Genomic DNA, 115,343 nt, shown 5'->3' with positions numbered 1-115,343 from the left:
AAACCAACCTGTTTATGAAGCCTATTTTCTCTCAGGCAAAAAAAGAGAAAAAACGCGTAGTGCTGGCCGAAGGTGAAGAAGAGCGCGTGTTGCACGCGACCCAAGAGCTGGTCACGCTGGGCATTGCGTCACCGATTCTGGTTGGCCGTCCTGACGTAATCGAAATGCGTTTGAAAAAACTTGGTCTGCACATTGAAGCAGGTAAAGATTTTGAGATCGTGAATAACGAGTCCGATCCGCGCTTCAACGAATACTGGCGTGAATACTACGAGATCATGAAGCGCCGCGGCGTTTCCCAAGAACAGGCACGTCGTGCGGTGATTGGCAACCCAACCCTGATTGCGGCCATCATGCTGCAACGCGGTGAGGCCGACGCTATGATCTGCGGCACTATCGGTAATTATCACGAGCATTATGAAGTGGTACACAACGTATTTGGTTTCCGTGAGGGCGCACACGTGGCGGGTGCCATGAACGCGTTGCTGCTGCCAAGCGGTAATACCTTCATTGCTGATACCTACGTCAACGACGACCCAACCGCTGAACAGCTGGCTGAAATTACCCTCATGGCGGCGGAAACAGTGCGCCGCTTTGGTATTGAGCCGAAAGTTGCGTTGCTATCGCACTCCAGTTTTGGGGCATCAGACTGTCCTGCCGCACGTAAAATGCGTCGTACGCTAGAATTAGTGAATGCCGCAGCGCCTGAGCTTGAGATCGACGGCGAAATGCACGGCGACGCGGCGCTGGTCGAAAGCATCCGTAATGATGTCATGCCAGACAGCCCGCTCAAGGGCGCTGCCAACATTTTAATCATGCCAAATATGGAGGCTGCACGTATCAGCTATAACCTGTTGCGCGTTTCTTCTTCTGAGGGGGTTACCGTTGGGCCGGTATTGATGGGCGTCAGCAAGCCCGTGCATATTTTGACCTCGATAGCCTCTGTGCGCCGCATCGTTAATATGGTGGCGTTATCCGTGGTAGAAGCGCAAACGCAACCGCTGTAAAAGCGGTTATTGTTGGGTTTTCTAATGCCGCCTACGCGTGTGGGCGGCATTTCAATCGCTGAGGGCATTGCTATGTTGATTGCAAAAATTAACGATAACTCACCCTATATCCCACAAATAGCCGCATTGCTGCATTGGGAATGGTCAAGCCTACCGCGTTGGAGTACTCAGGAAGGTATTCAGCAGCGCTTTATCATGCGTAATCAGCCAGACAGTGAAGAGTTCACCTTGGTGGCCTACGTTGAAGACGGTCAGTTGCTGGGCACTGCTAGCGTGATTGTCCATGAATTGGACGATCGCCCCGAGCGTAAATTCTGGCTCGGCGAAGTGTTTACCCCTCCAGAGCACCGTGGCAAAGGCGTTGGCTCTGCACTCACCAGAGCCTGTGTGGCCCTCGCTCAAGAGAAAGGCATTAAGCAGCTATACCTCTATACACCCGATCAGCAGAGCCTGTACCAGAAATTGGGATGGCAAGAAATTGAGAAACGCGAAGTCTCAGGTGAATGGGTTTCTGTGATGAGTCTCAACATCGACTGATTAACCTACCGCTGCCGGTGAATGCTATATGACAATGATTATCATTAAGTTTAAACTAGATTGAAACTTAATGGACTCAAAGGTTATGGCATGAAAAAGATTGGACTACTGGCGGCGGCTTTCCTGCTAAGCGCTTGCGGAATTAGCCAGCACGCCCAGACGATCGGCGCGGTACCGCAAGACAATATCGTCGATCTACACACCGGACAAAAACTCACCCCGCAACAGCTGCTCGCCAAGCTGAGCGTTCAGCCTCGCGTCATCGTTGGCGAAAAGCACGACAATTTACAACATCACCAAATTGAGCAGTGGTTGGTTGAGCAACTTCCGCGTCAGCGCACGCAGGGCAGCGTATTAATGGAAATGATTACGCCGAACCAACAAGAAAAAGTGAACGCGGTGAAAGATCGGTTCAAACAAGGTAAATCGTTGACCGGTCAGCAGATTACAGAACAAACGGCATGGCAGAAAGGGTGGAAGTGGGATCTCTACTCTGGCGTTGCCACCGCTGCGCTACAAGGGCCATATCCGCTGCTGTCAGCGAATCTTGATCGCAGTGAAATCAAAAAATTCTACGAGCACCCACTTCCTGTTACCGGTGCGCTAAGCACTCAGCCTTCTGTGCGAGCAGCCATCACGAAAACGATCGAAGAGTCTCACGGTGGTCAATTGGAGCCTAAACAGGCCGAGGCCATGTTGGCTATTCAGCAGCAACGTGACCGCCGTATGGCAGAAAGCTTGCTTGCCGCGCCAACGCCAGCGCTGCTCATCGTGGGGGGCTATCATGCTAATCGAGCCCTAGGGGTTCCTCTGCACATCGAAGATATTGCGCCGATGACAGAGCTAACGGTGCTGATGCTGGCGGAGAAGGGCGTTAAGGTGGATAAGAGTAACGCAGATTTCGTGTGGTATACGGAGAAAGCTAAGCCATAGTTGTGGTCTGCTGTTTATGGGCTGTTGGTTTCATATTCAGCTCATCTATTGATACTGCGTTACATTGAGACCTTTCTTTGTGAAGGCGTACGGGTTAGAAGGCTGTGTATTCACAATCGTTGCCCCTAACACGCACGCCTGCACCGTATTGATGAAAACCTCGGTACTCTAGGCGTACGGAGCTTTACACCCATGCACGATAGGAAACAGGCGTATGGAATATGATCCTGAACCTAATTTATCTCTGAACCTCAAAAACTATCCCAATTCTCACCATTATCATCGGCAATTGCTTTCAGTTTTGGCGCTGCTACCGTTTGTGGCTGCGTACGGATTTTCTCTGGCGCAGGTGCAGACGTGGAAAGTTTGAAGACGGCGACTGTTTGATTCAAACGATCGGCCTGATCTTCGAGCGCGCTGGCAGCGGAAGCGGATTGTTCAACCAATGCCGCATTCTGCTGGGTGACCTTATCCATTTCATTTACGGCCTGTGCGATCTGGGTGATGCCGCGGCTTTGTTCTTCGGAGGCGCTGGAGATTTCTTGCATGGTTTCGGTGACTTGGCCAATGGCGGTCACTATTTCCGTCATGGCACCACTGACATTTTCAACCAAATCATTGCCCTGATCGACGCGCAAGACAGATGCATCAATTAGGGTCTTAATCTCTTTAGCTGCCTGAGCGCTTCGCTGCGCTAAACTACGCACCTCACCTGCCACCACGGCGAATCCACGGCCTTGTTCGCCAGCACGAGCTGCCTCAACGGCAGCATTCAGCGCCAGGATATTGGTTTGGAAGGCGATCCCATCAATGACGCTGGTGATATCACCAATTTTGCGAGAGCTATCGGCAATATCACTCATGGTGACCACCATTTTACGCGTGATCTCACCGCCGTTAACGGCGCTGTTTGAGGCACGCTTTACCAATGATGTTGCTGCATTTGCACTGTCTGCGTTGTTTTTGACCGTAGCAGAAAGCTGTTCCATGCTGGCTGCGGTTTCTTCAAGCGAACTGGCCTGTTCTTCGGTGCGACTGGAGAGATCGCTGTTACCTGCCGCAATTTCCTGCACGCCGGTGTAAATATTCTGAGTGCCTGCACGCACCGCGCTGACCGTATTCGCCAGCTCATCGCGCATGTGCTTCAATCCCTGCATCAGTTTGCCAATTTCGTTGTTGCCATTGGCATCAATTTCAATCGATAAATCGCCGTGCGCAATGGCGGCTTGATAGTTGATGACCTGATTGATTTTATTCAGCACATATTTTCTTATCCACACCAAAACCGCACCGGTTAGGACAATAAATACAAACATAAAGGAGAGCGAAAGCGGTAGCATTTGGCGGTAGCTGGCCTGAGCCGCGTTGGCCGCCGGGGTAATAATAGAATTGGCCACGTAGGCTGACGTGTCATCCAGTGCAGACATAAAATGCGTGGAGGAACTGTTGTGCATAATAGACTGGAATTTAACCAGATCGTTATTTTCTAAGCTGATAATCAATTGCAGCAGATCGCCGCGCGCTCTTTCATAGAGGGATTTTACATTTTTAGTGCGCTCAATTTCATTTTGATTTGCTTGAGAGAGTTGATAAAACTTCTCCATCTGCTGATCGACTTCGGTCAGGTTTTGGCGTAATTCACCGAGTGATTGACGCGCTTTGGCATCTTCCGGCTGTGTGGCGAGCATCAGCGCGTCTTTGAGCACCTCTTCACGGATCTCGGTAACTGAAGCATAGGCATTATCCATTGCCATGATTTGGTTAAAGCCGGAGGAGATTTGCGTGAGCCGGTCATTGGTGCCCGAGGCATCGAGAATGCTCCAAGAGCCGGAGAAAATTTGAATAATGCAGAATAGGGCTAAGACGCCCATTAATCCCTGAGAGATTTTTAATCGTTCGAACATAGATAGCACAACCTAAAATTTAATCAGATGCAATAGAACAAATAACGTTGTCATTGCCGTGGGAAGTGCTCTTTGTTTTCGGCTGAAATGCTAAAAACTTTAGCTAATAAATAAACCTGATACTTAAAATAGATGATATAAAGCTTTTGTTAACCTAATTGAATCAATTAAAACATAATAATAACATTATGACGTTTTTATATTTTCATCTTTGATGTGTGAATTTAGTAGAAAATGATAAATGAGTTTGTTAATTATTTTATTAGTAGGAATAACTTTATAAAATCAAATTAGCCCACATAAAATGTAGGCTTTGAAAACAAGAAAAAGCTGAAGTAGTCTTAATTCTAAAGGAACATTCCCCCCGAAGCCTCAATGCGCTGGCCATTAATCCAGCCCGCCTCATCAGACAACAGCATGGTTACCGCTTTGCCAATATCTTCAGGTAAGCCAACTCGCCCCAAGGCAGTTTGTGAGGCGATAAAGTCGTTAACTTGCTGGTTATCACGCACCACGCCACCGCCAAAATCTGTCTCGATAGCGCCCGGAGCGAGAATATTTACGCTAATGCCACGCGCCCCAAGCTCTTTCGCTTGATAGCGAGTAAGCACTTCCATTGCACCTTTCATCGCTGCATAGGCTGCAAAACCAGGCAGGACAAATCGGCTTAACCCAGTGGAAATATTAATAATTCGCCCCCCGTCTACCATGATTGGCAGCAGAGTCTGAGTGAGAAAGAATGGTCCTTTAAGCTGTATATTCATGAGTTGATCGAACTGTTCTTCGCTGGTTTCAGCGAAGGGCGCATTGATGCCAATACCTGCATTATTAACCAAGAAATCGAAATCGTTGCGCCCCCATTTTTGTCCTAATACCTGTTCCAACGCGGTGCGAAAGTGGGCAAAGGAACTGGCTTGGCTGACATCTAAAGGCAATGCGGCTGCTTTTGCACCAGCCTGTTCAATCTGCTTCACTACGTCATTAGCTTCATTTTGTTGGCTGCGGTAGGTTACGATCACATCGACCCCTTGCGCTGCAAGATGCAGCGCCATGCTTTTACCTAAGCCACGGCTTGCGCCGGTAATCAGTGCAATTTTACTACCCATGTTGGTAACCTCTAGTGTTGATAAGCACGCGTGTTGGGCACCGCCGATGCAGGCCATATCAGTAAGCATATTGTTTGTTTTAAATGAAATAAACGTGCTAAATATGACAACACTGTTCATAAAACAAGAATAATCAAAGATGGATAAAATCACGGCGATGCAGGTGTTTATCAGCGTAGCCGAACTTTCTAGCTTTAGTCGTACAGCCGATCGGATGGGATTGCCGAAGGGATCGGTGTCAGGGGCGATCCAGCAGCTTGAAAATCATTTTGGCACCCAGCTTCTACATCGTACAACGCGTAAGGTGACGCTGACGCAAGATGGGCAGCGGTGCTATGTAAGATGCCAAGACTTGCTGGCAGAAATCGAAGAGCTTGAGGGTATGTTTCGCACCTCGAACGCACCGCTCTCTGGTCGTCTACGCGTTGATATGCCCAGTGGATTAGCCAAAATTGTGGTACAGCAGGGGTTAGCGGTTTTTTTATCTACTCATCCCAGTCTTGAATTAGAGTTGAGCAGCAGCGACAGACGGGTGGATTTAATTCAAGAAGGTTTTGACTGCGTGGTGAGAGTGGGGACATTGCAAGACTCCGGCCTAATTGCGCGCCCTTTAGGTCAGCTACAGATGGTGAATTGTGCCAGCCCAAGCTACTTAGAAAAGTATGGCTGTCCGCAAACGCCAGCGGATTTGCAGCGCCATCACATGATCCATTACCAAAGCGCTCAAGGTGCTCCCCGCGATAAGTTTACCTACGCTATGCCGCAGGGTGATATTCAGACGGTTGATATGCAAGGTGCGCTAACGGTGAATAGCACTGAATCTTATTCGGCGGCCTGCATTGCGGGCTTAGGTATTATTCAGGTGCCGGTTATTGGTGTGCGAGAGGCTTTGCAAACGGGGGTATTAGTTTCAATCCTTGAACACCTACCGGCCCCCGCTATGCCCGTTTCTTTGCTTTACCCACATCGCCGTAACTTAGCTATGCGGGTACAGGTTTTTATGGATTGGATGTCGGATGTGATCCGTAAACAGTATGTCGAATAATATTAAAGGCTAAGATTTTTCATATTGATACATAAATTTAATCAGCTCGCTTTCGAGTATTTTTTCACGCCACCAACGAGAGGCTACGCCTTCTGAAGCGTTGTTCCATCCTAAATAAGCCAGATCTTTCTGCCTGCTTGAAGTGGTTTGTTTAGCGACTAACGTTCCCGTTTTCAAGTAAGGTTCGACAATATGCCGTGGCATAAATCCGCATCCTAAGCCTGAAACGAGCGCTAGCAATTTATTATGGAAATCATAAACCACCATACGTTCCTGCTCTTGCAAATAGTTAGTGGCTTGCCCGGTGCTGAATCGAGCGGTATCACCGATAACGATTGCGCGGTGGGTGCAGATTAGGCGTGGATCGAGCGGCTCATCCGCGGTGGCCAAGGGATGAGAAGGCGATACAACAAACACGTTCTCTAACATGCCTAACATTTGATATGAGAATTCCGTGGAGGTCGGGGGTTCGTTGATGGCGCCCAAAATAATATCAGCGTCGTTTTGAGTCAGCTGTTCCCATGAGCCGGAAAGAGTATGGTGGGTAAATCTAAGCTGGGTCAGGCAATTGAGCTGATAAAATTCCTCAATCATTGGCAGTAGTAGATGAAAAGGAAATGAGCCATCAAGCGCAATAGTGAGCTCTTTTTCCCAGCCAGATTCGATCTGGACGGCCTGCTTTTCTAACTCACGAGCGGCACTCAGTAAAATCCTGCCTTTTTCTAATACTATTTTGCCCGTATCGGTGAACTTTGCTCTATGGCCCGATCGATCTAATAGTTTGATACTTAGGTCATTCTCAAATTTCTGCACCATATAACTCAGTGCTGCGGGTGTTTTAAAAAGCGACTCGGCTGCTGCAGCAAAACTTCCATGTTTTTCCAGTGCATCAAGAATCAGTAGAACATCCAAATTTACGCGCATCGTAACCTTCTAATTTTAAGAAATAAAATTTACTCATAGTGTACGGTGTTGGTCGTTTTCTTTGTTTAGGAATATCTTTGCTTAAAGATAATATTAGGAAAATTCTTTAATCTGTCATGAATATATAAAATCATTAATATTGCGAACGTTACCAATATATTACTGACAGGTATAGGCGATTATTCTGTTTCCTCATCAAATTAAGATATATCGAAACTTGGCGTGAAGCAATAATCTCTACAATACTGTTAGCGCGGTAATAATAAATAAGAATTTACGCAACATAAAATAACTTAATAAGTCGTTAAAAATTTCCAGCTATCAACTAATTCAATGAATACCTAGCATGTAGCCCGTTCATCACAGGTACGAAAGTATTATTCAACTAAGTAAAAATTAAGGATATTACATGTCAATTCGTGAATTGCTCGATCCAAAGAACTCAACACTGATTTTTATCGACCATCAGCCGCAGATGTCTTTTGGGGTGGCGAATATTGACCGTCAAACCTTGAAGAATAACACCGTTGCATTAGCAAAAGCCGGTAAGATTTTTAATGTTCCGACTATTTACACCTCTGTTGAAACTAAAAGCTTCAGTGGTTATATCTGGCCAGAACTGTTGGCCGTTCATCCTGAGATTGCTCCTATCGAACGTACTTCCATGAATTCATGGGAAGACAAAGCTTTTGTTGCCGCAGTGAAAGCGACCGGTCGCAAAAAATTGGTTATCTCTGCGCTGTGGACCGAAGTGTGTTTGACTTTCCCTGCGCTGATGGCGTTGGAAGAAGGTTTTGAAGTTTACGTGGTGACTGATACCTCAGGCGGTACTTCCGTTGACGCGCATGAACGTTCTATTGACCGCATGGTTCAAGCCGGCGCGGTTCCTGTGACTTGGCAGCAAGTCCTGTTGGAGTACCAGCGTGACTGGGCGCGTAAAGAAACCTATGACGCAGTCATGGATTTAGTGCGTGAACATAGCGGCGCTTACGGTATGGGCGTTGATTACGCTTACACCTTGGTGCACGGTGCACCGCAGCGTAAAGCTTAAACTTTAGATTGCTCTGGGGCGGGGTTTTCCCGCCTCAATCACTTCCGTTTTTCCAATCAGGATGCCCCAGCATGGCAGCAACCAATACAGTAACCTTGGTTATTACACATAATCTGCAACCTAATCAGGCAATAGCTTATGAGGCATGGCTCGCCCGCATCATGCCTGCTGCCCAGCAATTTCCGGGGCATCTTGGTGTACATGTGATTCGGCCAACGGCGGGAAGCGAAGCCTATAACATCGTGATCCGCTTCGATACGCTGGATAATCTTTACGCGTGGACCAACTCCGAACTGCGTAAAAAGTTGGTGGCAGAAATCCAGCCGATCCTCGCGCAAGAAGAACACTATGAAGTTCGTACCGAGCCAGAATTTTGGTTCACGCCAAGCACTCCTACGGTTAAACGCCCGCAAAAATGGAAACAGTTTCTTATTACGCTACTGGTGATCTTTCCTAGTACTAATTTGGTGCCGTGGATAACCGGAATGTTATTGCCTGAGCTTAAAGGTACGTTACTGCTGCATTTTATCAATGACGCCTGCGTCGTTGGGCTGGTGGTGTTTATGTGGATGCCGTTGGTTACACGCATATTTGCTGGCTGGCTGAAGAAATAGTCAACCTAGGTGATAGGAGTACGACTTATGTCTCAAAATGCTTCACTGATACTCACTAACGGTCAGTTTCATACCCTCGATCGAGAAAATCCGCTGGCTGACGCGGTGGCGATCAAAGAGGGTAAAATTCTGGCCGTTGGCACAACCGCCTATGTGATGGGCTTTGCCGGTGAAGGTACACAGCTGGTTGATTTAAAAGGCCATACGGTGATCCCCGGCCTGAATGATTCCCACCTGCACCTGATTCGTGGCGGCCTTAACTACAATCTGGAACTGCGTTGGGAAGGCGTGCCGTCTTTAGCCGATGCATTGCGTATGCTGAAAGATCAGGCGGATAGAACGCCATCGCCACAGTGGGTTCGCGTCGTTGGCGGTTGGACTGAGTTTCAGTTCGCCGAACGCCGGATGCCAACGATTGAAGAATTGAACGAAGCTGCGCCGGATACGCCGGTATTTGTGCTGCATCTTTACGATCGCGCATTGTTAAATCGTGCAGCATTGAAAGCGGTAGGTTACACCAAAGACACGCCAAATCCGGCCGGTGGTGAAATCGTTCGCGATGCTAAAGGCAACCCTACGGGGATGCTGATCGCCAAACCCAATGCCATGATCCTGTATGCAACGCTGGCTAAGGGGCCAAAGCTTCCGCTAGAAATGCAGGTGAACTCGACCCGTCAGTTTATGCGTGAGCTAAACCGTCTGGGTGTAACCAGCGCCATTGATGCAGGCGGTGGTTTCCAAAACTATCCTGAAGATTACGAAATTATTCAGCAGCTGCACGATGAAAAGCAGATGACGGTGCGTATCGCCTATAACCTTTTCACGCAGCGCCCTAAGCAAGAGCTGGAAGATTTCCAGAAATGGACCGACATGCTAACGCCGGGGCAGGGCACCGATTTCTATCGTGCCAACGGTGCCGGTGAAATGTTGGTGTTTTCTGCTGCTGACTTCGAAGATTTTCTCCAGCCGCGCCCTGATTTACCTGAAGGTATGGAAGACGAATTGGAGCGAGTGGTGCGCCATTTGGTGGAAAACCGCTGGCCGTTCCGCCTACACGCCACCTATAACGAATCGATTTCGCGCATGCTTAACGTATTCGAGAAAGTGAATCGTGAAATTCCCTTCAATGGTTTGCATTGGATCTTCGACCACGCTGAAACCATCACCGAGCAAAATATTGAGCGTGTTAAAGCGTTGGGCGGTGGGATTGCGGTTCAACATCGTATGGCGTTCCAAGGCGAATACTATGTTGAGCGTTATGGCAAAGACGCGGTGAAACAGACTCCACCGATCCAAAAAATGTTGGAGATGGGGGTGCCGGTAGGTATGGGAACCGACGCCACGCGCGTTGCCAGCTATAACCCATGGACTGCGCTGTATTGGTTAGTTTCTGGCCGCACGGTTGGCGGTATGGCGATGTACGACGATAACAATCGTCTACCACGCGACGTGGCTTTGGATCTATGGACTGCGGGTAGCGCATGGTTCTCTAACGAACAGGGCAAAAAAGGCCATATCAAAGCAGGACAGTTGGCGGATATGGTTGTGCTGTCACAAGATTTCTTCAGCGTAGCGGAAGAGGCCATTAAAGGTATCGAATCTGTGATGACGATTGTGGATGGCAAAGTGGTGTATGCCGCGGGTGCGTTTACACCGTTGGCACCGCCATCCATTCCAGTAGTACCGGACTGGTCACCGGTGGTTAAGGTTCCGGGTCATTACCGTTCTGCTCCACCTGTTGAGAATAAAGCCGGCGTTTTGGCTCAAATGCATCAGTGCTGCGGTTCTTGCGGTGTGCATGGGCATTCACATGATAAAGCACGTAAATCTGCAATTCCTGTGTCGGATGAGCAGGCATTTTGGGGCGTTTTAGGTTGCTCTTGTTTCTCATTCTGATTTCAGTGAGTTGGCCTATGGCCGTTTGAAAACGATGAGTTGTTTGTTTATGGGCGCTGGATTATTCCAGCGCTTTTTTATTGCCTGTCAAAACAGAATTCCCTTTACTCATAGGGGCGATAAAAACGCCAACTTATGGCATAATGTGCCCAAAATCACATTTCTTAAGAGTACTAGTCTTGTTAATCAGCAATAACATCACGATGCAGTTCGGCAGTAAGCCGTTGTTTGAAAACATTTCTGTCAAATTTGGCGGCGGAAATCGCTATGGTCTTATCGGGGCAAACGGCTGTGGTAAATCCACGCTGATGAAAATCCTCGGCGGCGATTTAGTGCCAAGCGGCGGTAACGTGTTCCTCGATCCGAACGAACGTTTGGGTAAACTGCGTCAGGATCAGTTCGCATTCGAAAACTACACCGTTATCGATACCGTTATCATGGGCCACACCGAACTGTGGGACGTGAAGGCCGAACGCGATCGCATCTATTCACAGCCAGAAATGACGGAAGAAGAAGGCTATAAAGTGGCCGATCTGGAAGTCGTCTATGGCGAGATGGATGGATACAGCGCCGAGTCGCGTGCGGGCGAGTTATTGCTGGGCGTGGGTATCCCCGTTGAGCAACACTATGGCTTGATGAGTGAAATCGCGCCAGGTTGGAAACTGCGTGTTTTGCTAGCGCAGGCGCTGTTTTCAAACCCAGACATTCTGCTGCTCGACGAACCAACCAACAACTTGGACATCGATACTATTCGTTGGCTGGAAACCGTGCTGAACGAACGTAACAGCACCATGATTATCATCTCCCATGACCGTCACTTCCTGAATATGGTGTGCACGCACATGGCTGACTTGGATTACGGCGAGCTGCGCGTTTATCCGGGCAACTACGATGAATACATGACGGCGGCAACGCAGGCACGCGAGCGTTTAATGTCTGATAACGCGAAAAAGAAAGCACAGATTTCTGAGCTGCAGTCGTTTGTTAGCCGCTTTAGTGCGAACGCCTCAAAATCTAAGCAGGCAACTTCACGTGCTCGCCAGATTGATAAAATTAAGCTGGATGAAGTTAAAGCGTCTAGCCGTCAGAACCCGTTCATTCGCTTCGAACAGGATAAAAAACTGTTCCGTAACGCGTTGGAAATTGATGGTTTAAGCAAAGGCTTTGATAATGGCCCGCTGTTCAAAAACCTACGCATGTTGCTGGAAGTGGGCGACAAACTGGCCGTTCTGGGGACTAACGGCGTGGGTAAAACCACGCTGCTGAAAACCTTAGTGGGCGAGCTTGAACCAGATACCGGCTTTGCGAAATGGTCTGAAAACGCCAACATCGGTTACTACGCGCAGGATCATGAAAGCGAATTTGCTGAAGATTTAACCCTGTTTGATTGGATGAGCCAGTGGAAACAGCCAAGCGACGACGAGCAGGTTGTTCGCGGTTATCTTGGACGTTTACTGTTCAGCCAAGACGATATTAAAAAGTCAGTTAAAGTGCTGTCCGGTGGTGAAAAAGGCCGTATGTTGTTTGGTAAGCTGATGATGCAGCGTCCAAATATCTTGGTTATGGATGAACCAACGAACCACATGGATATGGAATCTATCGAAGCGCTAAACATGGCTCTGGAAATGTATGAAGGCACATTGGTCTTCGTTTCCCATGACCGCGAATTTGTTAGCTCTCTGGCGACGCGTATTTTAGAAATTACGCCAACCAAGACAATTGATTTCTCTGGTAACTATGAAGATTATCTGCGCAGCCAAGGCGCTGAATAATTAATCATAAATTACGTTCGCTGAATTAATTAGGCTGTGCCGTTTACGGTGCAGCCTTTTTTATGTCTAAGACATCGCACATTAGTTTATTTAGCGTTTTCTTTTTTAATATAAAAACATGACTATATTGGTAAGATGAATTAATCAGAATTGACCTATAATGTCTTTTGTCACGTTATGCTAACGTAGCGGCATTAATATCATTATCTGTAAGTAGGGACATATTATGAACAAGGTTTCAGCTGTATTGGCTAGCTTATTATTGGCTTCTTCTGCCGGTGCTATTGCGGCTACCGCAGGCGCAAATGACGATCTCAGCAAACAGCCACTGGAAAAGGTTGCGCCTTATCCGCAAGCGGAAAAGGGCATGACCCGTCAGGTCATTTATTTACCGAAGCAGGAAAATGAGAATGACTTCAAAGTTGAGCTGCTGATCGGTAAAACAATGGATGTAGACTGCAACCGCCATATGATGGGCGGCAAACTGGAAAGCAAAACGCTGTCTGGTTGGGGCTATGATTACTTAGTGATGGAAAAAATTTCGGAGCCAGCCTCAACGATGATGGCTTGCCCTGATAACACCAAACATAGCCAGTTTGTTACGGCAAACTTGGGTGATTCCGCCATGCAGCGTTACAACAGCCGTTTGCCAATCGTGGTATATGTACCGCAGGGTGTTGATGTGAAATACCGTGTGTGGCAGGCAGAGACTAAAATTCAAGATTCTGTTAAGAAATAACGCATTATTTAATGATCAATCAATAGTGCCGAGGAGAGAATATTTCTCCTTGGCACTGATATAAATAGGGCTGGTAGCGAATATTTGGCCTTATAGGAATCATCGTACATTTTAATTTTCATGCATTGTGGATGGTGCCTGCCTGAAGACTCCTGGCGAAGTTCCAAAACGTCGCTTGAAGGCGCGGGTAAAGGTTTGCTGGCTTTCAAAACCGTACTGAAGTGTTATATCCATAATTTTCTTATCCGTTCGTTTTAATTCCGCTGCGGCGCGCATCAATCGACGATGGCGAACATAAGACGCCAAGTTATCGCCTGTTACCTCTTTAAATAATCGCTGTAGATACCATTTTGAATATCCCGCCCGCTTGGCAATATCATCAATAACGATACGTTTATCTAAATTCTGCTCTATCCATTCAGACAGTGTTTCTACCAGTTGCTGATGTTGTCCTTTAGTACTCAATCTGGTCACCTTAGTCTGTGGCGTGGCACAAACAAAAAGATAATTTCACGAGTAATTAATACTACTGGACATAAAAATAAAAAGAATAGCTCACGGCTAAGAATAAATATTTTTTTGTAAAGTTATCTCAATAAAAAAATAGTAAATATACATTTGGTAAAAACTTGTGTGGATAATAAACAAGAAAGGAAGAATTATGAAATTTGTAAAGTGAGATATAAATTTTCTTGATTTCTAACAGTTATTAGTGAAAAGCAAACGATGACTTTATAAATTATTTGATATGAGACTCTAACATGCAAAAAAGGCTCCTGAAAAGGAGCCTTTTGCTTCAAGCAGTTTTCGCATTAAGCAGAAGTGGCCAGCTTAGTGGCAAATCCGAGGAACAAAAGACCCACCATAGAATTACCCAGTTTGGCGAGGCGTTTCTTTTCGCTCAGGAAATGGGCCAGCGCAGCGCCGGAAAAGATCAACAGCGTCATGTAGCAGAAGCTAATCATTTCTAAAATGACCGCTAAAATCGCAAAGGAAATGCCGCTATGTGCATAGTTCATATCAATGAACTGTACGAAGAATGACACATAAAACAGAATCGCCTTAGGGTTGGTTAAGCTCAGCGTTAACGCCTTACGAAAAACATGCTCGGGTTCTTCGTGTGTTGAACTCTGGCTTTGGCCTTTTTTAGACAGCGTGCTGTACAGGATTTTCAATCCAAGATAGAGCAGATAGAGCGCGCCGAGCATTTTCACCAGCGAAAATAAAAATGGAGAAGAGCGGATCAGCGACGCGATGCCGATATAGGCGCAAAAGATTAAAACCGCATCACCGATAAAGACCGCTAGCGCGGCTTTATAACCTTCTTTAACGCCGCGTGTAATACCGGTTTTGAGTACAAACAGCGTATTCGGCCCCGGTACCATAATGATGAAAATCGCACCGAGAACGTACGTCCAGATATTGAGTACACCATAGCTCTCAAACACAACAACCTCACCTTTAATTCACGCTATTAATAAGTTGCGAATACAGGGCACATTGGCCCAAAAATCGATGGCGTATTGTACTCTTTTAAAAGGGTTTTGGCAGTATAGTGTGATCTGTATAACATTTAGTCACTGGAAGATAAAATGCGCAGTCTGTAATTTATGGTGAAACATCAGCGAAGTTTTCCATGTAGCGGTTCGACAATCTCAATGCTGCGCTCAAGTGTTTCTTTATTGCGGTGGTAATCCTGTAACAAGATGGCGATAAACAGCGTATCAAGTAGGTTCAGCTGAATAATGCGGGCTACGGCATTTTGCCCCAGTATTGGGCCGCTCATTGCAGGGCTAAAGATCGATAAATCAGATAGTTGCGAAAGAGGTGAAACATTGTCATTGGTGATGCAGATAATGTTCGCTCGACGTTGCTTAGCAATCTCTACGGCATTTAATAGCTCACGCGTATCGCCTGATTGTGAAATCACAATCACAACGTCCTCTTCGGTTAATTGGCATGCCACCATCAGCATCAAGTGAAAATCACTATAGGTATGGCTATGTACCCCTATGCGTAGCAGTTTGTGTTCAAAATCCTCACAGACTGATGAAGAACCGCCTACGCCAAGCAGCACAACGTGTTTGGCCTTATAAATAAGCGCTGCTGCTGCGTTGATCACTTGGGTATCAGCGACTGCCTGAGCTTCTTTTAAGGCTTGAATGCTATTGCTGAACACCTTATCTAACACGGTATTTAGATTATCTTGTTCTGTGATCTCTTCTTCTTTTTCGTAAGGCAAAGAATCAAAGTAGGCGACTAGTGCACGTCTTAACTCTCTAAATCCAGAATAGCCTATCTTTTTAGCCACCTTAACAACTAACGGTTCAGAGACTTCCAAAGCAAGCGATACTTCACGTAAGCTTGTGTTTTTTGTGATGTTACCTTTGGTTATCAGCCATTCTGCAATCCCCCGTTCGGTGGGGTTCAGCAGGGAGAGTGACATTTTTATCTTTGCCCCAATGGCGAGCGAATTCTCGCTATCTTGCATAACATCCATCCTATATCTCCCACTAGATTAAGCGCTTACAAAATCTTATCACAGCCTTTTAGGTATCTATACCTGGAATTTTTACCGGCAAAAAAAACTGGGTAGATAAAACCATACAAAGAAACACAGTACGCAAAATCACAAAAACTCTAAATTTTGTGAAGTTTGTCGAGTACATCACTTGATTTCGTTATTACTTTACAATAATAATATTTTTTGTGAAGTATGCTTAATTAATCCTCACCAGGGGAACGCCTTAGGGCACATGCTTTCATACTAAAAAAAGAAAAATGCAGGGTTGATTTTGGCTTAACGACGATCTAACTCAAGGGAATAATATGAAATCATCATTTTTCGGCGTCATCCAGCGCGTAGGGCGTTCCTTCATGTTGCCTATTGCGCTATTGCCCGTTGCAGGGCTGCTACTCGGTATCGGAGCCTCTTTTACTAATGTGACTACGATAGAATCCTACGGGCTGCAATCCTTACTTGGTGAAGGCACGGTACTTCACGCATTGCTTACAGTAATGAAAAGTGCGGGGAGTGTTGTATTTTCTAATTTGCCAATTTTATTTGCTGCCGGTGTGGCGATGGGAATGGCAAAGAAAGAGAAAGATGTCGCGGCAATATCGGGGGTTATCGGCTTTCTTACCATGCATGCCACGATCAACGCCATGCTTGAGTTGAATGGTTTGCTGAAGCCCGGTGCGATGGTCGACGGGGCGCTTGGCATGAGTGTTGGGATCAACTCGCTACAAATGGGCGTATTCGGCGGTGTCTTGGTTGGGCTTGGCGTTGCGGCGCTACATAATCGTTTTTATAAAATTGAGTTGCCGCCCGTGTTTTCATTCTTCGGCGGTACGCGCTTTATTCCCATCATTACCGCGTTGACCTATGTGATCGTGGGCATGGTGATGTTTTACATCTGGCCGACTATTCAACATGGCATTATGGATTTAGGGGGGTTAGTCAATCGCGCTGGTTATGCCGGAACGTTTATATATGGCTTTATCGAGCGTGCATTAATTCCTTTTGGCTTACATCACGTGTTTTATATGCCGTTTTGGCAAACTGGTTTGGGTGGTACTGCCGTGATCGATGGTGTCACTGTCACGGGGGCGCAGAATATTTTCTTCGCTGAATTGGCAAGCCCAAACACCCAGCACTTCTCTGTTGAAGCGACTCGGTTTATGGCGGGCAAATTCCCGTTCTATCTCTTTGGTATCCCTGGCGCCGCTTTAGCGATTTATCACACGGCAAAACCCGAGAACCGTAAGCTAGTATTAGGACTATTGCTTTCAGCAACGTTGACCGCCGTGCTAACAGGGATCACTGAGCCGATTGAATTCTCGTTCTTGTTTGCTGCGCCGCTGCTGTACGTGTTGCACTGCTTGCTGGCCGGCTTATCATTTATGTTGTGCCACATGTTTAATGTGGGTGTTGGACAGACGTTTTCAGGTAGCCTTATTGATTTCTTCTTATTTGGCGTTATGCAAGGTAATGCCAAAACAAGTTGGATGAATGCAATTCTGATTGGTATCCCTTTATTTCCGGCATATTACTTTAGCTTCCGTTTTCTTATTACTCGCTTTAACTTCAAAACGCCAGGGCGAGAGGAAAGTGGAGAAGAAACTAAGCTTTACACACGAAAAGATGTAGCGGCTGCTAAAGAAAAATCAGCTAAACAGCCGTTGGGAAATACCCATGGCGTATCTGAGTTAATTATTCAAGGTCTAGGCGGAGTGGGCAATATCTCGGATGTAGACTGCTGTGCAACTCGTTTGAGAATTACAGTAAACGATGATTCTTTAGTTTCTGATGTGCTGCTTAAACAATCGGGCGCTCGAGGTGTTATCCGGAAAGGGAAAGGTGTTCAAATTATATATGGTCCACATGTCACATTGATTAAATCAAACTTAGATGAATGCCTACAAGCAGTAATTTAACACATTAATTAATTATAATTTTTTAAAGAATAAAGGGAAATAATGAAAATCGCCATTGGTTGTGATCACGTTGGATTTATTTTAAAACCATCCATAATTTCACATTTGGAAAAGCGTGGAGTCGATATTCTCGATAAAGGTACTCATTCAGAGAGCCGAACTGATTACCCCATTTATGCTGAAGCAGTGGCGAGAACGGTGGCTTCTGGTGAAGCGGATCTCGGTATTCTTATCTGTGGTTCAGGCATTGGTATTTCGATTGCAGCAAATAAAGTTCATGGGATCAGAGCGGTGGTCTGCAGTGAACCATATTCAGCTAAACTTTCACGTCAGCATAATAATACGAATATTTTGGCTTTTGGCTCGCGGGTGATTGGTGCAGAACTTGCCAAAATGATTGTAGATGAATGGTTGAACGCTGAGTTTGAAGGAGAGCGCCATCAAACTCGTGTGAATATGATTACTCAGCTTGAAGGGGAATAATTAGCATGACGAATTTTTGTCCCTCATTAATGTGTGTAGATTTTTCTCAGTTGAGCCATGAAATTCAGCGTCTAGAAAGCGCAGGCGCAGCCATGTTTCATATTGATATTATGGATGGACACTTTGTACCTAACTTTGCATTAGGCATTGAGGATGTAAAAGCGGTGGCTAAGTTAGCTACGATCCCCTATGACGTTCACTTAATGGTGTCTAATCCTGATTGTTATATTGATAAATTTGCAGATCTCGGTTGTAGTATTATTTATGTTCATGCGGAAGCGCCGATTCATTTGCACCGTACGCTAACTCATATTCGCCAACGTGGTGTTAAGGCCGGCGTGGCGATTAATCCTGGTACTTCACTGAGTATTTTGGAGGAAGTGTTAGATGTCGTGGATGTTGTGTTAGTGATGTCGGTCAATCCAGGTTTTGCAGGCCAGCCATTTATTCATAGCGCTATTGATAAAATTAGTCGTTTGAGAAAAATGTTACATCAACACGGTAGCAGTGCTCAGATTGCCGTAGATGGTGCAATATCGCCGCAGGTTGTTAGTACATTGGCCCGTGACGTAGATTATTTTATCTTAGGTACTGCTGGTTTGTTTAAACCTGACCGCGATTATAGCAGTGCGATGAAAACGCTGGAGCAATGTGTAACGCAGGCCTTGGAAATCGTAACCTAAGCATAATTATAGTTGCCCCTATCTTTAATTGTCGCCAGTATCTAATGTTTGATGCATGGCGGCGATTAAAGCGGGTTAGGGGTAATCATGAACAAAACACAATATCGAGCTACGCGTTTAGCCCGACTTATCCAACCGCTATGCGATTGCCATCCTGAGTTAAGCGGCGTCTATCCTTTGGAAGAGGGTAACGACGCTTTCGCGGCGCGATATTTGCTGACCAACATGGCTGAGAAAACGCTGGATGTGCAGTATTACATCTGGCACAACGATCTCTCGGGGCGATTGCTGTTCAGTGCATTATTCCGCGCCGCTGAGCGCGGGGTAAAAGTACGTTTACTGCTGGATGACAACAACACCGGTGGTTTGGATGAATCGCTGCGCCGTCTCAACGCGCACCCCAATATTAGCGTAAAACTTTTCAACCCTTTCCCGCTTCGGCGCATGCGCTGTCTGTGCTATTTAACCGATTTTAAAAGACTTAATCGGCGCATGCACAATAAAAGTATGACGTTCGATAGGCAGGCGACTATCGTCGGCGGGCGCAATGTGGGGGATGAATATTTTGGTATTGGTGAACAGCCGCTTTTTTCTGATTTAGACGTGTTGGCCGTGGGCAACGTTGTTGCGGATGTCTGTCAGGATTTCGAACGTTATTGGACTTCAGCGTGTGTATCACCAGCGGAAGATATTTTGGGCAAAGCCTCGGAAAAACTATTTCTGCATGGCCTAACGATTGAAGAAGTTGGCGGTAGAGCGCGCGCCAAAGAGTATTTAAAGCGTCTGCGTGATAAGTACTTAGCCCGTAAAATGGAGAATAATGAGCTGCCGCTGACGTGGGCAAAAGTGCAGCTGTTCAGCGATGATCCCCTTAAAGGACGTGGAGAATTGGCCACCAAAGCACTAATGGCTTCTCGTCTATTTAAGATGATTGGTGAGCCAAAAGTGAGTATGGATATTATCTCAGCCTATTTTGTCCCTACGCGCACCGGTGTATCACAGCTGGTTTATTTAGCGCGGCAGGGGGTGAAAATGACGGTGCTCACCAATTCTCTTGCGGCAAACGATGTGGCCATTGTGCATGCGGGCTACGCCAAATGGCGAAAAACTCTGCTGCGTTGCGGTATTGAATTGTTTGAAATGAAAGCCAATGAAACCGAGCGGCCTTTACGTAAAGAGCGCTTACGCGATCGGGGGTTAACTGGGCATTCTGGCTCCAGCTTGCATGCTAAAACTTTTGCGGTGGACGGTAAGTTGGTCTTTATTGGCTCATTTAATTTTGATCCGCGTTCGGCTCGGCTAAATACCGAGATGGGATTCGTGATTGAAAGTGAGTCGCTAACCTCATCCACCCATCAGCGTTTTATTGCTAGTCTGCACGATAAAGCCTTTCAGTTAGTGCTTGCCCCGCGCCGTAAAATTAACTGGATCGAATATGAAAATGATGAACAAAAAATTCATCATAAAGAGCCTGATAGTCCGCTATACAAACGTATTTTAGCCAGAATCGCTTATTACTTACCCATTGAGTGGTTGCTATAGCCGTCGTTAGCGCCATGTGTTTACTGAACACATGGCGCTAAATATCATTACGTCAAATCAACGTTTTTACAGCCAAATAACAGCGTCAGAATAAAGCCTGCTGCATATGAAATAGCCACGCCGACCACATACACCAGCATGCCGGCATAGATGCCCTGTGATGAGGTGATGAGCGGAATGGAAACCAAGCCTGACGGGCCAAATACGGTGTTTAAACCAATGGGCAATCCCATATAAGCGACCAGACCGATAAAGAATCCGCCCACGGCACCACCGACACAGGCCGTAATAAACGGTTTTAGGCGAGGCAGCGTCACACCATAAATTAACGGTTCGCCAATACCCAATAAGCCGGGAAATATAGCACCCTTAATTTGCATGCGTAGCGTAGAGCCCGGTTTAGCTTTTAAATATAACGCTAACGCTGCGCCGACCTGTCCGCCACCGGCCATCGCGAGGATCGGGAACAATGAGTTAAAACCTTGTGCATCCATCAACGCAAAATAAACCGGTACAAATCCCTGATGAATACCAAATACTACCGCAATCAGGAACACCCCCGCCAATAATGCGGTTCCGAATGGATTGCCGTTTAAATGCAGAAACAGCCAAGACATGCCTTTAAACAGTTCGACACCGATTGGCATGATAACCACGTAGGTTATGGCACCGGTGATAAGCAGCGTAATGGAGGACGTGAGGATCATATCCAAGTTATCAGGAATAACTTTACGCACTTTGCGCTCAATCCACGCACCGAGCATACAGGCTAACAGCACGCCGATGATATTGCCTCTCGGGTCTATTACCAAACCAAAGAAGTTATCGATCCCGGCGTAGTAGCCCACGGTGCCTTCTGCGCTGTAACGCAGAATAAATAACGACGCGATGATGGCGCCATTAACGCCGGTTCCGCCAAAGGCTTTTTGGGTATTAAAACCAATGAGGATACTCAGGAAGGTAAATAAGCCTACGCTGAAGGTTTTCATATAGCCAATCAGGCCGATGAGCCAAATTGGCGCGACTTCACCTTCGAGTATCAAGGTTTGCTGGAGCAGCGTTGCGATGCCGAGCAACAGACCCGCGGCGATAAATCCGGGAATGAGCGGGGTGAAAATAGTCGCAAACTTCGTCAAAAAACTGTGAAAGGCGTTATTTTGCTTACTCTTGAGCTGCTTTTTATTTTCCGCCGCAAGGGCATTCAAATCAGATTCCGACGTGTTGCTATCGGCCTGTGACTGCGGTTGGCTAAGACTCACGTTCATCATTTCACTGGCGGTTTGTGCCTTGCCTGGGCCAAGCACAATTTGCAGCTGATCGTTGCCTTCAATCACGCCCATGACGCCGGCGATTTTTTTCAATTCTGCGTGATTAACACGAGCGCGATCGGCCAAGGTGAGGCGGAGTCGCGTCATGCAATGTCCGCAGAGGGTGATGTTACTGTGGCCCCCTACGTTCGCCAAAATTTGCGCGATGGTGGCATCCGTTATTTTGGCCATCGCTAAGCTCCCTGATGACGTGAGGCTAAGGCTTGGCGGATAAAACCATTATTTTGTGCAAGAACCGCGCTGGCTTCAGCCGCAGAGAGCTGGGCGAGAATCATCAAAATAGCGGTTTTACAGTGTCGTTCACATTCGCTGAGCGCTTTAATCGCTTCATCGCGGGCGCACTCGGTGGCCTGCATCACGATGTCAATTTGTCGCTGAACCAGCTTGGCGTTGGTGGCTTCAACATCCACCATCAGGTTGCCATAAACTTTTCCGGTGCGGATCATCGCTCCCGTGGTGAGCATATTCAGCACCATTTTTTGCGCAGTGCCAGCTTTCATTCTTGATGAGCCGGTCACTACCTCTGGCCCCACAACGGCCTCTAGCGCGATATCAGCGAGTTGGCTCATTGCGCTGCTGGCGTTGCAGGTCAGCGAAACGGTGGTTGCGCCAACCGAACGTGCATATTTCATGGCACCGATGACATAAGGCGTTCTTCCGCTGGCGGCGATGCCAACCAATACGTCACGTTCACAGAAATGGTGATCTTTCAGATCTTGTTCGCCCAGTTCTACGTTATCTTCGGCATTTTCAACTGCGCGTAGGATAGCGGTGTGGCCTCCGGCAATTAATCCAACCACCTGCTCACGCGGCGTACCATAGGTTGGCGGGCATTCACTTGCGTCTAGAATACCGAGTCGCCCTGAGGTGCCTGCACCACAATAAATCAGACGGCCGCCTTGGCTAAATGCCTGAGCGATAGTATCCACGGCCAGCGCGATTTGCGGCAGGATACGTTCAACGGCTACGGCCACCTTTTGGTCTTCTTGGTTGATAATCGTCAGCATATCTAAGGTGGATAAGGTGTCGATGTTTTCGCTGGCGATGTTACGGCCTTCGGTTTGCAGGCGGGAGAGGTCAATGTTCATTTCAGTATTCTCAGAAGCACAAAGTTAAGGAATAAATTATTCCAAAAATCATGTGATTTAAAGAATTAATAATTTTATGCGCATTTTTTGTGATTGATGTCGACTATTTCATCTCTTCGAAATGCCAACCATTTTGTCTGCATTGTGGATGAAGTGAATGCTTACCTAAGAATCCAGCCTCCATTTTTTGCGCTATGCAGGGTAAGATAGCGCCCACTTTCCATCTGTTTACCGAGTTCAAATGCGCTGCCTACAACGAATCACTCTCAATAAAGACGCCTTTACGCCCGGTGAACGCATCATTGCCGATTATATTTTGGCTCATCCCGATAAGCTGAAGCAGTGTTCTTCGCAAGAGCTCGCCAGTATTTTGAATATCAGCCAGTCGAGCATTGTGAAATTTGCTCAAAGATTGGGCTTCAAAGGTTTTACTAACCTCAAAATGGCCTTGATTGAGGAGTGGGGACAGCAAAGCAAGCAACATGCTGAGTCAGAACAGCATTTGCATAACGATATTAATGTTCATGACACCCCATCAATGATTGCGGAAAAATTATTTCGAGCAAAGCAGCAGGCTCTGAGGATGACAACCGACAGCGTAAACTTGGCACAGTTGGAGAGTGTCGTTACAGAAATCAAGGCAGCTCGCCGAGTACAGATCATGGGAATGGGGGGCTCATCGCTGGTGGCGAAAGACTTAGCTTATAAGCTAATGAAAATAGGCTACCCGGTGATGAATGAAATGGACAGCCATGTGCAGATGACGGTGGCTCAATCGCTAGGAGAAGGAGATGTACAAATTGTTATCTCTTACTCGGGGGCGCTGAAAGAGATATTTATTGCGGCACAGGCAGCGCAGGAGAAGGGGGCCAAAATCATAGCGGTAACGTCGCTACAGGATAGCCCGCTAAGAAAACTCGCCGACTTTGTTCTCGATACCATTGCTGATGAGGCGCGCTGGCGTAGTTCTTCTATTTCTGCGCGTACGGCACAGAATACGATCACTGATTTGCTGTTCGTTTGTTTATTACAGGAAGATAGCGAAAGAAGCCGCAGCTTTATTCATCGCAGCCAAGAGATGATTGAGCAACTGAAGTAAGTCACCTGAGTGATGTATTGTGATATCAGTTTATTGTTAATTATGATCTTGTTTTGTTGCAGATATGTTTTTTTATTTTAAGATAAATGATGTTGTGATTTTTTTTAGCCGCATTATTGAGGGAAAATATCTGGGTATTGCGGCTTTCAACCTTAAAAAACATCTTTCATAGAACAATCACCACCTTATGTTCGCTAAAACTAATACTAAATACTATAGCGGCGATTAATATTGAATGAAATTGTCGTCTATATAATTATGGTGTAGGTTTATATCTCGAATTATTACGCAATTATGATTATGAACTAAAATAAAAGCGTCAATGAAATTGATTTTTCGGCGGCGATTAATGCGGTAATTTTCCTAAAAAATGACGCTCTTCTATAAAAACACTTCACGATCAAATTATTGCAAATCCTCTAAAAAAACCATTTTCAATAGGCTAATAATCCATAGCCTATGGGTTGTTTTATTTATAATTGGTGTTTTTGTCTGTCTTTAGTTAATCGTTGTTTTAATAAAATTTTTATAAATCGTATAAATCATACACATTGCTTGTTTTACCCGTTCGGTTTTATTTGAGATGATTCTTACTACTTCATAAGTACTGAAGAAGTAAAAGGGTTTATCGGTAAAATATTGAGGGAAAATATGAAAAAATCTCATTTCACATGCTTTTTATGAAGGCGTTCTTATTTACTATAAAACAGAGGGCCTTATCTGTATTTATAGCTCATTTTCTCTGATATGAGTGTCACAAATTGAATCACTATAATGCAAAATTCATGATTTATAAAATTAATGAAACTGTTAGGTTTAAGCCTGCAGACGGTGCCATTTGGAGCATAGAAAGCCCTGAGCAAGTGATTAATCTAACGATTACTAACTGTAATCTTCTTTGCCTGCTACTCAATAAGAAGGGGGAAATCCTTTCCAGAGAGCAAATTTTAGAGGATATATGGGATAAGCAAGGTCTACGTTCATCTAATAATACACTTAATCAATACATATCTATTCTTAGACGAACATTCTCCTTGCTGGGTATCGATGATGAGGTTATTAAAACTATTCCAAAGGTAGGGTTCAGTTTAAATTCGTCCATCAGCGTAGATAAAGAGTGTAATGTAGAACCCGTTAAGTTTATCGAAAAGGAAAAGAGTCCGAGTTGGAATTCTAAAAACAATATTTATATCGTAGCGATAACCGCTCTGATAGCTTTTATTGCTGTGCTTTTTACTTACGTATTATACAAAGATAAGGCCTACAGTCTCGATACATCCATTGTTAATATTGGCAAGTTTGATGCTTGTAGCGTCAACGTTTTACCTGATTACACGCGAGGACAATCACGCTATCTGTTGGAGTCATCAGTAAAGCTGATAACGCTCAGTGACGTGAAATGTGTTCCTGAACGAGTATTTATCGCAAAACCAGAGAGTAGAGGAAGTGGGCGTTCATTTCTTGCGGAATGTATTGTCGATAAAAGAAGAAACGAATACTTTTTTTGTAAAGGATATTATATAAAATGAACAAAAAAATTGTCACTTTGCTCCTTTTGGCTTTCATATTGATGTTTGAGGGTATCTACGTTTTCTTTATCTATGAGCCATCATATAATTTTGTGTGTGATGGTGAGTTTTCCTACAACGATAGTGAAAGCAAAGATCTGCTAGATGGAAATATTTCATTTAGCCTAAATGACAAAATGCAAGGGCATGCTGAAATTACGGGATATTTGACCAAGAATGGTGTGTCTCAGGATGTTATTCGCAGTGTTGATTTCAAGTATCGCGTTGTAGCACCCAAACGCATTGTTATCTATGATGCCCAGCTGATCACTTACTTCCATGATTCCGTAGATGAATCTTTTTCACCAGAACCTATTCTTGATTTCTTGTTTTTCCGCAATAAAGATTTGAAAGAAATCAATATCAGTGTGCACAAAATAAAAAATACCTATTTATTTGGTCGGGCGAATAACTTTGTTTTTGCCTGCACCTCATAATGACTCATTTTTAAGTGCGCAAATTTCACAACACCCTCTATTAATCATTAATGGATACAGTATGAATAAAAAGCAGATAGGAATATTTCTGATAGGAACAACTTTTTTGCTGTCCGGTTGTTCTTCGTCCAATAAAGAGAATCAAAATTACCGAGGAGATGAGCTTGAGTATGATTATTTTTATGCTAACAGTCAGCTAACGCCAACGGAAGAGAATACGCCGCCTAAAAGTAGCATTGTCGGTGGTCATTCCTATTCATCTACAAACAATAAATGTATGGATAATTATAATTTCCTGCGTGAGGAAAAATCGAGCCAATACCCCAAGTACGCTGAAAACTACAATAAGATCACCGATGGGTTTAAGTTTCTCAACTCCAACAAGAACATTATGGATAAGGATGCTAAGAAGGTGTATACGATGGAGTTGAAAATGAAGCTAGAGACGCTGTGTTCGAAAATTCAGTATTCGAGCTTTATCTTGGTTAATGAAAAGCGTAAAAATCTATCTGAAATCTAATCTGGCTTAGAAAACTATTCAATTGAATCGTATTCATCAAGCATCGAATTCTACTGACTAAAAAAATGGCGCTAAAATTATTTTAGCGCCATTGATTTTATGGTCTTAATTAATCAACGTTCAACGGTTTTATTGACAGGCTCCTTTGTCAGTGGAGGATGCGACCTTATTCACTACGTTAACGTTCGTTTGGCCTGATGTGGTGTCAATTTTAAACACGGTCCAGTTCACCATATCAGTCGTGTTGCCTGTTGCATCTTCGATTTTAAATTCTTGTGATGTTCCATCGGATAAATAAAGCTTCACTTTACCGCCGCCATAAGCAGCAGGTGATGGGCTGAATCTATTGACGACGTAACAATATACGCCCGGATGCATAGTATTTACCGTGATGGTTTCAGGGCCATAGCCAGTTCTTGCATCCACATCCAGCGTTGCATCGGCGCCGCTCGGCGATTTTGCACTATAGAAAACCTTAATTAGACTGGATGGATTTCCCACCGTAGGCACCCAGAGATAGGAGTCAAGGTCAGCAGGGGTATCATTCCACGTGAGAACAATACGTGCCGCTTTGCCATCTAAGTTTGGCGACAGAACAAAATCTTTCTGTTGGTCTGTAACCGTCTGGATATCGACCGTTGAATCTAAGGTGATAAAGCCGGTTGCGGTGGCTTTCACGTAATAAAGCCCCTGTGGAATACTGATCTCGTATTTACCATCTGTACCGCTGGTCACGGAGTATTCCGGATTAGCGTTATTTTCAGATAAAGAGAGCTCAATTTTCGTATTTGGGATCATGGCATTATTTATCGCATTCTTGGTAACCCCATGTAATTTCACTAGCTGCTGTTTGAAGTTAACTTTCTTGTCTGCGTTAACCGCAGTTCCGTTGGTTAAGGATGCGGATACCTGTACCAGTAATGCTTCCATAGCGGTGCTGGTGAGTACCATGGTTGCTTTGCCGTTAACATCGGTGGCGCTGCTCGCCGCCTGTAATGTTACGGTATTACCTTTATCCTGAGACCAGTTCACGCTGGCATTCGGAACGAGGTTGTCATGTGCATCTTTTACGATAGCGGTATAGGTAAAGTAATCGGTCCCGTTGGCTATTTTATCGGTCACGCTGTCGTCTAGCGTGACGGTACTCACCGCTGCCGTAGTGATATCCGCCACAAAAGTGGTATCTACCGTTTGGCTATGGCCGTTAATTGCCGCCGTGACTTTTGTAATCCCCGCCGTGATGTTGGTGAGCGTGGTGGTTGCCAGACCTTGCGCATCCGTACTTGCCGACGCCGTTGTTACCGCTGCGCCGTTATCCGCCGTGAAACTGACGTTAACATTTGGCACTACGTTTCCATTAGCATCCGTTACCTTGGCCTGCGCTTTATTGGTGGCAGCGCCATCGGCTTTGGCATTGTCGACGGTTACCGTTAAATCACCGCTTACAATGGTCGATGTGCTGTCATCGGCCACGAAGGTGGTCTCCACCGTTTGGTTGTTACCGTTAATGGTGGCGGTGACTTTGGTGACTCCGGCTTTGAGATTAGTGAGCGTGGTGCTCGCTAAACCTTGGCTGTCGGTGGTTACCGATGCGGTGATAACCGTTGCGTCGTTATCTGCCGCGAAGCTGACGGCGGTATTCGGCACCAGGTTGCCATGGGCGTCTGTCACCTTGGCCTGAACTTTGTTGCTGTCCGTGCCGTTGGCTTTGGCGTTGTTGGTGGTAACCGTTAAGTCGCCGTTCACGATGGTCGCAGTGCTGTCGTCGGCCACAAACGTGGTGTCTACCGTTTGACTATGGCCGTTAACCGTTGCCGTGACTTTGGTGATCCCCGCTTTGACGTTGGTTAGCGTAGTCATTGCGAGCCCCTGATCGTCGGTGGTAACGGATGCGGTGATGACCGTTGCCCCGTTATCTGCCGCGAAGCTGACCGTGGTATTCGGTACTCGGTTTCCATTGGCGTCCGTTACCTTGGCTTGAACTTTGTTGCTGTCCGTGCCGTTGGCTTTGGCATTATTGATGGTCACCGTTAAGTCACCGCTCACAATGGTAGACGTGCTGTCATCGGCCACGAAGGTGGTATCCACACTTTGGCTATTGCCGTTAATGCTGGCAGTGACCTTGGTGATCCCCGATTTAACGTTGGTTAGGGTGGTGCTGGCGAGCCCTTGTGCATTGGTGGTTGCCGATGCGGTTGTCACCGTGGCGTCGTTATTGGCCGTGAAGCTGACCGTCGTATTCGGTACGAGGTTGCCATTGGCATCCGTGACCTTAGCCTGAACCGCGTTGGTCTGCGTGCCGTCAGCTTTGGCGTTGTTAACCGTGATCGTTAAGTTGCCGCTCACGATGGTGCCAGTGCTGTCGTCGGCCACAAACGTGGTGTCTACCGTTTGGCTGTTGCCGTTAATCGCGGCGGTGACTTTGGTGACGCCTGCCTTCACGTTGGTGAGGGTTGTCGTCGCCAAACCTTGATCATCGGTGGTTGCCGTTGCGGTCGTTATTGCTGCGTCATTGTCCGCCGTGAAGCTGACGGTGGTATTGGGTACCCGATTGCCATTGGCATCCGTGACCGTAGCCAGAACCTTGTTGGTGTCTGTGCCGTTGGCTTTGGCATTATCAACGGTAACCGTTAACGCGCCATCCACAATGGTGCTGGTGCTGTCGTCGGCGACAAAGGTGGTATCCACGTTTTGGCTGTTGCCATTGATGGTGGCGGTAACCTTGGCGATCCCCGATTTGGCGCTAGTCAGCGTGGTGCTGGCCAACCCTTGGGCATCCGTGGTTGCCGATGCGGTGGTGACCGTTGCGCCGTTGTTGGCTGCAAAGGTGACTGTTGTATTCGGAACAAGGTTGCCGTTGGCATCCGTGACCTTAGCCTGAACGGCGTTGGTGTCTGAACCGTTGGCTTTAGCATTATTTACCGTGACCGTTAAATCACCCGCCACGATGGTTCCGGTGCTGTCGTCGGCCACAAACGTGGTATCAACCGTTTGGCTGCTGCTATTAATGGTCGCAGTGACTTTGGCGATCCCCGCTTTTGCATTGGTGAGCGTGGTGCTTGCCAACCCTTGTGCATCCGTAGTCGTTGATGCGGTGGTGACCGTTGCGCCGTTATCTGCCGTAAAGCTGACCACGGTGTTGGGGACCAGATTTCCGTTGGCATCGGTGACCGTTGCCTGAACTTTGTTGCTATCGGTACCGTTGGCTTTGGCGTTGTTGACGATAACGGTCAACGCGCCATTCACGATGGTGCCGGTAGCGTCATCGGCGATAAACGTGGTATCCACCGTTTGGCTATTGCCGTTAATCGTGGCTGTCACTTTGCTCACGCCCGCTTTCACGCTAGTGAGCGTGGTACTGGCTAATCCCTGAGCGTTAGTCGTTGCTGATGCGGTAGTGACCGTTGCGCCGTTAGTGGCAGTGAAACTCACCACGGTGTTTGGCACAAGGTTGCCATTGGCGTCGCTCACTTTAGCCTGAACAGCATTGGTGGCAGTGCCGTTCGCTTTCGCATTGTCGGCGGTGACCGTTAAATCACCGCTTACGATGGTGCCGGTAGAGTCATCCGCGACGAAGGTGGTATCCACGGTTTGGTTCGTTCCGTTAATCACTGCGGTGACTTGGGTATTTCCCGCCGTCACGTTGGTGAGCGTGGTTACCGCAACGCCGTTTTCGTTGGTCATTGCAGAAGCATCGATAATTGATGCGCTGTTGTTAGCAGAGAAACGTACCTCAACGTTTGGCACCGTGTTGCCGTTGGCGTCGGTGACTTTTGCCTGAACCTCATTGGTTGCCGAGCCATTGGCTTTGGCATTATTGACGGTTACGGCGAGGTTGCCATCGATAATGGTGGCGGTGCCATCGTCGGCGATAAACGTCGTGTTGACGCTTTGGCGATTGCCGTTGATGGCCGCCGTGACTTTGGTGGTGCCCGTGGTGACGTTGGTCAGCGTCGTGCTCGCTAAGCCTTGCGCATTGGTGGTGACCGTTGCAGTGATAACCGTTGCGCTATTGTTGGCGCTGAAGCTGACATCAACATTAGGAACGGCGTTGCCTTTGGCATCGGTCACTTTTGCTTGCACCGCATTGGTGGCTAAGCCATCGGCTTTGGCATTGTTAAGCGTTACGGTTAGGTTGCCATCGGTGATGGTAGAAGTTCCTCCATCGGCCTCAAAGGACGTGTCCACCGTTTGGCTTGCGCCGTTGATGGCTGCAGTGACTTTGGTGATCCCCGCCGTGATGTTGGTTAGGTTGGTACTGGCAAGTCCTTGGGCATCGGTTGTGACGGATGATGTAGCGACGCCTGCGCCGTTATCCGCGGTGAAACTGACCGTTGCGTTAGGAACCGAGTTTCCCTTTGCATCGGTGACCTTGGCTTGCACCGTATTGATATCTACGCCATCGGCCTTCGCATTGTTAACGGTTACCGTTAAGTTGGCGCTGGTAATCGTTGACGTGCTGTCGTCGGCCACGAAGGTGGTCGCCACGTTTTGGCTATTGCCATTAATGGTTGCGGTGACGGTGGTGCTACCTGCCTTGACGTTAGTCAGGGTGGTACTTGCCAAGCCCTGCGCATCCGTCATGGCTGATGCTGTGGCAACCGTTGCGCCGTTATCAGCGGTGAAACCGACCGCGGTATTGGGAACGAGGTTCCCATTCGCATCGGTGACTTTGGCCTGAACCTTATTCGTGTCGCTGCCGTTGGCCTTCGCATTGTTGATGGTGATGGTGAGATCGCCGCTGACAATGGTGCCCGTGCTGTCGTCGGCGATAAAGGTTGTATCAACATCTTGGCTATTGGCGTTGACCGTGGCGGTCACTTTGGTAATCCCAGCTGCGATGTTGGTGAGGGAAGTGCTTGCTAACCCTTGGCTATCCGTGGTGACTAATGCTGTTACAACCGTTGCGCCGTTATTCGCCGTAAAGCTGACCGGCGTATTAGGAACAAGGTTGCCATGGGCGTCCGTCACCTTGGCTTGAACTTTGTTGCTGTCCGTACCGTTGGCTTTAGCGTTGTTGATGATAACCGTTAAGTCACCTTTAACAATCGTCGAGGTGCTATCGTCGGCTACAAACGTGGTGTCGATATTCTGGCTATTCCCGTTAATCGCGGCGGAAACGTTGGTGACCCCCGCGCTCACGTTGGTTAGCGTTGTCGTTGCTAGGCCGTTTTCATTGGTGGTAGCAGAAGCCGTGATCACCATTGCGCCATGATTTGCCGTGAAGCTAACCACGGTATTTGGAACGAGGTTACCATTGGCATCCGTGACTTTGGCCTGAACCGCGTTGGTGTCTGCGCCGTTGGCTTTGGCGTTATTCACCAGAACGGAGAGGTTGCCACTGACAATCGTTGCCGTGCCATCATCAGCCGTGAAGTGAGTATTTACCACTTGGCTGCTGCTGTTAATCGCTGCGGTAACTTTAGCGACACCGGTTGTTAAGTTGGTGAGCGAGGTCGTTGCCAAGCCTTGATCGTTGGTGGTAGCGGTGGCCGTTGCGATAGTCGCTCCGTTGTCAGCGCTGAAACTGACCGACGCATTGGGCACAAGGTTTCCGTTAGCGTCAGTGACTTTCGCCTGCACCGCATTGGTTGCATGTCCATCGGCCTTAGCGTTATCAGCGGTGACCGTTAGATCGCCTTTGACAATGACCGCCGTTGAACCATCGGCCACAAATTGGGTATCAACGGCGAGACTCTGACCGTTAATTTTCGCCGTAACGGCAGTGACACCGGACTGCGTGTTAGTCAGGTCAGTGCTGGCAAGTCCCTGCGCATTGGTGATCGCTGATGCCGTAACGATTGTGCCACCATGGTTAGCGCTAAAGCTAACCGTGGCATTGGGTACCAGATTCCCGTTGGCGTCAGTGACTTTCGCCTGTACCGAGTTAGCATCACTGCCGTTGGCTTTGGCGTTATTCTGGGTAACGAGTAGGTTGCCTTTGGTGATCGTTGCCGTTGAATCGTCTGGTGCGAAGTTAGTATTTACATTCTGGTTTGTGCCGTTTATTGCGGCAACAATGTTGGTTGCCCCTGACGTTGTGTTGCTAAGGGTGGTACTGGCTAAGCCGCTGGCGTCAGTTACCGCTGATGCGGTGGTGACGATTGCGCCGTGATCGGCGGTAAAGTTTACCGTAACGTTGGGAACGGTGTTGCCATGCGCATCGGTCACTTTGGCTTGAACGGCGTTCATGGCGGTTCCGTTTGCCAACGCGTTATCCACGGTGACTTTTAGATCGCCAGAGGTAATGGTTGCTGTACCGCTATCGGCGACAAATACCGCCTCTTTGTTGGCTGAATGCCCGTTAACCGTCGCCGTAACGGCGTATTTGCCGGATGCGCTGCTGGTGACCGTTGCGGTCGCCTTGCCGTCTGCGCCTGTGGTGCCGATCACCGTGGTAATGGTTGCTCCAGATGCCACGACAAAATTCACCGTAGCATTTGGCACCAGATTGTTATTCGCGTCGGTGACGATAGCAACTACGTTATCGGTGTCTACACCGTTGGCCAACGCGCCATTCGGATCGATGGTCAAATGACTATCGATGATGGTCGCTGTTGAACTATCCGCAATAAAGCGAGTATCTGCCTGAGCGCTATTTCCTGACTCTTGAATTCGAGCCGTTACGGTATAGGTATCCGCTTTCAGGCTGGTGACCGTCGCCGTAGCGATCCCATCATCGCCGGTAACCCCTTTCACCGTGGTGATTTTGGCTCCGTTGCTGACGGTGAAATGTACCGTGACATCAGCAACGGTATTCGCATTGGCATCGGTGATTTTGGCCGTGATCTTGTTGGTCGCGGTGCCGTTGGCGACGGCATCCTGAGTCGCCGTCATGTCACCTTGTCTAATGACCGACGTTGATTTATCCGCAACAAACGTCACTGCTTGGGTCTTGGCGCTGCCGTTAATGCGCGCCGTGATGGTGCTATCACCGACGGTAGCATTGGTGACTAACACCATGGCCTGGCCTTCGGCATCCGTCATCATCGTTGAGCCATTCACGAGGCTGGCATTGTGCGTTGCGTCTAAACCGACCTGCACATTACCAAGCGCGTTGCCGTTGGCGTCTTTGACCGTGGCTTGCAGCTTGTTGGTACTTTGCCCATCGGCCAGCGCGTTGTTTTTGACGATTTCTAACGCACTGATTTGCGCGGAAGCTGCATCGGCAATAAATTCAACCTGACCAGACTTATAGTTACCATTGTTCATGGTGGCAGTTATAACGCCGATTTTCGCCAGTTTGCTGCGCACGAAGACCGTTGCTTTTCCGCTGCCGTCGGTGTTTACCGTCAACGATTGAGGGTTGGAACGTCCATCTTTAAATAGCGTGGCCGCTGAGCGCCCGTCTGCACCTTTAAGGTTATCAATATCAAAAGTGATAGGTTCAGCGACCATAGGCTGGCTCTGTTCATCGCGAACAAAGGCCGTTACCGTGAAGTAATCAGAATCATTGGCTGGAACCGAACCTGATGGGGTAATCGCTAATTCACTAATGATATTCTTAGAGGGTTCCACGTTAATGGTGGTTGCCGCAGTATTCGAATTGTTCCCATTGTTATCAACGCCAACCGCTTTAATCACGTAGCCCTGAGCGGCATTCGCGCGTTTGGTATAGACGTAAGGGGGTAATTTAACTTCCAACTGCGTTAATGATAGTTTTCGGAATGAACCACCGTTCGCGAGGAATTCTGCTGATGCCGTCCAGTCAACGTCTTTCAGGCCGTATTTGGCTTTAGAGACCGTCAATGGAAGGATGATGGTTTCAGCCGCTTTGGCCGTCACGTTATTCGGCAGGGAAATGCGCAGCAAATCCTGCTTGCGGTACTGCATCACAATTTCATAGTTACGATCGACAAACTCATACATGCTGCCCATCAGGCTGCGGAGTGCGTCAACGGAATCGGCGCTGATTTGCTGCGCCCAAGGCACCCCAAAGCGATAATTGAGGTCTAGCCCGATACGGCTATCATCTTTATCACCAACGGAATGTTCACCTTTTATCGTGACGAGTGGCACTGGCGTATAGTTCAAGCCTAGCGTCAGGGCCTTTGGATTATTTTTTAAATCGTCTGGATTTGTGCCCGTGCCGAGATCGATCCCTTTGCCGAAGTACTGCTCATATTTGATATTCGCCCCAAGTTGAGGGTATGACGGCAAGTAGGCTTCTGCGCGCAGGTCAAAACCATTGGCTGGGCGTTCATCATAATCTCTCATGTCAGAGAGATGAGATTGATGCCAGTCGGTTAAACCATAGTAACCGTTAACCGCCAGTTTCAAATAATCAGTCCACGCTTCACCGCCCACGCCGAGCCGTGCATTTTTACCGGTGTAATCGTAGTCGTAGAAGGTATTAACCCCGTACATCCAATCGCCAATATATTGGCGATAGCCGAGGCCTAAGTTAGCGGTGTTTCGGTCTTCATTTCCGTGAAGCCCAACCTGAGAGAAGAACAGGCTGTCATTATTCCCGATGAGGGGAAGCAACATATCGCCTGCAATTTTGTTATCAGAACCAACGCTAACGCGCGCGGTCCCTTTTTGATTCAGCCAATCGTTGATTTGCTGGTTAATTAATCCTTCACCAATGCTTTTAGCATAATTAATTGATGCATTGGTGACGTTATCGCTGGAGAGAATTTGCCCTGCCTGCATTGCATTACCCGTGAGGTCGGCGGCTGGCGCTGAGTCACGGGAAGCAGCATCGCTGCCAAGTGAAGGCAAATTAGATGAAGGTTGCTCTGGTGCTATGTTTTCGTGAGTGGGTGGCGTCGGAGACGTTGCCGGCGGAAAAAGAGATTGAAATTCTGGCGTTGTCGTTAACGCTGGCAGGTTCTGTTTTTCTTTCGTTATTAGAGGCGATGTTGGCTGAATGATCGTTTTCGCATTATTATCAACGACGGATTGCAGCCCAAGAATTGTCTCCTCCATATTGTTATATTCAGTGGCCCGAGCGACAGAGCTGGCGGAAATTAACAATGGTGTAAGAACCTGAATAAAGATTATCCCCCAAGAGGTTATTTTCATCCCTCTAGGTGAAATTATTTTTCTCATAACGAATACCAATGTAATATTTTTATGGAATACACAAAGAGCCCTATCTTCTTAAAAGAAGGGCTCTTGCTTGAAATCTGTTTTTTCTGTGTAATTAAATCCCGGCTAGTTCTTTTATTTTTCCTTTAACTACGGAATATCCGGTGTATTGCACTTTCGAGCACAATGTATCTAATTTCATTTCAAGCGACATGGTATAAACTTCTTTAGCATCGTTATCCATAATGTTTTTATTGACGTTTAAAAAACGATACCCCTTACCAATATCACCATAGTCTTTGGTGTATTTCTGATATTGAGATGCCTGCGTCTCTCTGAGGAAATTAAAATGGTCAACACAAACATTATTGGTTGAGGCTAAAGTTATGCCGGTTAAATTTGCGGTGCGTTTTGCAATATAATTATCCGTTGGTGTATTTGCATTCGCATACCCAGTCGTTGCCGCAGCCGTTTTATGGTTGTTGCTCTGCGGCTTCTTTGTAGTCTGAGTCGAGCATGCAGCCAGCAGACAGATTGATCCTAAGATCAATAATTTTGATGAACCCATGTTCATATAAAATAGCTCCTTAATTACATCATGATAAAATCATTAATAAACGGCCAATATTGGCTACGGTTGGGTCGAGTGTGGTGCGATTCGCACAGGGTTCTTTGGGATAACTTTCCCTGCAACAAATGACATCAGCGGCGTTCTTGGCGAATAGTCACCAAAACGCGAATCAAAATATGAGGGAGGGAATCTTGCCCTCAGAAAATAAAATAAGAAGTTGATATTTTTCACATTAAAATATGAGACGAGTCCACCCGTATAGCGGTAAAGCGTTTTATGCGAAATTCTGAGCGTTCTGGCTATCAGGCTGAATGTCCATCCTTTGTTAGCCATAAGAATAATCGCCATCTTCATCGAACCTAGCTTTTTAACGCAAATAAGATCGTTGAACTCTTTGATGAAGTAATAGGTTAAACTTGACCTCAGTAGGGATGGCATATCCTTCATCCAAACCGACAGCGAAGCATTAATGTCGATATGGGGTAATCGTTCTAATACCATCGACATATCTCCGGCTGAACAAATAAGGATCACCGATATTCGATTGGCATAGGCATTTTTTAAAATAGTCCCGAGATCTGACATAAGTTTCAAACTATCAACATCGATAAAAATAGCCTTATTGACGATGATTTTTGGGTCAAGATCATCAAGTAAGGAGAATAGACCTAACTTTAGGTATTCGTTATCCGTGATAATGGAAATCTTGTTGTGTCTCTTGTCATCATTCATGGTAATTTTCATTTTATGTTTACATCCAAATCAAGCGTGAAACTCATCTTAGGTTGGCGATAGCGTCAGTGGTATAACGAGTCAGCTCTCGATATATGACTCACGACATTGAGCAGCATAGATTGAGGAAAGAGGAGGCCTGTTCCCTTTGAAAATTCAAATTCCACAATCATCATTAGGCTTCTATCATTTTTTACGTTCTTGGTTAAAAAACGAATGGTTAAAAAAACGGAAACACTCCGTACTTCAATATACGTTTAACTTGATGAACGACTGACAAATTAAGTGAACCCTATTGTTCAATGGCAGTTGCAGGTTTAGGTCGCGTTAAGCGTAGAAACTAGCCTACAAGAGTCATCTCCTTTGCCAGCCCGGTAATGGTTATTATTAGATGACCGGTGGCAACGATATTATTGGGGCGCTTTATGACGCGCCTTCGTTTTCTTGAGCAAAAGTATACTTAGGCCTACTCTTTCCAGATATTTATATCATTGAATTTTTGTTTTATAATTTTATTGTCTGTTTATATTTGTTTTTTTGGTTTTTTATTTTAAGTTTATAAGCTACTCATCGGATGACTTATCCAATTCTGGAATATGCATGATGAGCAAAAGGAGAGGGGAACGGGGATTTTAGGGCACCAAATCAAGGGTGGGCGGGTGTATTGTGAGTTATTAAATGGGAGCGGGATTTATTCGTATTTTGTATGATTTGTGGGACATTCTGCCGCGAATGATATTCAATTAATGCGTGCATTGAACAGAAAAATAGGAATATGTCACCGTTTGGTATTAGATATATGGATATTTTAGGGAGTGTGCCGCGATGAGATGAATCAATTTTTCGTCTGATAGACCTGCGAGTAAGAAGATTAAATTCAGACGATCCTTGCTTGCTGGGCGTGACGGCTTAAGGAAGCAGCATGCTAACGATGAAAGAGGGGGGAAAATGAGGTGAGTAATAAGGTATAAATGGTGTCCCCTGCAGACTTCGAATATGATTTTCAATGTGTTGATATTAAATGAATTTAATTTGTTTAGTTAACGCATGAGCCCCCAGTAAGGCCCCCGTTTGCAGTAAGTCAAAACTAGAAGGTTTAACGGGAATTTTCACGTCCATTTGAATTGGATTGGATGTCACGGCGCTCTGACCATTTACGGAGTCGCAGCGAGCACCATCAGCGTTTGAAAATGATACCATAATCTGGCCCCTCAGGATTTAGTTGGCAAGGCTTCAGGATAGTGTCGGGCAATAATGTCATTCAGCTTATCAGCCAGTTCAGGTCGCCTGAGTGTGATATGCGCTGTTCCTTTTTGAAAGTATTTTATCGCAAACATCTCATCCTCATAACGGTTGCTGTGCCTGTTTTCATGGATGTGATCGCCCAGACGACGACTAATATCGGCGCGGTTGTCGGGAACAGGCTTTCCATCCATAAGCATCAGCATGCGTTCAAGGTCGGCTAACCGATCCCGTTGCCAACCCCAGCTCAGACCAAACCCCCACCTGTCGTATTTGACCAGCCCCGTCACGATGATTTTCTGCCAAATTTGCAGGGCGAGTTAGTCTTAAAATTCCACGACAAACTTTTGAATACATTAATGACACCGCGTTCAAACACCTCACCTTTGCTCTGATGTAGTTGCTCAAAGGTGCTGAGGATATTGGCTTCAGATATCTCGGGTATATCGTCCTTTTCCAGGTTGTTATACCACTGGTCACGAGCTTGACCGTCCATAATAGAAAGCATCCCCGATTTCTTCATCAAATCCCGCCATATACCGCGATCGAGATTGCGGGTGATGACTTTCATCGCCGTTGCTGGTTTTTCCATCAGCCAGCAGCTACAGCGAAAATGCTGTTTCATGGCCCAGTCCAGAGCGGTTTTGCCGCCGATATTGCGGGTCAGCGTCGAGATATCATCAAGCTGGCGGATCAGTGTCTCAATCTGTGCCAGCGCGGCGTTACGGCCCGTGACAATACGTTCAATGCTGGTGGAGCAAATCACATCCGTATGGTCGGTTAACCATTCCGCGTTATCCGTTGAGTTTGTGGTCATATCAAGTTTCCTTCTATTTATGCCTTGTTAATCAATACCGACGAGAGGCCCTTCCCTTGGAATCATGGCGAGAGAGAAAAGCAACCAGACAGGTAAAAGGCGATGAGGGATGTTTCCATGGACCGAGAGCAATGACTCAGCGATCGCCTTCGCGGTAATACGCTGATGGGGAGAAAAAATGGAAGACGATTGCCGATAACAATGATTTTTTGATGTCGTATCACACGAGATTGATGTTGGTAGTTTCTTCGCCGTTGGACGCCACATTTCACGTCGTGTCGGGTTATATGTCATCCGAACCGACGACAAACAGATAGCCGATGTGTTCAAGCTCTGAAAGCGTTAGCGGCAGATGCTCACGGCACCATGCTGTAAACTGCGGCTTATCAAAATCCAGAGCACAATCACGTATCATGCTTAAATCAATAATCAGATGCTGTGCCACGGGTGAGCTGACGGTGATGGGATAAAAGACGCCTTCCGTTCCCAAGGTCGTCAGCGTTTCAAATGCGGCGGCAGTGACATTGACAGTCAAACTCAGTTGTACGCCGTCAAGTGGATGCAGAGCGCGTAATCGGTTGATGATATTCATCGGTGACGGTCCCCGTGACGGGACTGTGATGCCAGCAACAGGGGGATGCGCCATCTCTTCAGGTTGCACTGAGCGAAATATCGCATTGGCGATATCACCGCAGACCTCGCAGGTCACCGTGCCCTCATGGGCGTCGCTGAAGGCGCTATCGGACGCTTCCGACATCCCACACAACGTGGCGAAGCCGCTGAGCCAGCCGGTGGGCAAATGGTTCTCTCCGCTTTCGTTCTCTGTGCGAATAATGGCCATGGATTGTTACCTTCGTTTCTTTGATTTATCGGGGTTCCACATCACTGAGCGTGATGCGGGGTATGTCGAGGATCGTTGGGTGCGAACCCTGCATGCGATGGTCATTGACCGTTCATGATTTGACGTTGGCGTATATCGGCTAAAGCGCGCACGATACAAGGCAATAGCGCTGCTGAGTCAGTACGGTCGTCATCGTTGTCGAAGATAATCGTTGAATCAGCGTCAATGTTGTCTTTAAGCCAGCGTATTAAGATTTCAAGTCCTTGTTCCGTCGTTAATGGCCCGCAGTTTTCAGGACTTGCCGCCTCACACGCAGGTTCGCTCGCCAGCATCAATGTACAACCGTTGTTATTGATAGCCTTGATGAGGGCAGACAGATTGATACCGTCAATATCGACGACTATTCGGCCCATGTTGAGGGCCAGTATATTGACGGCATCGGCTTCTATAGTCAGGGACAGCATCATCGTGTTACCCCGCGGTACTTGCCGTGGGTGATGTCCGTAACGGCTTTGTACCCGTTGCGTGTCATCAGCCCACAGGCTTTGCGGGCACGGAGAATATCGCTGCTGCTGATAAGCGGCGATTGCTCCTGCGCACTGAAGCCCTGATGGTCGGTGCGAACCAAATCGTACTTTTCGACAATCACGTTGACCGCGTCACACAATGAGATACCGGCGTCAATATGCTCCTGAATGACCCTTCGTTGCCAAACGGCGTATCGTTGAGTACCAGACCATAGTGCTGGTTAAACAAATGTGTTAGTAGCGTCTGCCAGATGTCGACAGGTGACAGGCAGGTCGGTGCCGCCCGCATCGGGGATAGGGGGTGGATTTGCATTGAAATGCTCTCTGTTAAATAAAGACGGCGTGAGTGATAAGAGGCTTACGACAGTGAAGGCGGTCGGTGAGTCATGGCGTTTTCTAGAGGTTACCTCATTGCCGGATGGCCTCAAGTGCGGCTTCCAGCGTGTCCCAGCTAATGCCCTGCTCAGCGTCATGGTGGCTGGCCGCATGGCGTAAGGCTTCGCGAGACTCTTCATCCGTGGCGGATGCATCCACACTGCGCACATCGTCTTCATACCAGAGTGAACATAGTACGAAATCATCGTGCTGATGTTGTTGCAGCCATTCAATGACCTCGCTGATTTTACAGGCGTGTGGCATGGATATTAGCCTCCGGGTTGCGCTTGAGTTGGCGTCGGGTAAATCGCGATATAAAGGTAGCCATGCGAACCGAGGGTATCTGCATCACAGGTCAGCCCTTTGGCATACAGCATGACACAGTGCTGATGGTGCGGACTGAGTTCACTACTTTTGAGCATTAATTCCAGCTGTTTAAGCAGTACCGGAAACGCCTGGTCGAGGTGGCGTAAATCCGCGTCGCTGAATTTACCAGTGATGCTGGCGCGGTCAGCCAAGTAATGCAGACGGTTGTCTTCCTGTACCAGTCGGGCACCAAAGCACGGCGTGACGGTGGGGCTAAGTCCCCACCAGGGCTCAGAAATATCATGGTTTACTGGCGGTGTTTTATTCGACAAGGGTGACTCCCTGTTTAACGTTAATTGAGCGTGACGCTGCGTAATACGACATACGGGCCGTTGTGGTCCTGACGGCGTTCAGCGAACACGGCGAGCACACCACTGATATCTTGGATATCCTGACCGGCATAGTGGCAGATGTTGCCGCTCCATTTGTATTTACCGGTACAGAAGCGAAACAACCGAGACTCTGGATGCTGGCGGTATATCGCCATGGCTTGACGTTTACTGATAATTCTCATGAGCGCTTTCTCCTTTGACTACAGCCATCCCCGTTCCGTGAATGACACAACCGCCATGCCACCGATAACCCAATGGTCAAGCAGACGTATTTCGACGAGATCCAGTGCCTGCTTGAGCCGTGCTGTTATCTGGCGGTCCGCGTGGCTGGGTTCTGCTTCATGGGAAGGATGGTTATGGGCCACGATAATGGCCGCTGCATTATGCTTTAGGCCAGACTTCACGACTTCGCGGGGATAGATTTGGGTATGGTTGATAGTGCCGGTAAAGAGGGTTTCGTGGGTAATGAGACGGTTCTGGTTATCCAGAAAGAGCACGATAAATTCTTCCTGTTCAGACGTGGCAAGCTGCAGGCGTAGCCAGTCACGTGCGGCGGTGGTGGAAGTAAATGACGCGCCGGGTTCGCGTAACTGACGCTCCAGCAGGGTTAATGCCGTCCGGATGGTCTGCTGGTCGGTGGGGGCTAATTCGCGGGCAAACAGCGGTAACTGTTGTTCCATAGCGGCTTACCTCAGTCGATGATGCGCATGATGGCGTTACATTCTGGATGGCTCAGGGCATAGTCCCGCAGGCGATAATAGTGTTCCGTCATGGCATCGCATTCCGTACGGCAGGCATGGTGGCTGTAAGCAATAAGACAGACTGCAATGCCAGCGGCTTCTGTGCTCATCTCTGCGCCGTTGCCATTCATGCTGCTGAACAGTGTCCACGTCTCATCGCTGTCCTCATCAGGCTCGGGCGCCATAAACGCCCCGCCGTTGCTGAGCGTGTAAAAGTTCCAGATGCCGCCGGGATAATCAGCACATAGTCGGTCCATCCAGCTAAATATGCGTGGCTCCAGCACTATCCACTGCGGAATGTGCCCGAAGTGCTGCGGCCAGAAGGCAGGGCGTTGTTCGTCTGAGACGCGTGTAGCGGTCAGGTTGTCAGTGGCTGATGGTGATACTGATATGAGCATGTCGTTACTGTTGATATCGGTCATGTGAGTTTTTCCTTATGCATGAATGTGTTGAATGAAAAATGAATGGAACATATGAATTAGGGCTGGTTTCGTGGGTGGGATGTCGGTTACTGGTTCAATAGGTCCATCATGTTCTCGGCCATCAGCCAGAGCGCACGGTTTAACTTCACGTCACCATCAATGCCGTTCACGGCGCGGGTGTGGCTGCGTTTCCCCTTTGCGCTGCGTCCGGGGAGGCCACCTTTGAGCAAGTTTTCCTGGCAGCGATTAAAAACCGACCATAGGTCGTCTTTCCGGTCTTCATACCGGCGCGGTGTCAGTATCTGCAATGTCGTTACTGGTTGATGCTCCTCACCAAAACGGTACATCAGAGATGCTTTCGCCAGCGCCTGCTGTGCTAGCGGCGGTAACATTAGCGATTGCATGGCTTCACGCTTCTCCTCCACCTGGTCAAAAATGCCCAGCACCTCATAAGCCCCTTCAATGACTTTTTCCACCACATTGCCCCGATGTGGAACACGGATTTCACCCAATGACTGACCGCAGACGAGGCTATTAGTACAGACACTTCTAAAGTATCCCGGTATTAACTGGAAACTAGACTCGCCACCATGACTGTTCAAAATGATGATTTCAGGGACCTGTTGGCCGTTTATCTGCCCGGCACGACGTAGGCGCAGCAGATGCTTGGTGTGCTCACGACGGCTTGGGTCACGCACCCGCGACTGACAGGCAAAGAAAGGCTCAAAACCTTCGCGCTGAAGGTTCTCCAGTAAGGTGATGGTCGGTATGAAGGTATACTTGTCGCTTCGGGAAGTGTGCTTGTCTTCCCCGAAGACGCTGGGAACGTAATGCATCAGCTCTTCATGGGTTAATGGACGGTCACGGCGGATTTGATTCACTGTGCCAAAACGGCGGGCTAGGCGCATGATTAATTCCTTTTTTCGAGATAAATGAAAACGCCCTGCTCATTGGAGCAGGGCGTCATTGGTGTATCATTTCGGTATTGTGGAGATATCAGAGCGGGTTTGTCTGCTCAGCCTGAAAGGGTTCCGAGGCCACTTTTTAACGCTGGCCTGTACGCGCGGGTCTGCCAAATATGAAACAGATGACTCACCGTACAAGGACGGGCAGCCATTACATCAGCTGCTTACCGACAGCCAGCAAACCGATGAGCCAGCCGATACACTGGGGGCCTGCCAGCCAGAACAGCCTGGCCTTCAGCAGTCCGCCCATCCCCTCGCGGGTATAAATACTGTCCGGCATCAGCCAAAGACGCAGGGCCGCCCCGACAGTCATCCCCGCCCCTGGCCCCAGTGTCATCCAGAACAGATAGCCCACCCCCTGCCCGATGCTGCGTATCTCGCCGGTATTACCCACCATGTTAAACACCACCACCATGGCCCCGATGGCAAAAGCAATAACGAAGTACTTTATGACAAGAACCATTCTTCCCTACCCCTGATTTCTGCACTGCTGAGCGGCACTCAGCATGTTGTCCATGAAATCCGGTGGAATATCTCCGGACTGCTGATTTATTTTTTCCAGCGTCTGGTGGGAGTACTTTATTTTTAGCTTGTCATACACACAGCCGCAGAGCGCAGTCGTACCACCCCCATATTTGCAGCCCTGAATAAATTCACGTTCAACTTTGTCCCCGCAGCCACTTAATGCAGCGGCGGATAACAGCGTACCGAGCACACAAAGCGTGCGAATGGCTCTTTTTATTGACGGCGTACCTGCCATGATTTTTCCTTGCAATATATTCATCATAAGTTGTCCGATTCAGGAATGTCTTTTGTAGAAAGAGCATGAGCGAAGTTATTCACGACCGTATTCGGGTCGGAATTAACTTTTACCAGGCGCTCACCGTTGTCCGGCAAGCCTGTAATATGTTTCATTGACTAACTCCTTTGGGTTTAGATTTCGGGGCCGTAGTGTGTTCACGAAAAGTGTGAATGACGTTGCTGATAAAGTGAAAATGTGGAAGTGCATTGATAAAATTCTCATCGGTGAGCAGGGCACCAATTTCACTCCGCCGTTGAAAATGCTGCTCCGACAAGGAAACGGCGGTCACATCCTCAAGTCTGAATACGCGGATTGCACCATATTGGCTGGTGACCAGATACCAATGCGGGTAGGAATAAATCAACCGATAAGGCTCCAGTGCATCGTGACGAATGCCTTTTATCAGCAGGCTGACTGTTTTGTGATGGTAAATAGCTTCTGCAAGTCGTTGGAAACAGCCCGGAAGGATCCCAGCAGGCAACGGTGCATGGCCAATGAGGCACGGTGAGGTGCCATTTCCATCCATCAGCAACTGCATAAGCTGACGGCTTTGTGAGGGAATGAGGCGGGCTATCCCGGTATTGCGGGCAAACGCCAGCACGCCAGGTGTATGATCCCGCTGCGGATTCTGGTTCAGTCGCCAGGCACCGTTGTGACAGGTGATATCAAGATGCAATAAGCGCTGATGAAAATCCCGGCGAAGGGTACGTTCAGACACGCCAAATTCGTCCGACAACGCTTTTAGGTAAAGGGATTCACCAGCCAGAAGCCTACTAATAATGACCGACAATCTGATCGCCAGTCTGTCATGCCGTTGCGCAGGTACCGTGGTGCACATTTGTCCTCCGTAAATGAAAAATAGTCAGATAACTTATGAGGTTATTATGCAGGGTGGTCCGGACAGGGTATGTCCGACAGAGGTGAGTGTTGGCAGGAAAAATGTACTATTTTTCAGCCCGTAACTTACTGAATAAATTGCCATTGACAGGCGTTGTTTGAAAAATGAACGTGGCGGGGTCGCAACCTGTCCCCCCGCAGGATGCCCAGCCAGGGTAAAAGGAGTCCGAATCTTAACCAGTCCATGAGAGGCAGAAAGACGATATTGAGCAGGATGTAGCTGCAGAAGAAACAAGACGAACAGAGCAGGCTAGAATACGCAGCAGGCGATATACCAGACCCTTTTAAGTTCTCTCGCCGTTCTCGTGCCACAGTGCAGTAGCGCCATTCACAATACCGTCATGTATCGTACCCGGGCCAGGAGCAAGTGTTGAGGTTTGCGAATACACCCCAGTACGTCGCTAACCGGGTAGGGGACTGTTGAATGAGGGTGTTACGGAGCGAGGATTTACCGGCTCCAGTTTTGCCCCATCATCTGTCAACGGTTCGTAATGAATGCACCGGCGAATTCGCGCGATAACCGCCCTGAGGGAGTCTTCGGGACAGGGGATAACTTGCTTCAGGGCATGAATGCCCTGTTCAGTGCTGTCAGATATGAAACCTCTGGGGATGATAATAACGAATACAATAACACCCTGGCTGATGTATTCATGAAGGTAATACAGGGCTGAGTTAATTTATAATTCAATGTAAAAAGGAGTAGATTGAAGTGGGTTAAAGGGGCGGCATGGTCTGTAATAGATTTTTATCTATTATTCTATAATCAGGTGTTTTTAAGCTGATATTTTCATTAGCATAACGAGTGCGCTTAAATAGACTTAACGAAATTCCAGTATCAACGCCAGCAAATGCCGACGTTGATACTGGAAGACATCATTGCGATGAACAGGTTAAAATTTATATGTCACACCCACCATCATGTCATTGGAGTATGACTTCAGTTTGGATGTGTATGAGAAGCCATCATCAGTGCGTGATGCATCGACTTTACCTGCATTGATATACTTGTAACTAAGATCTAATGCCAGGTTCGTATTAATGTCATATTTTACACCTGCCCCTAAACCCCACGCAAAGTTATTAGCAGAATTAGAAATGTGATCTGAGTCATCACCTTCATACGTTTTATTTTCTAATTTTAGATTGGCCAGCCCTATGCTGGCACTAATATAAGGTGTGAATGCTGATTCATTATGGAAATCAAAATATCCATTCACCATATATGAGTTCATTCTGACTTTATTTTCAATAGTAGATACCCCCTGCTCGCCATCGATATCATAAGCAACGCGACCATCAGAGGAGCCTTTCCCTCTGAAGGTCATATCGACTTCCAAACGAAGGGGCACCTGATATTGATCATAAAAGTCATAACCGGCCGTAATACCCCCACCGAATACGCCTTTGTTTTTATTGGCTGTTTTTGTTTCTAAAACGGTGATCCCGTTATCAGCATACGTAGATTGGGCGTCATGCGTGGATACAATAGAGGTTCCCATTTTGCCACTGACATAAAAACCGTTTGTATTTTCGGCAGCGTGAGAAAGTGTAGATACCGTACTCATAGTACCCAGGACAGACATAACAATAATTTTTTTCATTATCTATTTCCAGTGGTTAGTTTTCGGTTTTTAACAATACGGAGTTCCACCTGATAGCATTTGGTGGTAGCAAACCATAAGCAAACATTAATTAAAACAGCCTGCTACGGATGATATCCAGACACAGCAGACGTGGACGCACATCCCGGCGATGCGCACATTCAGATACACCAATCTCGTCTAACAACGCCCCATCGAGAGAGCGTCACCTGTAGGAAGTCGGCTGATAATGACCGATAACCTGAGCGTCAGGCTGTCATGTCTCTGCGCAGGCGCCGTGATATTCATATGTTCTCCATGAACGAAAAATACTGAGATAAGTCATGGGGTTATTATGCAGGATGTGATGGATAGGTTGTGACCGGCAAAATGGAATAGCAGGGGGAAAAATAAAATATTTTTATTCCAGTAATAGATTGAATTACAACGAGTAATTCTGTATTACTCAGAAAAGAGTAAATGAGTGGACACTTCCTGTCATCCAGGAGACCCGCCGGGTGATTGACTGGGTCAGAAAGATGTTGTGGTACATGCCTTTTTCCAAATCGCCTACCGGGATACGCAATAGCTATCTCTGCGTTCTTAAAAAAACCAGTGCCATAGCGAAGTCGCTGCCTCTACGATGCCGTCGCGTATAGCTCCCAGGCCTTCTCGGATAATCTTTGGTAGCGGGATGGCATCCACTACGCAGCTGAACAGCTCGTCCAGAAGCTCGCCGAAATCCTGACGGGCAGTACATTCGGCCTCCGCGGTTCTGTGCTCTTCCCTGACCTGACGAAATACACCGCTGCTGGCCTCCGGTGGCAGGGCGAATATCAGTGTTTCAACCAGACTATTCAGGTTGTAGCCCGTGTGTGCCGATACCGCATGAACGGGATAGGGGGTGGAGAACTGGCGTGAGACGGCTGCGCTTCTGGCGGTGAGCGTCAGCAACTGGCTGATGGAGGGGCGACAGGCTTGTCGGTCCCACTCCAGAGACGGTTCTGCTTTGTCCGCCTGGTTGATGACAAAGACAATGCTGCCCGGGGAAACGCCACATTTGAGCAGGAATCGATGAAACATTTCATCGCTAGCACAGGCCCGATCATCAGCCTTCATGACCCAGAGAATGAGGTCCAGCTTCGGCAATTGCGCCTGATAGAGTTGTTGATACTCACGATCATAATCCAGTGATTCTCCGGCACCGGGCAAATCGACCAGCGTCATTCGTCGCCCCCCCATATCAAGTGTGAAACATAACGGTTCCCGGGTGCAGCCTTCGGTGTCACTGACCGGACTCAGGGGTTGCTGAAAGAGGGCATTACAGAGCGAGCTTTTGCCCGCTCCCGTTTTGCCCATAATGCCAATCATCGGTTCGTAATGTAAGGTCTGCCTGATGCGCTCCAGCAAGGCATGTGACAGTGCACTGGGAAGAAGGAAGAGTTGTTGTTTTAGGGCATCAAGACCCTGCTCGGTTTTATCGGACACATTACCTCCATGAGTGAAATAAAAAAATAGCAGCATATCTACTACCGTTTTCACAGGGGTAATATAGGTCTGAAAGTTTTTATATATTATTCTAGATAGATTGAAAAATGTATCTTTTTTTAATTAATGCTGTTTTTCATCAACTCATTAATAAGAACTAACTGGGATTTTTCAGGATATAATTACATGCTGGAATATGAAAATTGAGATCGCTTTCGTCATGATTATCTGTGCCCCGATGTTAGTTGGTCATTGATATTAGTATTAATAATTATCAGTGAGTAAATCATCCTCAATAGCCTTGATGAGCAATTGATAAAATTTATTTTTATTCTCACATAGATTTTATTTGGCTAAAATTTTTTCGTGAATAAATTGACTTTTATGCATTTAAATTCTCGAGGCTGGCGGAGTTAGTATTAATTTTTTAATGAGCCCGGAGTGAAATAAACTATATGGAAATAACTTTATCTTATTTTCTCCAATTCTTGTTTAATGTCTTTATCCGTGTTCGAGTGCTTATATTTACCCCCTTATCCACAATATAAATCTGACTGAATTTCACTCTTTCCGCATTGCTGTATATATTAACGCCAGTCATGTAGAGGTAAATCCCTTGAGGTTTATCCGAAGATACACACTCCCTAATATCATTAAAGGAAAATATTTCTTCATTAATCACGGGTGGGTATTTTGCTTCTGATGGAATAATGGGTATAAGAAAAACGCCGACTTTGTCGGGTGAGGGCTGTAATTCTTTAAAAAGAGAAAATTGTTGTTTTGCATCAGGGTTTTTTTGTATGTCATTATACTTATGATATTTCACTTTTGTCAGGTCATAACGGCCACCGCATTGATACCATATCGCATCTGTTAGCTCGAAAAAACTTACGTCGCAAGAAAAATTACACGTTACCCATGAGCTCCCACTTTCACCCTGCTTTAAACTGTAACTAATATCTAACCCCTGTTTGAGCATCACGATAGCTATGTTTTTTTTATAATTTTGGGGAAATTTCATTGTAGTGATTTGATAAATTAATGCATCTCTAATTCCTAAGTCTACCCTTTCGAAGATGCGTTTTTTAACTTCGATTTTGTCCTTATCTTGCAGTTCAAAAATAAAGTGTGAGTGTTTTTGTGTCAATATCAGGCGAGTGTGTTTGGTGAATGCAGGTGCGAACGCATCCTTCTCGAGAAATGAGGGGCGTGGATGTGAGTTCATGCCATTGTACAAAGCCTTCTCTATCAGATTCATGATGAATTTAGAATGCGTCACACCACGGCCTGTTGCTAATGCATCAAAGTCTGTGAAGCATTTTGGGTTTGTAAAATAGGTTGAAACTGAGCGTTTAAAGGCCATTTTGTACGCCTAAACTGTGTTGTTAAGATAATTAAAATTAGTGTACCTAGACTTCAGGATACCCTGCTCATGACTTCAGCTAAGGGGAGATTGCATATGAGAAATATAGTGTAAGGTACTTTTTATTGCAATCAAAAACAATTGGTTATGCCATGGCATTCCTAACGCGTTCGGTACAGCAAGGAGCGAGAGGGGGTAACCCTTTGCTGACGTCTGTCAGCATAATCGTGGAATAGCGAGTTGCTATTAGTACAAGGTCAGAGGGAAGCGTAATTCGTTACTAGAGAAGTGATAGTAATGGTGGGGTATGTAGTATGATTCTAAATCGGCTGACATTGCTGGTCCTGTGTTACCAACCCTATCCCCCTGAGAGGCGGTGCGTGCTAGCGTAAACATGAAGTCAGACAATGGCTAGAAACACAATTATGACACATCCCCAAAATTGTTCTCTGTACGCCTTAAACACTATCCTCGACCTGTGTAAATAAAGCGTCTGATATGGTTGCTGTTGCGCGTTATTGAGTAAAAAATACGACGCAATCTGTAAAGGCAGCAGGCTTATTTTCGCGTGGTTCAATAGATAACATTTGGATATAGGCTTATCTGTTATGCTGACAGTCATGGCGGCATGTAAGATTTTTGAATTTAATTTAGTGGAAGTAGTATTGAGGTAAGCCAGAGAAAGGTATTGAGGCAATAATAAGCTTAAATTACCGTTTTTCTCCTACGCACAATTATATGTAAAAGACAACTAATTTGAGAGTGAAAATCATGAGTTATTTTATGAAAAATGACATTATCCAAGTCCATTTTCTTCTATAGCTTTAATTGTTTGTGATCTAATGCATTTGTCGGGTTGGTAATATATTAATATAGTTAACCAGTGTTATGTGAGTCATTCATGTAGTAATTTAATGGTGCAGTAGTGCTGGAGTTATACTGGATATCACCTAACTGCTTTTATTTCTTATTGCGAGTAATTTGTATGGTAAATGCATTGATGCCAGTAAGCTATTATTGTGTTGTAAATGTATCAATCTCTTTTTTTTCATGTCGTAGATATTGCGATGGAAATATCTTGGCGCATTACTTCAAGTGGCAAAGTTATAATATACCAAACATGGATGGTATAAAAACAAGGATAGCAAACTGATGTTTTGGCAGCAATTATCTTTTGCCAAATAAGGGGGGCGTACATAAATTACTATATTCATATTACTATTCTGTCCTGTCCTGTCCTGTCCTGTCTGCCTCTCTGCTGATAACTCATTAGCAAGCCTGTGAGTAATTTATTAGTGCATTCACTTGTTTTATTAAACAAACGCAATAACCACAAGGTGGAACTAACATGCACATCAATACTGACAACTACGGTTCACTTAATAAAAAATACGTCAGACGTATTCAGGATGCCATTAAGGGATGTCTGGATGAATATCCACGAACAATGGTATTGCGGATTGACCTCCGCCTGCCTGACATTGACGATAAATTATATAACGCAGATGCCTCAGTAATTACCCGGTTTACCATTTCACTGAGGGCTCAGATTGTTGCTGACCAACTTCGGAAACGAAAATCAGGTAAACGGGTCCATGACTGTCGCGTTCGTATTATCTGGGTAAGAGAGTTTAATGCGTGTGGAAAAAAACATTATCACGTGGCACTGCTCTTGAACCGTGAAGCATATGCTTATCCAGGGAGTTATTCCCGCAGGAATGGAAACTATCCCCATAATCTAGCTGTGATGATTATGGAGGCTTGGGTAAGGTCGTTGGGGCTTAGTACCGCGCCAAATCATGAGCAATATTATGCTCTGGTAGAGTTTCCCGCTAATGGCTGTTATCACCTGAGTAGAAATCATAAAGACTTTGAGCATCAGCTATCAAATGTGACTCACCGCGTTAACTATCTGGCCAAGAATTTCAGTAAAGATAACTCAGACGGCCTACGTAACTTCGGTTGCAGTCAATTCTGATTGAGTGACAAGTATTTTTCAACTGGCGAGGGAATGTTATGGCGGAGTGTCGGAACCGAATAAATCATTCATTCTAACGCTCCTGTCTTTCATTTCCTTTAAGACAGAGAAAAATCACGATGACAAACACAAGCAGTACCACTGGTTTATTGAATGACAAAATGGTAGATATGGCATTTATCACCACATTTACAGGTTTGTCGGATAAATGGTTCTATAAATTAATTCAAGAGGGCTTGTTCCCAAAACCCATTAAAATGGGGCGAAGCTCTCGCTGGATGCAAAGTGAAATAGAGGAATGGGTTAAGAAACGCATAGCAGAATCTCGCAGGTAATATATTTATTGATACATTGATATTTAGCCGTTATTTCATGAATATATGTGGTTCTGTGATGTATCTAGGCTGTTTTTTAATACTGTCCTCATCTCTGTTTCCTTAAGTGGGCCACGGGTATTTTACCTTCACTGAGTGTCAACAACGGTTTAAAAGTGGGTCTTTCGCAACTTGGGTGGATCCGATCATGCAAAAGGATTCATCACTCGCCGCCTGAGCAACTCGAACCCAGCACAGCAATATATATGGTGTTTCAACATGTTCAGTCGGTTTACATGCCCCTCAACAACGCCGTTACTCCAACTGGAACAGATAGCTTCAACTATTGCGGCTGCGTCAGATTCCATTCCTGCGGCAACACGTTGGAGGTCAATCAACCCGCTTTCGCCTACATTGATGAACCACGAATTTAACAATGTTTTATTTTTCGTTTTCAGTATTCTGTAAAAGTCGAGAAGCTGCTGCGCCATTTTCAACTGAGGCTCTTTTTCTTGCATCAACCCGATAAACAGTGATGCGTAGTTTTCCTCCCCTCTGATTATTCTCCATGGCATCAACCAGCGGCTGACTCTTGAGGAAGAGGGAAGACGAAGCGAAGCAGAAGCGGCTCCTTCACCCCTTTCCGCCATTTGGTAATGGCACCTTTGACCGTTATTTCACTGCCACCATATCCCGCAATATCTGGCTGGCATTATGGCTAACCTTTTCCTGTTGTTGTTCCAACCAAACGCGCCATGAATCAAGAAGGCTGGGCATCAGTGGCCTGATTGACATCTCAGGGAACGTAACCGACTGTATCCATCGGCGAGCAGCTATCCGCGATACCCCGATTATAAGAAATATTTCCCTGATCCCTCACCCATTTTTATGAAGGGAGTTCACTTCTGCCCAACGTTGAAGCCGCTTTTCACGCCTCTGTTGCTTGATCCGATCCGGATGGAGAAGTACCGGTTAGATTGCTGATTGAACTTCAGGTGCATTTTTCTTGGGCGACAGTTCAGTGGCAACCTTCCTTATCAGCGGCATATGCCTGTGCATCATCCGCTCTCATGAATCTCCAATATTCTTCAGGAGGTGCCAACGATCGGTGACCTGTCAGGCTTGCGGCGCACCATCACGTGCGGCCATCACATAAATGCCACTGTGATCGCGTGAGACAACCTGTATTTCCGGATATTTTCTGGACTAGGCGGTCAAGAAGTGTTGTTCGCGCCCTAGAAGAAGTACCAGAGGGCGATGAGTATCAAGGTTGACGATCAACGCGCCATATCGATGACCACGATACCATGCCCACTCATCGATCCCAACATGTGGCGTTAGAGTTTGTACTGGTTCAGACGCCTGAACTACTCTGCGCAGGTTAGGATACTCGTTGTTGTCGCAGCTCGCTTCTTGGTCTCGCCATCGGCGATTAGTCCCAGTTGGTGCAGTAAATTCTGCAGATCCTCTGGGGATTGCGGCCTATAGCCAGCGAAAGGGACCAGAGATTCAACGAAGATTTTACGCAAGCACGCCGAGTTACGGCAGTACCAATGGCGGATGGCAAAGCTTAGATAAAGCGTTTATCACACTGATTATCTGCGCTGTAATCTATCACCATATAGAAATGTCACTTTTGCGGCATAAAGCATAAAATCTTCTCTGCAACAATATCTTAGCATCTTCTATGATGCCAATTTCAGTAAGTCAAAAAATAGCAGTCACAAATTAATAGTGCGCTAATTATGTATCTATTTATTAGTTGAGCGCTACATCACAATTTTGATCCAAGACAAAAATTAGGATTTTTCACTTTTTAAGTGAAATTTCATTGAATTCCCTCATTGGTAAAATAGGCTGCACATTATCTCACGCCTTACCCCATAATGATTGCAAGGTTATTTGCTGGAAAATTATTATATATCAATATCATTGATCTTATTTTTCAATCTCTGAGGATTGAAATTTTATGTTACATTTTTTCGTTTCCTTCAGCGTTGCTTATGTTTCTACACTCCCTAGAAATAGGTATCTATTTGATATTTTCAATTCTGATAAATACTTCTAACCATGTCATGTTCACTGGTAAAGCATGGGGACTGCTTTCGGTCGCTGTTCGTTTATGTAACGACGTGAATGAGGGCGCTAGAATAAATAGTCACTCTTATTGGTTTATCAGTGTCTTTGACTATGACGATTCAGGGCAAAAGGCTTGGCGTTCGGCACCGCTGCAGGCGGTGTACTTTGGATCGCTGCGTGCCGGTGGTGCGCTACCCCCACAATGGCCGGGCAGCTCTGCGTGATGTTCCGCTGTCTGCCGGACCGACATGAAGATGAAGCGCTGATGCGTGCCTCCCTGAAGGCCGTGCGTCTGCAGATGAAACAACTCAGTCGACTGACAGGCTATAACGTACCGATGGTGCTGAATGCTGAGTTCAGTGGCCCGGAGACGCCATGGATTGTGGTGCGGGGAGACTCGGCCCTTGTGTGCCGCGACGATGAGTCTGCTATCTCCCTCTGTGAGTGGCAGCGCTCAGCGCAGACTGCCACGGTACAGCCGTTGCTCACAGAAGCCAATGCGATGCTGCATAAGATAGTGCTGGATGAACTGGGAAAACCCGACCGTCTGTGTCCACCAATCCGTCCTTTTGCCGTCACCCTGCGCTTTGGTCATATCCGGAGCTGCGCGACGGCTCTGTGGCCACAATGGCTGTTTCGCCAGACCCGTATCTCCCCGTCTGATCGCGTCAGCGCGTATGAACGTCGCTGGCACTTCGCCGATCCCGTACTCCCGCTACTGGCACCCTATACCACCCCGTTGCAGGGCGGTAAAACCGGGCGTCGGGTGGTGTTGATGTTGCTGTTGTGCGCGCTTGGTGCCATCGCGCTATCTGTGCGACATAACCAGGCGCTTATCCATAAGGTCAGCGCCGACCTTCAGCGCTGGCAGGCTATCCCGATGAACCACTATGACCCAAAAGCACAGGCACTTCATGCACTGCAGCAGGATGCGCTGTTGCTGGAGCGTTGGCAGCGTCAGGGCGTACCACAACGTTATGGTCTGGCGTTATATCCGGGTGATCGTCTGTGGCTCGCGGTTCAGCAGGCCATTGATACTTACGTCCCGCCACCACCACCACCTAAGCTGAAGCCAAATCCTAAACCGATCCCAAGAATTATTCGCCTCGACAGCATGTCGCTGTTCGACTCCGGCAAGTTTGTGCTGAAAGCGGGCTCCACCAAAATGCTGGTGAATTCACTGGTCGGCATCAAAGCGAAACCAGGCTGGCTGATTGTCGTCAGTGGGCACACCGACAACACCGGTAATTCGGTATTAAACCAGACGCTGTCCCTCAAGCGGGCCGAAGCGGTACGTGACTGGATGCGGGATACCGGCGACGTGCCGGAAAGCTGTTTTGCAGTACAGGGCTATGGCGAAAGCCGCCCTATCGCAACCAATGACACGCCGGAAGGCCGTGCGCAGAACCGCCGTGTCGAAATCAGTCTGGTACCACAGGCGGATGCCTGCCAGATACCGGGCAAAACCTCAGCATCATCGCAGGATGATGACGCTTTACAACACAACGGAGAGTAATTCCATGGCAATTCCTGTTTATCTTTGGCTGAAAGACGACGGCGGCGCAGACATCAAAGGGTCTGTGGACGTTCAGGATCGTGACGGCAGCATCGAAGTGGTGGCTCAGGAACATAACCTGTACATCCCGACCGATAACAATACTGGCAAACTGACGGGTACCCGTATCCACACCCCGTTCCTGTTCACCAAGGAAATCGATTCGTCCAGCCCGTACCTGTACAAGGCTGTAACCACCGGTCAGACCCTTAAGTCTGCAGAATTCAAGTGGTACAAAATCAATGATGCAGGTCAGGAAGTCGAGTACTTCAACACCAAACTTGAAAATGTGAAGGTGGTGAAAGTGAATCCTGAAATGTACGACATCAAGGATCCTTCCAAAGAGAAGCATAACCACCTAGAGCGCGTTGAACTGCGTTACGAAAAAATCACCTGGACTTACAAAGACGGCAACATCATTCATTCTGATTCTTGGAACGAACGCGCCACCGCGTAAGTCACGAGCGGACAGAGCTTCTCTGTCCGTTTTTTTTGTTTATGCCGAGCGTCTGCTTGTGCGGGCGTTGAGCAAAAACATCACATTTCGGAAACAGACCTTATGGGCCTCGGTAACGGCCAGGGGCGGTAGCGTGCCTGAATGGTCCTCAACAGTGAGCAAGCAAACATGGAAAACCCGGCAATCCTTCTTCGACGTCTCAACCCTTACTGCGCCCGCGCTATGGAAGGGGCTGCGTCTCTGTGTCAGACCCGCGCCCATGCAGAAATTCTGCCGGAGCACTGGCTGTTGAAACTGCTGGAGCAGGGAGAGGGTGACCTTACCGTGCTGGCCCGTCGCTACGAGTGGGATATGGACACCATCTGGCAGGATTTGCTGGGCTGGCTGAACAGGCAGCCGCGCTCAGTACGCCACCGTCCGCAGCTGTCGGACAGTCTCCAGACCCTACTTCAGGAAGCGTGGCTGATTGCCTCACTGAATAGCGAAGAGCATATCCGCAGTGTGCATCTGCTAATGGCTCTGGTGGATAAGCCAAAACTGGCGCGTTGCGACGGCCTGTGGCCATTACTGACGCTCGGCCAAAGCCAGCTTGAACGCTTGCGTCCACTGCTGGATTCACAGTCTGACGAGCGTCCGGAGGTGCAGCAGGAAGCTGAACTGGCGCAAAGCCACGGTGGCGAAGTTGATTTTGTCGGCTATCCAGTGAATGCAGACGTTAAAGAGGGTGAACTGAATCCGGCGCTGCAGAACGCCCTGGACAAGTTCACGCTCGACGTTACCGAGAAAGCGAGGGAAGGCAACATCGATCCGGTGTTTGGCCGTGATACGGAAATCCGCCAGATGGTGGATATTCTCTCCCGTCGTCGTAAAAACAACCCGATCTTAGTCGGTGAGCCGGGTGTTGGTAAGACCGCCCTAGTGGAAGGGCTGGCGCTTCGTATTGCTGAAGGTAATGTACCGGAGTCCCTCAAACCTGTGATTCTGCATACCCTTGACCTTGGCCTGTTACAGGCGGGGGCGGGCGTGAAAGGTGAGTTTGAACAGCGTCTAAAGAACGTGATTGATGCTGTTCAACAGTCACCTGTGCCGATTTTACTGTTTATCGATGAAGCCCACACCATCATTGGTGCGGGTAATCAGGCCGGCGGTGCTGATGCGGCCAACCTGTTGAAACCCGCACTCGCTCGAGGTGAACTGCGTACTATCGCTGCTACCACCTGGAGCGAATACAAACAATACTTTGAACGTGACGCTGCGCTTGAGCGCCGCTTCCAGATGGTGAAAGTCGATGAGCCTGACGACGAGACGGCCTGCCTGATGCTCAGGGGCCTAAAATCCCGTTACGCCGAGCACCACAATGTTCACATCACCGATGATGCCGTACGCGCTGCAGTCACGCTGTCGCGCCGTTATCTGACGGGCCGCCAGTTGCCGGATAAGGCCGTTGACCTGCTGGACACCGCAAGTGCCCGCGTACGTATGAGCCTCGATACGGTGCCTGAACAAATTGTACGCCTGAAAGCACAGCTGACCGCACTGGCACTGGAAGAGCAGGCGCTGCTGGAAGATATCGCCGCCGGCAGTAACCATCATGGTGACCGACTCAGTGTCATTGAGCAGCTGCGGGCTGATCTCGATGCGCGTATTGCGGATTTACAGGCCGCAGTTCTGCTGGCGTCGGCTCCACAGGGGATTGCCTTGACGTCAGGAGAGCACCTGCAGCTCACCAGTACGCAGAACACGATGCTGACGGCCGGTAAGCATCTCGACATGGGGGCGATGAAAAACATCTCCATGAGCGCTGAGAATGAGCTGGGGCTGTTCGCACACAAGGCGGGTGCGCGGATGATCGCCAACCTCGGAGATGTGGAAATGCATTCCCGCCACAATACACTGGACATGAGCGCGCAAAACGCGATGACCATCACCAGTACCGATGATGAAATTGTTATCAGCACGCCCAAAGCGCTGACAGTGAATGGCGGTGGCTCTTACCTGAAGCTCAGTGACAGCGGTATTGAGCATGGCTCGAAAGGTGACCTGACCATGAAGGTGGGGGAATATCTGGTACCGGGCAGTGGTGCTGACCTGCCATTCTCCGCACCCGATTTTAACAGCACTGAGATAGCCGAAATTAAACGCGTCATTAGTAAATCACTGAGCAACTGAGGGGACAGACATGTCGGTATTACCAAAATTCAGCTGGCCTGTACCATCCAACCGCGGTAGTGACTTTACCTCCCAAGAGGATGTGATGTCTCATCTAGAAGGTGAAGCGACCGGCTGGTACATGGTGGGAAGCAACGGCATGTGGCACGGGGGAATTCATATAACGAGTGCTACAACTCCGTGGTGTGCTCTGAGTGGTAAGGCAGTTTCCGAACTGTTGGATTTTCCTGTACCCTACAAGGGAGAGCAGAGCGTTCGCTGTATGGCGGACGGGGAAGTGGTGGCATATCGGATCTGCCGTGATTACTTGAAGGTTTCCTGGGAGACGGGGCCTTTGAATGTCTCGGGCTCCTTTGTTCTGGTGCGACACTACATTCAGCCCGGCGAGATTAAAGAGAACGGCCTGCATTTTTATACGCTGTACATGCATTTGGCGCCTTACTCCGCTTACGCCTCCAGTGAAAATGACACACATTGGAGTGTGAATGACAAGCTACCTGTATTTCGCCGTGAGTGGACTCCTGATGCTAACGCCGAGAACAGAAACACGTATCGTATAGACACCATCCCGAAAGGTTCACAGATTGAATGGGATGCTTCTGATTCAAGCCGTAGCGCGACAGGGCCTAAGGCACGTCGCTATGGTTTGGCCACGTTTAGAGGGCTATCCGATACAGCGAAAGCCAAAGGTACGAAGACCCGTCTGGTGGAAGGACAACAGTACTGGATCCTGACGGACAGAGATAACCTTGTCCCGACATCAGGTGCAGCTGTTCGCCCGTCTTGGTGGTCGCATCTGTTACCGCCTTACGCAGAGCCGATGCAGTTTGACACCGTAGTCTGCCCTACACCGTACCCAATCAATGCCAGTGATAGCGTCGGGCATTTGGGTTATTTCCAGGTACCGAAAGAGGGTGGTTACACTGCTCGCTATCAGGTTCATATTGAATGCCTGAGTGCAGATGACAACTTGCCGACTTTCCTGAAAAATCCTGAGAAGGTCTGGGAGAGCTCACCGCTGTACCTGAAATGCCCGTCAGGCCTGCCGTTGTTCTCGAAAGACCTGAACACAAAGACAATGGTCAGTAATGGCAGGGTTACGCAGGTCGAAGCAATCCTTAAACTGAGTCAGGTGAAAACGGAGCAGGATACAGAGAAGCAGGAATATTGGTTTTTGCCGTATGCGAACGGTTACGTGCCGAAAAGCAACAAATCCGCTGAAACACTGTCGCAATACGATCTCGAAAAGCTGGGATTTACCACCACAGTTGACGAGGCACCGAGCTTTGATCACCTTGATGGTACAACCTCACCTGAGGGTCTGGTTCGCAGTATTCTTGACAGGATTTTACATGCATCCCTTCTTGATACGCGCTTAACCCATCGTGTCGTTCCGTATAACTATCAGCGCTTATTGAACCGGATTGACAGTAGTGTCAGCCCCTATTCATCCCAAGAATACCTGAGTGCCATCCATAACCCATCTTATCGCGACGTGAAGAATAAGATGATCGTGAAACACCCCAGTGAGTGGTATCACAAAAAAGAAACGCCGATTTGGCAGTCTTTTTTAAACAAACTGACGAGCGATGCACCCGAGTGGAGAGAATACTGTGAAGACTATCTTGATAAGATGGTGTGGATACAGGATGCCAGTAAATTAAAACTGGGATCATCTTTGTGGCATATGCATCCGGTGGAGTTTCTTGGTGCTTTAAGTAGTAAAAGTAAAGATCGTTGCAAAGTTCTTTTCTCAAAAGTATCCGGTGTAATTCTTCGTCATGAGGGGGCTACGTAAATGATCCTGATGATAAAGGTGGCGAAACTAATATGGGTATAACTCTTGATACTTGGCGGGCTTTTGCACCACAAGATTTAGGAATAGAGGCTACTTCAGCGACTCTAAAATCCATGACAAAGTCACAAGCTGAAACGATTTATTATAACCACTACTGGAATCCTAAAGGTTTCTGCAAATTAGAAAGTACAAAAATAGCACTAATGATATATGATTGGACGATAACATCCGGATTGGCAATCAAACAAATAAGGAAGTGCTTGCATAATGAATACGATTCAAAATTAAGTGTCAGTAACAAAATGGATGATAATATGATCCATTGTATTAATAACATTGACGTTCAAGAACTGTTATTAAATAGAATTGCAGAAATAAGGAATGAATACTATCGCTCCTTAACCGTAACGAATGGAAAGCCAAATGCTCAGGTTAAGTTTCTTAAAGGGTGGCTAAATCGAGTTGATGATTGTTTACAGGTGGTGCTATGAAAAAATACTTATTTGCATTGTTATTCATTTCGTTCGGCTCTATGGCTTGCTTTGGTGGTCACTGGGAAAGTGAGAGTAAGACAAGCACGTTCACTATTGATTTGACCGAAACAGGAAATCACATTTCAGGCAAATATTGTTTTATTACAAATAATGGGAATCGGATTGATTGTTCTGAACAAGATGATGATGACAATATCAGGGGTACAGTAACTAATGGGAAAGCTCAGGTGTCTTTTGATAGCACGTTTGGTGGAACAGGGAAAGCATCCCTAATTATTAAAAATGATGATTTAATTTATTACATTAAAGATAAAAAACCATTTGTAGAGGCAAATATGTCAGTGCCTGATAAAATCGTTATGAAGAAAAAATCCCCTAAATGATCTCGAAAGACCTGAAAATAAAAATGATGGTCAGCAAAGAGATAACTACGGAGGATGAAGTTATTCTGAAGCTGAGTCAGGTGAAAACATAAGCGGATGCTCAAAAGGAAGCATATTAGTTTTTGCCGTATACTAACAGCTGCGCGCCGAAAAGCAACAAATCCTCTGAGATACTCCGTATAACTATCAGCGTTTGTTGAACCGGATTGACAGTAGTGTCAGTCCCTATTCATCCCAAGAATACCTGAGTGCCATTCATAACCCATCTTATCGCGACGTGAAGAATAAGATGATCGTGAAACACTCCAGTGAGTGGTATCACAAAAAAGAAACGCCGATTTGGCAGTCTTTTTTAAACAAACTGACGAGCGATGCACCCGAGTGGAGAGAATACTGTGAAAGCTATCTTGATAAGATGGTGTGGATGCAGGATGCCAGTAAATTAAAACTGGGTTCGTCTTTATGGCATATGCATCCGGTAATGTTTTTGGGATCATTTATCCGTGAATCAAAAATTACAAAAGAGATGCTACGAAAAATCTGGACTGACTCTGTCAGAGTTTCTGATGCATTACTAAGTGCTGTAGCAGAAGAACTCAATGCCAGCTTTGAACGATGCAAAATTAACACTAGTAATCGATTGAATCATTTTATAGCTCAAGTATTTCAATAGGTTGGACCTGGATTTAACCTTAACGAGAATTTTAACTATAGACCCAACGTACTTGTCGCAAAATTTGCTTATTATGCTAATCATGTTGCTGAAGCCGATGGTGATGGTTTCATTCCTGGGCGTCAGGCAGCAAACGCTGAAAACATAGCCAATAAAGCATATGCTAAAAGGGTTAACAATGGCGACTATGCAAGTGGGGATGGGTGGAGATATCGTGGTCGTGGAATGAAACAGTTGACGTTCAGAGGAAACTATAGAGCATTTACAAAATATCATGAGACCAAATGGGGGCAAAGAATCGATTTTGAAGCTGAGCCTGACTTGTTGCTCGAAACTGTTTATGCCGTTCGGTCAGCACTTTATTTTTGGGATTCTAATAATCTACCGACTCGAGCTGATCAAGGGGTTTCGAAAGATGTGTCCTATTCAATAACTAAAATTATTAATAAACATGATGATCACTATGATGATCGGTTTGAAAATTTAAATAGATTATTACGTGAAGGTGTCTTTAATGAGATATTTTAGTTCATTAATTTTTATTTTTTTTTCTATGAATGTTTGTGCTTCTGATTTTTATTTAAAACCAAGCTCGGAAGATCTTGATGGCACTAAATATTACACACTGACGGTGAAAAATCTGCACGATCAAAAAAATATTGATATTGCTTTAGAGGGAAATGCAAATACCGCAACAATTAGAGACCATTTTACATTTTCTTGCAAGTGGGGAGCGGTTGATGGTGTAAGGATTGGAATGTCGTCACAAACAGGCGATCGTGCAATGGCTGTTTCTTCGTATTATTTTTTTGATGATAAACTGGATAATGTTTTCGCCAAAATATATGCTGTAATGAATGCTCAAAAACCTTATGTACCACTTTCGCTTAATCACTCGGTTTGTGGATGCGAGGGGGAAGGCGTCAAAAAAGACAATCGTACAGGTAAAGATTACGTAGAAAATTATGAAGTTATTGCTGATGGTCCATTTGCTTTAAAAAATGCTTCTAATATATATATAAAATATGTTACGGACAAGGGATTGAATCTTGTCAAAGAAAGCGAGTCTGGTGATGTTATTGTTGATAGTTATAAAAACAAAGATAATCATTCACCTGTGAATTTATCTGTGTTTTTCATAAATATTTCTTCTGAAATGAATATTGTAAACTTGATATCATGGGGGGGGGATGCTCATGATATGACTTGCTATAAAGTCTATGCATATTCCTATGATAAAAAAGGAAACATATCTAAGAATGTTTCTATAAATGATGATGTGAATTTATCCGGATGTGAAGGTAAGGGAGCTAAGTTCAACTACAAAAACGCCGCATTGATTAAAAATTATTTAAAGGAAAAATTCAAAGGTTGAATTTCTTGGCTAATCATAACCCGTCTCATAGCGACGTTAATTACAGGATGATGATGACAATATTGTTGGGGATATTGTTAATAGAAAGGCACTGATTTCATTTTATAGCGCTTTTGTTGGGACTGGAAAGGCTGTTTTGAAGATTGAAGGAGATAAATTGGTTTATCATATTGATGATAAATCGCCATTTGTTGCTGCTAATTTGTCTGTGCCTGATAAGATCGTTATGAAGAAAAAATCCCCTAAATGATCTCGAAAGACCTGAAAATAAAAATGATAGTCAGCAAAGAGATAACTAAGGAGGGGGAAGTTATTCTGAAGCTGAGTCAGGTGAAAACAGAAGTGGATGCTTAAAAGGAGGGATATTGGTTTTTGCCGTATGCGAACGGCTGCGTGCCGAAAAGCAACAAATCCGCCGAGACACTCCGTATAACTATCAGCGTTTGTTGAACCGGATTGACAGTAGTGTCAGTCCCTATTCATCCCAGGAATATCTGAGTGCTATCCATAACCCATCTTATCGCGATGTGAAGAATAAGATGATCGTGAGACATCCCAGTGAGTGGTATCGCAAAAAAGAAACGCCGATTTGGCAGTCGTTTTTGAACAAACTGACGAGTAATGCCCCCGAGTGGAGAGAATACTGTGAAGACTATCTTGAGAAGATGGTGTGGATACAGGATGCCAGTAAATTAAAACTGGGATCATCTTTGTGGCATATGCATCCGGTGGAGTTTTTAGGGACCTTAAGGCAAACGCTTAGTTACTGGGAACTGGGCAAGACATCAGAGCATTTTGAGTCTGGAGGGCGAGGGCCCAGTGTTGTTTCAACGGGTAAAGGTGATCATGGCGGCATTTCTTATGGTAAATATCAATTTTCATCTAAAATGGGAGTTGTTCAGAAATATATATTACACTCTAAATTCAAATCAGAATTTGAAGCTTTAACTCCTGCAACTTCTGAGCTTAATAAAGTATGGAAAAAATTGCAGCTCAGTATAAGGATGAATTTTCAAAGGAACAGCAAGATTACATTAAAGAAACGCACTATGAAGTTCAGATTGACTATTTGAAATCTAAAGGTATTGAGTTTTCAAAAACACATGCTGCGATTAACGACATTACTTGGTCAACTTCTGTTCAATATGGTGCCAGAACTGGTATAACTGTCAGGGCTTTAAAGGGTAAAAATATTTCTGCTTTATCTGAGAAAGATATCATTACAATTGTTCAGGACTATAAGTTTAATAATGTTGAGAATTTGTTTCCTTCATCGCCAACATGGTGGGGAGATCTGAGGTCAAGGGCCATCGCAGAAAAACGTGATTTGTTGGAACTTGAAAAAACTAATAAGGTCATTGATGATGAAAACTAAATATACGCTTTTATTATTGTTCTTTCCACTTTGCATTTATGCAAAAACAAACTCTTCTTGTGCGGGGAATACGACAGTTCATCCCGTTATGTTGTCCTGCATTCAAGGCAGCACAAACAAAGTAGAAGATTCTATTAAAAGTATGATAGAAAAACATGGTTCCGAATATTCAGTCACTATCGATTTTTACAATGCACAGAGAAAATAAATTTCCGATCGATGTGCATTGTATAAAACAATGGATGGTCAGCGAGCAGAACTTCTTGAGAATCAATGTGAACTTGATGGTGTTACGCAGTTAAATGACTTTTTCAATAATTATAAAAAGGCTGTCGATAATTACTAATCGGTTACAGTGGATGCATTAATATAGTTCATTTATAGATGAAATCGAATAAATAGCTGTGGCCTGATATTATTAGAGCCATCTCAACATTTGCACGTACATCTGCACGCCTTGGTGTGCGCCGAACTGTGGTGAAAATAAAACGCTGTGAATTGTGAGGTTAAACCGGATTGACAGTAGTGTCAGTTCCTATTCATCCCAAGAATACCTGAGTGCTATTCATAACCCATCTTATCGCGACGTGAAGAATAAGATGATCGTGAAACACCCCAGTGAGTGGTATCACAAAAAGAAACGCCGATTTGGCAGTCGTTTTTGAACAAACTAACGAGTGATGCCCCCGAGTGGAGAGAATACTGTGAAGACTATCTTGATAAGATGGTGTGGATACAGGATACCAGTAAATTAAAACTGGGTTCGTCTTTGTGGCATATGCATCCGGTAGAATTTTTAGGTGCGCTTTCCAATGATGATGAAATGGCTCTTAAATGGTTAAAGGTACCCAAAGGGCAGCTTACGTTTGATGCTGAAGGTAATGACAATGATAATAGCATTTATTTCTCACGTCATCCTCACGTCCCTAACAACAAAGGGGTTGTAATTGGTGCATCCGGGGTTACATTTGGCCGCGGATTGGATCTTGGGCAGCAATCAGAAAATTATATTAGTGGATTGTTTCAAAATATAGAGAAAAACGCTTCTCCACTATCTATAACGATGAAAAAATGGCTACTAGAAAGTGTTGGATTACAAGGGAGTTCAGCACTACGCTATTGTCAAGATATAGATAAACACGTTCCAAAAGGGGAACAATACTTAACAAGGAAACAACAACATTTTTTGTTTTTGTCTGTGTACGAACATCAATACAATGTTACAAAACGAGTTATTGCTAAAGGTACAAACATTGATGGCGTACAGTATACTGTAAATATAGATTCAATATCACAGAATGTACAGGATGTGTTAGTAGATCTTATTTTTAGAGAGGATAACTCCTCTCGAACAAGAAGATATTTCATGAAGGATTTAAGTGATGGAGCTAACAGTTTCAAAAAAATATATCGAATGAATACTGGAAGTCAAATTTTGGAGTGCCAACTCAACGTTTTAATGCTCGTAAAGGATATCTATAATGAATAAATTAAATATTTTCGTATTGAGCTTGTTATTAGTTCCATTTTTGACTTTTGCAATATCTTTGGATGAACAAAATAATTATATAAAAATCCTGGATGGATATAAAAAGTCTGATAATGAACTGAATGAACTATATAAAAAGCAAATGATAGAATATAAGCAAGAGTGGGAGGGGGTTTATGGGCAAAAAGAATCAAAAGATGTATACCTTAAGAGGGCGCAACAAGCATGGATCAAAATGAGAGATGCTAGCTGTGATTATGAAACTTACGAATCAAAAACAGGGACTGGATTTTCTAGTATTTACGAAAAATGCCTGTTAGATAAAACCAATGAGCGCATACAGTATTTAAAGGATAATAATTAGCAAGGGGGGCCGGAAGAATTGAATGATTAAATTCATGCTCTGTTCATCATGGTGCCATGAAAAAATCATACAACTACACCTTGTTTGTGTATTTTCATTATCTTGAAAGACATCCAAAGTAGTTAATGCTGACTCCAACTTTAAAGAAGCAGGCTATAATTCACCTGAGGAGTTTGTTAAATCAATTTCCGAATCAGAAAAGAACCAACTCAGTGCATTTGTCAATTTTATTAAATCTGACTCTGTTTTACTTAAGTCGATTAGAGATAAAGACTGGCTAAGTTTTGCGAGAAGATACAATAGACCAAAACAACAAGGTTATGATTCCAGAATGAGAGATAATTATGAAAAAAATAAATAGAATTTTATTACTGAGTGGATTATTGTCATTCGTATCGCTTTCTTATGCGGCAGGTGATTATTTCTCTTGCAATACTACTAAGGGACAAGCTTCCTTAAAAACATCATCCAATAAGATGATTTATGAAATGAAAAACTCTAGTGGAGAGACATTTGCCTATTCATCACTAGCCCCAGAATACTCTGGTTTTTTATACAACCACTACTCCAGATTCCAAACCGATTATATGAACGTTAGTTTCCACCACAGTGGTTTTAAGTATACGGTTTTTAGCAATTATGAAGATGGCGATAGTAATAAGGGGGTTACGGTTGTTAATCTTAAGACTAAGAAAGAGTATACGTACGAATGTAAAGATGAAGGGGTTGATAGACTTTCGGATCTAATGGGTAAACTTCAGTGTGATAAGGACGACGCTCTTGGTTGTCAATAGTTCAAAAAAACGAGTGACGCTTATAAATATATTAAAAAACACATATATCCGATTCAGCTACAAATAAGAAACTAATGATGTCATTACAATTCTTTGTGAGCCGGTACATAAGAAAACTTGTAGGATTGAATACATAAATGCTCTCATTTTTTAATCATAGAATTGAGGCGTTGCAATGAATCTAAAATCAATTGGCTTTGCTTTGCTTTGCTTTGCTTTGCTTTGCTTTGCTTTGCTTTGCTTTGTTATCTGGCTTTGCGCACGCAGATAACAACCAGGTTGTCGGCTGTTTTTCATCTGGTAAAATTAATGTGAAATTTGTTCAAGTGAGTCAGGATGGTATCTCGCTGGGATACGTTAAATACAGCAAATCAGATAAAGGTATTCCGCTAGTGTTTATTTCAGGCTCTTCAGCAGTTAATGAGGATGGAAGGTCCGACGAGTATACGTCAAAGTGGGCCGAGTTCATTGATGGTAAACTTAATGGATATTATACAATAATGTCTCAAGGGGCGCGGTTTTACCAGTTAACATATAAATCGAAAAAAAATACAATAACATCATTTTCGGATAATACTAATGCCTATAATGAAGAAGGTACCGATTGTAAGTGGTAGACATTTTTGATGATGGGGAGTTTGTTTCTCTTGGTGTCAAGGTTGAACAGAATGGTTTAGATTAATGAACATCATATTTCGAAGGAATGATGGCGCTAAATAAAATGAGTTTGTTAACTTTGCTAAGCCTTTCAGCTTTAAGTGCCTTTGCCTATCCAGCAGGACGAGTCCTCACGTCCCTAATAACAAGGGTTGTTATTGGTGCATTCGGGGTTACATTTGACCGTGGATTGGATCTTGGGCAGCAATCTGAAAATTATATTAGTGGATTGTTTCAAGATATAGAGAAAAACGCTTCTCCACTATCGATAACGATGAAAAAATAGCTACTGGAAAGTATTGGATTACAAGGGGGTTCCTGCAAATTACTTATCACCAGGTTTGATTTATGACAAAAATCATCAAACGATAAATAAAGCGATGGTTTAAGTTCAATAAAATTTGAAGCATGGGATAAGGGTGATTTGTCTTATTTTTTTTGATTATTTTGGTGAGCTACATGAAATTGTCCATGACAGTGATTCGTTAGACTCCTATTCCGTATATTCAATAATAGATTATGGCCTGCATGAGCCTGGTATTAAATGTGTCTGCGTTGATTTCAAAAGTGGATCCAATGGGGGTCATGTCAAAAGAAGAACGCTGTGGACTAGACTTAAAAGGAACCGAGCATCTTTTATTTTCTGACGATGAAGGCGATGCCATCGTTAACAGTATTATTGAAAAAACAATGGCATTAATACGTCATATCTTATTGAAGGAAAGGTCAAATATCTTCCGATTATGATGTTTCAAAAAAATATCAGTATGTGTATAAGTTACCAGGAAGTGCCGCAGTCACTGTTTCCACGCGCAACCCATCGTTGTTAGCGGTGCAGTTATCCCGTGGCTGCACAAATAGTGCAGCCAAATGGCTCAACTGAACTGACCCGTTTCTATGCTAGCCATGTTATTGACGTGCTGGCGCAGCATGCACACAGCGACTGGCATGCCTTTCTGTTCAATGGCATCACACAGTGGTGGTTCCCAGGCGAAATACAGTGGCAGCCACTTGCCATCATGCCCTCTGAAGTAGAAATGCCCACCGCTCACATTATCCGGCTTGATAAAGCCGCCTGGCAGCAGATTGCCGATAAACCCGAGGTGACCAGTATCCTGAAAGAATGGCAGAAGATGCCAACCAGTAGGGGATTTCCGCCGTGTGCTCAGCGATTGATGGTGATCAAAGCGCTGAATAAAAGTAAAGAAGCGGGGTTGTTCTCTCAGGCCGATCAGAAAGTTTTCACGCTTTATTACCTCAATGGTGGGAAGCAAACGCTGGAATCGGCCCCTGTAAGAGCTGCATTTCCGGATGTGGTCAATGGGACACGGTCGCTGGCAGAGGTATTAGTTCACCTTGCGAATACACAGTACTGAAAATATGAACAGTCGATGGTTTTTGGATTGATCAGGAAATGAATAATGGGATTTTTTAAGTCTTACGACAACGTTGATAATGCCGTTAATCGAGCCTATGGCCGCTGGGCAAAATGGATTTGGGGCAGTTTGCTGGCACTCATACTCGCTGAAGTGGTCAACAAAAACTGGCCACAGTTTTAGAGTTTTTCCAGAACAATCGCTCTGATTCATTGGGTGTTAAGCCACCGTTATATTGGTGGGGTCTGAGCTGGCTGTAATAACCAATGATGTAATTCGTTATTGATCTATTTGCTTCGCTAAAATTAGCGTATCCACAGTTCGGGACCCATTCTGATTTCAGGCTGCGGAAAAATCGTTCCATTGGGCTGTTGTCCCAGCAGTTCCCTCGTCGACTCATGCTTTGCTTTATACGATAACGCCACAATAACCGTCTGAATTCCCTGCTGGTATAGTGACTTCCCTGGTCAGAATGATACATAACGTCAGCCGGTTTTCCCCTGGTTTCCCAGGCCATCGTTAATGCTTTTCCTGTCAGAACTGAGTCCGGAGAAAACGACATCGCCCAGCCTATTGGCTTGCGAGAAAATAAATCCAGAACAACCGCCAGATAAGCCCAGCGTTTGCCCGTCCAGATGTAGGTCACGTCGCCGCACCAGGTCTGATTAGGTTCCGTTACTGCAAACTGGCGATCCAGATGATTAGGGATATCCACATGCTCTTTTGTGGCTTTTTTGTAGCGATGCTCCGGTTGCTGGCAACTAATAATATTCAGCTCTTTCATTATCTTACTGGCCCGCCAGCGACTCAACGGAACACCTTTTGCGCTGACCATATCGGCAATGCTCCGGGCCCCCGCAGAGCCATTACTGGCATGATGAACTTCACGAACTAGGCTAAGTATAACGATGTGTTTTGCATCAGGTTTCTGCGGTCGGCTTAGCCAGTACCGATAGCTACTGCGATGGATCCCGAACACATTGCAAATAAAGGCAACAGGAAACCGCGTCCTGAGTTTCTCAACTAACGAGAATTGTTCAGGGAGTCTGACATCAAGAGCGCGGTAGCCTTTTTTAATATATCGTTTTCCATTTCAACACGTTGTAGTCGTTTTTCTAATTCACGAATGCGAAGTTGCTCAGGCGTCATCGGAGAGGCCTTTGGGGATTTCCCTGCGCGTTCTTCTTTAAGCTGGCGAACCCATTTATCCATCGTGGATTTACCGACATTCATTGCTGTTGCAGCGGCGGCAACGCTGTAGTGCTGATCGAGTACAAGCTGGGCAGCTTCGAGGCGAAACTCGGGGCTAAAATTGCGTCTGTTACGTCCGGTCATAATGTCACCTGTTTTGACTATGAGGCGATGATATCACCTCTATTCAGGTGGCCAGATTTAGTATTCCACTTCAAGTCCGACGTTACGCCGCTCACGCCGTAGATGTGCGACTGTTCAGCTTCAACACAACAGAGATAATTATGCCTCCCGGAAATTTAGGAGGTTCCGGCGTACAACCCCATCTTGTTAACCGAGGAAAACATTATCTAGTAGCGATGATGAGAACAATATAGCAGTTGTGATTTTTTTATATTTACCCATAATGATATTATAAGTGAATATATAATGTACTTAACCTTGGTATTAATAATATGAAACATAGAGAAATAAAAGCTAACACTTTAATCAGTTTTTTAACAAGAATGCTGAACAATGTTGATGACTCTAACCGTGGAAAACTTTTTTCATTAGGTTCACTATCATCAATAAAAAGTAAACAAGATGTTTTTCAGTTATCTGATTTATATCGAAAAAAACACCTGATTGCAAACAGGATATGTAGTTGCGAGTATAATTCAGAATACGGTTTATATACAATTGTAAATAATAAAAGAATAGCAATGAGTTTATTTTTGGAGACTATTTAATGGATATTAAAATGAATGACTACAAGCGGTTAGTAGATGATGAAAAAGAAAGGTTGATGGATTTCGATACTTTGAAAATTAACTTTGCAGGAAGTGTTGAAGAAGTTTTAAAAGAAAAAATAAAGCATATAAGATCGCAGGATGATATAGTTGTTGATGCATATATAAAACACCATAGATTAACTCCTGATATAGAGCTTGTTGTTTTAAAAATAAAAAAACAAAAATAATTTAGTATTATACTAACTATCTTCTAAAGTCGCCATTAGGCGGCTTTTTTATGTGCTACGTAGGGGGCTGAAGCTCAATTGTACGAAAACGTACGCTTTTAACAATGCTTTTACAACCATTACAACAGATAATTATAAAGGCTATTCATCGCTCTCTTCCCGTAAATCTACCAATGCGGCCTGCACATAAATGGTATTCCAGAGCACGATAGCATTAGTTGCCAGGCCCAGAGCGCCCAGAGCGCCCAGTTGCTCCTCTTGCCCATTCTGATAGCGTTTTCTGAGCTCGCTTTTTTGCCCATGACAAATAGCTCTGGCGACAGTATGTCTGCCTTCTCACCGGTTAAGTTGGGTCATAATGAATAAGACATCGGTAACCTTTATTATCAATATAATTTAGTAGATATAATGTCTTATTTATTTTCCTTGCTTTGATAATTGCCCGTGTTAATCCTGAAGGGCGATTGCTGCTCAGTAATGAACTAACAAATTGATAGTAGTTCCCCCTTTGGGGGCGAAACATTCGTGCTGTGAAACAAAAGGAATAATTCGCAGTGGAAGTTGCACTTGTCGGTAGTAGTGGTTTGTCTGTTCATGTTCTTTACATCTCCTTAGGTACTGTTATTTGCCTGATTGGCTCTAGTGTGCCATCTTTAGCGAACGGTCGTTTACTAGTACCCAGTTCATACTGATCTGGTGTCAGGTGCTTGAGCCAAGCGTATCGATGTCTTCCTGCCATCCAGAGAAAGAGTCGCTTGGCTTTAATACTGTTACAGGCTTTCAGCAAGGCATTCTGCTTGCGAGGTGATGGGTTGTGTAGTCCTTGCATAAGCTGGTCGGCATGTTCAAAGCTGATAGTATTGGGTACTGCCGCCAAGAGCTCCAAGATGGTTTTCTCTGGACAGGAATAATGCAATGGAGGGAGTGATGCCTGGCAGATATATTGCCTGAGATACTGGTTGTCTTGCATTTGCGTCTCAGACCACAAGCGAGGAGTGCCACGCCACTCAAATTGTACAGGAGCATCGATTCTAACCTGCCATCGAGGGAACGTGGCTGTGGAATAAAGGTAAAGTCTTGTAGATAGGTAATGACGAAGTCCTTCGAGCTCTAACGCGGTAAAACCACCAATATGGACGGGAGCATTGGACATACGTTGCAATGAGGTAACGATTCCTTTCCAGAACATTGCTTCTTTCCTAATGTAAACACCAGCTACGAGAGGGAGCAGCGTTTTGTTACGTACCACATTGTCCAGAAAATGCAGATTGAGTCTTATGCCTCCAGCCATGATTTGGTGGCGACCATATCCAAGAGCAGCATCTTATATCACCGCTGTCTTGCTTCAGCATGCAGCATGGCTGGCCTCATTTTTTTTCAAACTTTTTATTTCACAGTTGAATAATTTAATTGTCTTGGGGGAAGCTGTGCACTCTAAAAATGAACTTATAGAAGGCGTACTACGCTGGATTGATGATAATATTGAAAAACGACTTAAAACTAAAGATGTTGCGAAGAAGTCTGGCTACTCTTTTCAATATTATCTCATCCACTCATTGTTATATACCTATCAGTTATGACAGCATTCACACCTTCTTTCCATAAGTGAAAATTTAATAGTTAATCTTGCTGAAAATTACTTTTTTAGCATTAACAAATTACTCCCATTAATAATCTTAAGTGATTCTATATATTCAATATAGTGTAATTATCCCTTATAAGAATAACATTGCAATTCAATTAGCTATTATTTTCGTTTTATCTTGCAGATCTTCATAAATTCACTATCTCGGCTTTTAATTACCTCAGCCGTTTTATCATCAACATCGACGGGAACCCCCACATCATTCCAAGCCGATACACTTAAAATGCGGTATGAGGATAATATGCCCTTAACGGGGATCCTAAATTCCAACGAGCCATTGGCTTTTATTGATCCAAGATTTGCTACTTTCGCACCGCTTGGCACACAATTTTTATCAATTGTGATATAAGTCACCGCGCTATATGGCAACGTTTCTGAGCTGTTATTTTCCATAGTTCCGCCAATTTCATAATGCCCATTGGCACCGAGTCCCATATGAAAGGCTAGATTAACATCGGATTGGGCAAAGCACGAGAAATGAGCTGCCATAAACAGGAACGAAATAATTTTATTTTTCACACTAACACTCATTTCTGAATCATTTAACACCTACTTATTTAAGTGGTGTAATAAAAAATTTCGATTAGGCCATTTTTTCATAGCCCTCCCAAGCAATTTTGTACATCAGCATAGGGAGGGCCACTCTTTAGGCATTACTTTGATTTAAAACAGACTAGAATGAAGTTATCTTATTTCAACACAATAATATATTGAACCCCATTAACATACGCATCACCATGTGCCTTGTATCCTTGTAGTCTGTAGTTATCTGGTATCTGGTAAACATTTTCGATATTTTCAATAACGTTCTCTGCACGACCGCAAGTTTTGGTTGAGCCATTTTTATAAGTAAATACAATCTTTCCAACAATATATTTATTATCCCACTTACCTGTAGTTGTCGTAATTTTTGTTACATTATCTGTACTATCGATAATTTCTCGTGCTCCACCTGTTCCTCCAATAGAGCCCATGCCATCGACTATTTCACCACATTGCATTTCAATACTGTAGTCTGGAGGAGTCACCACAACAGTAGCATTGTTTGTACCACTAGTCCCATATAGGGATGAATATTCTAGTGGAGCCACAGTTAGATCTGACGAGACATTGAAAGGCTCGGAATTATATGTGCCAACAGCTGTAATTACTGTACTTCCCTCAGTTTTAGCGCTAACTAGCCCTGATGAATCAATTGTCGCAACATTATTTTTACTAGAGGACCATGTAATAGCACTGTTAGGTACATTCACTTGTTCCCCATATGCAGTAGCAGTTAACGAATACTGATATTGCAGTGTTTCACCAATAGTTCTGCTACTAGGATTTACAGTAAATTTATATCGTTCTACCACCGTACCATCTTTACCACCATTGGTGTTATTACCATCGCCAGCTTGAGCCGTATTAATAGTTTTAGCATTACCAGCTATGCCTGCACCATTTTTAGCCCGCACCGACATTTCTAACACCTGACCCGCATCGCTGCTGTCGATGGTGTAGCTTGGCACTACGCCGCTTTGGCTGATTGCTTTGCCTTCACCGCTTTCCACTACGCTTGCCGTTGAGCCTTTGGCGCCCCACTGATACTCGGAAGTATCCGTTGGGTTACCGGTCTTGGCATCAAAGGTGTAGCTGCCGCTCAGCGCTTCGCCGACCGCCAACTTACCGCTAATCGCCACGTCACTGATGCTTGGCGCTGCGGTTTCATCAACGATCGCACCACCTTCACCACCGCCCTCGGTGTTATTGCCGCCGCCTGTTTGTGCGGTGTTCACCGTGGCGCTGTTGCCATACACATCGGCAGCGTTTTTAGCTCGCACTGAGACTTCCAGCACCTGACCCGCATCGCTACTTTGTAAGGTGTAGCTCGGTACCACGCCGCTTTGGCTAATCGCTTTACCCTGACCGTTTTCGACTGCGTTAGCGGTCGTGCCTTCCACGCCCCATTGGTACTCAGACGTGTCTGCAGGATTGCCGGTCTTAGCATCAAAGGTGTAGCTGCCGCTCAGTGCTTCACCCACCGCCAATTTACCGCTGATAGCCACATTGCTGATGCTTGGCGCTGCCGTTTCATCAACGATCGCACCTTCTTCGCTACCGCCCTCGGTGTTGTTGCCGCCACCTGTTTGCGCGGTGTCTACCGTAGCGCTGTTACCGTACACATCAGCCCCGTTTTTAGCCCGTACGGACATCTCCAACACCTGACCCGCATCGCTGCTGTCGATGGTGTAGCTTGGCACCACGCCGCTTTGGCTGATTGCTTTGCCTTCACCGCTTTCCACTACGCTTGCGGTTGAGCCTTTGGCGCCCCATTGATACTCGGAAGTATCGGCTGGGTTGCCGGTCTGAGCATCAAAGGTGTAGCTGCCGCTCAGTGCTTCGCCAACCGCCAGCTTGCCGCTGATAGCCACGCTGCTGATGCTTGGCGCTGCCGTTTCATCAACGATCGCACCACCTTCGCCACCGCCCTCGGTGTTGTTGCCGCCACCCGTTTGCGCGGTGTCTACCGTGGCGCTGTTACCGTACACATCGGCAGCGTTTTTAGCCCGTACTGAGACTTCCAGCACCTGACCCGCATCGCTGCTGTCGATGGTGTAGCTTGGCACTACGCCGCTTTGGCTAATCGCTTTGCCCTCACCGTTTTCCACTACGCTTACGGTTGAGCCTTTGGCGCCCCATTGATACTCGGACGTATCGGCTGGGTTACCGGTCTTGGCATCAAAGGTGTAGCTGCCGCTCAGCGCTTCACCCACCGCCAGCTTGCCGCTGATAGCCACGTTGCTGATGCTTGGTGCAGCCTGCTCATCGGTGATATTACCGTTACCGTCGCCGCCTTCGGTGTTATTGCCGCCGCCAGTCTGCGCGGTGTCTACCGTGGCGCTGTTACCGTACACATCGGCAGCGTTTTTAGCTCGCACAGAAACTTCCAACACCTGACCCACATCGCTGCTGTCGATGGTGTAGCTTGGCACTACGCCGCTTTGGCTGATTGCGCTGCCGTTGCCGTTTTCCACTACGCTTGCGGTTGAGCCTTTGGCGCCCCACTGATACTCGGAAGTATCCGTTGGGTTACCGGTCTTGGCATCAAAGTCATAGCTGCCGCTCAGCGCTTCGCCCACCGCCAGCTTTCCGCTGATAGCCACGTTGCTGATGCTTGGTGCAGCCTGCTCATCGGTGATATTACCGTTACCGTCGCCGCCTTCGGTGTTATTGCCGCCGCCCGTCTGCGCGGTGTCTACCGTGGCGCTGTTGCCATACACATCGGCAGCGTTTTTAGCTCGGACGGAAACTTCCAACACCTGACCCACATCGCTGCTGTCGATGGTGTAGCTTGGCACTACGCCGCTTTGGCTGATTACTTTGCCTTCACCGCTTTCCACTACGCTTGCGGTTGAGCCTTTGGCGCCCCACTGATACTCGGAAGTATCCGTTGGGTTACCGGTCTTGGCATCAAAGTCATAGCTGCCGCTCAGCGCTTCGCCCACCGCCAGCTTTCCGCTGATAGCCACGTTGCTGATGCTTGGTGCAGCCTGCTCATCGGTGATACTGCCGTTACCGTCGCCGCCTTCGGTGTTATTGCCGCCACCTGTTTGCGCGGTGTCTACCGTGGCGCTGTTGCCATACACATCGGCAGCGTTTTTAGCCCGCACAGATACTTCCAGCACCTGACCTACATCGCTGCTGTCGATGGTGTAGCTTGGCACTACGCCGCTTTGGCTGATTGCTTTGCCTTCACCGCTTTCCACTACGCTCGCCGTTGAGCCTTTCGCGCCCCATTGATACTCGGAAGTATCCGTTGGGTTACCGGTCTTGGCATCAAAGGTGTAGCTGCCGCTCAGCGCTTCGCCCACCGCCAGCTTGCCGCTGATAGCCACGTTGCTGATGCTTGGTGCAGCCTGCTCATCGGTGATATTACCGTTACCGTCGCCGCCTTCGGTGTTATTGCCGCCGCCAGTCTGCGCGGTGTCTACCGTGGCGCTGTTACCGTACACATCGGCAGCGTTTTTAGCCCGCACAGAAACTTCCAACACCTGACCCACATCGCTGCTGTCGATGGTGTAGCTTGGCACTACGCCGCTTTGGCTGATTGCGCTGCCGTTGCCGTTTTCCACTACGCTTGCGGTTGAGCCTTTGGCGCCCCACTGATACTCGGAAGTATCCGTTGGGTTACCGGTCTTGGCATCAAAGGTGTAGCTGCCGCTCAGCGCTTCACCCACCGCCAGCTTGCCGCTGATAGCCACGTTGCTGATGCTTGGTGCAGCCTGCTCATCGGTGATATTACCGTTACCGTCGCCGCCCTCGGTGTTGTTGCCGCCGCCTGTTTGTGCGGTGGTCACCGTCGCGCTGTTGCCATACACATCGGCAGCGTTTTTAGCCCGCACAGAAACTTCCAACACCTGACCCGCATCGCTGCTTTGTAAGGTGTAGCTTGGCACTACGCCGCTTTGGCTAATCGCTTTGCCGTTGCCGTTTTCTACTGCGTTGGCGGTTGAGCCTTTGGCGCCCCATTGATACTCGGAAGTATCGGTTGAGTTACCCGTGTTGGCCGCAAAGGTGTAGCTGCCGCTCAGTGCTTCACCGACCGCCAGCTTACCGCTGATAGCCACGTTGCTGATGGTTGGCGCTACAGTTTCATCAACAATCACGCCGCCTTCACCACCGCCCTCGGTGTTGTTGCCGCCGCCAGTTTGCGCGGTGGTCACCGTCGCGCTGTTGCCATACACATCGGCAGCGTTTTTAGCCCGCACAGAAACTTCCAACACCTGACCCGCATCGCTGCTGTCGATGGTGTAGCTTGGCACTACGCCGCTTTGGCTAATCGCTTTGCCGTTGCCGTTTTCTACTGCGTTGGCGGTTGAGCCCTTGGCGCCCCATTGATACTCGGAAGTATCGGTTGAGTTACCCGTGTTGGCCGCAAAGGTGTAGCTGCCGCTCAGTGCTTCGCCGACCGCCAGCTTACCGCTGATAGCCACGTTGCTGATGGTTGGCGCTACAGTTTCATCCACAATCACGCCGCCTTCACCACCACCTTCGGTGTTGTTGCCGTTATCGCCCGGAGCCGTGGTGACCGTCAGCGTATTCCCTAAGGTTTCCACCCCGTTACGCGCCTGAACCGACAGCTCTTTTACCTGCCCAACATCGCTGGCGACCAGCGTATAGCCCGGCACGCTACCTGAAGTAACGATGGTCTCAGCGCCATTCAGCCCTGTGGTTTGCCCTTTATTGCCCCATTGGTAAAGAGAGGCATCTTGTGCATTGCCGCTGTTGCTATCGAACTGATAATGACCCGATAGCTGCTCGCCTAACGCCAGCTTGCCGCTCATGGTTAAACCGCTGATCACCGGAGCTCTGCCGACATACAGCGTCGCTGACGCAAGTTTGGCATTATGGATTTCAGGCGTAATTTTATATTCACCCATATTTTCGCCCGCCGTCACGGTGGCGCTATAGGTGCCCATACGGGTCATGTCTTCGCTGAAAGCACTCACCGTGGCATCTGGCTGACCGCGACCCACGGGACTTAGCGTGGTTTTGATGTCATCGGCGATACCACTGACGAGGTGATTGTTCGCATCACGCAATACCAGCGTCAATCTAGCCGTAGAGGTACCATCGTTCGGTAGCTGTAGCTCCATCGGGGTAAGCGTACTATTAAGAATGCTCACCGCCGCTGATGACACGATCACCAAGCTTTCTGCCTTAGGCGATGCATTGCCGGATTTATCGTAGGCAACGCCGCTCACCACATAGCTGTTGTTGGTATCGTTGCCGTATTGATATTCAGGAATGATCACGTTGAACTGCTGTTCAGAAACCTGAACAATCTGCCCACCCTGACTCAGCAGTTCTGGCGCGGTCCACTCAATACGCTCAACGCCGTTGGTGCTGTTGACCGACACGCCCAGCGATTTACTTTCACCGCTGTAGCCGCTGATTTGCGAAGCTAACCGGAGGCTGATGCTCTCTTTTTTGCGGTATTCCAACACGATGTTGTTGTTACGTTCGACAAAGTCGTAACGATTCGCGGCCAAGCTGCGGCTCGCCGCCAACAGGCTGCTATCCAACTGCTGACCTAACGGTGCGCCAAACACATAGTTCAGATCGATGCCAAAGCGGGTGTCGTTTTGATTGCTTTTACCCATGCGGTGGTCGACGTTGAACTTCATCAGCGGGAAAGGCGAATAGTTAACGCCAGCCGTCACCGCTACCGGATCTTTTTGCTGATTATCTTTACCAAACAGCCCGACGCGGTCGCCGTAATACTGCTCATACACCAGCTTGCCGCCGATCCCCGGATAGGCAGGTAAATAGCCTTCGGTACGAATATCCCACCCGTTGGCTGGGCGTTCTTCGTAGTTATCGAAGTCCGGTGAGTTTTTCCAGTTGGTCAAACGCATGTAGGCGTTGGCGGCCACTTTGAGGAAATCGCGCTGATATTCGGCACCAAGGCCTAAACGCGAGTGACTGCGTGACCAGTCGTGGTCGAAGAAGGTGTTGGCGCCCAGCAAATAGGTGCCTTCAAAATAGCGGTAGCCCAACCCCAGATTGGACTGGTTGCGGCTGTCGGTATGATGCACCGAACCTTGAGTAAACACCTGATGGGCGTTGTTTTCCCACAGCGGATACAGCACATCCAGCTCAGAGTTTTTTAGTGAGAAATCACGGTCGGCATCCAATTTTACCCGCGCTTTTCCCTTACCGTTCAGCCAACTGGCCACTTCTTGATTCGCTTTGCTGTTCGCTGCACCCAACGCTTGGCCGCGCGCCAAATCTTTCGCGCTGTCGCTGTTGGGATTGTTTTGTAAAAAGTGACCGGCCTGCTGGGCACGCTGAGCTAGTGCTGCGCTGTCATCACTGCCAGCATCAGTGGCGATGCTTTTGGATTGGACGGGAACGTCGATCTCATCCCCAGCGCGCACTGATTCAAAGCCGTGGGCAAAGGTTCGATATTGATTCAGCTTTTTAAGCTGTGCCACGGTGAGCTGATATTTTTCTGCTATCTGAGCAATCGTATCCCCCGGTTGTAACACGTAGGGAATAGTTGTCACTGGGGCGCTGGTCGTGAGGAATTTTTTGTCTTCTGTTTCAGCTCTTGCGACCATTACCGGAGTAAATGACAGGGCCAAGGGGAATACGACCTGCATACCGATATTCAGGTGTGCAATGGCGCGGATATATCTTTTACCTATTTTTATTTCACTGGCAGATGGGGGTTTGCTTTTATTCATATATAACTCAAGAAAATTAACAATAAACGGCTAATATTGATTGGCTTTCTAACTTGATGGGGAACGTGACTAGAATAATTATCCCCATGACTAAATCGACCTACAAATCATATAATTAAACGTAAGTTAAACATCCTTTCCTCGTTGTATTAGATGATATTTCACATACAGAAAATCCCAACGCAATACAGGTTGTTAATACATATATGCGCATTAGGATTGTTTAAACATTGGATTGCACAAGTACGTGCAGTTTATGCTTCCCATTAGAATGCAACTTGGCCAACGCCAGCAACACAATAATTGAGGGATGTATGTCTTAGCTGTTCAGTCGTTGAATTCCATTTCAGCGGGCTGCCATCCTAGCGATAAATACACAATCACATAGATAAAAGAGGTACAAAATGGCTATCAGCACCCGCTTTACGACCATTTAGTAACCACCATGCTAGCGGTGGATTTGAATCATTATAATGATTTTTTTGTTATTTAGATCTTATTATCTGCAAAAATACAAAAAACGGTATTAAATTCTAATTAATTGTTTTTTATTCAAAACGGAAGAATATTATGTGAAAAAATAAGTAAGTCGGGGATTATTTATAGCGAATTTATTTTTAACAAGAATTGTTTAATCTGCGTTTAGATTTTAATAATCTATTTTTATATATTAATTCATGATTTGCTTAAATAACAAAAGTACAATAACTAAAACCTATTCATTTAGCTTTCATTTAAATAAATATAATTAAAAACACTGGAAGTGATATTTAAAATACACATTCATTTCCAGTAACAGACTAGAAACATTTATAGAGAGATTTAAAAGTGATATTTATTAAGCATGTTTAATGATTTTCTTAATAGTTACGTCTTGTTTGAAATTCTTCAGACAAGATAAAACGCAATATTCCGCATAATAAAGCTAGGTTTATTATATGTATATAGGACAAAAGCCGCATTGATGTAGCCACTAACCTACAGACATAGGATCGCTGACATTATTTTCCGTAATGATCGTCATCAGCAGTGAGTTGAGAGAGTCCTCATTATCATCCTGATAATTTTTATTTTACTTTTATGTAAAAAGAAATGTATTTCTATTTTTGTTACGGACATTTTTAAATTGCCGCAGTTATCAGCGCGCAATTATTTTCGAGAGTGACAGAAAAATGGTTATCGGTTTAATTTAATAAAACCTGAAATTATCACCAGAGTGATATTGACTGAGTTGAAGAGATAAAAAGAGGATATTCGCCTCCCTCATCAGATAAGGGAGGCGAGAAAGGAGAATTGGCGGATTACTTGTAAATACGAACCTTGCAGTTTTTCCCTTTAATCTTGCCTTCCTGAAGCTGCTTATAGGCTTTCTTAGCTGATGCTTTGCGAATAGCTACGTAGGCATGAATCGGGAACATATCGATTTTACCCACGTCGGCGGCGGTAAGGCCTGCGTCACCGGTCAATGCACCCAGAATATCGCCAGGGCGGATCTTGGCCTTGCGGCCACCGTCGATGCACAGCGTCACCATTTCAGCTTCCAATGGCTGCATCGGTGATGCCATCATTTTATCCGCAGACAACCAAGTCGATTTCAGGCCGATATAATCTTCCAGCGCATGAGCACGCACCATTTCTGATGGTGCCACAAAGCTCACGGCTAGGCCTTTCTGGCCTGCACGCGCGGTACGGCCAATACGGTGGACGTGAACTTCAGGATCGAAAGAAAGCTCGTAGTTCACGACCATTTCCAGCTCTTTGATATCTAACCCACGCGCGGCGACGTCGGTTGCCACCAACACACGGCAACTGCGATTAGAGAACGCACCAGCACCTGATCGCGTTCACGTTGTTCTAAATCACCGTGCAGAGCCAGTACGCTAATATTCTGCCCAGACAACGCCTCGTAGACGTCTTGGCAATCACGTTTGGTATTACAGAACACCACGCATGATGCCGGTTGCAGATTGCTCAGCAGCGCTTGGAGCAACGCTAATTTCTCACCGCGTGAGGTTTCATAAAACTGTTGTTCGATATCTGGCAGCGCAGAAACATCGCCGGTTTCAATATTCACAGGCTCACGCTGAATACGCGCGCTGATGCGTTCAATCCCCTGCGGATAGGTTGCAGAGAACAGCAGGGTTTGACGTGAAGTTGGGGTGTAGCTGATCACATCGTCGATGGCATCGGCAAAGCCCATATCCAACATGCGGTCGGCTTCATCCAACACCAGCACTTTCATCGCATCCAAACTAACGCTTTTCTTGCGCAAATGTTCCTGAATACGGCCCGGTGTACCTACCACAATATGTGGCGCATGTACCAATGAATCCAGCTGATGGCTGATTGGCTGGCCGCCACACTGTGTCAAAATTTTGATGTTCTGGTGAAACGCGCTAAACGACGCAGCTCTTTGCTGACCTGATCCGCCAGCTCACGCGTTGGGCATAGCACAGCGCCTGAGTCGTCGTCAATCTGCTGTAGCAGACCGATACCAAAAGCGGCTGTTTTACCGCTGCCGGTTTTGGCCTGCGCCCGAACGTCACACCCTTCTAAAATGGCAGGCAATGCAGCGGGCGTTCAATGGCCAGGCGACGGTAGCCAAAATCGGTGCTGTTAAAGATTTTGCTGGCGAAAGTTTTCGGCGCTTCGGTTTTAGCGGTAGCAGATTGGCGGCCACGGTTAGATTTTTGCTCAGGTGCTTTCTCAAGCCCCAACTCTTCAAGAGAGGTGGCATTTCAACGGCAAACTCACCAAAGGTGCGGGTGATAAGCTTGATGTCGTCTTCGCCCATCAGGTTACGCTTGGAACCTAACGATTTGCGCATCTTGCCGCACAGGTTGGTGCCATCAATCAGTTGGACTTTGCCTTTGCGCTCCGGCGCTTTTTTATTCGATAGGGCCCATACATAGGTGGCAATGCCGGTGCTGTAGAACATGTCGGTCGGCAGCGCAACGATGCCTTCCAGCAAATCGGCTTCCAGAATATAACGGCGGATTTCGCTTTCACCACTTCCCGCCCCGCCGGTAAACAGCGGTGAACCGTTGAGGATGATCCCGATACGTCCGCCGTTGTTCACCAAACCATCGGCGTTACGGCTATCGCGCATTTTGCTTATCAGGTGCAATAGGAACAGCAGCGAGCCGTCAGAGACACGCGGCAGACCGGGGCCAAAACGCCCGTTGAACCCTTTTTGCAGATGTTCGTCGTTAATCTCGCCTTCAATCTTTTTCCAGTCCACACCAAACGGGGGGTTAGACAGCATATAGTCGAACTGGTCCTGCGGGAGCTGATCGTTGGAAAGCGTATTCCCAAGCTTGATGTGGCTGACGTCTTGCCCTTTGATCAACATGTCGGCTTTACAGATGGCGTAAGACTCTGGGTTTAGCTCTTGGCCGAAGGCACGCATCACCGCATTTGGATTAAGTTCGTGCACATATTCCATGCCGGATGAGAGAAAGCCCCCGTACCCGCCGTTGGGTCGTAAATGGTGCGAATAATGCCGTCTTTCGACAATGCATCATTATCTTCCATAAACACCAGCGAAGTGGTTAAGCGCACGATATCACGTGGGGTAAAGTGCTCCCCTGCCGTCTCATTTGAGCTCTCCGCAAAACGACGGATCAGCTCTTCAAACACCAACCCCATTTCATGATTAGAAATGGCCTTTGGGCTCAGGTCGGTGGTGGCAAATTTCTTAACGATTTTGAACAGCAGGTTGGCATCATCTAACAGACCAACAAACTCACTAAATTTGAAATGCTCAAAGATTTCTCGCGCATCCTTTGAAAAATACTGAAAGTAGTTCTCAAGGTTCGCCTTGATGTCATTCTGCCCAATTTTACCGAGATCCATCGGTGAGGTATTAAAGAACGACAAGCCTTTAGTGGCACGTAACAGAAACTTCTCTCGCCCTTCTTCCGGCAACGGACTGGCCTTCATCCTCGGCAGGGAGGCGCGGTAAATATAACCAAGCTGAAAAGTCCGGCAGAATATATGACAGCGATAGCTGGTGTGCCTTCTTCTCCGGTTTCGTATGTTTTGACAGGCTCAGCTTTCCCATAGAACCAACCCTTGATTGCAACCACAGTCATCAGAATCACCACCGAAAATTGGGCATACTACATGAGCGTCAACTCTATGAATGCATGTCTTGTTTACTCACTGGCAGGACTGCGACTTTCAGTGATCATTTTCTTCGAGTTAATTTGCGTTATGCTTAATCTGTCAAAGTAATTTGCTGGTGATAAGACGTTCAATTTTACCACTAGCTAGTGGTAAAATCACGTTAAACGATTTATTATCCGCATTTAAACGCGAATAAAAAACTATAAAATCAGCAGGTTAATACAATTATACTAAGTGGGGTAACTTTGGAATAAATTATTTTTATCACCCTACGTTCTCGATTAATACCTTGTGATGATACTGACAGCGGGGAATCAGCGTGAAAAAGAAAATATTGTTCTGTCTCCCATGTATCGCTCTACAGGCCATTGCCGCTATGATAGGAACTCTTGTTATTTTCAGGGTTAACACTGATGCGTATTTTACAACTTATTTCGCTGAATAAAGAACAACTTACACCGGGTGAACGAACGATCGCCGACTATCTATTAGCGCATCCAGAAATATTAAAGCAATGCTCGTCACAAGAAATTGCCAGTCAGTTACACATAAGCCAGTCCAGTATTGTAAAATTTGCCAAGAAATTAAACTTCAGAGGTTTTACTGACCTTAAGATGGCTTTAATCGAAGAGTGGGGACAGCTTAATAAGCAAATTAATAGCGCTGACCAGCACTTGCACAGTAGTATCACTATTTATGATAGTCCGACCATCATTGCTGAAAAACTCTGCCTTGAAAAACAAGAAGCACTACGAGATTCAACCGATAATGTTAATTTCTCCCAGCTAGAAAAAATCATTTCGTTAATAAAATTCGCTCGCCGTATCCAAATTACCGGTATTGGTGGTTCAGCTCTGGCTGCTAAAGATCTCGCTTATAAATTGATGAAAATTGGTTATCCGGTAATGAATGAACTGGACGGCCACGTACAAATAACAGTGGCTCAGTCTTTAGCCCCGGGAGATATTCAGATCGCTATTTCCTACTCGGGGTCACTCAAAGAAATATTGCTGGCCGCGCAAGTTGCCAAAAATAACGGCGCACAACTAGTTGCTGTCACCTCACTGCAGGAAAGTCCGTTACGAAAAATAGCGGATTACACTCTGGATACTCTGGCTGGAGAAACACGATGGCGCAGTTCGTCTATATCAGCACGAACCGCTCAGAATACTATTACTGACTTACTGTTTGTTTGTCTGTTGCAAGAAGAGAATGAAAGAAGTCAGCGTTATATTAACCGAAGTAAAGAAATAATAGATAAATTAAAATAAAGCCAGAGGCACTTTCCTCTGGGTAATTTTTGTATTATTACACAACCCGATAACTACCAGATGTGACGTATGCCAATTGAGTAGAGGCGGAAGTCCTGGGTATTATCATCCCCGTACGTCAGGTGAACCAGCTGGCTGTTCTTTGAATGTTGCCATGTTGTCTGTTCCCACGCCAGATTCGTCCACAGGGTTGTTTTAGGTGTTAGGTTGTAGTTTACAATCAGTCCCAAGCGCAACCCGCCATTATCTGCACGGTTTGTGGTGACTCCCGTCGCAGGGTCATAATTCTTTTCATTGAGGAAATAGCGGAAATAAGGCTGAATATCCCACTGCTCGTTAATCTTGGTGGGGAAATAACCACGGATCTGATTCTGTTCCCAGGTTTTATCGCCATGGCTGTTCCAAGTCCAGTCAGTGTAATACATCAGTTTAGCCAGCATTTTATCGTTGATTCGATACTGGAAACCATGCTCACTTTCCCATTCCCAGTCATTGTAGCCCGGACCGGAGAAAGCATTATCGTAGTAATAACCGGCATCCCAGAAAACGAATGCAAATTTTTCGCTAAAGTTATAACTACCGCCAGGGATCAGCCAATAAGAGTGGTAAGAGTTTTTTGCTGGCATGCCATTTTTTACATCATTTGATTCTTTACGATAAACGAAACTAAGATTCAGAGTGGCGTCCTGATTTTTAATCAAATTTCGGTTAGCTTGTAATTGTAAACGGTTACGATTATAGGAAGTCTGTTCTGAGTGAAAATTGGTCGTGTAGTTACGCATGGAGACTTTATACTCCATAAAATAACTCCACGTGGAGTCCACTGGCTGAATAGCTACTTGAACTACCGGGCTAATTTTATCAAAGATTTTCTTGTTGTTAATTGTATAGCCTTTAAATTCTTCTATTTCCAAAAATGTATTACTGGAAATATTAAATTTAGATTCTTCGGTAAGTTTTTTATTAGATTGCTGGGCTGCTAGCTCTGTCGCTGCCTCTTCAAGAGGATCATCAATTACCGCCTGACTCGTGGAGGATAAACCAGTCAATATTAGAAATAAATATGTTTTTTTTGCATAATTCATAGGGGATCTACCAATTTTAATTAATCTCTTTTAAAGAGATGTTATATTTTTTATGAAACTATCCGTAGGAGGGCCATAAGAACTATGGCCATTTATTAAATTATCCACAAGACATTAATATGTCAGGCCATGACCTAGTGGATACATAACGTTGTTATTGGCGTCTTTAATTTCCACAGGCAGTTTACCTGTAGGGTTATTAAAGGTTACATCCTGGGTATTTTTAAACAGGCTTCTAACACCTGCTTTAATATTTGCCTCTAAAGAGTTACGGCCCGCATTGGTAATATCAAAGCCGGTAATGCCGTAGATTGCAATGTTCGCCTTCACATTCTTCAATGCCGAAATATCGTATGGGTTCCGGGAAGAGATAACGACGACAGGTTTTTTATATTTAGCTGCCAGGCTGATAATGGATTGCGCTGCATTATCTTGTGCTTTCAAATTGTAAGTCACGAGGATAATAAAATCTGAGTGTGTAATTTGCTTATTCACGTCTTGCGGTAAGGTTTGACCCTCCAGGTCAACATCAATGCCAGTAGCTGAGATAGTCTTATCTTGCAACTCGCTACTGATTTTATTTAACTCACTTTTAATCAATTCATTACGCGCTTTTTCGTCAGAAATAACTAGAATGTTATTCTGTTTTTTAAGCAAAAAAGGTAAAACACCTTTATTTTTAATTAAGGTAACTGATTTCTCAGCAACTTTGCGTTCGTAGTTTTTATGCTCTGCTGAAGCCACAACAGATAAAGCATGTGCTCCGGTATACATCGGCTGCGGTAACAGTTTGTTATCCAATTTGTATTCAACAACTCGCAGCGCGGACTCGTTGATACGCTTCATTAGCTCTGGGTTCACCTGACTTTTTTTCTCAATATACTGGTACAGACTGGCAAGTTTATCCATGCTTTGCTTATCCCAGATATGGACTGGCATAACAGCAACATCCACACCTGCTAAGTACGCCTGCTCGACCGCTTCATTGGAGCCAAAGTTATCGGCAACAGCGCCCATATCTAACGCATCAGTAAAGATCAGGCCTTTATAATGGAGTTCATTACGCAAAATATCGGTGAGGATCTTTTTCGATAAGGTCGCAGGTAGACCCATTTCCTTGCCATCATGCTTGGAAATCACTTTGGTGTTATCTAGCACAGGCACCACGATATGTCCGGTCATAATAGCCTTAATACCGTTATCAATTGCATATTTGAACGGAACTAAATCATTCTGTCGCCATTCTTGTTCAGAATACGGCACAACAGGCAGGCCAACATGTGAGTCGGTCTCAACATTGCCGTGACCAGGAAAGTGTTTGATGGTTGCAATAACGTGATTTTTCTGTAAACCGGCAATGTAAGCGCTAGCCATACCATTAATCAGATCGGTATCGCTACTGAATGAACGAACACCTATCACTGGATTGTTTTGATTCACATTGACATCAACAGACGGGGCGAAATTAATATTCACGCCTAGCGCGGAAAGTTCAGAACCGTGAATTTCACCTGAAACCTGTGCCATAGATATATCACGAGTTGCCGCTAATGCCATATTGCCTGGCATCTCGGTACCTTCACGTAAGCGTGTGACATAGCCGCCTTCCTGATCGGTTCCGATAAGCAGAGGTAAACGATAACGCGCACCCTGAATATCTTCGATCAATTTATAAGACTGGGTGGTAGTCACGAAGTTTTCGCGAAACAGGATAATACCACCGAGTCGATAGTCATAAATCATATGCGCCAGCGCTTCAGGCAAGGCATGAACGCTGGTTTCTTCTTTTCGCTCCCCAGCATATCCCTGCGGATTTTCGTCCCACTGACGAATATCCAGCATCAGCATCTGACCAATTTTTTCTTTAGTCGTCATTTGTGAAAGAATGAGTTCTGCACTTTTATGTGGGTCTTTCCACAAACCTTCTAGCTGAACATCAGTGAGAGGTTGTTGTGCAACATGGCTGACACAACCTGCAAGTAATACACTAAACGTTATGGCGACTATTTTTTTCATTTCGACCCTTTTGTTACTCGGAATACAACGTTAAAGTTGAAGGAATTTTTTATTTCATTAATTATCAACTAAAGGAATTAATTATTCCTAGGTATTGGTCACAATTTTGATTTTTGTAATCTCAATCGTTGAATTAACAGATAGTATGCGTCTGTTTTGTGGCAGACAGATATGACTTTTTCTTACTATATATGATTGATTTTAATGGTGTGTTTTCGAATTGGTGCGCTGAGTGCCGAGGGGGCAAGGGGCGGTTCTATGGGAAAGTTGGATCATGGCCCGTATCATGCTTGAAACCTTCTACAGCCTCGCGTCACTTAATCAACGCATCCGGGAACTAATGGAAAGACTGAATAGCAAAGTAATGCAAAAGCTGGGTTGTTCGCGGGCCAGCCTCTTCATCCATCTTGATAAACCAGAGCTGAATCACTACCAGATGCTAGTTATAGCTGTACCCAGGCAAAAAAGTCAGAGTCCATGCTGAATTACCATGTGGAGATCGACAAACATCACTACTCGGTTCAATCAACGGGGAGCAGGTCAGGCCTGATACTGACACGCCTCAATAATGGGGAGTCACTGACCGTCAGGGGCCTTGCTGACGAATTTAACGTCTGCAAAAAAACTATACGGCGTGATCTGACTGAGCGCCTTGCTCACCTGAACTTGCTCCGACATGGCAAGCAGTACTGGATCGCGTCACGCTAAAGTCCATGCAGCGTGTTAAATATGCCAGAAGGCTATAGAACAAACAAAAAATAAAAGAATGGCGTTCTCCGCACCTAAAGGTGCAGAGAACAACCACTAACTGTTTGTCGATGAACTGAGAAGCTTGTCAATATAATCAGCGTACCACTGCATCATTTCTCGTCTTCCATCCAGATACTGTGCATGGTTGTATGTGCCGCGAATGCTGTTTTTATCCACGTGAGCGAGCTGTATCTCGATCCAGGCTGTATTAAACCCCTGCTCATGCAGAATGGTACTCATGGTATGGCGAAAACCATGCCCAGTCGCTCTCTTATCGTAGCCAACCCTTTTTATAACCATATTGACGCTTGCTTCACTCATCGCTTTGTTAACATCGTTTCGTCCTGCAAAAATAAGCTGGTAGGTTCCTGTTAGTTCTTCCAATTGACGAAGAGCGCTCAAGGATTGAGCCGATAACGGGACAACATGAGGACGTTTCATTTTCATTCTAGTTTTGGGGATTTCCCAGATTCGATTATCGAAGTCAATTTCACTCCATTCAGCCAGACGTAACTCAACTGTTCTCAAGCCTGTCAGCATGAGCAACCGGGTTGCGAGAAGAGTAATAAGACTTCCTGAGTAGCTAGATAACTTTTGCAAAAACTCAGGCAGTTCGGCGGCGGTAAGAAAGGGATAGTGCTGTTTCTCATGGCCTTGCAAAGCGCTACCAAGATCAGCTGCTGGGTTGTAATCAGCACGACCTGTAACAATCGCGTAGCGAAAAACCTCACTACAACGCTGACGTACTTTGCTTGCGAGCTCAGATGCTCCCCGCTTTTCCATTCGTTGTAATACCGACAAAAGCTCCAGTGGCTTTATTTCATTCACTGGCTGAGAACTGAGATAGGGGAAGACATTGTTTTTAAAGGCTCGCTTGACGTAATCAGCATAACTCTTCGACCAACCGGATACTTTTGCACTGTACCATTCGAGAGCTATTGCTTCAAATGTGTTGGTAACCGAGAGTTTTTTGGCTAACTGCGTGGCCTTTTTGACCTCTCCGGGATCCTTATCATTCGCCAATAACTTTCTTGCCTCATCTCGTTTAGTGCGAGCTTCCGCAAGTGAGATGTCAGGATAGGTTCCGAATGAGAGCTTTTTCTCTTTGCCGGCAAATCGATACTTCATGCGCCAGTACTTTGAACCATTAGTATTGACCATGAGATAGAGCCCTCCGCCATCAGCGAGCTTATAGGCTTTGTCTCTGGGTTTTGCAGTCTCGACCTGACGCGCATTTAAGGTCATATTGGGGGCCTTATTTTTCATTGAACAGGATAAGCCCCCACTAAGGCCCCCAAACGTTTGTTGATTCACGTTGAAATGGGTAGACATCAGTTGACGTCGCATAGCCAGAATAGAGGGTTTATAACTGATTATAAGAGGGTTTTATTGAATTTGGTAGATGTCAGTAGAGATGTGTATGGTGTCCCCTGCAGGAATCGAACCTGCAACTAGCCCTTAGGAGGGGCTCGTTATATCCATTTAACTAAGAGGACATTTGGCGATGTTGATTTGAACTGTTCGCCTGTTTTTCTATGTTACCGTGTTTTCTGCTTTTACATCAAGTACAACGTTCTAAAAGATGCTTCAATGTTTTTGATTGTTTATCTTGTTTTTTGCTTCGTTCACTTGCCATTGCGTACACATTGAGTACAGAATGCCAATAAATGGTGTGTACAGGATACTTATTGTGGCCCTCAGCGATACAAAACTAAGAAGCATTCACGGTAAGCCATACATCGGTACCCCTGAAATCACTGACGGGGACGGACTTAGCGCTAGAATCACTCCTACAGGCACTATCGCATTTCAATACCGTTTCCGATGGAATGGGAAGCCAGTACGCCTCACGGTTGGCAGGTACCCTGCAGTCTCGCTGAAAGATGCCCGTGTAATCGTTGGGGAGATGCGAGCATTGTACATGAAGGGGATACACCCAAAGAATTATTTTGCTCGCAATGATGGTGAACTGACTCTGAAAGAATGCCTTGATGAGTGGTGGGATAAATACGTATCAAATCTCAAGCCCAATACTAAGACGCTTTATCGTTCGGTCGTGTACAACACCATGTACACAGAATTTGAGGACATGCCGGTTGCGAACATCCCTGTTTCATTGTGGGTAAGGTTCTTTGACAAGCAGGAACAGTTAAACAGTAAAAAAGCTCGCGTGCTTCTGGTGCAGCTCAGATCAGTCATAAACTGGTGCATTAGCCGCCAGCTAATCCCATCATGTGAGTTGTCTAGGTTAAGCGTTAAAAATATCGGTAAAAAACCAGACGTGGGTAGTCGGGTTCTGACGTATAGCGAGTTAGCAAAAGTTTGGTTGGCTCTTGAGAACTCGAAAATATTTACATCCAATAAAGTGTTGCATCAACTGTTGCTGCTGTGGGGCGCGAGGCTTTCAGAACTTCGTTTGGCTACTGCTGATGAGTTCAACATGGAAGATTTGATCTGGACTACGCCATCCGCCCATTCAAAAATGGGAAATGTCATCAGGCGTCCTGTATTTGATCAAGCAAAGCCATACATTGAAAGACTGCTTAATACTGGTAACGCTGTTCTCTTCCCGGGTCAGGAGCTGGATAAACCCATTGATAGATCTTCTACAAACTTGTATATGAAGAAACTTCGGGAAAAAATCGATATTCCTGAGTGGCGTACGCATGATTTTCGCCGTTCACTTGTAACTAACCTTTCAGGCGAGGGGATTATGCCTCATGTTTTGGAAAAGATGCTGGGGCATGAGTTGGGAGGTGTTATGGTCGTTTACAATAAGCATGATTGGCTTGATGAACAGAAAACTGCTTATGAGCTGTATGCAGATAAAATTATGTGGCACGTTAAAAAATTTTAGATCTTACACGGTACATTTCTAAACTAAACCGGAGAGATAACTCAGTAACTGACGCGAAAATTAGTTATTAAAGTGTTGATATAATATTGCTCTTTCAAATTATTTCACCATACTATATCGCTTGAGGTTTAATGTGTTATTTATAATTTTTATACTTTATAATATATGGATTTAGCGTGTTGTGAAGGTGAGCTTTTAGTTTTAATAAGACCGAAACATTATTTCCATACAGATTTAGTTACTTTTTATTTCAGGCATGATAGTTGTTTTTTAATAGACAAGGAGTCTTATAAGTATACCGATAACATTAATGTTTTTTATGGTGTATTAAGATTTATATTTTAAGGAATGAGATACAGTAAATTTTTATGGTGGATTAAAAATGGAACCTATATCATTGACAACGATATCAATTTATGTAGCAAAGCTGATTATTGATCAATTCCTCGCTGAGGAAGGATATGGTTATATCAGAAAGAAATTTTTCCCGAAGAAAGAATATGCAGACCAGTTGTATATAATAATTGAGGAAACGGCTACTGAGTACGAAAAAATATACCCTATTTCAAGTGAGAAAATCCCATTTTATCACTCAATGCCACTATTTGAAATATTGAATAAGCATATTTTGTTCAAAAAACTGCCGAGTAAAAGTGAATTGTTAGCCAAGTTTGCGGAATATCCAAACGTTATTCCACCAAATCAGGAGCAACTCGAACGGTTTTATGGTATTTTTTTGAAAAAAATAAATGAATGCAAAATCCTGAAAAAACTCCATATTGAAGAAACTTATAAAGAAAAAATATTTGATATTAACGATGAAATTATTAAGCTTAACTTAATTTTGCATTCATTAGATGAAAAACTAACATTTCAATTTGATGAGGATTGGTTAAATTCTAAGAACAAGAAAGCCATAGCTGATTTGGGAGGGCGTTATACACCTGAACTGAACGTAAGGCTTGAGGTTTCAAAGATATTTGACGGAATTGGAAGAACTCAAAATTTCTCTAAAATGTGTTATTATAAATTTCATAATTTCCTAGCCAAAGGGAAAGAAATAAAAAATTGCAAAGAGATTTCTGAACAAATACTCTTGATTGGTCAGTCGTTGGCTGAGGTTAGACAATTATATTTGGAAATTGATTTCACTAGTTTGTATATAATTCCAGTTGATAAGTTTTGTGAGTATATTTCAAATTGCCAAAAGGCTATTTTAGAATCCAAATCTAAGTTACGGGAAATCATCAACCAATCGAAAATAAATGGACAGAGCATAAGATCTCATGAAAAATACTCATTGATATTGAGACGTTTAAGAGAGTTTGAATATGAGTGTGAGAGTTTATGTGATTTTTTAAAATCAGTAACAGTTAGGCTATCGAACAATCCGTTTTTACTTCTTGAAGGTGAGGCGGGGATTGGTAAATCTCACTTACTCGCTGATGTTATTAAATTAAGAATCACAGCTGGATATCCATCTCTATTTTTATTAGGACAGCAATTAACAACTGATGAATCTCCTTGGATACAAATTCTCAAACTACTACAAATAAAGAATACATCAACTGATTTTCTTGAAAAAATTAATTTATATGGAAAAAAAATAGGAAAGAGGTTTTTGATAATAATTGATGCAATTAATGAAGGGAATGGCAACAGATTTTGGGGGGATTTCATCAATAGTTTCATTGATGAAATTAAAAGTTTTGATCATATTGGTTTAATAATGTCTGTTAGGTCAACATATAAAGATATTACAATATCTAAAGAGCAGATTTATCGTAATGGTTTTGAAACTCATAAACTCTCAGGCTTTAAGAATGTTGAGAAGGAAGCTGTAAATTTATTCTATGACTACTATAATATAGAAAAGCCATCATCACCTAATTTAAATCCTGAGTTTAAAAATCCTCTTTTTTTAAAGCTAATGTGCGAAGGGCTTAAAAGAAGTGGTTTTACAAGAGTTCCTGCTGGATTTCATGGCATATCTAAAATATTAAGTTATTATGTCTGTGGCGTTAATAAATCTTTAGCATCACCAAAAAAATATAATTACGATCGTAAATTCCCATTAGTTAATGATTCTCTTAATGAGCTAATCAAGGTTAAACTAGCTAATGGTGGAAGTAATATTTCATTTATTGATGCTCACAAAGTAGTCCAATCTGTTGTTAAAGACTATGTGAGCGAAAAAAACTTTCTTAATGCCTTAATAGATGAAGGCTTGTTGACTAAGGGTAATATTCGTAATCAAGACAATTCCTTTGAGGAAGTTGTTTATATATCTTTTGAGAGGTTTGATGATCATTTAACCGTTAATTATCTATTGGATGGTATTGAAAATATTGAAAGTGAATTTAAGACTGGAGGACGTCTAAAAAAATACTTGAACGAACAATATGATTTTAATCGCAGTCAGGGAATTATTGAGGCTTTGGCTGTTCAATTACCAGAAAAGTATGAAAAGGAAATTTACGAATTACTGCCAGAGCTCAGCGAAGACTATAAACTAGTTAATTCTTTTATTGATAGTTTAGTTTGGAGAGATATAGCTGCAATAGATTTTAAAAAAATCGAAACCTTCATAAACAAAAACATCGTAAGCAAACAAAGTAGTCTTGAAAATTATATGGAAAAATTGATTTCCATTTCAGGTGTCGAAGGGCATCCCATGAACGCCATTTTTTTACATGAATGGTTATTAAAATTTTCATTAGCGGACAGAGATGCATTCTGGACCAAAAACTTGAAATATAAGTATGATGAAAGTTCTACATTTCGACAGCTTATTGATTGGGCTTGGAGAGATGCTGATATACGCTACATATCTGATAAATCGATAGAACTAGTTGCAATCACCCTATGCTGGTTTTTAACTTCAAGTAATAGGGAGTTGAGGGATTGTTCCACTAAAGCTCTAGTTAATTTATTAGAAGATAGAATTCTAGTATTAATTAAGGTAATAAACAAGTTTGAAGGAGTAAACGATCCATATATCTGGGAAAGAGTATTTGCAGTAGCTTTAGGTTGTACTTTGCGTACAAAGAACAACAATGAACTAAGTCAATTGGCGGAAATCGTTTTTGATAAAGTTTTTAAGCATGAATATGTATATCCAAATATTCTATTGCGAGACTATGCAAGAGAAATTATAGAATATATTTCTCATCTCGGATTGATGCCTGAAGGTTATGACCTATCGAAAACGAGGCCTCCATACAAAAGTATTTGGCCCGAAAATATACCTTCAAAAGATATATTAAAATCTCTTTATTACAAAGATGGTTATTTTTCTCTTTGGAGGTCAATAATGGGGGGCGGTGATTTTTCTAGATATACAATTGGAACTAATTTTCATCATACTGATTGGTCAGGGTGTAAACTTGGAGAGACCTTAGTCAATCGAAAAGAGATTCTTAAAAGTTTTCTTAGGAAATTAACTAATGAGCAAAAAGAGCTTTATAACTCAATAGACCCATTTTTATATGATGACTATACAGATAGTTCTTCTATTGAGAATATTTTAAATATAAAAAAAATTAAATGTCGAAAGAGTGAAGGTGATATTTCTTATAATAAGAAATTGTTCAAAAACTCATTATCTGAGGATTTGTTGACTACATTTGAAAATGATTTAGAACCGTATTTTGATAAAAACAATAAAATACTTGAAACTGACGAATTTTTTGATTTAAGCATCGCTGAACGTTTGATTTTTAAGCGTGTAATTGAACTTGGTTGGAGCCCAAGAAAACATGGTGATTTTGATAAAGAAATAGGATCTGGGCGAGGTCGTAGAGAGTTTAATCAAGAACGGATTGGAAAAAAATATCAATGGATCTCTTATTATGAATATATGGCAATGCTTTCTGATAATTTCATTCGTTTTGGAGGATATGGAAAAGAACGTAAAGTAAACTCTTATCAAGGGCCATGGGATCCATATGTAAGAGATATAGACCCAACAATCCTACTCAAGAATACTGGCCTAAGACAGATAAGCCAAGAAGAAATGTGGTGGGCTAATGATAAATTCTTTGACTGTAATTGTACGTTTGAAGAATGGATGAGTACTACGATAAGTAATCCATATGGTTTGATTGAGGTAAATGATACTAATGGCGATGAATGGTTAGTGCTAGAAAGTCATCCATCATGGAAAGAACCTGACGTAATAAGCGACACAGACCTAGAATATCCTATAAAGGAAATTTGGTGTCAAGTTCGAGCATATTTAGTAAAGTCGGAAGAGTTTGAAATATTCAAATCTTGGTCAGAAAAACAGAATTACATGGGGCGATGGATGCCTGAAAGTGCTGAGATATATCAATTATTCAATAGAGAATTTTATTGGTCTGAAGCATTCCATTTTTTTCAATCCGAAGACTATAGCTGCTCAAATTGGACTCAAGTGGTAGATAGAGCCTCTGGAAAAAGAGTTGCTGATGTTAGTGTTACATCGGTTAATTATGTTTGGGGGGAAGAATTCGATAAATCAAAAAATGAGGCTCTAAATTTTCTTAAGCCAAGCAAACTGATCTTTGACAAAATGGGCCTCAAGTATAGCAAAGAAGACGGAGCTTATGAAAATAAGGATGGAAATATAATTTGCTTCGCTGCTGAGGCTTTACATGCCACAAAACCATATCTGATTATAAAGAAAGAGCCATTCTTAAAAATGCTAAAAGATAACCACTTAAATATAGTGTGGACACTTCTAGGTGAGAAAAATGTCACCGGAAATGGTTTAAGCTCTAACTATAATATAAATCAATTTAGTGGATCATTTTATATGGACAATGACAAGGTTAATGGGACTAGTAAAATATATTCATGTCAATAACTTTAACTAAAGAAAATGCGTAAACAGTGATATGTTTACGCTATTTTCTCAAGGCTATGTGGTGTTGAATCGAGCCAGCAGTGCTAGTGGCTCTAACTATCGAACAATGAGTTAAAATGAATGTTTTCTTGTGCTGTATGAGAAACTTATCAGATATAAATATATGTTACAGCTCAACCGCTCGGTTTACGCCACCCTCAGCTATCCATTTTTCAACCGCTGTACGACTATATTGTGATGGGTGGGTGAGCACCGGCGATGGAAAACCGTACTTTGTTCTTAAGCGCCATACAGCCGTTCTTTTTTTATTAATTCGTTCAAACACTTCTTTTTCACTCATGAAGTCATTGCTCATAATTATTCTCCACAGGTTGTGTTACTGCATTTATTCCAGCGCTTAGTTGATTGATGAGTTCCTGCATTAACTTACCCTATACGCCTATGCAGCATTTACTACAGCGGAAAAACAGCTCTTAGCGATAGCCATCTGCTCGGCATCATTCATCGCGTCATGAAGTGCATTGTGCTTAATCATCTGAAAGTATGGTTGGTGGTCAGGCACATAGCCTTTTTTACTGCCTGTGAGTGCATCGATGTACGTCCGAACGTCGCGCTTGCTGTTATACTTCCACGGACATTCTATGCGGTAGGAACGGTAGGCGCTCTCTAGAATCGAGCCATCAAAATCTGTACCGCGAAAGTAAATCGTGGCGACAGTATGTTGAGCAATCCAGCTATTCAAATTCAGCAGCTGGTCAGCTAATGATTCGCGGTCACCGGATAAGGCTTCTTGCGCATCCTGCTTCTGATTTCTCCACCAGTGCTGTGTATCTTTCGAAACAGAGCGCCCAAGCATCAGTTGGTCGTTAGCATCAAGCAGACAGTAGAACGCATTAGCTGAATAGTCAGAAAGCTCAGGATCACGGCTTACAGCCAGAATAAATTTGCGAGTACCTTCCAGATCGGCAACATCAAAAGCATAAGCGCCAATGGACAGGATGAGAGCAGAAGGGCGCACATCCAAAGTTTCAATGTCGATTACGATTGAGTTAGTCATTTATCTGCCCCTGTGATGGGAGTTCAAGGTTTGAAATGATCTCTATTACCGAGCTTAGCCTCATGGCCATTGCTGCAGCCTTTTGTGTTGGCGTAGGAAGCTCTTTCAAAATCCAGCTAAGGATTCTGTTTAGTAGTTCTATCTGTTGGCTCAAATCTACAGGCTCAGGTTTTATTGCTGCATCCTTGGCCTGCAGACGCACTTCATACAACACCTCATATCGAGTAGTGACTTCACGCAATATTGCTGCGGCCTCCGAGTATTGCTCACTCACTAGCTTGGTGCCTGCATGCGCCTGCTTAACGAGTGTTTTTGCTGGTAATTCGCTTAACTTCACGATTATTCCTCCACATTTTTTAGGTATGAGAATCCCCGGCGCGAATTAATTAAAATTCGCACAAACAGATAGGTTTAATTAATTACTCTCCACACATAGAAGGGCTCGGAGCTGAAGGTTTACAAATGTGAGGCCGAGCTCTTCTCTCTGTAGTTTGTAGCGCTCACTAAACCTTATTTATAAGGGTAAAGAACATAAAGCTGAACATGATTTGTGTTTACGATATGAATTATATTCACAGAATGTGTTTATTGTGTCAAACACAAAATGTGTTTATTTTGTGTGTTTAGCAAATATGAGGCAATTTGAAGGGAAGAAAGATGTGTAAAACCCCAAATTCTTATGAGGAAATTGAGGTTTTATGGGCTAAACCAGTCTCAGTTTTGTCTCGATCGCGACGCCGATAATTTTGCAATTCCCGTTGATTGGAATTAATGGGTATGAGGGATTAAGCCCTTTAAGATATTTTTGGCCAGCATCGATGATAAGGCGTTTGAAGGTTGCTTCATTTGCATCAGTCAACTTAGCGACAACGAGACTATGGTTAATGGGTTCGCGCCCAGTATCGACAAGCACCAAAGTGCCTTCGGGTATACTCAAGCCTGTGGGTGCAGTCATCGAGTCACCTTGAACACGAAGCCAGAAGCCTGTACCAGCAATCTTCGCGTCTGATTCAAACCACTCATCTATTTGGTCAATCGTATAAGGTTCGCAGGCCTCTGCCCATGCGCCTGCACTAACCCAGCTAATGACTGGGTAGAGATTCCCTCTCTCATATGGCCTAGGGTTTGAAACATTGCTAAATCCGGTATCTCCAAATAAGAGCTCAGCAGCACTAACGTCTAAGGCTTTAGCGATTATGACAGCATCATCAGCGCTGATACTACGAGTGCCTAGCTCATAATTGCCTATGCGTGATTGTGATTTCCATCCGCAAAGCTCTGCTAGAGCCTTTTGAGATAGACCCTTTCTTTCCCTCAAATTCTTGAGGCGTTTTGCGATTTCTTCATTTGTGTTCATAGAACTCTATTTATCACATAGTGTGTTAAATGGCTTTCCACGTTTTGTGTTTGCATGATAAACACAAAGCGTGTTTAATGGCGGTATTCATACTCACGAAGGACTGACAATGAACAACATTGCATCAGAACGAAAAAAGCTGGGTGTTTCACAAACAACTTTTGCGGCTAAGTGTGGCTGGTCACAGTCTCGGGTGGCTAATTACGAATCTGGGATAAGAGCTCCAGATCTTGAGTCGTGCCGAAAAATTGTAATGGCTTTTAACCAACTGGGCTGCGTGGTCACTTTAGACGGGTTGTTTCCACCTAAGAATCATAAGTAACCAGACCAAAAGTAAAACCACAAAAGAGAGACTAATACTGTGGACAATAAGAACTTTCCAGCCCCGGCTGATATGACAGCAGCAATGCACAAGCTGATCACTTCTACACCGGGTGGGTATGAAGCGATGGCGCAACAGCTTTCGCACGACGGTACTCATAACGCACTGAGTAACCGCGTTCGCCAGATCGGTGGGCAAATGGTGCCGTTCGGGATGGCCATTCAGATGGAGGCATTTTCCGGCCGCACGGATATTACCGAAGCTATGTGCAAACGCGCTGGTGGAGTGTTCGTAAAACTGCCTGACATCGAGCAGGTTGAAAATGAAGAGCTGCTGCACAAGTTTAACGATCTGCTTGCGGCGCTGGGTGATTTTAGCCGAGCTCATAACGAGTTCACTCACGATGGTGTTCTTGACCGAGAGGAAAGCAGACGCCTACGAGCAAAGGGATACAGAGCACAGTCTTTGATTGCAGAGATTTGGGTGATTTCAGAAATGCTGTGGGGAGAGGGTGACGCCAAGAGTATGCAGCTCTTGGCGTCGGGTGCGAAACATTCTTGTGTGGAGAAATAATCGCGTGAGCAATTTAACAGTAAATACTCAGGTGCCGCAACTGCGCTGCTTACCAGCGACTAACGTCCGGCCACCAGCGCCATTACGGTATGAACGAAGAATAGCAAACCGCTGGGTGCCATGTAACCACAGAAGGGCGGTGGCTATTGTGGGTGTTATAGCAAGAAAGCGGAGGACGTTATGACACACGGGATTGCTTCTCTTGATCGCTTCTATCGCGATAGGAAAGGGACTGTTGTCCACGTTATCCGTTACGACCGGATTAACCAGAAAGTGATTTATCGCCGTCAGGGCTATGACTTTGAGTGTGCATCGCCGCTCATTCTCTTTCGCTCTCGTTTTGAAAGGATCGACGTATGAGCAACAAGTTATCAGGTTACGTCTGGGACGGTTGCGCAGCTGCGGGGTTAAAACTCTCAGAGGTGGCCATCATGGCTCGTCTGGCAGATTTCAGCAGTGACGAGGGCAAAAGCTGGCCCTCAGTGACCACCATTGCTCGCCAGATTGGTGCGGGTGAAAGCACCGTACGTACAGCGCTGGGGAAACTGGAGCGAGAAGGGTGGATTAGCCGCCAACAACGCCGAGCAGGTAACAGGAACGCCAGCAATATTTACCAGCTCAATGTTGAGAAACTTCGCCTAGCTGCTCATGCGTCAGAATCTGACCCGTCAAAATCTGACGCCTCAAAATTTGACGGGTCAAAATCCGACGCGTCGAAATCCAGCAAAAAGGGCGGTTTTCACCCGTCAGAATCTGGGGGCGATCCATCAGTAACATCAACACCTGAACCATCAAGTATTAAAACCTTTTGTCAGCCTCCGGCCGACCCTGAGGTTGAAATCACCGATCAGGCCATTCAGGTACTCAAACACCTGAACCAAGTAACCGCATCTCGGTACCAGAATTGCAAATCGTCACTCGAGAATATCCGCGGCCGACTGCGTGAAGGGTTCACCACTGACGAGCTGGTGTTGGTTGTGGATTTCAGCGTTGAGCGTTGGGCCAATAATCCTGATTTCTCAGCGAACCTGAATCCGGTGACGCTGTTTCGTCCAGCAAAATTCCCCGCATACCTCAGTTCGGCGACCAAATGGGTGGCTGCTGGTCGACTGCCAAGATCTCAGTGGCCTACAGGCACGCAATCAAAACAGCCAGCAAGCTACGTCAATATGGATTTCTCGAAGCAGGAATATTCAGCGCCAACCACTGGCTGGAGAACATGAGCATGAAAATTAAAACCATGCCAGTAATTCGCCGCCACCGTCCGGCACTCGTTCAACTACATCGAGAAAGAGCCCAACGCTGTGAAGCGGCAAAGCAGTGGCGTCGCGCTGAATATGAATGGTCCCGAGTCATTGAGAACTGCGGTACCGAAGAAGATATGGAACACGCCGTAGCGAGCAGAACGGCATGTGCTCGGATGTGCCAACCATTAGGTACTGCAGATCCACGTATGGATTATGAATCTGTTGTTCGTTTGGAGGTATTGGGATGAGTGCTAAATATCAAGTCATTTATGCCGATCCACCTTGGCAGTATGGCAACAAGTCCAGCCGTGGTGCTGCATCTAACCATTATTCGACAATGACCCTTGATGAGCTAAAACGTATTCCAGTTTGGGATCTCGCTGCTGATAACGCTGTTTTAGCTATGTGGTATACGGGTACTCATGATGCACAGGCTAGAGAGCTGGCGAGCGCGTGGGGTTTTAATGTTCGCCAGATGTTTCTGTTTACATGGGTAAAGCTGAACGAGAGAGCGCAACGCACTGTCGAGGAGTCGCTCACTAATGGTTCAATCGTTGATTTCTGGGACTTCTATGAACTGCTTAATCAAATAACCCGAATGAACCCCGGCAATTATAGCCGTGGAAATCAGGAGAGCTGTCTGATCGCCGTTCGAGGCAAAGGGCTTGAGCGCAGTGATGCAGCCATTAAGCAGGTTATCTATTCCCCATTAGGTGAGCACTCTGCAAAGCCGGGTGAGGCTAGATACCGTCTTGAAAAGCTTTATGGGGATGTGAAGCGTATTGAGCTATTTGCGCGAAATCAGGCTGATGGCTGGGATTCATGGGGTAATGAGTGCTCGCAATCCGTTGAGTTAGTTCCGGGGCGGGTCGAGGTGACCACATGCGCATGATCCTCACTGCATTCCCACAAACCGACGCTGGCATAGTTTTGCTTAAGCCGGGCCAATTGACGCACAAGTTCCGCAAAGGCCAGCGCCTAATGATCACTGCTGTGCCGGAAGAGTTTGCGAAGCTGCCAGCCGGTGAGCTGCCTGCGGCAAATCAGGATCTGGCTAATGATGAGGAGCTGCGGTCGTTCTTCTCTCACTACGATGTGATTAGAGCCGCTGGCGGTGATGGTGCGCTTAACGCGTGGGTTGATGAAATCAAAATCTGCCAGTGGAAACGCAGTTATCACAACAGAAATTTGAACACGGTATCGCATAAAAACGGTGCCGTTCGTCTGTGTTGGAGCTGCGACAACCTCCACCACGATCAGTTTCACCCCGCGTTGGGCGACATTGCCGAAACCAACCGAGCAGAATGGCTGGTGGACTCGGTGCGCGGTTCGCTCGGCTTTAACGAAGGCCACCAACTTACATTACCCGAGCTTTGCTGGTGGGCTGTGCTCAATCATCTTACTGAATATCTTCCGAGCGCCATTGATTACCGCGTCACAAAGACGCCTGAGCCACCAGCGTTTGTGGGTGGCGTTATGAAAGAGGCAGACATAAATCCGTGGTCAACAAACCCAGCGAAGGTCATTGCTGAAAGCGTCGAGCTAGTGAAGCCAGTTATCAAACTAATGGGGGATGAAGCACCACCAGCGAGCTTTATGTTGAAACCTAAACTGGCACGCTGGGAGTGTGAGAAGTACACGCGGTGGGTAAAAACGCAAAAGTGCTGTGGTTGCAGTAAACCAGCTGACGATCCGCATCATGTGATTAACCATGGGCTAGGTGGCATGGGAACCAAAGCGCATGACCTGTTCGTGTTGCCGCTATGCAGGCGGTGCCACGACAAGTTGCACAAAGATGTTGCAGGATGGGAACAGAAACACGGAGATCAGCGATTCCTATTAATTGAATTTTTAAATTACGCCATGGGTGTTGGCGCAATCTTTAAAGCTTAGTGTGTGGAGAATGTATGAGAGATATTCAAATAGTTCTTGAACGGTGGGGAGCATGGGCCGCAAACAACAAAGAAGACGTGTGTTGGAGCTCGATTGCAGCGGGGTTCTCTGGCTTGATCCCCTCAAAGGTAAAATCTCGCCCTCAGTGCTGCGATGATGATGCCATGGTGATCGTAGGCTGTATGGCAACGTTGAACAAAAAGAACCCTGATGCTCATGATTTGCTGGTGGACTATTACCTATTTGGCAAAACGTTCATGGCGCTAGCTAAGCAAAATCACTGTTCCGATACCCATGTAGGCAAGCAGTTACAGAAAGCGGAGGGGATCGTTGAAGGTTTGCTGATGGCGCTAGATGTTCGCTTAGAAATGGATAGGCTAGTACGAAAAGAGTCGATAGCACGGAAAGTAGCATAATAGCTTTACGATCGTAAAAACGCTGATATTCTGATAAGAGTGGTCAGTTCGTCACATAGCTTACAAAATCAAACCTCGCTCCGGCGGGGTTTTTAATTGATGTAACTACGATTCGTCTTAAAATAACCCTCCGTTATTGCATGGATTAACATTAGCAAATATGCTGCCCGCCGCTGTAGGGAGATATTCACCCTGAGCGAGAGTCGTTATCGTTGAACAACTCCTGTTAACTCACTGCAACACTGGCCCTTTAGCTCAGTTGGTTTGAGCAGTCGACTCATAATCGATTGGTCGCTGGTTCAAGTCCAGCAAGGGCCACCAAAGCGGTCATCGTATAATGGCCATTACCTCAGCCTTCCAAGCTGATGATGCGGGTTCGATTCCCGCTGACCGCTCCAACCGCCACTAGCTCAGCAGGATAGAGCCGATGACCGTATAAGTTGTAGGTGCGAGGTTCGAGACCTCGGTGGCGGACCATATTCAGCACATCAGTCAGCGAAGAAGGGTAAACCGGAGCGTTTGATGTGCTGAACAACTGCATGAGCACTGAGTTGGTATTCATCTAGGAATCAACGTGGGGTGGCTACCCAGTGCTCATGACAGTTGTGGTTGATGGTGAACTCCTACATTGATAACTGCCTGTAATTAGACTTCCCTTACTATTTGGGCATGTCTTGGTGCTCTAATAATTCATGATTAGGCAAAATAGATATGCTCACTGAAGGCTCAGTGTCTCCATGACTATGAGTATCAATCACAATATTCCAAATCCCATCGTATGGAACTTCGACAATGGCCGGGAAATTGGTAAAAAAACCACCATGATAGTCGGCCCAGCTATCTCTACAAAACTTGTCGAAATACTTTTCATTAATCAAAAGAATTTTTGCAGGCTCTGAGCAAACCACTTTTACATAGCTGTTGGCAATAAGAAACAATCGACTATTTTTCATTCGATGGAACTCCACACGTAATAAAAAAGAAACCTCTCACCCCCGTAATTTCAGATGAGAGGGGCCATAGGCCAACACCAGGGAAAAGCGATGCTAATGTATAATCAAACGCAGTTAGTAATTGATACCCTAGGATGAATCGCAACTTATTGATTTAGATCTATTTATTTTATGATGAGTATTTTTTTTCTTATTACATCATAATTAACTCTAATGCTTCATGTTAAGTTATTGAAAATGATCTTTTTTTCAAAGGTATTGTTTTTGTCTTATGTTTATCAGGGTGAGATGATTCTTAGCTTATTTATTTTAATAATTATAAATTAAGTCATTATGGGTTTTAAAAGCTAAGCCTTGCTTAATAAAATATTAAGGCTAATCATCGTTAGTATCTAATTGAACAATAGGATTCTATCGCCAACCCTATAGTTCGCAGGCGAAGTTTAACGTCGATGTAATATCTAATAATCTTTTAGAGGCTACGTCTTGGTTGCCTCTATCATATCTAGCGCCCAGCCAACAATCTCTAGCTGTGAGTGGTTGTTGGCCAGGAGGAGACGCAAATACTTACTGCACGGTTAGATTGTAAGTAATTGCTAAATCAGTGTGGTTTTGTGCGGGTTCTATAACGACATTCCAGATACCCGCCATAGGGATATCAATATCTGCAGGAAAGTTACAAAAGTACCCTCCAAAGTAGCTTGCTCCCTCACCATCATTGTAAGAGTGAAAATTTTTATCATCCATTAACAAAACCATGGCTGGCTGTGAGCAGGTTACACATAGGTGCGAGTGCTGCTTTAAAAATAGTTTTCTGTGTGGCATAGGACGTACCTATAGAAGAGAAAAGGCCCTTGCCTCCGAATTCAGACAAGGGTGCCAAAAAGCTAAATAGGGAAACATTAAATATATAAGCGACACTGGAGAACCAATGGAGTGGCGAATCGGATTATGGCTATCCAGCCTGCATTTGGCAATAAAAAACCAACTAAAAACAAACTTTATCTTAACAATACTTAAGGTTATCTAATGTATTTAGGCTTGTGATGTGATGTTTTTGGTTAGATATCAACGTCAATTATCATTCTGATTAAGCCAAAATTGGACATCAATAACCCTACCGCGCTGGTGGATGGGGGGAGAACATGAAAATGCACAAAAGCCCCGAGCTCTGGGCCATGTTAATGACATGGATTGCAGAGCACCGCAGCGAGGGAAGTTACGCATTCATTGCGGGTCTAATGGCTATCCTACGGGGGATATATAACGGAGACTCACCGTGGTGGCGACGGATTCTTGATGCCGGTATGTGCGCGCTGGTGGCGTTCTTCATTAAAGACCTACTCATGTTGATGAGTTTTGATCAGCAATGGGCATATATCGGCAGCGTCTTTATTGGCTTCTTGGGTATTGATTATTTCAGCTCGGTTCTACGTCGTGTTGTCGGCAGTAAGACAGGCGTCCCCCCTCAACAGTAAGGCAATTCAATGGATCTCGAACAGTTTCAACAGGCGGCTGATATTAGCGCCGGATTAGCTGCGCGCTGGTTTCCGCACATCGATGCAGCAATGAAAGAATTTGGTATTACGGCGGCAACCGATAAGGCGATGTTTATTGCTCAGGTAGGGCATGAGTCTGGCGGTTTCCGGCAGGTTGTTGAATCACTGAATTACACACCGGGTGCTTTGGTTGCTGTATTTGGTAAGCGTATTACTCAACAGCAAGCCAATGCTCTCGGACGAACGACAGCGCAATCTGCTCGACAAGATGCGATCGCTAATTTGGTCTACGCGAATCGCTTAGGTAATAAAGCCTCTGGCGATGGTTGGAAATATCGAGGCCGTGGCCTAATCCAGATTACAGGACTAGATAACTACCGTACATGCGGCGCCGCGCTAAAGCTTGATTTAGTGACTAAGCCAGAGCTGCTCGAGCTCGAGCTACAAGCTGCGCGCTCAGCTGCATGGTTCTACACATCAAAAGGCTGCATGGCCTACGGTGCTGACGTTTACCGAGTAACGCAGATTATCAACGGCGGTTTGAATGGTATCGATGATCGCAAGGTACGTTACAACAAAGCGCGGGCGGCGCTGTTGGTATGAAAATAAAATTTGAGTATTCCACAGCGCACTTTGCCGATGATTTGAAGCCGTCGCATGGGCCACAGAAATGGCCGTGGTGGCGTTTATTTGCAATTGCCGTTATTCGTCAGGATATTCCTCGCCCATCGACAGGCCGAAGAATGTGGTTCTATACGCGCTGGGGCGCTGGATATGTAGGGATTTATTTAGTCAGGCGAAGAGCATGAATATCAATTTCAGTTGGCGAATGATGGCCATTGGATTTTTAGCTGTAGGTGTTCTGGTTGTGGGGCGGATCGCAAGTTACTACAACGACAAATACCAAGAGCAAACAAAAGCAACTGAACGCCTGCAGGGGGAGGTTGACGGGCAAGCCTCGATCATTGCTGGGCAGTCTTTGCAGTTCAACCGCTTCAATCAGATAGCGTCGGCGGCGGGTCAGTATGGCGTGACAGTCCAAGCCAAGGCGCAGGAGAAAGAAATTGAATACCGCAAGATTATTGAGAAAGAGCCAACCTGTGATCTGCTTATCCCTGCTGATATTGCTAGCGGGCTGCTCGGGTACACGCACCGTTTACGTGCCACAGCCTTGCACGCCGATACCGGCAACATTAACTCAGATGGTAGTGCCACCGTTGCCCCCAGCTCGATAACGTATTGTCAGGCTGTTTTGTGGATTAGGCCGCTATTAGCAACTATTGATATTGCTAATAGTAAGTTGGGCGACATACGAAATATTGAAACGCAAGCTCGTTTCAATGATTAATAAAATATAAATGTCACCCCTAGTCGTTACATTTATATTGTAATTCAAATGTATTATAGCTTGATTTCTTTTCGGCTATTTTTGTTTTATTTAAATTAAAAACAGTGTGTTGTGATTTATTTCATGTAATTTACAAATAACTTTGTTTTATGGGTTAATATGTGGCCTCAACTAATGAGGGAGGGGCTATGCAGAATATTGACGCAATAATTAGAGATGTAATCACTAAGTGTGAAGCTTCTGGTGGTTGCGAGTGGGGCTATATCCAAAAGATTATTTCACCTCTATATAAGCAGGGGAGTGATTCACAAAGAGAATATATAAACTTAAAATTGGAGAAGCTGAAGCCTAGAGTTATATTGCCTTCAAACTATAAAGTTATATTAATGCAATAATTTAGTTTGGTAAATAAAACACGGCTACTATTTTGGTAGCCTTTTTATTGGAGTTTACATGCCTGCATTAATCCCACGTGCATGCCGTAAGCATGGCTGTCGTAATACCACCACTGACCGCAGCGGCTATTGCGATGAGCACCGTAATGCAGGATGGGAGAACCACCAGCAGGGCAAGAGCCGTCACGAATGTGGATGCGAATAGCTCCTATTTTCACGGGTCCTTTCTGAGTTTTGAAACACCGAGGGGGCGCTGACACGCGGGAAACGGCTAGTTTTTCGCATTTTATTAGCATCATCATCATCCGTTTATCTTTCTGTTTTCTTTGAAATTTCATTTTCAAAGATGTCGAATTGCTTATTTAGTGTTCACCATCATGGATAAAGAACTCGAATCTGTCCGCCTGAATATCAATCAGCTTGCGGCAATTACTGGCATGCATCGACAAACGGTCGCTAGTCGGTTGAAAAATGTGGAATCGGCACCCGGTAGCAACGCAAAACTCAAGCTCTATACGTTAACGGCGATCCTTACTGAGCTAGTGAAAACAGGCGAAACGGTTGAGGTCGATAAGATGTTGCCTCCCGATCGTAAAGCGTGGTTTCAGTCCGAACGTGAACGCCTCAAGTTTCAGCAAGAAACTCATGAGCTCATCCCCGCCGAAGAGGTGACGCGTGAATTTTCAGCGATGGCCAAAGCGATGGTGCAGGTGCTCGAAACACTCCCCGATATTCTCGAACGTGACTGCGCTTTGTCGCCGGTCGCCGTTGAGCGCGTCCAATGCATTATTGATGACCTTCGGGATCAGATTGCGCAAAAGGTCATAGAGGCAGATACGCCAAGTGAGGAGGACATGCCCGAGGAGGATTAATGGTTTCACAGGCATCCGCTGCTAGCACTCGCCGCAATATGGCGGGAATTATTCAGGCCCCGAGGCGCATGCCGGTAGCCAGTGCCGTGGAACAATATATGCGCGTCCCTAAAGGCGCGGGTAACTCGGTGAAGTGGGACCCGTCGGTTGCGCCGTATGTGTTGGAGCCGATGAACTGTTTAGCATCACGCGAATATGATGCGGTGGTGTTTGTGGGGCCTGCGCGTACCGGTAAGACTATTGGCCTTATCGATGGCTGGGTGGTGTACAACATTATCTGTGATCCCTCGGATATGTTGATCGTGCAAATGACCGAGGAGAAAGCACGCGAGCATTCGAAAAAGCGTCTTTCCCGTACGTTTCGCATGAGCCCTGATGTGGCTGAACGATTAAGTCCGCGACGTAATGACAACAACGTTCACGATATGACGTTTTTGGCTGGCAACTATTTAAAGATAGGCTGGCCGTCCATCAATATCATGTCATCGTCTGACTATAAGTGTGTTGCGCTGACCGACTATGACCGCTTTCCTGAGGATATCGACGGGGAGGGGGATGCCTTCACGCTGGCTTCAAAACGTACCACAACCTTTATGTCGTCGGGCATGACGCTGGTGGAGAGCTCACCGGGGCGCGATATTCGCAACACTAAATGGCGCAGAACGTCACCCCATGAAGCGCCGCCGACAACCGGCATACTGTCTCTTTATAACCGCGGTGATCGTCGTCGCTGGTACTGGCCCTGTCCACATTGCGGCGAGTATTTCCAGCCGTCGATGGAATCCATGACCGGCTACCGTGATGAAACCGATCCGGTGAAAGCTAGCGAAGCGGCGCATGTTGAATGCCCTCATTGCCATCAAGCCATTGCCGCACACCAAAAACGTGAACTTAACCAGCGTGGGATTTGGCTGCGTGAAGGCCAGAGCATAGATCGTGATGGTGTGATTACCGGTGAAGCTCGGCGCTCGCGCATCGCTTCTTTCTGGATGGAAGGTCCCGCTGCGGCTTATCAGACGTGGGCGCAGCTGGTGTACAAACTCCTGACCGCTGAGATGGAGTTCGAGGCCACCGGCAGCGAAGAAACCTTGAAGGCCGTTATCAATACCGACTGGGGATTGCCCTACTTGCCGCGTGCCGCCAGTGAACAACGCCGAAGCGATGAGTTAATGGCGCGAGTAGAGGATTACGGTAAACGCTTAGTACCGCCAAAAGTGCGTTTTCTCATGGCAGCCGTCGACGTTCAGGGTGGTAAGAATCGCCGCTTTGTCGTGCAGGTCGTTGGCTATGGAGAGAATGGCGAGCGGTGGACGATAGACCGTTACAACATCAAACAGTCCATGCGCTGTGATGAAAACGGCGAATCGTTACAGGTGCATCCCGGTGCATTTCCCGAGGATTGGGATCTCTTGATCACCGATGTTCTACAAAAAACCTATGCACTGGCTGACGGCTCCGGTAAGCGCATGTCCGTGTTGGCGATGGCTGTCGACAGCGGCGGTGAGGACGGTGTAACCGATAACGCCTATAAGTTCTGGCGTCGGTGTCGTCAAGACGGCGTGCATAAGCGTGTGTATTTGGTTAAGGGGGACAGTACTCGCCGCCAAAAATCCGTGACCAAAACTTACCCCAACAATACCGAGCGAAGCGATCGCCGTGCAGATGCACGCGGTGACGTGCCGGTCTATCTGCTGCAAACCGATATTTTCAAAGATCAGTTGAGTAACGCGATGGCGCGTGATGTGCCGGGCGCGGGATTTATTCATTTCCCAAATTGGTTGGGTGAATGGTTCTTTGACGAGCTGACCTATGAAGAGCGTGGGGCCGATGGCAAATGGCGCAAGCCGGGTAAGGGGAACAACGAAGCGATGGACCTGTTTTGTTATATCCATGCCATTGCGTTTTTGCGCGGGTATGAGCGCATTTCATGGGATAAGCCGCCAGCGTGGGCTGAATCTCAAGAGGTTAACCCGAATATTTTTAATGAAGATACGGCGCGGGAGGCTGTTGTAGTGACGACGAATAAAAAGAAATCCAAGCCACAGGACAAATCACCGACAGTACCGAGCTCCCTTTCGGGGTCTGGTTGGTTAAATGGTGGTGGAACTGGCGGTGGGGGCTGGCTATGACGCGTAACGAAATCAAGCAGATGCTCGACAAGGTGCGGCAAGCCTATACGGATTCACTCGATGGCAAAGCGGTCTCGTTTACTGGCGTGAATGGCCGCGCTGTCACCAATCACGATCCTGTCGCGATGCGTAACGAGCTCGAATATTGGGAGAAACGCTATCGCGTCGCCTGTGGGCGTGGCAATGGCCCCAAATTGGCAAACTTTATTTAGGAGTCGCCATGAACTGGATAGAAAGGGGCATAGCGGCACTGTCGCCGGGATGGGCGGCAGAACGTGCAAAAAGCCGCAACTTGATGAATGCCTACGAAGCGGCCAACCCTTCTCGCTTGCATAAAGCAAAGCGCTCGGGCGTATCAGCCGATAACGCCGTCTTTGCCGCGGGCGTGTCATTGCGTGAGCAGGCGCGCTGGTTAGATGAAAACCACGACATTGTGATCGGCATTCTCGACAAGCTCGAGGAGCGGGTGATCGGTGCGCATGGGATTCAGGTGGAGCCTCAACCGCTGACGCACGACGGCAACATGCATGAAGAATTTGCCTCTGAGTTGTCTCGATTGTGGTCTGAATGGTCTATCCGCCCGGATGTGACGGGCATGTTTACCCGTGCCGAAATGGAGCGATTATTACTGCGTTCGGCGTTACGTGACGGTGAAGTCTTTAGCCAACTGGTACGCGGCCCAGTTCCCGACCTGAAACATGCGACGCAGGTGCAGTTGTCGATTGAAATGCTCGAGGCCGACTATGTACCGATGTCGCTTAACAGCGTGGAGGGTGTTCAGGTTCGCCAAGGGGTAGAGATTAATACGTGGGGACGTCCCGTTGCCTATCACGTGTATAAGTTTCATCCCGGCAATACGTTGCGCATGGCAACCCAGACCAAACGGGTACCGGCGGAGAACATGCTTCATCTTGCGATGCGCAAGCGTCTGCATCAGATCCGTGGTGTGAGTCTGCTACACGGCGTCATTACACGTCTAAGCGATATCAAAGATTATGAAGAGTCCGAGCGTGTTGCGGCACGTATTGCTGCGGCGCTGGGGTTCTATATCAAGCGAGGAGATGCGACGACCTTTCAAACTGATGATTATGAAGATCCTGAAAACAAGTATCAGATGTTTGATATTGCGCCGGGCATGATTTTTGACGGACTCAAACCCGGTGAGGATTTGGGCATGGTGGAGTCCAACCGCCCGAACGTTCATCTGTATGAATTCCGCAACAGCCAACTGCGCGCAGTGGCCGGTGGTACGCGTGGCAGCTACTCGAGCATTTCACGTGATTATAACGGTAGCTATTCCAGTCAGCGTCAAGAGCTGGTGGAAGGGTTCGAAGGTTATAACGTGCTGCAAAACTGGTTTGTTGGGCAGCACAGTCGCCCGATATACCGCGCATGGATCGACATGCTCAAGCTATCAGGTATCAAAATTCCCCACGATGTTGACCTCTCATCACTCTATAACGCGCTCTATCTGGGGCCGGTGATGCCGTGGATTGACCCAGTGAAAGAGGCGCAGGCGTGGAAAGGCATTGTGCGCGGTGGTGCGGGAACCGAATCCGAATGGATACGGGCTCGCGGTCAATCGCCACAAGAAATCAGGCGTCAGCGTCTACGTGAAATTGAATATAACCGCGAGCGGGGGCTGGTCTTTGACTCGGACGCCGCCAACGATTCAGGAGCCCAAACGAATGAACCTACCGATCCCGATGGGGACACTACTCAGACCACAGGCAAGCAACCCAACCAGCAGAGGAAATGAATGCTGGTACAAAATCAAGGCCGCGGCTAAAGCAACTGACCCCGTCGTCATTTATCTCTACGACATGATTGGCTATTGGGGGATCACCGCGCAGGCGTTTCTCAGCGATTGCCGTGATGCGGGCGTGTTCGAAGCCTCCGCGATTGAGCTGCATATTCATAGTCCCGGCGGCGATGTGATGGATGGCTTTGCTATTTTCAATTCGTTTTCACGACTCACCGGCAAAATCGATATTTACGTCGATGGCGTTGCGGCGTCAATGGCGTCCGTCATTGTCTGCTTACCCGGTGCGACCGTTCATATGCCAGAGAATGCATGGATCATGATCCATAAGCCGTGGGGCGGGGTGATGGGCGATTCTGATGAAATTCGTGAATACGCCGAGTGGCTCGATCGTAATGAGTCACTGCTCTTATCTGCCTACGAACGTAAAACCGGCCTGAGCCGAGATGAGATTGCCGCCATGCTCAAAGAGGAAACGTGGCTCGATGGTGTAATGGCGATAGAAAAAGGCTTTGCGGATGTTCTCGAAGCTTCCCTCGACGCTGCGGCGTCAATCAATACGAATAAAATGAAGGAGTTCCATAATATGCCTAAGCAAGTTACAGCTTTGATTACGCCGCGTGCCACTACATCGAATCCGGCGCCACAGTCACAGCCAGCGCCGTCTGCGGCACCCGTGATTGATGCACCTACGAGTTCAACCGTAGATATTAATGCGTTAGCTAATGCGATTAGTCAGCAAATGGCAGCCGCTAATGCGGAGCGTGTCACAGCCGTGAATGCCGTGTTTGACGCGTTCCCCGCGTTTGCCGCACTGAAAGCGGAATGTGTTAGTGATCAAGCCTGCAATGCGGATACGGCGCGCAATAAACTGTTGTCGGCGCTGGCTTCCGGTACCACGCCGCTGGCGGGGCAGAATGCACACATCTATGCGGGTAACGGTAATCTGGTCGGGGACTCGGTTCGCGCTTCCATCATGGCGCGTGCCGGTTACGGCGAAGCGCAGGCCGATAACGCCTACGCCGGTTTTACCCTGCGTGAGTTGGCGCGAGCATCCCTTGCCGATCGTGGTATTGGTCTAGCGGGTGTAGCACCGATGGCGATGGTCGGTATGGCCTTTACGCATACCAGCTCTGACTTTGGCAATATCCTGATGGATGTGGCCCATAAAGCGGCACTGCTGGGCTGGGATGAAGCCGAGGAAACCTTTGACCGCTGGACCCGCAAAGGCACCTTGACCGACTTTAAAGTGTCTAACCGTGTGGGGCTCAACTCGTTGGCGGCGTTGCGCAAAGTGCGTGACGGTGCCGAATACAAATACATTACCGTCGGGGATAAAGGTGAACAAATTGCGCTGGCGACTTACGGTGAGCTGTTCTCACTGACGCGCCAAACCATCATTAACGATGATATGGATATGCTGACCCGCATTCCCGCGGCGATGGGCGGTGCGGCACGCGCCACCATAGGAGACTTGGTGTATGCGGTGCTCACCTCTAACGGCAAGCTCAGCGATGGTGAGGAGTTGTTCAGTGCGGCCCATAATAACGTAGTTAAAGCGGCAATGGATATCGACGGATTGGATACTGTCCGTAAAACAATGCGCCTGCAGAAATCCGGTGAGCGCGTACTTAACATTCGCCCCGCTTACGTGCTGACGCCGGTGGCTTTGGAGTCACGCGCTAATCAGTTGATTAAATCGGCGAGCGTGCCGGGGGCTGATGCTAACAGTGGTATTGATAACCCAATCCGAAATTTTGCTGAAGTGATTGCCGAACCGCGCTTAGATATGAATAACGAAAAAGAGTTCTATCTAACGGCGGCACAGGGGCGCGACACCATCGAGGTGGCGTATCTGGATGGCGTAGATGCTCCACACATTGAACAGCAGAACGGTTTCACCATTGATGGCGCGACCTTTAAGGTGCGTATCGATGCTGGGGTCGCAGCGCTCGATTATCGTGGACTGGTCAAGTCTACTGGCAGCAAATAAACCGTCTTAGTCAGGCGGTTTTTTTATCTCTACGGGTGGCTAAGGTCGCCCGTTTTCATGGGTACGGGAGTAAGACAATGGCGAAGAATTATTATCAAGACGGCACCACGATGGATTGGACAAACGGCACAGGCAAGGCGGTGCTATCTGGGCAGCCGGTGATCGTCGGCAGTGTGGTGGGGGCGGCTTTAGGGAATATTCCCGTGGATGGGGAAGGCGTATTGAAAATGACTGGCGTCTTTGTGTTGCCGAAAGTGGCAGACGAAACGTGGCAGCGTGGTGCGGCGCTGTATCTGACGCCAGAGGGCTTGCTAACGGCTAAGGCCGATGATGGTGCCAATCCTGCGGTAGCGCATGCGCGTGCGGGAACCGCATGGATCACCAACAACGCTGGGGATGAGGAGTCCCGCGT

General features: G+C 45.9%; 101 protein-coding genes, 4 tRNA genes and 11 pseudogenes (2 of these 116 cut by a window edge). 70 read left to right on the top strand and 46 right to left on the bottom strand.

Annotated features, from left to right (window positions below):
• From maeB to AB3Y96_RS15880, 3 genes are all read left to right on the top strand, one after another.
• On the top strand, positions 1-1,004 hold the end of the coding sequence (gene maeB / locus AB3Y96_RS15890) for an NADP-dependent oxaloacetate-decarboxylating malate dehydrogenase (RefSeq protein ID WP_072310555.1). 1,276 nt of this gene lie to the left of the window's left edge; the window shows 1,004 of its 2,280 coding nt (coding positions 1,277-2,280); its start codon lies off the left edge, out of view; it ends in the stop codon at positions 1,002-1,004.
• 24 nt (positions 1,005-1,028) lie between these two features.
• Positions 1,029-1,541 carry a GNAT family N-acetyltransferase gene (locus AB3Y96_RS15885; RefSeq protein WP_247650361.1) on the top strand — a complete coding sequence of 171 codons (513 nt, stop codon included), beginning with the start codon at positions 1,029-1,031 and terminating at the stop codon, positions 1,539-1,541.
• A gap of 90 nt (positions 1,542-1,631) precedes the next feature.
• Positions 1,632-2,474 (top strand): ChaN family lipoprotein, encoded by an 843-nt coding sequence (locus AB3Y96_RS15880; RefSeq protein WP_072310556.1) that lies wholly within the window; start codon positions 1,632-1,634, stop codon positions 2,472-2,474.
• 251 nt (positions 2,475-2,725) lie between these two features.
• On the opposite strand, the gene AB3Y96_RS15875 is transcribed toward AB3Y96_RS15880, so the two are convergent.
• Complete coding sequence (locus tag AB3Y96_RS15875) at positions 2,726-4,378, bottom strand: methyl-accepting chemotaxis protein (RefSeq protein ID WP_367299663.1); 1,653 nt, start codon at positions 4,376-4,378, stop codon at positions 2,726-2,728.
• A gap of 347 nt (positions 4,379-4,725) precedes the next feature.
• The gene (locus AB3Y96_RS15870; RefSeq protein WP_367299662.1) at positions 4,726-5,484 is read right to left on the bottom strand and encodes an SDR family NAD(P)-dependent oxidoreductase; all 759 of its coding nucleotides are present in this window, start codon (positions 5,482-5,484) and stop codon (positions 4,726-4,728) included.
• Between the two features lie 139 nt (positions 5,485-5,623).
• On the opposite strand from AB3Y96_RS15870, the gene AB3Y96_RS15865 reads away from it, so the two are divergent.
• Positions 5,624-6,529 (top strand): LysR family transcriptional regulator, encoded by a 906-nt coding sequence (locus tag AB3Y96_RS15865; protein WP_367299661.1) that lies wholly within the window; start codon positions 5,624-5,626, stop codon positions 6,527-6,529.
• 9 nt (positions 6,530-6,538) lie between these two features.
• Here the strand turns inward: AB3Y96_RS15865 and AB3Y96_RS15860 are convergent, their stop codons facing one another.
• A complete protein-coding gene (locus tag AB3Y96_RS15860; protein ID WP_072310559.1) occupies positions 6,539-7,453 on the bottom strand; it encodes a LysR family transcriptional regulator in 915 nt (304 codons plus the stop codon).
• 409 nt (positions 7,454-7,862) lie between these two features.
• On the opposite strand from AB3Y96_RS15860, the gene AB3Y96_RS15855 reads away from it, so the two are divergent.
• The 5 genes from AB3Y96_RS15855 (at position 7,863) to eco (ending at position 13,525) form a co-directional block, all read left to right on the top strand.
• Entirely contained in the window at positions 7,863-8,504 is a 642-nt protein-coding gene (locus AB3Y96_RS15855) for a hydrolase (RefSeq protein WP_025797567.1), read from the top strand.
• Positions 8,505-8,575: 71 nt separating this feature from the next.
• Complete coding sequence (locus AB3Y96_RS15850; RefSeq protein WP_130998409.1) at positions 8,576-9,118, top strand: antibiotic biosynthesis monooxygenase; 543 nt, start codon at positions 8,576-8,578, stop codon at positions 9,116-9,118.
• Between the two features lie 27 nt (positions 9,119-9,145).
• Positions 9,146-11,014, top strand: coding sequence for an amidohydrolase (locus AB3Y96_RS15845; RefSeq protein WP_367299660.1), 1,869 nt, complete (start codon positions 9,146-9,148; stop codon positions 11,012-11,014).
• A gap of 179 nt (positions 11,015-11,193) precedes the next feature.
• Positions 11,194-12,786, top strand: coding sequence for an ABC-F family ATPase (locus AB3Y96_RS15840; protein ID WP_367299659.1), 1,593 nt, complete (start codon positions 11,194-11,196; stop codon positions 12,784-12,786).
• A 226-nt stretch (positions 12,787-13,012) separates the two neighbouring features.
• Positions 13,013-13,525 (top strand): serine protease inhibitor ecotin, encoded by a 513-nt coding sequence (eco, locus tag AB3Y96_RS15835; protein ID WP_072310562.1) that lies wholly within the window; start codon positions 13,013-13,015, stop codon positions 13,523-13,525.
• Positions 13,526-13,636: 111 nt separating this feature from the next.
• Here eco and AB3Y96_RS15830 read toward each other — a convergent pair whose 3' ends face one another.
• From AB3Y96_RS15830 to AB3Y96_RS15820, 3 genes are all read right to left on the bottom strand, one after another.
• Entirely contained in the window at positions 13,637-13,990 is a 354-nt protein-coding gene (locus tag AB3Y96_RS15830) for a helix-turn-helix domain-containing protein (RefSeq protein ID WP_072310563.1), read from the bottom strand.
• Positions 13,991-14,337: 347 nt separating this feature from the next.
• Positions 14,338-14,973: a leucine efflux protein LeuE gene (leuE, locus tag AB3Y96_RS15825; RefSeq protein ID WP_072310564.1), complete on the bottom strand. Its 636-nt coding sequence runs from the start codon at positions 14,971-14,973 to the stop codon at positions 14,338-14,340.
• Between the two features lie 173 nt (positions 14,974-15,146).
• Positions 15,147-16,016 carry an SIS domain-containing protein gene (locus tag AB3Y96_RS15820; protein WP_247650362.1) on the bottom strand — a complete coding sequence of 290 codons (870 nt, stop codon included), beginning with the start codon at positions 16,014-16,016 and terminating at the stop codon, positions 15,147-15,149.
• Between the two features lie 338 nt (positions 16,017-16,354).
• Between AB3Y96_RS15820 and AB3Y96_RS15815 the strand changes: the two genes are divergently transcribed.
• The 4 genes from AB3Y96_RS15815 to AB3Y96_RS15800 all read left to right on the top strand — a co-directional run bounded on the left by AB3Y96_RS15815 (position 16,355) and on the right by AB3Y96_RS15800 (position 20,670).
• Positions 16,355-17,962, top strand: a complete 1,608-nt coding sequence (locus tag AB3Y96_RS15815; RefSeq protein WP_367299658.1) for a PTS transporter subunit EIIC — start codon at positions 16,355-16,357, stop codon at positions 17,960-17,962.
• Between the two features lie 39 nt (positions 17,963-18,001).
• Positions 18,002-18,445, top strand: coding sequence for a ribose 5-phosphate isomerase B (gene rpiB / locus AB3Y96_RS15810; RefSeq protein WP_367300333.1), 444 nt, complete (start codon positions 18,002-18,004; stop codon positions 18,443-18,445).
• 5 nt (positions 18,446-18,450) lie between these two features.
• Entirely contained in the window at positions 18,451-19,128 is a 678-nt protein-coding gene (gene rpe, locus AB3Y96_RS15805; RefSeq protein WP_367299657.1) for a ribulose-phosphate 3-epimerase, read from the top strand.
• Positions 19,129-19,215: 87 nt separating this feature from the next.
• A complete protein-coding gene (locus tag AB3Y96_RS15800; RefSeq protein ID WP_367299656.1) occupies positions 19,216-20,670 on the top strand; it encodes a phospholipase D family protein in 1,455 nt (484 codons plus the stop codon).
• A gap of 47 nt (positions 20,671-20,717) precedes the next feature.
• On the opposite strand, the gene murP is transcribed toward AB3Y96_RS15800, so the two are convergent.
• Both murP and murQ read right to left on the bottom strand, forming a co-directional pair.
• On the bottom strand, positions 20,718-22,169 hold the full coding sequence (gene murP / locus AB3Y96_RS15795) for a PTS N-acetylmuramic acid transporter subunit IIBC (protein ID WP_367299655.1): 1,452 nt from the start codon (positions 22,167-22,169) through the stop codon (positions 20,718-20,720).
• Positions 22,170-22,171: 2 nt separating this feature from the next.
• On the bottom strand, positions 22,172-23,086 hold the full coding sequence (gene murQ, locus AB3Y96_RS15790) for an N-acetylmuramic acid 6-phosphate etherase (protein ID WP_367299654.1): 915 nt from the start codon (positions 23,084-23,086) through the stop codon (positions 22,172-22,174).
• Positions 23,087-23,327: 241 nt separating this feature from the next.
• On the opposite strand from murQ, the gene AB3Y96_RS15785 reads away from it, so the two are divergent.
• The 4 genes from AB3Y96_RS15785 to AB3Y96_RS15770 all read left to right on the top strand — a co-directional run bounded on the left by AB3Y96_RS15785 (position 23,328) and on the right by AB3Y96_RS15770 (position 26,710).
• Positions 23,328-24,185: an SIS domain-containing protein gene (locus AB3Y96_RS15785; RefSeq protein ID WP_072310572.1), complete on the top strand. Its 858-nt coding sequence runs from the start codon at positions 23,328-23,330 to the stop codon at positions 24,183-24,185.
• 785 nt (positions 24,186-24,970) lie between these two features.
• Entirely contained in the window at positions 24,971-25,714 is a 744-nt protein-coding gene (locus AB3Y96_RS15780; RefSeq protein ID WP_367299653.1) for a transcriptional regulator, read from the top strand.
• Positions 25,711-26,190, top strand: coding sequence for a hypothetical protein (locus AB3Y96_RS15775; RefSeq protein ID WP_367299652.1), 480 nt, complete (start codon positions 25,711-25,713; stop codon positions 26,188-26,190). Before AB3Y96_RS15780 ends, AB3Y96_RS15775 begins: the two co-directional genes overlap by 4 nt.
• A gap of 61 nt (positions 26,191-26,251) precedes the next feature.
• Positions 26,252-26,710 (top strand): hypothetical protein, encoded by a 459-nt coding sequence (locus AB3Y96_RS15770; RefSeq protein WP_367299651.1) that lies wholly within the window; start codon positions 26,252-26,254, stop codon positions 26,708-26,710.
• Between the two features lie 129 nt (positions 26,711-26,839).
• Here the strand turns inward: AB3Y96_RS15770 and AB3Y96_RS15765 are convergent, their stop codons facing one another.
• Positions 26,840-35,434: an Ig-like domain-containing protein gene (locus tag AB3Y96_RS15765; RefSeq protein ID WP_367299650.1), complete on the bottom strand. Its 8,595-nt coding sequence runs from the start codon at positions 35,432-35,434 to the stop codon at positions 26,840-26,842.
• Between the two features lie 5 nt (positions 35,435-35,439).
• Here AB3Y96_RS15765 and AB3Y96_RS15760 point away from each other — a divergent pair, with 5 nt between their 5' ends.
• A complete protein-coding gene (locus AB3Y96_RS15760) occupies positions 35,440-35,586 on the top strand; it encodes a hypothetical protein (RefSeq protein WP_168780316.1) in 147 nt (48 codons plus the stop codon).
• 272 nt (positions 35,587-35,858) lie between these two features.
• Here AB3Y96_RS15760 and AB3Y96_RS15755 read toward each other — a convergent pair whose 3' ends face one another.
• The 19 genes and pseudogenes from AB3Y96_RS15755 to AB3Y96_RS15665 form a co-directional block, all read right to left on the bottom strand.
• Positions 35,859-36,317, bottom strand: a complete 459-nt coding sequence (locus AB3Y96_RS15755) for a hypothetical protein (RefSeq protein WP_072310577.1) — start codon at positions 36,315-36,317, stop codon at positions 35,859-35,861.
• Positions 36,318-36,374: 57 nt separating this feature from the next.
• A complete protein-coding gene (locus AB3Y96_RS15750) occupies positions 36,375-37,046 on the bottom strand; it encodes a helix-turn-helix domain-containing protein (protein WP_367299649.1) in 672 nt (223 codons plus the stop codon).
• 1,211 nt (positions 37,047-38,257) lie between these two features.
• Positions 38,258-39,105 (bottom strand): annotated as a pseudogene (locus AB3Y96_RS15745) (DUF4942 domain-containing protein).
• Between the two features lie 283 nt (positions 39,106-39,388).
• Positions 39,389-39,946, bottom strand: coding sequence for a hypothetical protein (locus AB3Y96_RS15740; protein ID WP_367299648.1), 558 nt, complete (start codon positions 39,944-39,946; stop codon positions 39,389-39,391).
• A gap of 101 nt (positions 39,947-40,047) precedes the next feature.
• A complete protein-coding gene (locus AB3Y96_RS15735; protein WP_367300332.1) occupies positions 40,048-40,410 on the bottom strand; it encodes a DUF5983 family protein in 363 nt (120 codons plus the stop codon).
• Positions 40,410-40,786 (bottom strand): annotated as a pseudogene (locus AB3Y96_RS15730) (TA system toxin CbtA family protein). The gene AB3Y96_RS15735 and the pseudogene AB3Y96_RS15730 overlap by 1 nt, the downstream one beginning before the upstream one ends.
• A gap of 95 nt (positions 40,787-40,881) precedes the next feature.
• Positions 40,882-41,112, bottom strand: a complete 231-nt coding sequence (locus AB3Y96_RS15725; protein ID WP_072310582.1) for a hypothetical protein — start codon at positions 41,110-41,112, stop codon at positions 40,882-40,884.
• Between the two features lie 5 nt (positions 41,113-41,117).
• A complete protein-coding gene (locus AB3Y96_RS15720; protein ID WP_072310583.1) occupies positions 41,118-41,486 on the bottom strand; it encodes a type IV toxin-antitoxin system YeeU family antitoxin in 369 nt (122 codons plus the stop codon).
• Between the two features lie 20 nt (positions 41,487-41,506).
• The gene (locus AB3Y96_RS15715; RefSeq protein WP_072310584.1) at positions 41,507-41,728 is read right to left on the bottom strand and encodes a DUF987 domain-containing protein; all 222 of its coding nucleotides are present in this window, start codon (positions 41,726-41,728) and stop codon (positions 41,507-41,509) included.
• A gap of 18 nt (positions 41,729-41,746) precedes the next feature.
• Complete coding sequence (gene radC, locus AB3Y96_RS15710) at positions 41,747-42,226, bottom strand: DNA repair protein RadC (RefSeq protein ID WP_367299647.1); 480 nt, start codon at positions 42,224-42,226, stop codon at positions 41,747-41,749.
• Between the two features lie 11 nt (positions 42,227-42,237).
• Positions 42,238-42,708 (bottom strand): antirestriction protein, encoded by a 471-nt coding sequence (locus AB3Y96_RS15705; RefSeq protein ID WP_367299646.1) that lies wholly within the window; start codon positions 42,706-42,708, stop codon positions 42,238-42,240.
• Between the two features lie 86 nt (positions 42,709-42,794).
• On the bottom strand, positions 42,795-43,616 hold the full coding sequence (locus AB3Y96_RS15700) for a DUF932 domain-containing protein (RefSeq protein WP_367299645.1): 822 nt from the start codon (positions 43,614-43,616) through the stop codon (positions 42,795-42,797).
• Positions 43,617-43,824: 208 nt separating this feature from the next.
• Entirely contained in the window at positions 43,825-44,136 is a 312-nt protein-coding gene (locus tag AB3Y96_RS15695; protein ID WP_072308485.1) for a hypothetical protein, read from the bottom strand.
• Between the two features lie 6 nt (positions 44,137-44,142).
• Positions 44,143-44,460, bottom strand: a complete 318-nt coding sequence (locus tag AB3Y96_RS15690; RefSeq protein WP_247650266.1) for a hypothetical protein — start codon at positions 44,458-44,460, stop codon at positions 44,143-44,145.
• Positions 44,457-44,588, bottom strand: coding sequence for a hypothetical protein (locus AB3Y96_RS15685; RefSeq protein ID WP_282100167.1), 132 nt, complete (start codon positions 44,586-44,588; stop codon positions 44,457-44,459). Before AB3Y96_RS15685 ends, AB3Y96_RS15690 begins: the two co-directional genes overlap by 4 nt.
• The gene (locus AB3Y96_RS15680; protein ID WP_367299644.1) at positions 44,585-45,313 is read right to left on the bottom strand and encodes a helix-turn-helix transcriptional regulator; all 729 of its coding nucleotides are present in this window, start codon (positions 45,311-45,313) and stop codon (positions 44,585-44,587) included. The genes AB3Y96_RS15685 and AB3Y96_RS15680 overlap by 4 nt, the downstream gene beginning before the upstream one ends.
• A gap of 949 nt (positions 45,314-46,262) precedes the next feature.
• The gene (locus tag AB3Y96_RS15675; protein ID WP_168780324.1) at positions 46,263-46,973 is read right to left on the bottom strand and encodes an outer membrane protein; all 711 of its coding nucleotides are present in this window, start codon (positions 46,971-46,973) and stop codon (positions 46,263-46,265) included.
• 582 nt (positions 46,974-47,555) lie between these two features.
• Entirely contained in the window at positions 47,556-48,440 is an 885-nt protein-coding gene (locus tag AB3Y96_RS15670; protein WP_168780240.1) for a GTPase, read from the bottom strand.
• Positions 48,441-48,912: 472 nt separating this feature from the next.
• Positions 48,913-49,803, bottom strand: coding sequence for a hypothetical protein (locus AB3Y96_RS15665; RefSeq protein ID WP_367299643.1), 891 nt, complete (start codon positions 49,801-49,803; stop codon positions 48,913-48,915).
• Between the two features lie 1,348 nt (positions 49,804-51,151).
• Here AB3Y96_RS15665 and AB3Y96_RS15660 point away from each other — a divergent pair.
• Both AB3Y96_RS15660 and AB3Y96_RS15655 read left to right on the top strand, forming a co-directional pair.
• The gene (locus AB3Y96_RS15660; RefSeq protein WP_168780320.1) at positions 51,152-51,781 is read left to right on the top strand and encodes an inovirus Gp2 family protein; all 630 of its coding nucleotides are present in this window, start codon (positions 51,152-51,154) and stop codon (positions 51,779-51,781) included.
• Between the two features lie 119 nt (positions 51,782-51,900).
• Positions 51,901-52,116: an AlpA family transcriptional regulator gene (locus AB3Y96_RS15655; RefSeq protein WP_072309845.1), complete on the top strand. Its 216-nt coding sequence runs from the start codon at positions 51,901-51,903 to the stop codon at positions 52,114-52,116.
• 185 nt (positions 52,117-52,301) lie between these two features.
• Here the strand turns inward: AB3Y96_RS15655 and AB3Y96_RS15650 are convergent.
• Positions 52,302-53,678, bottom strand: a pseudogene (locus AB3Y96_RS15650) (ISL3 family transposase); the annotation flags it as partial.
• Positions 53,679-54,290: 612 nt separating this feature from the next.
• Here AB3Y96_RS15650 and AB3Y96_RS15645 point away from each other — a divergent pair.
• From AB3Y96_RS15645 to AB3Y96_RS15550, 20 genes and pseudogenes are all read left to right on the top strand, one after another.
• A pseudogene (locus AB3Y96_RS15645) lies at positions 54,291-54,368 on the top strand (DotU family type IV/VI secretion system protein); the annotation flags it as partial.
• Between the two features lie 8 nt (positions 54,369-54,376).
• Complete coding sequence (locus AB3Y96_RS15640) at positions 54,377-55,690, top strand: OmpA family protein (RefSeq protein ID WP_367299642.1); 1,314 nt, start codon at positions 54,377-54,379, stop codon at positions 55,688-55,690.
• 4 nt (positions 55,691-55,694) lie between these two features.
• Complete coding sequence (gene hcp, locus AB3Y96_RS15635) at positions 55,695-56,186, top strand: type VI secretion system effector Hcp (protein ID WP_039339792.1); 492 nt, start codon at positions 55,695-55,697, stop codon at positions 56,184-56,186.
• Positions 56,187-56,354: 168 nt separating this feature from the next.
• Complete coding sequence (locus AB3Y96_RS15630; protein WP_367299641.1) at positions 56,355-58,355, top strand: DUF2345 domain-containing protein; 2,001 nt, start codon at positions 56,355-56,357, stop codon at positions 58,353-58,355.
• A 10-nt stretch (positions 58,356-58,365) separates the two neighbouring features.
• Positions 58,366-60,153, top strand: coding sequence for a hypothetical protein (locus AB3Y96_RS15625; RefSeq protein WP_367299640.1), 1,788 nt, complete (start codon positions 58,366-58,368; stop codon positions 60,151-60,153).
• Between the two features lie 32 nt (positions 60,154-60,185).
• Positions 60,186-60,644, top strand: a complete 459-nt coding sequence (locus AB3Y96_RS15620) for a glycosyl hydrolase 108 family protein (RefSeq protein ID WP_072310603.1) — start codon at positions 60,186-60,188, stop codon at positions 60,642-60,644.
• Positions 60,641-61,030: a hypothetical protein gene (locus tag AB3Y96_RS15615; protein ID WP_367299639.1), complete on the top strand. Its 390-nt coding sequence runs from the start codon at positions 60,641-60,643 to the stop codon at positions 61,028-61,030. Before AB3Y96_RS15620 ends, AB3Y96_RS15615 begins: the two co-directional genes overlap by 4 nt.
• A 289-nt stretch (positions 61,031-61,319) precedes the next feature.
• The gene (locus AB3Y96_RS15610; RefSeq protein WP_072310601.1) at positions 61,320-61,703 is read left to right on the top strand and encodes a hypothetical protein; all 384 of its coding nucleotides are present in this window, start codon (positions 61,320-61,322) and stop codon (positions 61,701-61,703) included.
• 225 nt (positions 61,704-61,928) lie between these two features.
• Positions 61,929-62,231: a hypothetical protein gene (locus tag AB3Y96_RS15605; protein WP_072310600.1), complete on the top strand. Its 303-nt coding sequence runs from the start codon at positions 61,929-61,931 to the stop codon at positions 62,229-62,231.
• A complete protein-coding gene (locus AB3Y96_RS15600; protein ID WP_367299638.1) occupies positions 62,218-63,078 on the top strand; it encodes a hypothetical protein in 861 nt (286 codons plus the stop codon). The genes AB3Y96_RS15605 and AB3Y96_RS15600 overlap by 14 nt, the downstream gene beginning before the upstream one ends.
• Positions 63,079-63,617: 539 nt before the next feature.
• Positions 63,618-64,453, top strand: a pseudogene (locus AB3Y96_RS15595) (hypothetical protein).
• Positions 64,440-64,799: pseudogene (locus tag AB3Y96_RS15590) on the top strand (hypothetical protein). Before AB3Y96_RS15595 ends, AB3Y96_RS15590 begins: the two co-directional pseudogenes overlap by 14 nt.
• 315 nt (positions 64,800-65,114) lie before the next feature.
• Complete coding sequence (locus AB3Y96_RS15585) at positions 65,115-65,942, top strand: pesticin C-terminus-like muramidase (RefSeq protein WP_139130996.1); 828 nt, start codon at positions 65,115-65,117, stop codon at positions 65,940-65,942.
• Positions 65,935-66,306 (top strand): lysozyme inhibitor LprI family protein, encoded by a 372-nt coding sequence (locus AB3Y96_RS15580; RefSeq protein WP_072310595.1) that lies wholly within the window; start codon positions 65,935-65,937, stop codon positions 66,304-66,306. The genes AB3Y96_RS15585 and AB3Y96_RS15580 overlap by 8 nt, the downstream gene beginning before the upstream one ends.
• A 184-nt stretch (positions 66,307-66,490) precedes the next feature.
• A complete protein-coding gene (locus AB3Y96_RS15575; RefSeq protein ID WP_254663949.1) occupies positions 66,491-66,667 on the top strand; it encodes an N-acetylmuramidase domain-containing protein in 177 nt (58 codons plus the stop codon).
• Positions 66,651-67,100, top strand: coding sequence for a hypothetical protein (locus tag AB3Y96_RS15570; RefSeq protein ID WP_367299637.1), 450 nt, complete (start codon positions 66,651-66,653; stop codon positions 67,098-67,100). The genes AB3Y96_RS15575 and AB3Y96_RS15570 overlap by 17 nt, the downstream gene beginning before the upstream one ends.
• Positions 67,101-67,291: 191 nt before the next feature.
• Complete coding sequence (locus AB3Y96_RS15565; RefSeq protein ID WP_367299636.1) at positions 67,292-67,717, top strand: hypothetical protein; 426 nt, start codon at positions 67,292-67,294, stop codon at positions 67,715-67,717.
• Positions 67,718-68,303: 586 nt separating this feature from the next.
• On the top strand, positions 68,304-68,504 hold the full coding sequence (locus tag AB3Y96_RS15560) for a hypothetical protein (protein WP_367299635.1): 201 nt from the start codon (positions 68,304-68,306) through the stop codon (positions 68,502-68,504).
• Between the two features lie 98 nt (positions 68,505-68,602).
• Positions 68,603-69,133, top strand: coding sequence for a hypothetical protein (locus AB3Y96_RS15555; RefSeq protein WP_367299634.1), 531 nt, complete (start codon positions 68,603-68,605; stop codon positions 69,131-69,133).
• A 45-nt stretch (positions 69,134-69,178) separates the two neighbouring features.
• A complete protein-coding gene (locus AB3Y96_RS15550) occupies positions 69,179-69,316 on the top strand; it encodes a hypothetical protein (protein WP_168780214.1) in 138 nt (45 codons plus the stop codon).
• Here AB3Y96_RS15550 and AB3Y96_RS15545 read toward each other — a convergent pair.
• A protein-coding gene (locus AB3Y96_RS15545) for an IS3 family transposase (RefSeq protein WP_168780213.1) occupies positions 69,291-70,468 on the bottom strand; the annotation gives its coding sequence in 2 pieces (ribosomal slippage) (positions 69,291-70,210 and positions 70,210-70,468; 1,179 coding nt in all). The genes AB3Y96_RS15550 and AB3Y96_RS15545 overlap by 26 nt on opposite strands.
• Positions 70,469-71,054: 586 nt before the next feature.
• Between AB3Y96_RS15545 and AB3Y96_RS15540 the strand changes: the two genes are divergently transcribed.
• Complete coding sequence (locus AB3Y96_RS15540; protein ID WP_072310285.1) at positions 71,055-71,285, top strand: hypothetical protein; 231 nt, start codon at positions 71,055-71,057, stop codon at positions 71,283-71,285.
• Between the two features lie 180 nt (positions 71,286-71,465).
• On the opposite strand, the pseudogene AB3Y96_RS15535 reads toward AB3Y96_RS15540, so the two are convergent.
• A pseudogene (locus AB3Y96_RS15535) lies at positions 71,466-71,778 on the bottom strand (Tn3 family transposase); the annotation flags it as partial.
• Between the two features lie 108 nt (positions 71,779-71,886).
• Positions 71,887-72,576 carry a type IV toxin-antitoxin system AbiEi family antitoxin domain-containing protein gene (locus AB3Y96_RS15530; protein WP_247650358.1) on the bottom strand — a complete coding sequence of 230 codons (690 nt, stop codon included), beginning with the start codon at positions 72,574-72,576 and terminating at the stop codon, positions 71,887-71,889.
• Here AB3Y96_RS15530 and AB3Y96_RS15525 point away from each other — a divergent pair.
• Positions 72,521-72,865, top strand: a complete 345-nt coding sequence (locus tag AB3Y96_RS15525; protein ID WP_247650359.1) for a hypothetical protein — start codon at positions 72,521-72,523, stop codon at positions 72,863-72,865. The two genes, AB3Y96_RS15530 and AB3Y96_RS15525, sit on opposite strands and share 56 nt — an antisense overlap.
• A 167-nt stretch (positions 72,866-73,032) precedes the next feature.
• On the opposite strand, the gene AB3Y96_RS15520 is transcribed toward AB3Y96_RS15525, so the two are convergent.
• From AB3Y96_RS15520 to AB3Y96_RS15505, 4 genes and pseudogenes are all read right to left on the bottom strand, one after another.
• Positions 73,033-73,449, bottom strand: a complete 417-nt coding sequence (locus AB3Y96_RS15520; RefSeq protein ID WP_168780312.1) for an FxLYD domain-containing protein — start codon at positions 73,447-73,449, stop codon at positions 73,033-73,035.
• Between the two features lie 170 nt (positions 73,450-73,619).
• Positions 73,620-80,162, bottom strand: a complete 6,543-nt coding sequence (locus AB3Y96_RS15515) for an inverse autotransporter beta domain-containing protein (protein ID WP_367299633.1) — start codon at positions 80,160-80,162, stop codon at positions 73,620-73,622.
• A gap of 1,301 nt (positions 80,163-81,463) precedes the next feature.
• Positions 81,464-82,730 (bottom strand): annotated as a pseudogene (dbpA, locus tag AB3Y96_RS15510) (ATP-dependent RNA helicase DbpA).
• A gap of 2 nt (positions 82,731-82,732) precedes the next feature.
• Positions 82,733-84,104: pseudogene (locus AB3Y96_RS15505) on the bottom strand (class I SAM-dependent DNA methyltransferase); the annotation flags it as partial.
• A gap of 599 nt (positions 84,105-84,703) precedes the next feature.
• Here AB3Y96_RS15505 and AB3Y96_RS15500 point away from each other — a divergent pair.
• Complete coding sequence (locus tag AB3Y96_RS15500) at positions 84,704-85,561, top strand: SIS domain-containing protein (protein ID WP_072310606.1); 858 nt, start codon at positions 84,704-84,706, stop codon at positions 85,559-85,561.
• A 53-nt stretch (positions 85,562-85,614) separates the two neighbouring features.
• Here the strand turns inward: AB3Y96_RS15500 and AB3Y96_RS15495 are convergent, their stop codons facing one another.
• Together AB3Y96_RS15495 and AB3Y96_RS15490 are read right to left on the bottom strand one after the other, a co-directional pair.
• Positions 85,615-86,646 carry an OmpG family monomeric porin gene (locus AB3Y96_RS15495; protein WP_072310607.1) on the bottom strand — a complete coding sequence of 344 codons (1,032 nt, stop codon included), beginning with the start codon at positions 86,644-86,646 and terminating at the stop codon, positions 85,615-85,617.
• A 114-nt stretch (positions 86,647-86,760) separates the two neighbouring features.
• On the bottom strand, positions 86,761-88,662 hold the full coding sequence (locus AB3Y96_RS15490; protein ID WP_072310608.1) for a glycoside hydrolase family 3 protein: 1,902 nt from the start codon (positions 88,660-88,662) through the stop codon (positions 86,761-86,763).
• Between the two features lie 262 nt (positions 88,663-88,924).
• On the opposite strand from AB3Y96_RS15490, the pseudogene AB3Y96_RS15485 reads away from it, so the two are divergent.
• Both AB3Y96_RS15485 and AB3Y96_RS15480 read left to right on the top strand, forming a co-directional pair.
• A pseudogene (locus tag AB3Y96_RS15485) lies at positions 88,925-89,184 on the top strand (IS21 family transposase); the annotation flags it as partial.
• Positions 89,161-89,370, top strand: a complete 210-nt coding sequence (locus AB3Y96_RS15480) for a DeoR family transcriptional regulator (protein ID WP_348770991.1) — start codon at positions 89,161-89,163, stop codon at positions 89,368-89,370. The pseudogene AB3Y96_RS15485 and the gene AB3Y96_RS15480, both read left to right, overlap by 24 nt.
• Positions 89,371-89,466: 96 nt before the next feature.
• Here the strand turns inward: AB3Y96_RS15480 and AB3Y96_RS15475 are convergent, their stop codons facing one another.
• Together AB3Y96_RS15475 and AB3Y96_RS15470 are read right to left on the bottom strand one after the other, a co-directional pair.
• Entirely contained in the window at positions 89,467-90,657 is a 1,191-nt protein-coding gene (locus AB3Y96_RS15475) for a phage integrase central domain-containing protein (RefSeq protein ID WP_139130998.1), read from the bottom strand.
• 176 nt (positions 90,658-90,833) lie between these two features.
• Positions 90,834-90,908: transfer RNA gene (locus tag AB3Y96_RS15470), tRNA-Arg, on the bottom strand.
• 194 nt (positions 90,909-91,102) lie between these two features.
• On the opposite strand from AB3Y96_RS15470, the gene AB3Y96_RS15465 reads away from it, so the two are divergent.
• Both AB3Y96_RS15465 and avs2 read left to right on the top strand, forming a co-directional pair.
• Positions 91,103-92,269 (top strand): tyrosine-type recombinase/integrase, encoded by a 1,167-nt coding sequence (locus tag AB3Y96_RS15465; protein ID WP_367299632.1) that lies wholly within the window; start codon positions 91,103-91,105, stop codon positions 92,267-92,269.
• Between the two features lie 382 nt (positions 92,270-92,651).
• Entirely contained in the window at positions 92,652-97,115 is a 4,464-nt protein-coding gene (gene avs2, locus AB3Y96_RS15460) for an AVAST type 2 anti-phage system protein Avs2 (RefSeq protein ID WP_367299631.1), read from the top strand.
• A gap of 166 nt (positions 97,116-97,281) precedes the next feature.
• On the opposite strand, the gene AB3Y96_RS15455 is transcribed toward avs2, so the two are convergent.
• The 4 genes from AB3Y96_RS15455 to AB3Y96_RS15440 form a co-directional block, all read right to left on the bottom strand.
• Positions 97,282-97,470: a hypothetical protein gene (locus AB3Y96_RS15455; RefSeq protein WP_367299630.1), complete on the bottom strand. Its 189-nt coding sequence runs from the start codon at positions 97,468-97,470 to the stop codon at positions 97,282-97,284.
• A gap of 84 nt (positions 97,471-97,554) precedes the next feature.
• On the bottom strand, positions 97,555-98,172 hold the full coding sequence (locus AB3Y96_RS15450) for a 3'-5' exonuclease (RefSeq protein WP_367299629.1): 618 nt from the start codon (positions 98,170-98,172) through the stop codon (positions 97,555-97,557).
• Positions 98,165-98,509: a hypothetical protein gene (locus AB3Y96_RS15445; protein WP_367299628.1), complete on the bottom strand. Its 345-nt coding sequence runs from the start codon at positions 98,507-98,509 to the stop codon at positions 98,165-98,167. Before AB3Y96_RS15445 ends, AB3Y96_RS15450 begins: the two co-directional genes overlap by 8 nt.
• 366 nt (positions 98,510-98,875) lie before the next feature.
• Positions 98,876-99,529: a LexA family transcriptional regulator gene (locus AB3Y96_RS15440; protein ID WP_096387822.1), complete on the bottom strand. Its 654-nt coding sequence runs from the start codon at positions 99,527-99,529 to the stop codon at positions 98,876-98,878.
• Positions 99,530-99,638: 109 nt separating this feature from the next.
• Between AB3Y96_RS15440 and AB3Y96_RS15435 the strand changes: the two genes are divergently transcribed.
• The 11 genes from AB3Y96_RS15435 (at position 99,639) to AB3Y96_RS15385 (ending at position 104,457) form a co-directional block, all read left to right on the top strand.
• Positions 99,639-99,851, top strand: coding sequence for a helix-turn-helix transcriptional regulator (locus AB3Y96_RS15435; protein WP_096387820.1), 213 nt, complete (start codon positions 99,639-99,641; stop codon positions 99,849-99,851).
• Between the two features lie 39 nt (positions 99,852-99,890).
• The gene (locus tag AB3Y96_RS15430; protein WP_367299627.1) at positions 99,891-100,424 is read left to right on the top strand and encodes a YmfL family putative regulatory protein; all 534 of its coding nucleotides are present in this window, start codon (positions 99,891-99,893) and stop codon (positions 100,422-100,424) included.
• A gap of 180 nt (positions 100,425-100,604) precedes the next feature.
• On the top strand, positions 100,605-100,784 hold the full coding sequence (locus tag AB3Y96_RS15425; protein WP_072308768.1) for a DUF4222 domain-containing protein: 180 nt from the start codon (positions 100,605-100,607) through the stop codon (positions 100,782-100,784).
• Entirely contained in the window at positions 100,781-101,647 is an 867-nt protein-coding gene (locus AB3Y96_RS15420; protein WP_367299626.1) for a conserved phage C-terminal domain-containing protein, read from the top strand. The genes AB3Y96_RS15425 and AB3Y96_RS15420 overlap by 4 nt, the downstream gene beginning before the upstream one ends.
• Positions 101,644-101,919 carry a hypothetical protein gene (locus tag AB3Y96_RS15415; RefSeq protein WP_367299625.1) on the top strand — a complete coding sequence of 92 codons (276 nt, stop codon included), beginning with the start codon at positions 101,644-101,646 and terminating at the stop codon, positions 101,917-101,919. Before AB3Y96_RS15420 ends, AB3Y96_RS15415 begins: the two co-directional genes overlap by 4 nt.
• A complete protein-coding gene (locus tag AB3Y96_RS15410) occupies positions 101,916-102,563 on the top strand; it encodes an MT-A70 family methyltransferase (RefSeq protein WP_367299624.1) in 648 nt (215 codons plus the stop codon). The genes AB3Y96_RS15415 and AB3Y96_RS15410 overlap by 4 nt, the downstream gene beginning before the upstream one ends.
• Positions 102,554-103,564 carry a DUF968 domain-containing protein gene (locus tag AB3Y96_RS15405; protein ID WP_367299623.1) on the top strand — a complete coding sequence of 337 codons (1,011 nt, stop codon included), beginning with the start codon at positions 102,554-102,556 and terminating at the stop codon, positions 103,562-103,564. Before AB3Y96_RS15410 ends, AB3Y96_RS15405 begins: the two co-directional genes overlap by 10 nt.
• A gap of 14 nt (positions 103,565-103,578) precedes the next feature.
• Entirely contained in the window at positions 103,579-103,980 is a 402-nt protein-coding gene (locus AB3Y96_RS15400) for an antiterminator Q family protein (RefSeq protein ID WP_367299622.1), read from the top strand.
• A 244-nt stretch (positions 103,981-104,224) separates the two neighbouring features.
• Positions 104,225-104,301: transfer RNA gene (locus AB3Y96_RS15395), tRNA-Ile, on the top strand.
• Between the two features lie 2 nt (positions 104,302-104,303).
• A tRNA-Gly gene (locus AB3Y96_RS15390) sits at positions 104,304-104,378 on the top strand.
• Between the two features lies 1 nt (position 104,379).
• Positions 104,380-104,457 (top strand) — tRNA-Ile (locus AB3Y96_RS15385).
• A gap of 182 nt (positions 104,458-104,639) precedes the next feature.
• Here the strand turns inward: AB3Y96_RS15385 and AB3Y96_RS15380 are convergent.
• On the bottom strand, positions 104,640-104,933 hold the full coding sequence (locus tag AB3Y96_RS15380; RefSeq protein WP_072308778.1) for a DUF1883 domain-containing protein: 294 nt from the start codon (positions 104,931-104,933) through the stop codon (positions 104,640-104,642).
• Between the two features lie 567 nt (positions 104,934-105,500).
• Complete coding sequence (locus AB3Y96_RS15375) at positions 105,501-105,758, bottom strand: DUF1883 domain-containing protein (protein ID WP_046449374.1); 258 nt, start codon at positions 105,756-105,758, stop codon at positions 105,501-105,503.
• 320 nt (positions 105,759-106,078) lie between these two features.
• Here AB3Y96_RS15375 and AB3Y96_RS15370 point away from each other — a divergent pair, with 320 nt between their 5' ends.
• The 12 genes and pseudogenes from AB3Y96_RS15370 to AB3Y96_RS15315 all read left to right on the top strand — a co-directional run.
• Positions 106,079-106,411, top strand: a complete 333-nt coding sequence (locus AB3Y96_RS15370) for a phage holin, lambda family (RefSeq protein ID WP_046450008.1) — start codon at positions 106,079-106,081, stop codon at positions 106,409-106,411.
• A 9-nt stretch (positions 106,412-106,420) separates the two neighbouring features.
• Positions 106,421-107,035, top strand: a complete 615-nt coding sequence (locus AB3Y96_RS15365; protein WP_130970829.1) for a glycoside hydrolase family 19 protein — start codon at positions 106,421-106,423, stop codon at positions 107,033-107,035.
• Complete coding sequence (locus tag AB3Y96_RS15360) at positions 107,032-107,241, top strand: hypothetical protein (RefSeq protein WP_130970828.1); 210 nt, start codon at positions 107,032-107,034, stop codon at positions 107,239-107,241. The genes AB3Y96_RS15365 and AB3Y96_RS15360 overlap by 4 nt, the downstream gene beginning before the upstream one ends.
• Complete coding sequence (locus tag AB3Y96_RS15355) at positions 107,238-107,780, top strand: hypothetical protein (RefSeq protein ID WP_367299621.1); 543 nt, start codon at positions 107,238-107,240, stop codon at positions 107,778-107,780. Before AB3Y96_RS15360 ends, AB3Y96_RS15355 begins: the two co-directional genes overlap by 4 nt.
• A gap of 188 nt (positions 107,781-107,968) precedes the next feature.
• Entirely contained in the window at positions 107,969-108,175 is a 207-nt protein-coding gene (locus AB3Y96_RS15350) for a hypothetical protein (RefSeq protein ID WP_061059850.1), read from the top strand.
• Between the two features lie 58 nt (positions 108,176-108,233).
• A pseudogene (locus tag AB3Y96_RS15345) lies at positions 108,234-108,371 on the top strand (HNH endonuclease); the annotation flags it as partial.
• Positions 108,372-108,552: 181 nt separating this feature from the next.
• Positions 108,553-109,047: a DUF1441 family protein gene (locus AB3Y96_RS15340; RefSeq protein WP_367299620.1), complete on the top strand. Its 495-nt coding sequence runs from the start codon at positions 108,553-108,555 to the stop codon at positions 109,045-109,047.
• Positions 109,047-111,176, top strand: a complete 2,130-nt coding sequence (locus tag AB3Y96_RS15335) for a phage terminase large subunit family protein (RefSeq protein ID WP_367299619.1) — start codon at positions 109,047-109,049, stop codon at positions 111,174-111,176. The genes AB3Y96_RS15340 and AB3Y96_RS15335 overlap by 1 nt, the downstream gene beginning before the upstream one ends.
• Positions 111,173-111,388 carry a hypothetical protein gene (locus AB3Y96_RS15330; protein ID WP_367299618.1) on the top strand — a complete coding sequence of 72 codons (216 nt, stop codon included), beginning with the start codon at positions 111,173-111,175 and terminating at the stop codon, positions 111,386-111,388. Before AB3Y96_RS15335 ends, AB3Y96_RS15330 begins: the two co-directional genes overlap by 4 nt.
• Positions 111,389-111,396: 8 nt before the next feature.
• Positions 111,397-112,935, top strand: coding sequence for a phage portal protein (locus AB3Y96_RS15325; RefSeq protein ID WP_367299617.1), 1,539 nt, complete (start codon positions 111,397-111,399; stop codon positions 112,933-112,935).
• A complete protein-coding gene (locus AB3Y96_RS15320; protein WP_367299616.1) occupies positions 112,865-114,931 on the top strand; it encodes a ClpP-like prohead protease/major capsid protein fusion protein in 2,067 nt (688 codons plus the stop codon). The genes AB3Y96_RS15325 and AB3Y96_RS15320 overlap by 71 nt, the downstream gene beginning before the upstream one ends.
• Before the next feature lie 77 nt (positions 114,932-115,008).
• Positions 115,009-115,343, top strand: the 5' portion of a protein-coding gene (locus tag AB3Y96_RS15315; RefSeq protein ID WP_367299615.1) for a DUF2190 family protein. Its footprint extends 16 nt past the window's final position; only the first 335 of its 351 coding nucleotides appear in the window; it begins with the start codon at positions 115,009-115,011; the stop codon falls past the right edge of the window.

It is taken from the genome of Hafnia alvei, assembly GCF_964063325.1.
GTDB classification, from domain to species: Bacteria; Pseudomonadota; Gammaproteobacteria; order Enterobacterales; family Enterobacteriaceae; genus Hafnia; species Hafnia alvei_B.
Note: the sequence above shows the minus strand (reverse complement) of the source record. Positions and strands in the feature narration are given on the sequence as shown.

Excerpts from the sequence above, each read along its gene's own strand:
- AB3Y96_RS15700 (WP_367299645.1), bottom strand. The coding sequence starts at position 43,616 with ATGCGCCTAGCCCGCCGTTTTGGCACAGTGAATCAAATCCGCCGTGAC.
- AB3Y96_RS15850 (WP_130998409.1), top strand. The coding sequence starts at position 8,576 with ATGGCAGCAACCAATACAGTAACCTTGGTTATTACACATAATCTGCAA.
- AB3Y96_RS15800 (WP_367299656.1), top strand. The coding sequence starts at position 19,216 with ATGAACAAAACACAATATCGAGCTACGCGTTTAGCCCGACTTATCCAA.
- AB3Y96_RS15370 (WP_046450008.1), top strand. The coding sequence starts at position 106,079 with ATGAAAATGCACAAAAGCCCCGAGCTCTGGGCCATGTTAATGACATGG.
- AB3Y96_RS15740 (WP_367299648.1), bottom strand. The coding sequence starts at position 39,946 with ATGGCCATTATTCGCACAGAGAACGAAAGCGGAGAGAACCATTTGCCC.
- radC (WP_367299647.1), bottom strand. The coding sequence starts at position 42,226 with ATGGAACAACAGTTACCGCTGTTTGCCCGCGAATTAGCCCCCACCGAC.
- eco (WP_072310562.1), top strand. The coding sequence starts at position 13,013 with ATGAACAAGGTTTCAGCTGTATTGGCTAGCTTATTATTGGCTTCTTCT.
- AB3Y96_RS15865 (WP_367299661.1), top strand. The coding sequence starts at position 5,624 with ATGGATAAAATCACGGCGATGCAGGTGTTTATCAGCGTAGCCGAACTT.
- AB3Y96_RS15690 (WP_247650266.1), bottom strand. The coding sequence starts at position 44,460 with ATGATGAATATATTGCAAGGAAAAATCATGGCAGGTACGCCGTCAATA.
- AB3Y96_RS15375 (WP_046449374.1), bottom strand. The coding sequence starts at position 105,758 with ATGCCACACAGAAAACTATTTTTAAAGCAGCACTCGCACCTATGTGTA.
- avs2 (WP_367299631.1), top strand. The coding sequence starts at position 92,652 with ATGGAACCTATATCATTGACAACGATATCAATTTATGTAGCAAAGCTG.
- AB3Y96_RS15875 (WP_367299663.1), bottom strand. The coding sequence starts at position 4,378 with ATGTTCGAACGATTAAAAATCTCTCAGGGATTAATGGGCGTCTTAGCC.
- AB3Y96_RS15845 (WP_367299660.1), top strand. The coding sequence starts at position 9,146 with ATGTCTCAAAATGCTTCACTGATACTCACTAACGGTCAGTTTCATACC.
- AB3Y96_RS15455 (WP_367299630.1), bottom strand. The coding sequence starts at position 97,470 with ATGAGCAATGACTTCATGAGTGAAAAAGAAGTGTTTGAACGAATTAAT.
- AB3Y96_RS15405 (WP_367299623.1), top strand. The coding sequence starts at position 102,554 with ATGCGCATGATCCTCACTGCATTCCCACAAACCGACGCTGGCATAGTT.
- AB3Y96_RS15360 (WP_130970828.1), top strand. The coding sequence starts at position 107,032 with ATGAAAATAAAATTTGAGTATTCCACAGCGCACTTTGCCGATGATTTG.
- AB3Y96_RS15380 (WP_072308778.1), bottom strand. The coding sequence starts at position 104,933 with ATGAAAAATAGTCGATTGTTTCTTATTGCCAACAGCTATGTAAAAGTG.
- AB3Y96_RS15605 (WP_072310600.1), top strand. The coding sequence starts at position 61,929 with ATGAAACAGTTGACGTTCAGAGGAAACTATAGAGCATTTACAAAATAT.
- AB3Y96_RS15655 (WP_072309845.1), top strand. The coding sequence starts at position 51,901 with ATGACAAACACAAGCAGTACCACTGGTTTATTGAATGACAAAATGGTA.
- AB3Y96_RS15695 (WP_072308485.1), bottom strand. The coding sequence starts at position 44,136 with ATGGTTCTTGTCATAAAGTACTTCGTTATTGCTTTTGCCATCGGGGCC.
- AB3Y96_RS15540 (WP_072310285.1), top strand. The coding sequence starts at position 71,055 with ATGGATATTAAAATGAATGACTACAAGCGGTTAGTAGATGATGAAAAA.
- AB3Y96_RS15785 (WP_072310572.1), top strand. The coding sequence starts at position 23,328 with ATGCGCTGCCTACAACGAATCACTCTCAATAAAGACGCCTTTACGCCC.
- AB3Y96_RS15615 (WP_367299639.1), top strand. The coding sequence starts at position 60,641 with ATGAAAAAATACTTATTTGCATTGTTATTCATTTCGTTCGGCTCTATG.
- AB3Y96_RS15435 (WP_096387820.1), top strand. The coding sequence starts at position 99,639 with ATGAACAACATTGCATCAGAACGAAAAAAGCTGGGTGTTTCACAAACA.
- AB3Y96_RS15685 (WP_282100167.1), bottom strand. The coding sequence starts at position 44,588 with ATGAAACATATTACAGGCTTGCCGGACAACGGTGAGCGCCTGGTAAAA.
- AB3Y96_RS15640 (WP_367299642.1), top strand. The coding sequence starts at position 54,377 with ATGGCCGGGCAGCTCTGCGTGATGTTCCGCTGTCTGCCGGACCGACAT.
- AB3Y96_RS15820 (WP_247650362.1), bottom strand. The coding sequence starts at position 16,016 with ATGCAAGATAGCGAGAATTCGCTCGCCATTGGGGCAAAGATAAAAATG.
- AB3Y96_RS15755 (WP_072310577.1), bottom strand. The coding sequence starts at position 36,317 with ATGAACATGGGTTCATCAAAATTATTGATCTTAGGATCAATCTGTCTG.
- AB3Y96_RS15815 (WP_367299658.1), top strand. The coding sequence starts at position 16,355 with ATGAAATCATCATTTTTCGGCGTCATCCAGCGCGTAGGGCGTTCCTTC.
- AB3Y96_RS15855 (WP_025797567.1), top strand. The coding sequence starts at position 7,863 with ATGTCAATTCGTGAATTGCTCGATCCAAAGAACTCAACACTGATTTTT.
- AB3Y96_RS15330 (WP_367299618.1), top strand. The coding sequence starts at position 111,173 with ATGACGCGTAACGAAATCAAGCAGATGCTCGACAAGGTGCGGCAAGCC.
- AB3Y96_RS15495 (WP_072310607.1), bottom strand. The coding sequence starts at position 86,646 with ATGAATTATGCAAAAAAAACATATTTATTTCTAATATTGACTGGTTTA.
- AB3Y96_RS15490 (WP_072310608.1), bottom strand. The coding sequence starts at position 88,662 with ATGAAAAAAATAGTCGCCATAACGTTTAGTGTATTACTTGCAGGTTGT.
- AB3Y96_RS15780 (WP_367299653.1), top strand. The coding sequence starts at position 24,971 with ATGATTTATAAAATTAATGAAACTGTTAGGTTTAAGCCTGCAGACGGT.
- AB3Y96_RS15325 (WP_367299617.1), top strand. The coding sequence starts at position 111,397 with ATGAACTGGATAGAAAGGGGCATAGCGGCACTGTCGCCGGGATGGGCG.
- AB3Y96_RS15735 (WP_367300332.1), bottom strand. The coding sequence starts at position 40,410 with ATGCTGTCCCTGACTATAGAAGCCGATGCCGTCAATATACTGGCCCTC.
- AB3Y96_RS15320 (WP_367299616.1), top strand. The coding sequence starts at position 112,865 with ATGAACCTACCGATCCCGATGGGGACACTACTCAGACCACAGGCAAGC.
- AB3Y96_RS15355 (WP_367299621.1), top strand. The coding sequence starts at position 107,238 with ATGAATATCAATTTCAGTTGGCGAATGATGGCCATTGGATTTTTAGCT.
- AB3Y96_RS15440 (WP_096387822.1), bottom strand. The coding sequence starts at position 99,529 with ATGAACACAAATGAAGAAATCGCAAAACGCCTCAAGAATTTGAGGGAA.
- AB3Y96_RS15760 (WP_168780316.1), top strand. The coding sequence starts at position 35,440 with ATGAAGGTTGCTCTGGTGCTATGTTTTCGTGAGTGGGTGGCGTCGGAG.
- rpe (WP_367299657.1), top strand. The coding sequence starts at position 18,451 with ATGACGAATTTTTGTCCCTCATTAATGTGTGTAGATTTTTCTCAGTTG.
- AB3Y96_RS15775 (WP_367299652.1), top strand. The coding sequence starts at position 25,711 with ATGAACAAAAAAATTGTCACTTTGCTCCTTTTGGCTTTCATATTGATG.
- AB3Y96_RS15625 (WP_367299640.1), top strand. The coding sequence starts at position 58,366 with ATGTCGGTATTACCAAAATTCAGCTGGCCTGTACCATCCAACCGCGGT.
- AB3Y96_RS15705 (WP_367299646.1), bottom strand. The coding sequence starts at position 42,708 with ATGACCGATATCAACAGTAACGACATGCTCATATCAGTATCACCATCA.
- AB3Y96_RS15550 (WP_168780214.1), top strand. The coding sequence starts at position 69,179 with ATGGGATTTTTTAAGTCTTACGACAACGTTGATAATGCCGTTAATCGA.
- AB3Y96_RS15880 (WP_072310556.1), top strand. The coding sequence starts at position 1,632 with ATGAAAAAGATTGGACTACTGGCGGCGGCTTTCCTGCTAAGCGCTTGC.
- AB3Y96_RS15620 (WP_072310603.1), top strand. The coding sequence starts at position 60,186 with ATGGGTATAACTCTTGATACTTGGCGGGCTTTTGCACCACAAGATTTA.
- AB3Y96_RS15450 (WP_367299629.1), bottom strand. The coding sequence starts at position 98,172 with ATGACTAACTCAATCGTAATCGACATTGAAACTTTGGATGTGCGCCCT.
- AB3Y96_RS15515 (WP_367299633.1), bottom strand. The coding sequence starts at position 80,162 with ATGAATAAAAGCAAACCCCCATCTGCCAGTGAAATAAAAATAGGTAAA.
- AB3Y96_RS15475 (WP_139130998.1), bottom strand. The coding sequence starts at position 90,657 with ATGACCTTAAATGCGCGTCAGGTCGAGACTGCAAAACCCAGAGACAAA.
- AB3Y96_RS15365 (WP_130970829.1), top strand. The coding sequence starts at position 106,421 with ATGGATCTCGAACAGTTTCAACAGGCGGCTGATATTAGCGCCGGATTA.
- murP (WP_367299655.1), bottom strand. The coding sequence starts at position 22,169 with ATGGCCAAAATAACGGATGCCACCATCGCGCAAATTTTGGCGAACGTA.
- AB3Y96_RS15610 (WP_072310601.1), top strand. The coding sequence starts at position 61,320 with ATGATCGTGAAACACTCCAGTGAGTGGTATCACAAAAAAGAAACGCCG.
- AB3Y96_RS15500 (WP_072310606.1), top strand. The coding sequence starts at position 84,704 with ATGCGTATTTTACAACTTATTTCGCTGAATAAAGAACAACTTACACCG.
- AB3Y96_RS15410 (WP_367299624.1), top strand. The coding sequence starts at position 101,916 with ATGAGTGCTAAATATCAAGTCATTTATGCCGATCCACCTTGGCAGTAT.
- murQ (WP_367299654.1), bottom strand. The coding sequence starts at position 23,086 with ATGAACATTGACCTCTCCCGCCTGCAAACCGAAGGCCGTAACATCGCC.
- AB3Y96_RS15675 (WP_168780324.1), bottom strand. The coding sequence starts at position 46,973 with ATGAAAAAAATTATTGTTATGTCTGTCCTGGGTACTATGAGTACGGTA.
- AB3Y96_RS15425 (WP_072308768.1), top strand. The coding sequence starts at position 100,605 with ATGACACACGGGATTGCTTCTCTTGATCGCTTCTATCGCGATAGGAAA.
- AB3Y96_RS15660 (WP_168780320.1), top strand. The coding sequence starts at position 51,152 with ATGCACATCAATACTGACAACTACGGTTCACTTAATAAAAAATACGTC.
- AB3Y96_RS15570 (WP_367299637.1), top strand. The coding sequence starts at position 66,651 with ATGAAAAAAATAAATAGAATTTTATTACTGAGTGGATTATTGTCATTC.
- AB3Y96_RS15680 (WP_367299644.1), bottom strand. The coding sequence starts at position 45,313 with ATGTGCACCACGGTACCTGCGCAACGGCATGACAGACTGGCGATCAGA.
- AB3Y96_RS15750 (WP_367299649.1), bottom strand. The coding sequence starts at position 37,046 with ATGAATGATGACAAGAGACACAACAAGATTTCCATTATCACGGATAAC.
- AB3Y96_RS15885 (WP_247650361.1), top strand. The coding sequence starts at position 1,029 with ATGCCGCCTACGCGTGTGGGCGGCATTTCAATCGCTGAGGGCATTGCT.
- AB3Y96_RS15715 (WP_072310584.1), bottom strand. The coding sequence starts at position 41,728 with ATGAGAATTATCAGTAAACGTCAAGCCATGGCGATATACCGCCAGCAT.
- AB3Y96_RS15770 (WP_367299651.1), top strand. The coding sequence starts at position 26,252 with ATGAATAAAAAGCAGATAGGAATATTTCTGATAGGAACAACTTTTTTG.
- AB3Y96_RS15860 (WP_072310559.1), bottom strand. The coding sequence starts at position 7,453 with ATGCGCGTAAATTTGGATGTTCTACTGATTCTTGATGCACTGGAAAAA.
- AB3Y96_RS15600 (WP_367299638.1), top strand. The coding sequence starts at position 62,218 with ATGAGATATTTTAGTTCATTAATTTTTATTTTTTTTTCTATGAATGTT.
- AB3Y96_RS15415 (WP_367299625.1), top strand. The coding sequence starts at position 101,644 with ATGAGCATGAAAATTAAAACCATGCCAGTAATTCGCCGCCACCGTCCG.
- AB3Y96_RS15340 (WP_367299620.1), top strand. The coding sequence starts at position 108,553 with ATGGATAAAGAACTCGAATCTGTCCGCCTGAATATCAATCAGCTTGCG.
- AB3Y96_RS15580 (WP_072310595.1), top strand. The coding sequence starts at position 65,935 with ATGAATAAATTAAATATTTTCGTATTGAGCTTGTTATTAGTTCCATTT.
- AB3Y96_RS15665 (WP_367299643.1), bottom strand. The coding sequence starts at position 49,803 with ATGGCCTTTAAACGCTCAGTTTCAACCTATTTTACAAACCCAAAATGC.
- AB3Y96_RS15350 (WP_061059850.1), top strand. The coding sequence starts at position 107,969 with ATGCAGAATATTGACGCAATAATTAGAGATGTAATCACTAAGTGTGAA.
- hcp (WP_039339792.1), top strand. The coding sequence starts at position 55,695 with ATGGCAATTCCTGTTTATCTTTGGCTGAAAGACGACGGCGGCGCAGAC.
- AB3Y96_RS15400 (WP_367299622.1), top strand. The coding sequence starts at position 103,579 with ATGAGAGATATTCAAATAGTTCTTGAACGGTGGGGAGCATGGGCCGCA.
- AB3Y96_RS15725 (WP_072310582.1), bottom strand. The coding sequence starts at position 41,112 with ATGCCACACGCCTGTAAAATCAGCGAGGTCATTGAATGGCTGCAACAA.
- AB3Y96_RS15630 (WP_367299641.1), top strand. The coding sequence starts at position 56,355 with ATGGAAAACCCGGCAATCCTTCTTCGACGTCTCAACCCTTACTGCGCC.
- AB3Y96_RS15530 (WP_247650358.1), bottom strand. The coding sequence starts at position 72,576 with ATGGCTGGAGGCATAAGACTCAATCTGCATTTTCTGGACAATGTGGTA.
- AB3Y96_RS15870 (WP_367299662.1), bottom strand. The coding sequence starts at position 5,484 with ATGGGTAGTAAAATTGCACTGATTACCGGCGCAAGCCGTGGCTTAGGT.
- AB3Y96_RS15335 (WP_367299619.1), top strand. The coding sequence starts at position 109,047 with ATGGTTTCACAGGCATCCGCTGCTAGCACTCGCCGCAATATGGCGGGA.
- AB3Y96_RS15420 (WP_367299626.1), top strand. The coding sequence starts at position 100,781 with ATGAGCAACAAGTTATCAGGTTACGTCTGGGACGGTTGCGCAGCTGCG.